Here is a 115343-nt window from a genome sequence, read left to right as displayed (position 1 = left end):
GCGGGCGGCGACCTGTCGCAGAAGATCGACGTGGACGCCCGCGGCGAGATGCTCGAACTCAAGACCACGATCAACACGATGGTCGACCAGTTGTCCGCGTTCGCCGGCGAGGTCACCCGGGTGGCCCGCGAGGTGGGCACCGAGGGCATGCTCGGCGGCCAGGCCGAGGTCGAGGGCGTCTCCGGCACCTGGAAGCAACTCACCGAGAACGTCAACGAGTTGGCCGGCAACCTGACCCGCCAGGTGCGGGCCATCGCCGAGGTGGCGACTGCGGTGACCCGCGGCGACCTGTCCCTGCAGATCGCGGTCGACGCGTCCGGAGAGCTCGACGAGCTCAAGGACAACATCAACCAGATGATCTACAACCTGCGCGAGACCACCCGGGCCAACCGCGAACAGGACTGGCTCAAGACCAACCTGGCCCGGATCTCCGGTCTCATGCAGGGCCGCCGCGACCTGATGGCGGTCGCCGCACTGATCATGAGCGAGCTCACCCCGGTGGTGGACGCCCAGCACGGCGCGTTCTTCCTGGCCGAGCTGACCCAGGAGGACGTGGTCGAGCTGCGGCTGATCGCCTCCTACGGCTACCAGGACGGCGGCGGCGTACCCACCCGCTTCCGGCTCGGTCAGTCGCTGGTCGGCCAGGCCGCGCTGGAGAAGCGTTCGATCCTGATCCTGGACGCGCCGCCCGGCTACATCAAGATCGCCTCCGGACTGGGCGAGGCCGCCCCGGCGAATGTGATCGTGCTACCGGTGCTGTTCGAGGACCAGTTGCTCGGCGTGCTCGAACTCGCCTCGTTCCGCCCGTTCACCAAGGTGCACCGCAACTTCCTGGAGCAGCTCAACGAGCAGATCGGCGTCACGGTCAACACGATCATGGCGAACTCGCGCACCGAGATGTTGCTGGCCGAATCGCAGCGGCTGACCGAGGAACTCCAGGAACGCTCCGAGGAGCTGCAACGCCAGCAGGGCGAACTGCGGCACTCCAACGCCGAGTTGGAGGACAAGGCGGCGCTGCTCGCCCGGCAGAACCGGGACATCGAGATCAAGAACCGGGAGATCGAACAGGCCCGCCAGGCGCTCGAGGAGCGCGCCGAACAACTCGCGCTGTCCTCCAAGTACAAGTCCGAGTTCCTCGCCAACATGTCGCACGAACTGCGCACACCGCTGAACAGCCTGCTGATCCTGGCCAAGCTGCTCGCGGACAACGTCGAGGGCAACCTGACCCGCAAGCAGGTCGAGTTCGCCGAGACCATCCACGGCGCCGGGTCCGACCTGCTGCAACTGATCAACGACATCCTGGACCTGTCCAAGGTGCAGGCCGGAAAGATGGACGTGCGGCCCGCGCGGATCGCACTGGCCCAGCTGATGGACTACGTCGAGGCGACCATCCGGCCGCTGACCTCGGAGAAGAACCTCGACTTCACGGTGCACGTCTCGCCCGCGGTGCCGGGCATCCTGTTCACCGACGAGCAGCGCCTGCAGCAGGTGTTGCGCAACCTGCTCTCGAACGCGGTCAAGTTCACCGACTCCGGCTCGGTCGAGGTGTTGATCACGCTCACCGACGACATTCCGCTCACCAACACCGAGTTGGACAACGCCGAACACGCGGTGGCGTTCTCGGTGATCGACACCGGCATCGGCATCGCGGTGGACAAGCTCAAGGTGATCTTCGAGGCGTTCCAGCAGGCCGACGGCACCACCAGCCGCCGCTACGGCGGCACCGGGCTGGGGTTGTCGATCAGCCGGGAGATCGCCTGGCTGCTCGGCGGCGAGATCCACGCCGAGAGCGTGCCGGGCCGCGGCAGCACGTTCACCCTCTACCTCCCGCTGGACAGCGTCCTGGTCCCGGGCGACGAGGCCGGCCACGACCGGCAGAACGAACTCGCCGCGACGCCGTACCGAAACGCGCTGCCCGCCGCGGCGCCGTCCACTCCGCTGCTCAGCGACGCCCCCGACCTGCTCTCGGACGGCGAGCCGGCGGCCGACGACACGGGCGAGCGGGTGCCGCGCCGGGTGTTGGTGGTGGAGACCCCGCAGTCCGACGGCGCCCCGCTGGCCACCGCGCTGGCCGCGATGAACGGGGCGATCGAGTTGACCACGGCCACGGACGAGGGCGAGGCGGTCCGGCTGCTCGCCGAGGCGCCACCCGCGTGCCTGGTGGTGGACCTGCGGCTGGCCGACGAGGGGGCCTGGCAGGTGCTGGACGCGGTCGCCTCCCGGGAGGAACTGCAAAACCTGTCGGTCGTGGTGCACGTGCCGCACCGGCCGACCCGCTCCGAGTCGGGCCGGTTGCGCGGCTACCGGCGCCGGATCGTGCTGCTCCAGCGGGTCTCCACCCCGGACGCGCTGACCCGGGCGGTGGCGGGGGCCACCGGCCCGGGCCGCGGGGAGCACGCGGTCCCGGTCAAGCCGGTGGTCGAGCCGTTCGAGGGCACGTTCGACGGCGAGCGGGTGCTGATCGTCGACGACGACGTGCGCAACGTGTTCGCCCTGACCAGCGTGCTGGAGCAGTACGGGCTGAGCGTGTTGTACGCGGAGAACGGCCGCGAGGGCATCGAGGTGCTCCAGGGGCACGACGACATCGCCATCGTGCTGATGGACGTGATGATGCCCGAGATGGACGGTTACGCCACGACCTCGGCGATTCGTCGGATGCCGCAGTACGCGGGGCTGCCGATCATCGCGCTGACCGCGAAGGCGATGAAGGGGGATCAGGAGAAGAGCATCGACTCCGGGGCGTCCGACTACGTCGCCAAGCCGGTCGATACGCGGCACTTGTTGGGACTCATCCGGACCTGGCTCGACCACTAGTTCGCTTCCGGGGCGGCGGGCGGCCCATGATGGAACCCGAACGGACCGAGCGACGTTGAAGGGGCGGAGGGGTCGATGCGGTGTTGTCGCGACCGTGGGTCGAGGCGTGGTGACACCATGCGGTCGTCTGTTTCGGAATACCTGCCGAGCCGATCGCCTGACCACTACCATGACCGGGACGAGCACCACCCGGAACGTGTGCTCGACCGGCGTGGTGTGCGCCGGGGCGATCTCGGCCGAGGCTGTGTCGAGCGCAACCGTGTCGATCGAGGCTGTGTCATTCAGGGCCGCGTATACCGAAAACATGCACAAGGACGAGTGGAGCCGACCGATACGCGGGGTCACCCACCGTGTCGGATCGAAGAGGGTGGGCCATGACGGAGAAGGCCAAGATCCTCCTGGTCGATGACCGTCAGGAGAATCTGCTCGCCCTGGAGGCGATCCTGTCCGCGCTGGACCAGACCCTGGTTCGGGCGCACTCGGGCGAGGAAGCCCTCAAGGCGCTGCTCACGGACGAGTTCGCGGTGATCCTGCTCGACGTCCAGATGCCCGGCATGGACGGTTTCGAGACTGCCGCGCACATCAAGCGCCGGGAGAAGACCCGGGACATCCCGATCATCTTCCTGACCGCGATCAACCACGGTCCGCACCACACCTTCCGCGGCTACGCGGCCGGTGCCGTCGACTACATCTCCAAGCCGTTCGACCCGTGGGTGTTGCGGGCCAAGGTCTCCGTGTTCGTGGACCTGTACAAGAAGAACTGCCAACTGCGCGAACAGGCCACGCTGTTGCGTGGGCGACTCGAAGGGGTCGCCGGCGGGGACCGGGCCGGGGCGGATGTGATCGCGGAGCTGTCCTCGCGATTGGCCTCGGTCGAGGAGCAGGCCGACGGCATGGCCAAACAGGTCGAGTCGGCCGACGATCCGGTCCTGGCCGCCTCGGCGAACCAACTGCGCCGCCGGGTGGCCCGGATGCGCGCCGCCCTGGACGCCCTCGCCCCGGCCGCGGCCGGCCACGGCGGCCCGCCGCTGGTGCCGGCCCCGGACACCGGCGCGGTCGACGACTGACCCTTCGGCGCACGCGGGCCGGGCTCGCCCCGAGCCCGGCCCGCGTGCGCCGATCACCGCGGTGGCCGGCCGAACCGCCCGGAGGGGTCACCGCGGGTCCGACACGCGCGCCCCGGAGCCTGGGACACACGAGGTGGGAAGGGTCCACCGGTAACCTCGGAACATGGCCACACGTGCGTCCGGCGGCGGAGCGCAACCGCGCACGGCCGCGAAGAAGAAGGCTGCCGCCAAGAAGCCCGCTCCGCCTCCGCCGCCCCCGCCGAAGCTGCTCGGGGGCCTGCCCGCGCTGCTCGGGAGGGGGCTCAAGCGATTGTGGCTGGGGCTGGCCCACGCGTTCGGCTCGGCCGCGCGAGGCATCGGCTCCGGTGCCCGCGGACTCGATCCCGCACATCGCCGGGACGGTGTGGGCCTGGCCCTGCTCGGCCTCGCCATCGTGATCGCCGCGGGTGCCTGGGGCACCATCGACGGCGCGGTCGGTGAAGCGGTCAACGCGGTGGTCGCGGGCCTGGTCGGCCGGCTCGACCTGCTGGTGCCGTTCCTGGTCGGCGCGCTCGGCGTGCGGGTGATGCGCCATCCGGACCAGAAGGACGCCACCGGACGCATCATGATCGGCTACACGGCGTTGGTGTGCGGCGTGCTCGGCCTGATCCACGTCGGCTGTGGGACTCCGCAGCCCGGCGACGGCGCGGATGCGATGCGCGACGCCGGTGGTCTGGTCGGCTGGGCCTTCGCGACCCCGCCCGTGCACCTGGTCACCCGATGGGTCGCGGTGCCGCTGCTGGTGCTGGTGCTCGTGTTCGGCCTGCTCGTGGTGACCGCTACGCCGATCAACGCGGCGCCCGAGCGGCTCGCGGTCTTCCTCGGCTTCGTCGAGGGCCCGGAGCCGGCCTTCGTGGACGAGGACGACCACCCGAGCGGCTTCGCCGGGTTCGACGAGGACGAGGAGCCGCCCGCGCCGGCGCCGGCCCGCAAGGCCCGGCCGCGCCGCCGGCCGAGTGCGGTCGCGAGCGGCCATCCGGACGCCGTCGACGTGGCCGCGGCCGCCGCCGCCGCGCTGGACGCGAACGACGCGGGCCTGGTCGTACCGCCGGCGCGCTCACGCAAGGCCGCCGCCGCCCGGGTGGTGACCGACCTGCGGGCCCGCGCCGCCGATGCGCCCGTGCACACCCCCGCGCCGCCGCGCAGCGAGCAGTTGAAGCTGTCCGGTGACATCACCTACCACCTGCCCGGCCCCTCGCTGCTCAAGAAGGGACCGCCGGCCAAGGCCCGCAGCAAGGCCAACGACGACGTGGTCGCCGCGCTGTCCAAGGTGTTCGAACAGTTCAACGTGGACGCGCAGGTCACCGGCTTCTCCCGGGGCCCGACGGTGACCCGCTACGTGATCGAGCTGGGTCCGGCGGTCAAGGTCGAGCGGATCACCGCGCTCGCCAAGAACATCGCGTACGCGGTGGCCAGTCCGGACGTGCGGATCATCAGCCCCATCCCGGGCAAGTCCGCGGTCGGCATCGAAATCCCCAACACCGACCGCGAGATGGTCAGCCTGGGCGACATCCTGGCCTCGGAGACCGCGGCCGGCGACGCGCACCCGATGATCGCCGCGCTCGGCAAGGACGTCGAGGGCAACGACGTGGTGGCAAATCTGGCCAAGATGCCGCACCTGCTGGTCGCGGGCGCCACCGGCGCGGGCAAGTCGAGCTGCATCAACGGCCTGATCACCTCGATCATGATGCGGGCCACGCCCGAGGAGGTGCGGATGGTGCTGGTCGACCCCAAGCGGGTCGAGCTGACCACCTACGAGGGCATCCCGCACCTGATCACGCCGATCATCACCAGCCCGAAGAAGGCCGCCGAGGCGCTCCAGTGGGTCGTGCGCGAGATGGACATGCGCTACGACGACCTGGCCAACTTCGGCTTCCGGCACGTGGACGACTTCAACGTCGCGGTGCGTGCGGGCAAGCTCAGGATGCCGCCGGGCAGCGAGCGCGAGGCGCAGCCGTATCCCTATCTGCTGGTGATCGTCGACGAGTTGGCCGACCTGATGATGGTCGCCCCGCGCGACGTCGAGGACTCGATCGTGCGGATCACCCAGCTCGCCCGCGCGGCGGGCATCCACCTGGTGCTGGCCACCCAGCGGCCCAGCGTCGACGTGGTGACCGGGCTGATCAAGGCCAACGTGCCCTCCCGGCTCGCGTTCGCCACCTCCTCGCTCGCGGACAGCCGGGTCATCCTGGACCAGCCCGGCGCGGAGAAGCTGATCGGCAAGGGTGACGCGCTGTTCCTGCCGATGGGCGCGAGCAAGCCGATCCGCATGCAGGGCGCCTACGTCACCGAGGACGAGATCGAGGCGGTCGCCCGGCACTGCAAGGAGCAGCTCCAGCCGGAGTACCGCGAGGAGGTCACCGCCGCGCCGGATCGCAAGAAGCAGGCGGACGAGGATGTCGGCGACGATCTCGACCTGCTGTGCCAGGCGGTCGAGCTGGTGGTGTCCACCCAGTTCGGCTCGACCTCGATGCTCCAGCGCAAGCTGCGGGTCGGCTTCGCCAAGGCGGGCCGATTGATGGACCTGATGGAGAGTCGGGACATCGTGGGGCCGAGCGAGGGCTCCAAGGCACGCGAAGTATTGATCAAACCGGATGAAATCGAGCAGATTATGGCCACGTTGCGCGGTGAATGATCTGACTTACGTAATGATTGGGTGTCAGTTGTGATGAATGACTCATAAGGGGCGAATCGTGTCGATCGGTCAGAGCCTCGCCGAGGCACGAATGCGGGCCGGTCTCACTGTGGAACGACTCAGTGAGGTCACCCGCATCCGGCAGGTCATCATCGAGGGGGTCGAACACGACGACTTCCAACCGTGCGGCGGCGACTTCTACGCCCGCGGTCACATCCGCACCATGGCTCGCGCGACGGGCCTGGATCCGGAGCCGCTGCTCGCCGAGTACGACCACACGGTCGGCGGCACCAGCACCCCGCGCCCGACCGAGATCTTCGACTCCCCGCGCAAGTCGATCGAGTACCGCCGGCCGAACTGGGCCCTGGCCATGGGCGTCGCCGTGGTCATCGTGCTGATCTTCGCGTTCGTGCAGCTCGCCGGCGGGCGCGCCGACGATGACGACGACGAGAAGGAGACCGCGTCGAGGATCACACCGACCTCGGCCGCCCCCGCGGCCCCGACGCCGCCCCCGCCGCCTCCGGTCGCGCCGGTGGCCAAGACCCCCGAGTTCCCGGCCGAGGTGGTGGTCACGATCACCGCGGTCGACGGCCGCAGCTGGGTGCGCGCGTTCGACTCCAAGGACACGGAGATCTTCGAGACGATCCTGGACAAGGGCGAGGCCAAGACGTTCACCGACCCCGAGCAGCTCATGATCCAGATCGGCAACTCGGGCGCCGCACAGCTGAACGTCAACGGCAAGGACATGGGCCCGGCGGGTGAGGAGGGCGCCGTCGTCAAGCTCACTTTCGTGCCCGGCGACCCCGTCCCGCAGATGCGGCCGACCGCGTCGGCCACGCCTTCCACCCGCTGACCGACCATCGTGACCTCCCCGGAACCGTCGGAGGCTTCCCTGCGTCCGGTCCACGCCCGTGTCTGACGTAGGCTTTCCGGCATGTCCGCCCGCGATACCACCAGCCCCGCCGCCCCGGCCGAGAGCCCCTCCGCCCTGCGCACCGTCGCCCTGGTCACCCTCGGCTGCGCCCGCAACGAGGTGGACTCCGAGGAACTCGCCGGCCGGCTCGAGGCGGACGGCTGGTCCCTCGTCGAGGACGCCGCGGACGCCTCCGTCGTCATGGTCAACACGTGCGGTTTCGTCGAGTCCGCCAAGAAGGACTCGATCGACACCGTCCTGGAGGCCGCCGACCTCAAGGGCGACGGTCGCACCCGGGCCGTCGTCGCGGTCGGTTGTCTGGCCGAGCGTTACGGTGACCAGCTCGCGGGCGCCCTGCCCGAGGCGGACGCGGTGCTCGGCTTCGACGACTACAGCGACATCTCCGCCCGGCTGCGCTCGATCCTCGCGGGCGACGCGCACACCTCGCACGTCCCGCGCGATCGCCGCGCGCTGTTGCCGATCACCCCGGTCGAGCGCCAGGCCGCCGATGTCGCGGTGCCCGGCCACGGCGCCCCCGAGGACCTGCCGGAGGGCGTCGCCCCCGCCTCGGGGCCGCGCACGCTGCGCCGCCGGCTCGGCTCGGGGCCGGTCGCCTCGGTCAAGCTCGCCTCCGGCTGCGACCGCCGCTGCTCGTTCTGCGCGATCCCCTCCTTCCGCGGCTCGTTCCTCTCCCGCCGCCCCTCGGACGTGATCGCCGAGGTCCGCTGGCTGGCCGAGCAGGGCGTCCGCGAGATCGTCCTGGTCAGCGAGAACTCCACCTCCTACGGCAAGGACCTGGGCGACCTGCGGCTGCTGGAGACGCTGCTGCCGGAGCTGGTCGCCGTCGAGGGCATCGAGCGGGTCCGGGTCAACTACCTCCAGCCCGCCGAGATGCGGCCGACCCTGATCGACGTGCTCACCGGCACGCCCGGCGTCGCGCCCTACTTCGACCTGTCCTTCCAGCACGCCTCCGAGCCGGTGCTGCGCAGGATGCGCCGCTTCGGCTCGCGCGAGGCGTTCACCGCCCTCCTCGACCAGGCCCGGGCCAAGGCCCCCGAGGCCGGCGCCCGCTCGAACTTCATCGTCGGCTTCCCCGGCGAGACCGAGGAGGACGTCGACGAGCTGGAGCGCTTCCTGGTCGCCGCCCGGCTGGACGCCATCGGCGTGTTCGGCTACTCGGACGAGGACGGCACCGAGGCGGCCGGCTACGCCGACAAGGTCGAGCCGGACGTGGTCGCAGCGCGTGTGGAGCGCATCTCCCGGCTGGCCGAGGAACTGGTCGCGCAGCGCGCCGAGGAGCGGATCGGCACCGAGGTGGTCGTGCTGATCGAGGAAGTCGGCGAGGACGGCACCGCCGAGGGCCACGCACACCACCAGGCCCCCGAGACCGACGGATCGACCACGGTGCTCGGCGAGGGCCTGCGGGTGGGCGATCTGGTCCGGGTCCGGGTCACCGACAGCGAGGGCGCCGACCTGCACGGAGAGGCGGTCGACGTGATCGTGCCCGGGGGCGATCGGTGACGGCCGAACCGGCACCGCAGCGCCGGCGTCCGGCCGAGGCCGTCCGCGCCGCCGCGGCCAACCATCCGCCGAAGCCGGACCGCCTCGGCGACCCCACCAACTCGGTGAGCGCATGGAACGCGGCCAACGCGCTGACCATGATGCGGGTGGCCCTGGTGCCGGTCTTCGTCGTCCTGCTGCTCCAGGACGGTGGCCACGACCCCGCCTGGCGGGCCTGGGCCTGGGCCGCGTTCACCGTCGCCAGCATCAGCGACCTCTTCGACGGCAAGCTGGCCCGGATGCACAACCTGGTCACCGACTTCGGCAAGCTCGTCGATCCGATCGCCGACAAGGCGCTGATGGGCGCCGCGCTGATCAGCCTGTCCGCGCTCGGCGACCTGCCGTGGTGGGTCACCCTCGTGGTGCTCGCCCGGGAGATCGGCATCACCCTGCTGCGCTTTTGGGTGATCCGCCACGGCGTGATCCCGGCCAGCCGGGGCGGCAAGGCGAAGACCATGCTCCAGGGCGTCGCGATCGGCATGTACACACTGGTCATGACCGGCCCGCTGGCCAGCACGCGGGCCTGGGTCATGGCGGCCGCGGTGATCATCACCGTGGTGACCGGCCTGGACTACATCGTCAAGGCCGTACGACTGCGACGCGGCACGCCGGTGCCCGCCGGACAGGTCTGACGTCGGGACGGATTCCGACTACGGGGGAGAGGGACCATGCGCGAATTGAAGGTCGAACTGGTCGCGGTGGGGGACGAGTTGCTCGTCGGCGACGTGGTGAACACGAATGCGGCCACCCTCGGCCGACGGCTCACCGCGGCCGGGCTGCGCGTCACCGGCGTGTCCACCGTGGGCGACGGCCTCGGCGAGATGATCGACGTGCTCACCCAGGCCGTGCGGCGCGCCGACGCGGTGCTCGTCTCCGGCGGCCTCGGTCCCACCTCGGACGACCGCACCCGCGAGGCGATCGCGGCCGTCGCCGGGGTGGCGCTGCGCCGGGACCCGGCGATCGAGGACTGGCTGCGCCGCCGCTATCAGGGCCTGAACCGCACGCTGACCGCGCTCGGTCTGCAGCAGGCCGACGTGCCCGAGGGCGGTCGCTCGTTGCCCAACCCGAACGGCAGTGCCCCGGGCGTGGCGATCTCGATCGGCGACGTCGGGGTGTACGCGGTTCCCGGCCCGCCGCACGAGATGATCGCGATGACCGAGGCGCAGGTGTTGCCCGACCTGCTGCGGCGCGCCGGCGACCCGCCGATCCGGGCCCAGCGCCAATTGCTCACCGCCTCGATCGGCGAGGGTGTGATCGCCGCGATGCTGGAACCGCTGGAGAAGGAACTCGCGGTCGCGGGGGCGGTCGAGGTGGCCTACCTCGCCACGGCGGGCCGGACGCGGGTCAAGCTCACCGCGACCGCCCCCGGCGGCGCCGAGGCGGTCGACGACGCGGCGCTGCGGGCCCGTGAACTGCTCGGCGGCTGCGTCTACGGCGAGGCGGGCGACACGCTGGCCGGCGTCGTACTGGCCCTGCTGCGCGAGCGGGACGCCACCGTCGCGGTGGCCGAGTCGCTGACCGGCGGCCTGGTCGCCGCCGAACTGACCGCGGTGCCCGGTGCGTCCGCGAGCGTGCGCGGCTCGGTCACCGCGTACGCCACCGAACTCAAGGGCTCGGTGCTCGGCGTGGACGCGGACCTGCTCGCCGCCGAGGGCGCGGTTCACCCGGACGTGGCGGCGCGGATGGCCGAGGGTGTGCGGCGGATCATGTCGGGTACGTACGGGGTGGCCACGACGGGGGTCGCCGGTCCGGACCCCCAGGACGGCAAGCCCGTGGGCACGGTATACATCGCGGTGGCCGGCCCCGAGGGAACAACCGTGCTGTCGCTGCTGTTCTCGGGCAGTCGAAGCAGGATTCGGGAGATGACCACGGTCCGCGTGCTGGATCTGCTCCGGTGCGTCGTGGCGGGGCTGCCGGCCGAACAGGACCCGGCGTGTACGGGGTGACCGGGCGCGCCGGCCGGCCGGGGAGACCGCTTCGGTCGAGGACGCGGGGGACACGCGGAAGGGTGGGCAACGAGGTGCTGCGAAGCGAGGCGGGAGCGCCCCGCAAACCCCATGGACCCTGGACACCCCTGCCGTCAAGGTTCCACGCCCTGAGTGAACAGGACCGCAAGGCGGGCACACCCGCGCGGTCCGGCAGGTACGGTGGGGCTGTGACCCCCCGAGCCGCCCTAGGAGGGAGCGACCGATGATCCTGCTCCGTCGCCTGCTGGGTGACGTGCTGCGGCGCCAGCGCCAGCGTCAGGGTCGCACCCTGCGCGAGGTTTCGTCCTCAGCCCGGGTATCCCTTGGCTACCTGTCCGAGGTCGAGCGCGGCCAGAAGGAAGCCTCGTCCGAACTGCTCGCCGCCATCTGCGACGCGCTGGACGTGCGCATGTCCGTGCTCATGCGGGAGGTCAGCGACGAGCTGGCTCTCGCCGAGCTGGCCTCGGCCGAGGCGATGCGACCGGTCCTGGAGCCGGTCGGTGCCGGCTTCACGCCGAACGAGCGAGCCGCCGCGGAACGTCAGAACAACGATCGGTCGTCGGGCCCGGGCCCGATCTCCGCCGACAACGCGGTGAGTGTGGTGGTGGCGGCCTGAGGACGACGACCGAGGTGTGGTTTTTCCCACTCGGGAGCATCGATCCATCGATTCGGGGCATCCGGTGCCAAGTACACCGGGTTCCCCGATCCGGTGGTTCGATCGACACCAACCCCGAGGAGTCGTAGCACCATGGTCGTCGTCAAGAGCCCCCTGTCCGACGAGGCGCGCAAGATCACCGGCGAGGCGCTCCAGGGCGCGCTCGTCGACCTGATAGACCTCTCGTTGGTCGCCAAGCAGACCCACTGGAACGTGGTCGGCCCGCGCTTTCGTTCGATCCACCTCCAGCTGGACGAGGTGGTGACCTCGGCGCGCACCTTCGCGGACACCGTCGCCGAGCGCGCCTCGGCGATCGGATACAACCCCGACGGCCGGGCCGCGAGCATCACCGCAGGCAGCGGAGTCCCGCAGCCGGATTCCGGCTGGGTCAAGGACTCCGATGTGGTCGGTTACTTCGTCGGTGTCTACGGCGCGGTCATCGAGCGCATGCGCGAGCGCATCGCGGCCACCGAGGAGCCGGACCCGGTCAGCCAGGACCTGTTCATCACGATCGCCGCGGACCTGGAGAAGATGAGCTGGATGTTCCAGGCCGAGAACCAGACCTGAGCGATCCGCGAGGCCGTTTCGGCCCGGCCGTCCCGACGCGGCCGTCCCGGCCCTGTCGTTCGAGCCCCGTCTCCCGTCCCGGGAGGCGGGGCTTCGGCGTGGGTGGGCTACCAGGGCATCGCGATGCCGCCGTTGGGACGCAGGATCTGGCCGGTGACGAACCTGGCGGCGTCCGAGGCGAGGTAGGCGACCGCGTAGGAGATGTCGGTGGGCTCGCCGACGGTGCGCAACGGGGCCATCCGCGCCATCGGCGCGGCCACGGCGGCCTTGCGCTCCAAGTCCTCGTTGCCCTCCGCGTCGGTCCAGTGCCGGCCGGTCATCCCGGTGACGATCCAGCCCGGCGCGACCGCGTTGACCCGCACGCCGCTGGGGCCGACCTCGGTGGCCAGGGTCTTGGTCAACTGCACCACGGCGGCCTTGGCCGCGCCGTAGCACAGCAGGCCCGAGGTCGCGGTGTCCACGGCGCCGGAGGCCATGTTGACGATGCTGCCGAAGCCCTGCGCGGACATCACGCGCGCGGCGGCCCGGCAGCCGAAGAAGACGCCCTTGAAGTTGATCGCGAGCACCCGGTCGAGGTCGGCCTCCTCGGTCTCGATCACCGTGCTCGAATGCATCACCCCGGCGATGTTGGCGAGAACGTCGAGCCGGCCGTGCGCGGTGACCGCGTCGTTGATCAGCGCGTCCACCTGAGCCGCCTCGGAGGTGTCCACGGCGACGGCGGTCGCGGCGCCGCCCGCGGCCACGATCGCCTTCACGGTCTCCTGGGCGCCCGCTTCGTGGATGTCCGCGCAGATCACGGTCGCACCCAGATCGGCCAGCACCTCGGCGCTGGAGCGGCCGATGCCCGAGGCCGCGCCGGTGACGACGGCGACCCGGCCGGTCAGATCGAGGGCTTCACGAAACACGGTTGGCCTCCCGGCGCTAGGCGTGCACAGCGCGCCGACCGTACGAGCCATCTGACGAACAGTCAATAAAGGTGCGCGGCAAGGAGATCGGGGTCACCGCAGGCCCTCCTGCCGGTGGCACCAGCGGTGGGTGGAGCCGCCGACGGGGAAGACCCCGGCCGCCGCGAGCGCGTCGCACGGGTCGGTCCCGACCCGACCCGGACGCCGGGCCGACCCGGTCGCGCGAGCCGGCCGAGGCGGGCGCGCCGGGCCGGTCTCGGCCCGCGGGCGCGGGCGGGTGGTCCGCGGCGGATCCGAGTCCGCGTCAGGGTCGGTCGCGGACGTCCGGGCCTCGTCCGCGGTCTCGGTCTCGGTTTCGGAGTCGGCCGAGCCGCCCGCCATCGCGGTGATCGCCGGCGCGGGCTGTGCCGCCGACGTGGCGGCGACGGGGGCGGGGGCGGGCTCGGGCGCGGGCACCACCGGTGCGACGGGGGCCGCCGCCGGCGACAGCGCCGGTCGTGGCGTCGGGTCGGGCGCGGCCACCCTGGTGCAGCCGGCCGAGGCCAACAGCAGGACGGGCAACACCAGGGCGGGCACGATCCGGAAGGGGGTCATGCCCTGTACGACGAACCGCCCGGGCGTCGGTCACCGGGTGTACTCCCATCGAGTGACGGCTGGCAGCGCGGGCACCAGAACGTCACACGCGGCGGATCGCCCAGGTCGGCGCGCCGGATCAAGCTGCCGCAGCGCGCGCACGGGCGACCGGCGCGCCCGTATACCCAGTGCCGCCGACCCGGCCGGGTGTCGCCCGTGGTGATGTGACCGACCCGGTCGCGGTTGGCGTACAGGAGGCGGTGCGCCAGGGTCGCCCACGCGTGCGGATCGCCGGCCGCGGCGACCGGGGTCCAGGGGGCGACGCCGCGCAGGAAGCACAATTCCGCCCGATACACGTTGCCGATCCCGGCCAGGTTGCGCTGGTCCAGGAGCGCCTCGCCGATCGGCCGGTCCGGGCGGTCGGACAGACGGCGGGCGGCCTCGACAGGATCCCAGTCCGGGCCGAGCAGATCCGGCCCCAGGTGGCCGACCACGGTCGACTCGTCGGCGGTGCGCAGCAGTTCGACCACCGGCATCCGCATCCCGACGGCGGTCTGCGTCGCGTTGGCCAGCACCAGTCGGATCGCGTGCCAGGGGCGGGGGAGCGGGCGCGCGCCGGTGCGGTGGATCTCCCACGTGCCGTCCATCCGCAGATGGGTGTGCAGGGTGAGGTCGCCCTCGAACCGGGTCAGCAGATGTTTGCCGCGCGGCACCACCGCCAGTACCGAGCGCCCGGTCAGATCCACGGTCGCCAGCCTGGGCACGCGAAAGTCGGTCACGGTCAGCGGGCGGTCCACCAGGGCCGCACGCAGCCGCCGCGCCGCCTGATACACGCTGTCACCTTCGGGCATCCCACCATTGTCCCGGGTGCCCGTCGTCCCGGTGGCGGGGAGCGAGCCCGGGGCCGGCCCGCCGAGTCCCCCCGGACCCGTCGGTGCGGCCGAACCCCGGGGGTCGCGGCGCCACAGCCACAGCGGCACAGGGACCGACGTCGCGAGCGCGCGGCCAGGAACACGTTCGCGACGCCGGATCCGTGTACGTCCGACCGTGACGCGTGCAGGGTCGCCACGGGCGGATGGTGCCGGTCGACTCCGCCGGGATCACTCCCGGCGTCGCCTTCCGTGACCACGATCCTGCGCGACGTACATGACCGGGGTGTTTCGCGGATCGGGCGCTGGTGTAACGAAACGGTGTCATCCTCGCAGGCGCAGCCCCCTGGGGGTGGCGTGGAACCCGGCCGCCTCCAGGGCTTTGCCCAGCGAGGAGGTCAGCACCTCGGCGCCGTCGGCCTTCTCCACGGTCAACTTGCCCAGGGCACCGGCGCGCACCGCGGCGGCCAGCGCCTCGGCCGCCGGGCCGACCCGGTCCGGGTCGTCGGTCCAGGACAACAGTGTGCGTCCGCCGCGTTCGATGTACAGGATCGGCTCGCCGTCGAGCAGGATCACCAGCGCACCGGCCTTGCGGCCCGGCCGATGACCGCCCGCGCTCTCCCCGGGCCGGTCCGGCCAGGCCAGCGCGGCGCCGTACGGGTTGGCCGGGTCGGCGGCGGCCAGCACCACCGCGCCGGGCACCTCGTGCGGCTCCCGGCGCTCGCTCGCACCCTGCAACGCACGCAACCGATCCACCGCCCCGTCGGCGGCGAACTGGGCGGCACCCAGGCCCTCGACGAAGTAGCCCCGGCGGACCCGGCCGCCGTCCTCGAACACGCTCAGCACCTTGTAGGCCGCGGCGAAGCCGCCGGGGCTGCCCTCGGCGACCACCGCGCCGCGGGTGACCACGCCGTGCCGGTCCAGGAGCGTCTCGGCCAGCGCGTGTGCCCGCCGGGTCGGATCGGGCTCGGGCGCGGGGGCGAGCGACCAGCGACCGGCCACCGTCGGCGGCCCGCCGCGGCCGGGCGCCGGCGGCCGCCCCCGGCTCAGTCCCGCGTACCGCCCGCGCGGGGTCGCCCGGCGGGCCCGGTGTGCCGTCGAGCCGGACGTGCGCCCCGAGCCGAGCAGCGCGCGCAGCGGGGTGAGTGTGTCGCCGGTGACCCGCCCGGACCACACCAGGTCCCACAGCGCCTCGGCGATCGCCGCCTCGGACGCCGGCGCGGGCAGCTCCAGCCGCTCGATCAGCTGCCGGAAGAACAACGCGTAGCCGCCCGTCAGCGCGGTCAGGATCGCGGTGTGCAGCGTCGTCGTCTCCAGCGGCACCGGCGGCGGGAGCAGGTAGGGCGCGGCGTCCGCGAGGAAGAGCGAGAGCCAACCGTCCTTGCCGGGCAGCGCGCCGTGTCCGGTCCACACCACCTCGCCGGCCGCACACAGCTCGTCCAGCATCGCGGGGTGGTAGTCGACCACCCGCGAGGGCAGTACCAGCTTCTCCAACGCGGAAGCCGGCACGCTCGCGCCCTGGAGCTGCTCGATCACCCGGATCAGGCCGTCCGGACCGCGCACCCCGCTCGCGCCCACGCCCTGCCACACGGTCAGGAACCGGGCCAGCGCGACCGGCGGGACCGGTTCCACCTCGTGCCGCAGCGCCGCCAGCGAGCGCCGGCGCAACATCCGCAGCACCTCCGCGCCGCACCACTCCAGCCCGGAGCCGCCCGGGCGGAACTCGCCGGAGACCACCTGTCCGCCCGCGGCCAGCCGCTCCAGCGTGCCCGTGGTCACCGCGACGCCCAGGCCGAAGCGCGCGGCGGCCTCGCCCGCCCGGAACGGCCCGTGCGTGCGCGCGTGTCGGGCCAGCAGATCGCCGAGCGGGTCCTTGACCGGCTCGGTGAACGCCTCGGGCACGCCGACCGGCAGGGGAGTGCCCAGCGCGTCGCGCAGCCGGCCCGCGTCCTCGATGCCCGCCCAGCGCTCCTCGCCCGCGATCCGCACCCGGATCACCCGGCGGGAGTTCTCCAGGCCGGTCAGCCAACCGGTCTCGAACGCCTCCGTGGCGCGTGCCGCGACCTCGGCCGTGGTCAGCGGCCCGAGCAGCCGCAACAGGTCCGCGACCCCCTCGGCGTCGCGCACCCGGCGGTCCTCGGCGAGCCGCTGCAACTCCGCCTCGGTGCGCGCCAGTACCTCCGGGTCGAGCAGTTCGCGCAATTCGGCCTGGCCGAGCAGCTCGGCCAACAGCCGCGAGTCCAGCGCGAGCGCCGCCGCACGCCGTTCCGCGAGCGGCGAGTCGCCCTCGTACATGAACTGCGCGACATAGCCGAACAGCAGCGAGCGGGCGAACGGCGACGGCTCGGTCGTGGTGACCTCGACGATGCGCACCGCGCGGGTGGCGATGTCGCGCATCAGGCCGGTCAACCCGGGCACGTCGAACACGTCCTGCAGGCACTCGCGCATCGTCTCCAGGACGATCGGGAACGAGCCGTACTCACTGGCCACCGCGAGCAGTTGGGCCGAGCGTTGGCGCTGCTGCCACAGCGGGGTGCGGCGGCCCGGCATCCGGCGCGGCAACAGCAGCGCCCGGGCCGCGCACTCGCGGAAGCGGGACGCGAACAGCGCCGAGCCGCCCACCTCGGCGGTCACCAGCGGTTCCACCTCGGCTTCCTCGAACACCGCGAAGTCCGGCGGCAGCGCACCGGCCGCGAGGTCGTCGGGTGCCTCACCGAACGGCTGGTCACCGAAAGGCAGGCCCGAGTCCGGCAACCGCAACACGATCCCGTCGTCGCCGTGCATGGTCTGCACATCCAGACCGGTGCGCTCGCGCAGTCGGGCCGAGATGGCCAGTGCCCACGGCGCGTGCACCTGCGCGCCGAACGGCGAGTGCACCACCACCCGCCAGTCGCCCAGTTCGTCGCGGAATCGCTCGACCACGATGGTGCGGTCGTCCGGGATGTGGCCGCACGCCTCACGCTGCTCGCCCAGGTAGCCCAGCAGGTTGTCCACCGCCCACGGATCCAGACCCGCGGCGGACACCCGCTCCCGTGCCCGCTCCGCCGGCAGCGCGCCCACCTCGCGGACGAACGCGCCGAGCGCCCGGCCCAGTTCCACCGGCCGCCCCAGCGCGTCGCCGTGCCAGAACGGCAGCTTGCCGGGCACCCCGGGGGCGGGCGAGACGAGCACCTTGTCGTGGGTGATGTCCTCGATCCGCCACGACGAGGTGCCCAGCGTGAACACGTCGCCCACGCGCGATTCGTAGACCATCTCCTCGTCCAGCTCACCGACCCGCGACTTCGCGTCGCCGGCGACCAGGAACACGCCGAACAGGCCGCGGTCGGGGATGGTGCCGCCGGAGGTGACCGCGAGCCGCTGGGCGCCCGGGCGGGCGGAGAGCACGCCGGCGACCCGGTCCCACACGATTCGCGGACGCAGCTCGGCGAACGCGTCCGAGGGGTAGCGGCCGGCGAGCATGTCCAGGGTCGCCTCGTAGGCCGACGCGGGCAGGGCGGTGAACGGCGCGGCCCGGCGGATCAGCGCGAGCAGCGCGTCCACGTCGCGGTCCTCGATCGACACCATCGAGACGATCTGCTGGGCGAGCACGTCCAGCGGGTTGCGCGGCCCGCGCACCGACTCGATCGCGCCCTCGCGCATGCGCTCGGTGACCACCGCGGTCTGCACCAGGTCACCGCGGAACTTGGGGAAGATCACGCCTCGCGAGATCGCGCCCACCTGGTGCCCGGCCCGGCCCACCCGCTGCAGGCCGGAGGCCACCGAGGGTGGCGACTCGACCTGCACGACCAGATCCACCGCGCCCATGTCGATGCCCAGCTCCAGGCTGGAGGTGGCCACCACGGCGGGCAGGCGACCCGCCTTGAGGTCCTCCTCCACCTGGGCCCGCTGCTCCTTGGACACCGAGCCGTGGTGGGCGCGCGCGAGCAGCGCGGGCGCGCCCCGGTTGCTGCCCGCCTGGGCCATCATCTCGGCCGGTGACGAGTCCTTGGGCAGTTCCTCGCCGGTGGCCCGCTCGTAGGCGATCTCGTTCAACCGGCCGCACAGCCGCTCGGCCAGGCGCCGCGAGTTGGCGAACACGATGGTCGAGCGGTGGGCCTGGATCAGGTCGACGATGCGTTCCTCGACGTGCGGCCACACCGAGGTCTTGCGCTCGTTGCCGGCCTCGTCGAAGTCGCCGCTGCCGGAGCCGAGTTCGCCCATGTCCTCGACCGGGACCACGACCGAGAGCTCGAACGTCTTGGTGGCCGGCGGCTGGACCACGTGCACGTCGCCGGTCGAGCGCATCCAGCGGGCCACCTCCTCGACCGGGCGCACGGTCGCGGACAGGCCGATCCGGCGGGCGGGGCGCTCCAGGAGCTCGTCCAGCCGCTCCAGGCTCAGGGCCAGGTGCGCGCCGCGCTTGGTGCCGGCGACCGCGTGCACCTCGTCCACGATCACCGTGTCCACCCCGCGCAGCGCCTCGCGGGCCTGCGAGGTGAGGATCAGGAACAGCGACTCGGGCGTGGTGATCAGGATGTCCGGCGGCTTCGTGGCGAAGCGGCGTCGATCGGCCGCCGGGGTGTCGCCGGAGCGCACGCCCACGGTGACCTCCGGCTCGGGCAGGCCCAGGCGCACGGACGCCTGCCGGATGCCGGTGAGCGGGCTGCGCAGGTTGCGCTCGACGTCGACCGCGAGCGCCTTGAGCGGTGAGATGTACAACACCCGACAGCGCCGGCGCGGATCGGCCGGCACCGGTTCGGCGGCGAGCCGGTCCAGCGCGGACAAAAACGCGGCGAGCGTCTTGCCGGACCCCGTGGGCGCGACCACCAGCGCGTCCTTGCCCTCGGCGATGGCCCGCCAGGCGCCCTCCTGGGCCCGGGTCGGCGCGTGGAAGGCGCCGGTGAACCACTCCCGGGTGGCGAGGGAGAAGCCGGCCAGAACCGAAGCGGGGTCGTCGTGTGGCATAACTCCCCATGGTGCCGCGTGGCTCCGACATTCGGGTCGGGCGACGAGCGGGCGACCGGGGGAGCCGGCGCTACCGGGATACTGGTCGCATGGGACTCACCGACTTCTGGCGACGCATGCGCGCCCACTTCGGCGACTCGTACGCCGAGTCCTTCGCCCGCGACCACGTGATGTCCGAGCTGGGCGGGCGCACCGTGCACGAGGCGTTGGCCGCGGGCATCGAGGCCAAGGACGTCTGGCGCGGCGTGTGCGCCTCGATGGACGTGCCGGCGACCAAGCGGGCCTGACCCGACCGACCCCGCGACCCGACCGACCCCGCGACCGGGCCGGCACCCGGGCACGGCGCCGACGTGCCCAAATGGACATAGCGTGACGCTCTAGTCTCTTCCTGTCATTCGACATGCATCGCGACACCGTGGTGCGGGAGAGCACAGGGAGCCCATGTGACCACACCGGACACGCCCGCCGCGCGGGTGGCCTCGCGCGATCGCATGCCGTCGTGGTTGCCGCGGGCCGTGTTCACGATCCTGGCGATGATCGCGGGCTTTCGCCTGCTCGGCTGGACGCTGGCCCACCTGCGCTCGCTGCTGATCGACCTGCTGCTGGCGTTCTTCCTCGCGCTGGCCTTCGAACCGGCCGTGGACCGGTTGGCCAGGCGCGGGATGCGGCGCGGGGCGGCCACCGGCCTCGCGTTCCTGGTGGTCTTCCTGGCCTGCGCGGGCTTCCTGGCCGTGGTGGGCTCGCTGCTGGTGGACCAGGTGGTCGCGTTCGCACACCACCTGCCCGACTACCTCGACAACCTGGTCGCGTGGATCAATCGCACGTTCGGTACCGATCTGACCGTGGAAAAGATCCAGGGCAACGTCTTCAAGGACTCCGGCACCGTCCAGGGCTACGCCGAGCGGGTCGCGAACAACGCGCTGGGCCTGTCCGCCACGATCGTGGCGGGTCTGTTCGAGTTGTTCACCATCGCGCTGTTCACCTTCTACTTCACCGCCGAGGGCCCGCGGATGCGCCGCGCGGTGTGCTCGCTGCTGCCGCCGGAGCGGCAGGCCGAGGTGCTGCGCGGGTGGGAGATCGCGATCGACAAGACCGGCGGCTATCTGTACTCGCGCGCCGCGCTGGCGCTGATCTCGGCCTTCGCGCACTACGTCGCCTTCCTGGTGCTCGACCTGCCGTACGCGGTCCCGCTCGCGCTGTGGGTCGGGCTGATCTCGCAGTTCGTGCCGACCGTGGGCACCTACATCGCGATCGTGCTGCCCGCGCTGATCGCGCTGACGGTGAACCCGTTGACCGCGGTGTGGGTGGTGCTGTTCGCCACCGCCTACCAGCAGTTCGAGAACTACCTGCTGCATCCGCGGATCACCGCGCGCACGGTGGAGATCCATCCGGCGGTCGCGTTCGGCGCGGTGATCGCCGGCGCCGCGCTGCTGGGCGCGGTGGGCGCGCTGATCGCGATCCCGATCGCGGCCACCGGGCAGGCATTCGTGGGCAGCTATCTGCACCGCTACGAGATCCCGGAGCACCGCCTGACGCCGGACGAGACCCGGGCCGCGCGCGGCCCGGGTCCGCTCACCCGGATGTGGCGACGCGCCCGGGACGGGCGGCGCCGCGCGGATCCTCAGGACCAGAAGCGGAACAGCCGGTAGCCGTCGCTCGCCAGGAACGGCGACACGTCCAGCGCGTCGGTGATGTGGTCGATCACGTCGTAGAACCAGCCGTTGACCGAAGGCGACCACAGCAGCGCGAACAGGAACAGGATCGCGTAGGGCGCGTACGGCGCGATCGCCCGGCGGAAGTCGTAGGGCAGCCAGGGCTCGATCACCCCGTAGCCGTCCAGGCCGGGCACCGGCAGCAGGTTGAGCACCGCCGCGATCACCTGGAGCTGGATCAGGAACGAGAACGCGGCGGTGAAGGTCGGACTCGCGCCGTCCACCGCCCCGGAGGACAGCAGCAGCGCGAGGGCGATCGCCAGCACCGCGTTGGTCAGCGGTCCGACCGCCGAGACCAGGCTGTTGCGGACCCGGCCGCGGATCGCCGAGCGGTCCAGATAGACCGCGCCGCCGCTGAGCGGGATGCCGCCGAGCAGCACGAAGATGGTCGGCAGGATGAAGGACAGCAGCGGATCGCTGTACTTGAGCGGATCCAGGGTCAGGTAGCCCTTGCCCACCACGCTCTCGTCACCCGAGCGCAGCGCGGCGAACGCGTGCGCGAACTCGTGCAGGCACAGCGACACCAACCAGCCCGACATCACCAGCAGGAAGACCCCGGTACGGGTGGCCGACTCCGAGGTGCCGTCGTCGTGCCACGTGTACCAGGTCGAGGCGGCGCAGACCGCGACGATCGCGAGGAAGATCGGACTCGGCCGCACGTGGCGCAGCGAGCCGGCCGCGGGGCGGCGACCGTAGTCTCCGTAGGGGTGCGACACGAACTGCTCCAGGTGCGGGAAAGGGCCGTACGGCCGTTCGATCGTACGGCCCTTCGGGGCACTCAGTGGAACGTGTGCTCCGGACCCGGGTAGACCCCGCCGACCACTTCGCCCGCGAACGCCTTCGCCGCGTCGCCGAGGGCGGCACGCAGGTCGACGTACTGCTTGACGAACTTGGCCGTGTGGCCGGTGGTCATGCCCGCCATGTCGGTCCACACCAGCACCTGGGCGTCACACCGCACGCCCGCGCCGATGCCGACGGTGGGTATCTCCAGCAGGTCGGTCACCCGTGCGGCCAACTCCTCGGGCACACACTCCAGGACCACCGCGAACGCGCCCGCGGCCTGCATCGTCTTGGCGTCCGCGATCAACTGCTCGGCGCTCTCCGCGTCCCGGCCCTGCACCCGGTAGCCACCGAAGGCGTGCACCGACTGCGGGGTGAGGCCGAGGTGGGCCATCACCGGCACACCCGCGGCGACCAGCGCCTCGACCTGACGCGCGGAGCGTTGTCCGCCCTCCAGCTTGACCGCGCCGGCGCCGGCCTCCTTGAGCAGCCGCACACCGCTGCGCAGGGCCTGCTCGGGAGATTCCTGATACGAGCCGAACGGAAGGTCGGCCACGACCAGCGCACGCTTGGTGCCGCGCACGACCGCGCCGGTGAGCATCACCAACTGGTCCAGGGTGACCGGCACGGTGTTCTCGTAGCCGAGATGGTTGTTGCCGGCCGAGTCGCCGACCAGGAGCACCGGGATGCCCGCGTCGTCGAACACGGAGGCGATCATCGCGTCGTACGCGGTGAGCATCGGCCAGCGCTCGCCCGCTCGCTTCGCGCGGGCCAGGTCGCGCACGGTGACCCGGCGCCCGGTGCCCTCGCCGCCGTACAGGGTCAGCCCCGGACCCTCGGCGGAAGCGGAAGCGGCAGTGGACGGCGCGGAGTTGTTGCTGGTCATGGTGTTCTCCCGACTCGAGGCGCTCGGACGGCGTCCCCGGACAACGCCATGGTGACACGCGCCGTAACAGGACAACAGGGGAGCCGAGCGCCGGATTCCGAGCGATCACCAGGGCCGGCATTTGCCGAGGCTTTGCAATACGAGACGGTCTCGTTTCGTAAAGTGGCCCTAGCCTGTGAGGCAACCCATACAAGTCCCACGTGTCCGATGAATCGAGCCACACCCGTGACTTCAGCGAACCTTCCCCCCGCGCGCACGGTCGACGAGCACATACATCGCCGTCGCTGGGCCATCCTCGGCGTCCTGGTGATCAGCCTGTTGGTCGTCGTCCTCGACAACTCGATCCTCAACGTCGCGATCAAGACGATCGCCGACCCGGAGAAGGGCCTGGGCGCCACCCAGAGCGAACTCCAGTGGGCGATCAACTCCTACACCCTGGTGTTCGCCGGCCTGCTGTTCACCGCCGGCATCCTGGGTGACCGCTTCGGCCGCAAGCGCACCCTGCTGTTCGGCATGGTGATCTTCGGCCTCGCGTCGCTGCTCTCCGCCTACTCGCAAAACCCCGGGCAACTGATCGCCGCCCGCGCGGTGATGGGCTTCGGCGGCGCGTTCGTGATGCCGGCCACGCTGTCCATCATCAGCAATGTGTTCGAGCCGCAGGAGCGGCCCAAGGCGATCGGCATCTGGTCCGGCGCGGTCGGTCTGGCGATCGCGATCGGCCCGATCACCGGTGGCGTGCTGCTCGACCACTTCTGGTGGGGCTCGGTCTTCCTGATCAACGTCCCGATCGTGCTGGTCGGCATCGTCGCGATGCTGCTCCTGGTGCCGGACTCGCGCGATCCCAAGCCCGGCCGGCTCGACCCGATCGGGGTGGCGTTGTCCATCGCGGGTCTGGTCTCGCTGGTCTACGGCATCATCCGCGGCGGCGACGCCGGCTGGGGCAGCGTCGAGGTGCTCGGCACCATCGTGCTCGGCCTGCTGATCCTCGGCTTCTTCGTGTGGTTCGAAAAGCGCAGCGATCACCCGGCCCTGGACGTCAAGTTCTTCCGCGACCCGGCCTTCTCCGCCGCGGCCGGCGCGATCGGCCTGGTGTTCTTCGCTCTCATGGGCGTGACCTTCTTCATGGCCTTCTACCTGCAGAGCGTGCGCGGCTACACCCCGCTGCAGACCGGTCTGCTGCTGCTCCCGCTGGCGATCGCGCAGCTGATGTTCTCGGCGCGCAGCTCGGTGATGGTCAAGCGGTTCGGCGTGCGCGCGGTCACCACCGGCGGCATGCTCGTGGTCGGCCTGAGCTTCCTGTCCTTCCTGTGGATGGATCGCACCTCGCCGATCTGGATCCTGTGCGTGGTGTTCTTCTTCCAGGGCGCGGGCATGGCCCACGTGATGCCACCGGCCACCAACTCGATCATGTCCTCGCTGCCGCGCGAGAAGGCCGGCGCCGGCTCCGCGGTCAGCAACACGGTGCGTCAGGTCGGCGGCGCGCTCGGCGTGGCGATCCTGGGCTCGGTGTTGTCCTCGGTCTACCGGGACCGGATCTCCGACGACCTGGACAAGCTCCCGCCGAACGTGCCCAAGGGCCCGGCCGGCGACTCGGTCGAGGCCACGCTCGCGGTGGCCGGTCGACTCGGCGACAAGGGCGCGGCGCTCGTGGACCCGGCCAAGGACGGTTTCATCGAGGCCATGCACGCGGCCTCCATCGGATCCGCCGTCGTGGGTCTGATCGGTGCGGTCGTGGTGTTCCTGTGGATGCCGCGCCGCGAGGCCGGGCAGACTGCCCCCGAAGCGGATCGAGTCGAAACGTCCGCAGAGGAACAGCGCTCCGCGAAGGTCTGACATGCAGCCAGCGACATCCGCATCAGCGGCCGAATCCCCGGTCGATCCCCTGATCACCACCCCGGCCGAATCCTCGGTCGACCCGAAGGCCGACCCCGGCGCGGCGGACAAGCCGCGCCGGGGCCGGCCGCGCAGCGAGGAAGCCGAACGGGCGATCCTGCACGCGACGCTGCGCCTGCTCGACGAGCACCGCAGCATCGCCGCCATCTCCGTCGAGGCGGTGGCCCAGGAGGCGGGGGTGGGCAAGGCCACCATCTATCGCCGCTGGCCCGGCAAGGAGGCGTTGATCGTCGCGGCGGTGGAGGCCGCCGAGGCGATACCGGCGGTGCTCAAGGGCCGGTCGTTGCGCGAGGACCTGGTGCTGGTCCTGGAGCACATGCGCCTGCAGGCCGTCGACAAGCGCGGCGACGGACTGATGGGGATGCTCACGGGCGAGATGCGCAGCCATCCCGAGCTGTACCGGCGTTATCACGAGGTGGTGGTGGAGAAGCGTCGGGCGATCCTGCGCGGCCTGTTGCAGCGCGGGGTGGATTCCGGCGAGCTGCGGGCCGACCTGCCGATGGAGGTCCTGATGGACCTGGTCACGGGGCCCATACTGGTGCGCAAGCTCGTACGGGAGAACGCAAGCCTGGAGCCGGAGCTGCCGGGGCAGATCGCGGACGCGCTGCTCGGCGGGATTCGCGCTCGCTCCTGAGCCCATAGGGAACCTATCGGCCGCTTTCCGGCGTCCGTTTCGACGTAGGCGACGTTTTGTTCGTACGTTGACGCGGACACAGTCGGGACTCGAACCTGGGACTTCAGGAGGCAGCATGACGTGGCCCACCACGACGGACACCGGAGCCGAGCCGCAACCGGCCGGCGACGGGAGTCCGCGGCGCGGGTCACGATGGTCGTGGCAGCGGATCCGGGAGGACGCCGTCCGCATCTGGCGCACCCCGCCGTGGCGTCGCGGCCGGATCATCGCGGTGTTCGCGGTGCTGGCCGCCCTCCCGCTCGCGTTCCATCGACTGGTGCCCAACACGCCGGGCAACTGGGGCAGCTTCGTGGAGACCTTCCTGCCCTGGGCGGGTTTGGTCGTCCCGGTGCTGCTGGTCTGCGCGGCGATCCGTCGCTCGTGGACCGCGGTCGCCGCGACCATGCTGCCGATCCTGGTGTGGGTGACCATGTTCGGCGGCTTCTTCATGCCCGGTCGCGGCGGGGGCCCGCACGACCTGCGGGTGGTCAGCCACAACGTGAACGCGGGCAACCCGGACCCGGCCCGCACCGCCCGCTCGCTGCTGGGCGCGAACGCGGACGTGATCGCGCTGGAGGAACTGCCCGAGGGCGCCTGGAAGCTGTACAACACGGTGCTCAAGGACCGGTACCCGAACGTGCAGCACGAAGGCACGGTCGCGGTGTGGACCACGGCCGACTTCCCGATGAGCAAGGCCGAGGCGGTCGACGTCGGGATGGGCTTCACCCGTGCTCTGCGCACGATGATCAAGACGCCCAAGGGCGACGTCGCGTTCTACGCCGTGCACCTGGCGTCGGTGCGGTTCGGCCCGAGCGGCTTCACGGTCGGCGAGCGCAACCACACGATCGGCCGACTGGCCCAGGCGCTCGCGGTCGAGACGGCGCCGCACGTGGTGCTGGCCGGTGACCTGAACGGGACCACCGACGACCGCGCGCTGCGGCCGGTCACCCGCTACCTGCGGGACGCGCAGGACGCGGCGGGCACCGGGATGGGCTTCACCTGGCCCGAGTCGTTCCCGATGGCCGCGATCGACCACATCATGTACCGCGGGATGGCCGCCGCGGACGCCGAGGTGCTGGGCAGCACGCCCAGCGATCACATGCCGGTCCTGGCGGACCTGCGACTGAGCTGAGCCGACGCGCGAAGGGCCCGACCGTCGGTCGGGCCCTTTCGTGTGTCCGGTGTGGGTCCGCCCGCCCGGTCCCGGCCGTGTTCAGCCGCCCTCGCGCCACCGGTTGGTGATCGGCAGCCGCCGGTCCCGGCCGAACGCCTTGAGCGAGATCTTGGTGCCCGGCGGGTACTGCCGACGCTTGTACTCGGCGGTGTCCACCAGCTTGAGGATGCGGTCCACCATCGCCGGCTCGAAGCCCGCGGCCACGATCGCGTCGCGACCGATGTCCCGCTCGACGTAGTCGTCCAGGACGTCGTCGAGTATCTCGTACGGCGGCAGCGAGTCGGTGTCGACCTGGCCCGGGCGCAGCTCGGCGCTCGGCGGCTTGGTGATCGAGTTCTCCGGGATCGGCGCCACTTCGCCGCGCCGTTCGGCCTCCGCGTTGCGCCAGCGCGACAGGCGCCACACCGCCGTCTTGGGCACGTCCTTGATCGGCGCGAAACCACCCACCGCGTCGCCGTACAGCGTGGAGTATCCGCAGGCCAGCTCGCTTTTGTTGCCGGTGGCCAGGACCAGGTGACCCTCCTGGTTGGACAGGCCCATCAAGGTGGTGCCGCGCACCCGGGCCTGAAGGTTCTCCTCGGCCAGGCCGGTCAGCCCGAGCGCACCCAGGTAGGCGTCCACCATCGGCGCGATCGGCACCTGGCGATAGTCGAGCCCGATCCGCTCCGCGGTGTCGGCCGCGTCGTCCTTGGAGTGCTCGGAGGAGTAACTGCTCGGCATCGAGACGCCGTACACGTTGGCCCCGCCCACCGCGTCCGCCGCGATCGCCGCGACCAGGGCCGAGTCGATCCCGCCGGACAGGCCCAGCAGCACCGACTCGAACCCGTTCTTGGCCACGTAGTCGCGCAGCCCGAGGACCAGCGCGCCATAGATCTGCGCGTCGTCCGACAGGGCGGGCGCGATCGAGGGCCCGGCGGCGGGCGCGGGCACCGGCGCGGCGCGCTCGGTGACGATCACCTGCCGGATGGTCAGGCCGTCGGCCACCACGTCGCCCGCGCCGTACACGCTGTCGTCGACGGTGCGCTCTGGCAGGTCCAGGTCGGCGATCAGCAACTCCTCGCGAAACTGCGCCGCGCGCGAGAGCACCCGCCCCTCGGCGTCCACGATCAGCGAGTCGCCGTCGAAGACCAACTCGTCCTGGCCGCCGAAGGCGTTGACGTAGGCGAGCACGCAGTCGGCCTCGCGGGCGCGGCGGCGGACCAGTTCCAGGCGCGAATCGTCCTTGCTGACCTCGTACGGCGACGCGTTGATCGACAGCAGCAGGCCCACCCGCGCGGCGCGCGCGGCGGCCACCGGGCCACCCTCCTGCCACAGGTCCTCGCAGACCACGATCGCGATGTCGACCCCGCCGACCCGGGTGACCAGGAGCCGATCACCCGGGACGAAGTAGCGATACTCGTCGAAGACGCCGTAGTTGGGCAGGTGGTGCTTGGCCGAGTGGGCCACGATCCTGCCGCCGTGCAGTACCGCGACCGCGTTCTGCGGGGCGCCGGCCGGGCGGCCCAACCGCGGTGTGGACACGCCGCACCGGTCCAGATGGCCCACCACGACCGCGACCTCGCCGAGCCCCTCGGCGGCCAGCCGGGCCGCGAGCGCCTCCAGCGCGAGTCGGGACGCCTGTACGAAGGACGAGCGCAGGGCCAGGTCCTCGACGGGGTAACCGGTGAGTGCCATCTCCGGGAAGGCCACGAGCGACGCGCCGCGGTCGGCGGCCGCCCGGGTGCGGCCGAGGATCAGTTCGGCGTTGCCGTCGAGGTCGCCGACCGTGGGGTTGATCTGGCTGAGGGCGATGCGAATCCGGGTCACCCGATTCAATGTACCCGGCTCTTGACGTCAAAGTGACGAATAGTGTGCGAGTGTCGGCGCGGCGCCGCGCGGACCCGCTCGCGGGGGCGGTGGCGGCTGTCGGGCCGGCCGGAAAACCGCAGGCGAACGGCGGACGAAAGCCGTTTGTTCGAGCAGGCCCGGGGCTCGGCGGCAAAGCACTCGGGCGATACCCTGGGCACAGTTCACCACCGGGCCCCGACGGCTCGCCCGACGGGATCCCCGGAGGGTGCGATGCCGCGCGAAGAAGGTATCCCGCAGGTCGCCCATGGAGCGGTTCTCGGGGTACAGGACCACGGGAGTCACGCGAGCACGGCGGTACCCGTGCGCGAGCAGGAGTGCAACGCAAAGGGTACGTAATGTGCCGGAAACCCTGGAGCGGGATACTCGTGTGCCCCGCAGTGCCCCTGCCGATCGCTCACAGGCCGTCCGACCTGCAAGGATAGGGAATTATGGATAAGCAGCAGGAGTTCGTGCTCCGCACCCTGGAGGAGCGCGACATCCGGTTCGTGCGGCTGTGGTTCACCGACGTGCTCGGCTTCCTGAAGTCGGTCGCGGTGGCTCCGGCCGAACTGGAGCAGGCCTTCGCGGAAGGCATCGGGTTCGACGGCTCGGCGATCGAGGGATTCGCGCGCGTGCACGAATCCGACATGTTGGCGAAGCCCGATCCGGCCACGTTCCAGATCCTGCCGTGGCGGGCCGAGGCGCCCGGCACCGCGCGGATGTTCTGCGACATCCTGATGCCCGACGGCTCGCCGTCCTTCGCGGACCCGCGCTACGTGCTCAAGCGCACCCTGGAGCGGGCGTCGGAGAAGGGCTTCACCTTCTACACGCACCCCGAGATCGAGTTCTTCCTGTTCAAGGAGAAGCCGGTCGACGGGCGCCCGCCGACCCCGGTGGACCACAGCGGCTACTTCGACCACACCCCGCAGCCGGTCGGCCAGGACTTCCGCCGGCAGGCGATCACGATGCTCGAGAACATGGGCATCTCGGTCGAGTTCAGTCACCACGAGGGCGCGCCGGGTCAGCAGGAGATCGACCTGCGCTACGCGGACGCGCTGAGCACGGCGGACAACATCATGACCTTCCGCCTGGTGGTCAAGGAGGTCGCGCTGGAGCAGGGCGTGCACGCGTCCTTCATGCCCAAGCCGTTCTCCGAGCACCCGGGCTCGGGCATGCACACCCACCTGTCCCTGTTCGAGGGCGACCGCAACGCGTTCTACGAGGCCGGTGCCGAGTACCAGCTCTCCAAGGTCGGCCGCTCGTTCATCGCGGGCCTGCTCATGCACGCGGGCGAGATGGCCGCGATCACGAACCAGTGGGTCAACTCGTACAAGCGGCTGTGGGGCGCGTCGGCGCGCACCGCGGGCATGGGCGGCGAGGCCCCCTCGTACATCTGCTGGGGGCACAACAACCGCTCCGCGCTGGTACGGGTGCCGATGTACAAGCCCACCAAGGGGCAGTCCACCCGGATCGAGGTGCGCCAGATCGACTCGGCGTGCAACCCCTACCTGGCCTACGCCGTGCTGCTCGGCGCCGGGCTCAAGGGCGTCGAGGAGGGCTACGAACTGCCCGCCGGCGCCGAGGACGACGTGTGGGCGCTGACCGACGCCGAGCGCCGAGCGCTGGGCATCGCGCCGCTGCCGCAGAACCTGGCCGAGGCGATCGCGCTGATGGAGCGCAGCGAACTGCTGCCGGAGATCCTCGGCGAGCACGTCTTCGAGTTCTTCCTGCGCAACAAGCGGCACGAATGGGAGGAGTACCGGCAGCAGGTGACTCCCTTCGAGCTGAAGCGATACCTGCCGGTGCTCTGAGCGCACCCGCGGCCCGTGTCCGAGCACGACGCGAACGGCCCGACCCCGGTGCGGGGTCGGGCCGTTCGTCGTCGGTGCGGCGCTGCGGGGTCAGGTCATCGGCGGTCCGAGCAGTTCCAGGATGTAGCGGACATAGGCGTCCTTGTCCTCGCCCTGGGGCAGCAGTTGCGGGGCGCCCCGGCGGATCAACGCGATGCCGACCGTCATCGTCAGCGCGGTCAGCGCGTGGCGGTAGGCCGCGTCGGCGGGCAGGCCGAGTTCCTCGGTGAGGCGGGCGCCGAACTCCAGGCGGCGGCGGGTGACCTGTTCCAGGATCGGGCCCACCACCGGGTGCTGGGCGTGGATCAGCAGTGTGGTGGTGATGTCCGCGCCGCTGGGCGCGGTGAACGCGTACTCGGTGAGTCGGCGGCCGCGTTCGACCGGATCCTCGATGCGTTCGGCTGCGGCCATCAGCTCCTCGGACTCGGCCACCCAGCGCTCCAGGGCGGCCTGGATGAGTGAGTCGCGGTCCTTGAAGTGCCAGTAGAAGCTGCCCTTGGTGGTGCCGAGGCTTTCCGCGAGGGGTTCCACCGCGACCGCGCCCAGGCCGCCCTCTCGCATCGCCTCCAGGGCCGCCCGAGCCCAGTCCTCTCGGCTGAGGGTGCGGCGGCCGGGGCGAGCGGGCCGTTCCGGTTCGTCGTCTGATTGAACCCTCTCCGAGGGAACACCGTTGCGCATGGCACCTACGCTAACGTAGGGTGACGTTCCGTACGGTGGCGTATGGCAGCTCGTCGCTACGGAGGCCTCTTCGGGCCGTGGGACGGACGGCTCGCAGAGTGGAACTGACATCCGCCACCGGGCGAGGGCGCGCCGCATTCAAGTTCGCCGCGGTCGGGGGGCTCGGCGAGCCCCGTGCGGCGCGTCCACATTCCCAGTTCCGTTCTTGATCGATCAGCCGTTTCACCGGATACGCTCGGCCGGTGACCTCTGTGGATCAGCCTCGCGAACCGGCGGCCACCGACGGGCGGCTGGTCCGGCTCGGCTTCACGGACACCGCGGCCGCCGCGCGTAATCTGCGCGATCCGGCACTGCTCGGCGCCGGGGACGACTCGCTCTTCCTGGACGCGCTCGCCGCCACCGCCGACCCCGACCTCGCGCTGCTGGGCCTGGTCCGGCTCGCCGAGGCCGCCGCCGACCGCTCCGTCCTGTTGTCCACGCTCGCCTCGGCGAAGCCCTTCCGGGACCGGATACTGGGCGTCCTGGGTGTGAGCGCGGCACTGGGCGACCACCTCGCGCGCCACCCCGACGACTGGCGCACGCTGGTCACCTACGACGTCCAGGACGCCCGGCCCACGCCCGCCTACTTCCACGCCGTGCTCACCACCGCCACCGCCGGCCTGCGCGGCGACCCGGCGCTGGACGCGCTGCGGATCGGCTATCGGCGCTGCCTGATCTCGATCGCCGCGCGCGACGTGTGCGGCAGCGTCGACGAGCCGACCGTCGCCACCGAACTCGCCGACCTGGCCGGCGCCACCCTGGACGCCGCGCTCGACCTGGTCCGGCGCGAGCACCCGGTCGAGGCCGAACAGTGCCGGCTCGCGGTGATCGGCATGGGCAAGTGCGGCGGACGCGAACTCAACTACATCAGCGACGTGGACGTGGTCTTCGTCGCCGAGGCACCCCCCGGTGTGCCCGAGGGCGTCGCGGTCGCCGCGGCCAATCGGCTGGCCGGCGCGCTGATGCGGGCCTGCTCGGCGACCACCGTGGAGGGCTCGATCTGGGAGGTGGACGCCAACCTGCGCCCGGAGGGCCGCAACGGCCCGCTCACCCGCACGCTGGCCAGCCACCTGGCCTACTACGAACGCTGGGCCAAGACCTGGGAGTTCCAGGCCCTGCTCAAGGCCCGCCCGGTGGCCGGCGACTCGGCGCTGGGCCGCAGGTACCTGGACAGCGTGTCCCCGCTCGTGTGGACCGCCGCCCGCCGGGAGAACTTCGTCGCCGACGTGCAGGCGATGCGTCGCCGAGTGGTGGACAGCATCCCCGCGCGAGAGGTGGAGCGCGAGGTCAAGCTCGGCCCCGGCGGTCTGCGCGACATCGAGTTCGCGGTGCAACTCCTCCAGTTGGTGCACGGCAAGTCCGACCCGGCGCTGCGCAGCGGCTCCACCCTGGACGCGCTCGCCGCGCTGTCCGCGGCCGGCTACGTGGGGCGCGACGACGGCGCCGCGCTGGACGCCGCCTACCGCTTCCTGCGCACGTTGGAGCACCGGATCCAGCTCTTCCGGCTGCGCCGTACCCACCTGATGCCGACCGATCCGGGCGAACTGCGCCGGATCGGCCGCTCGATGGGCATGCGCTCGAATCCGGTGGGCGAGTTGGAGAGGGCCTGGAAGCAGCAGACGGTGGAGGTGCGCCGACTGCACGAGAAGTTGTTCTATCGGCCGCTCCTGGACGCGGTGGCCCGGCTCAAGGCGGGTGAGCAGCGGCTGACCCCGGAGGCCGCGCGGGCCCGTTTCGAGGCACTGGGGTACGCCGACCCGGCGGCCGCGCTGCGTCACCTGGAGGCGCTCGCGTCCGGGGTCAGCCGGCGTGCCTCCATCCAGCGCACGCTGTTGCCGGTGATGCTGAGCTGGTTCGCCGACTCGGCGGACCCCGACGCCGGCCTGCTCGCCTTTCGGCAGGTCTCCGACGCGCTCGGCAACACGCACTGGTATCTGCGGTTGCTGCGCGACTCGGGGGCGGGCTCGTCGGGAGCGGCGGCCGAGTACATGGCCAGGGTGCTCGCGTCCGGGCGGTTGGCCCCGGATCTGCTGTTGCGGGCGCCCGAGGCGGTGGCGCTGCTGGGCGACGTGGACGGGCTGCGGCCGCGCTCGCGGGCGGCGCTGGAGACCGAGATCCTGGCTGCGGTGGGGCGTGCGCCGGGACCGGAGAGCGCGGTGCAGGCGGCGCGCAGCGTGCGTCGCCGCGAGTTGTTCCGGATCGTCGCGGCCGACGTGCTGGGCCGGTTGGACGCGGACGCCACGGGCAAGGCGCTCACCGATGTCAACGCGGCGACGCTGACCGGTGCGCTCCAGGCCGCGATAGACGCGTGCGAGCGCACCCGGGGACCGATCCCGACCCGGCTCGCGATCATCGCGATGGGTCGATTCGGCGGCTACGAACAGGGCTACGGCAGCGACGCGGACGTGATGTTCGTGCACGAGCCGATCGAGGGAGCCGAGGAGGAGGCCGCGACCAAGGCCGCGCGGTGGGTGTGCAACGAGGTGCGCCGGCTGTTGCAGATCCCGTCCACGGATCCGCCGCTGTTGATCGACGCCGACCTGCGACCCGAGGGGCGGCAGGGCCCGCTGGTGCGCACGCTGGCGTCCTATCGGGCCTACTACGAGCGCTGGTCGAAGCTGTGGGAGAGCCAGGCGCTGTTGCGCGCCGACTTCACCTCCGGGGACGCCGACCTGGGTCGGCGGTTCCTGGCGATGGTCGATCCGCTGCGCCACCCGCGGGGCGGGATCAACGACACCCAGGTGCGGGAGATCCGCCGGATGAAGGCCCGGATCGAGTCCGAGCGGCTGCCCCGCGGCGCCGACCCGACCCTGCACACCAAGCTCGGGCGGGGCGGGCTGGCCGATGTGGAATGGGTGGTCCAGCTGTTGCAGTTGCGGCACGCGGACGCGGTGCCCGCGCTGCGGGTGACCGGCACCCGGCAGGGGCTCGCGGCGGCCCGGGACGCGGGACTGCTCGACGCGCACGACGCACGGGTCCTGGACGACGCGTGGGTCGAGGCCACCCGGGTGCGCAACGCGGTGATGATCGTGCGCGGCCGGTCCTCGGACAGCTTCCCGACCGATGTGCGCGAGCTGGGCGGGGTGGCCCGGCTGCTGGGGCACCCCTCCGACGAGACCGGCAGTCTGATCGAGGAGTACCGGCGGGTGACCCGGCTCGCCCGGGTCGTGGTGGAGCGGGTGTTCTACGGCGAGGACGAGACTTCGACCGGCTCGCGCTGAGGCCGCTCGCGCCGGGTGTCGTCGTCGTCATCGTCGTGCGGGCTCCGGCCGCCCGCACCCACCGGCACGCGGTCGGGCTCGGCGGAGCGATCCCCGGGCTCGGTCGCGGCGCGCGGGTCGTTCGGCGGGTACTGCGGGAAGCGGTACGCGGAGCGCCCGTTGAGCAGGCACTGCAGGCCGAACGCCGCGGCGAGGGTGATCCAGCCGCCGACCGCGTCGAGCACGAAGTGGTTGCCGGTCGCCACGATCACCAGCAGGGTGACGATCGGGTACAGCGCCCCGAGGACCTTGACCCACATCGGCCGCGCGAACATCACGATCGCCATCGCGCACCACGTCGACCAGCCGATGTGCATCGACGGCATCGCGGCGTACTGGTTGGAGACGTTCTTCATGTCTCCGGACGCCATCGAGCCCCACGTGTTGTGGACCAGGACGGTGTCGATGTAGCCCGCGTCCGGCAGCAGTCGCGGTGGGGCCAGGGCGAAGAAGAAGTAGCCGAACAGCGCCAGGCCGGTGGTCAGGAACAGCACCGTGCGCACGGCCCGGTAGCGGCCGGGATGTCTGTGGAAGAGCCACACCAGGACGCCGATGGTCACCACGAAGTGCAGTGTCGCGTAGTAGTAGTTCATCGACACGATCAACCAGGTGACGCCGTCGACGGTGTGGTTGACGCTGTGCTCGATGTCGATGTGCAGCGTCTTCTCGAGATCGAGCAGTTGCCTGGCACGGTCCACGGCGAGATGTTCCCGCTCGGGCACCGCGTTGCGGATGAGTGAGTACACCCAGTAGCTCAACGCGATCAACGCGAGTTCGACCACGAATCGCGGCCGACGCGGCGTGCTCAGATAGGCGCGCAATCGGGTCCTCGTGGGGATTGACTGCATGGTTGTCCGTCCGGCTTCGTCGGTCACCCGTCGCCCCGACGGCGGCATGGTCTCTCGGCTCGGATTGCCCCCCATGGGTCAAGTCTGCCAGAGCCCTTCCCTTCGCCGATCACCCTGTAGGGCCATCCGCGGGTGATCTTCTCCTTCTCCGGGGGGAGGAATCGGGACGTATCCAGGCGGGGTTTCGCGAGGTGACGGAGGCTCGGGGCGGGCGGGGGAGGAACGGCGCGACACCCGCTGGACGGCACCTCGGTCGACACGCGAACGAGTGCCGCCCTCTCGATTCGGTCGAGAAGGCGGCACGGTGCGTGGTGGGCGGGGTGCGGTCGGCGCTGTCGCCGACCCGGGTGGTTCGGCCGATCCCGCGGATGGCGACGCACTCGAAGGCAGGCCGGCGTCAGGTGGTCGGAAGCGAGTCGGAGGGCCGGTCGACGGGGGTCGTGGCCGTGCCCGATGCGGGTGCGGTGGTCGTGGGCTTGCGCAGGGTGACGGCAGAGATCAGGGCGCCGGCGGCGGCGATCGCGGCGGCGCCGAGGAAGGCGGCGGAGAAGCCGTCGGTGAGCGCGGCCGGGTCGCCGACCTCCCGGGCGCCGTGCGCCGCGGCGACGGCGGTCATCGCGGCCAGGCCCAGGGCCGAGCCGATCTGGTAGCTGGTGTTGACGATGCCGGAGGCGAGGCCGCCCTCCTCGGGACGGGCGCTGGAGATGGCGGTGCCCAGCGAGGGGATGAAGGCGAGGGCCATGCCGGTGGCGGCGAGCAGGGAGGCGGGCAGCACGTCGACCCAGTAGTTGCCGTCGGAGCGGACGAAGGACAACCACAACATGCCGCCGGCGAGCGCCGCGAGACCGGTGACCACGAGCGGGGCGGGGCCGAAGCGGGCGATCAGGCGCGGGGCGAGCACGATCATCATCACCATGATGGCGACGGTCATCGGCAGCAGTGCGGAGCCGGAGGCGAAGGCACCGAGGCCGAGGACCTGCTGGAGGTAGAGGTTGAGGAAGAACCACATCGGGATCCAGGCGCCGGCCATCAGCAACTGGGCGAGGTTGGCCCCGGCGAGGCCCGGCGTACGCAGGATGCGCAACGGCATCAGCGGCTCGGCCCGCCTGTCCTGGAGCAGCAGGAACAGTGCGGTGAGGGCGATGCCGGCGGCGATCACGAGGAGCGTCTCGGCCGAGGCCCAGCCGGTTTCGGGAGCCCGGACGACGGCGTAGACGACGGTGCCGAGGCCGGCCGTGACGGTGATCGCGCCGAGGACGTCGATGCCGCCGCGGCGGGCGGGGGCGTCGGGCATCAGCGCCGGGGTGGCGACGAGGGCGAGGATCGCGACCGGGATGTTGATGTAGAAGACCCACGGCCAGCTCGCGTATTCGGTGATCAGGCCGCCGAGGAAGACGCCGGCCGTGCCACCGGCGGGAGCCGCGGCGCCGTACAGCGCGAACGCCTTGGTGAGTTCCTTGGGGTTGCCGCCGAAGAGCATCATCAACAAGGTCAGGGCGGAGGGTGCGATCAGCGCGGCGCCGACGCCCTGGACGGCGCGGCCGGCGAGTTCGACCCAGACCTGGCCCGCGAGACCGGCGGCGAGTGAGCCCGCGCCCAGGACGGCCCAGCCGGCGGCGAACACGCGCTTGGCGCCGAAGAGGTCGGACAGCCGCCCGCCGAGCAGCAGCAGGCCGCCGAAGGCGACCACATAGGCGTTGAAGACCCAGGACAGGTTCTCCTGCGAGAAGCCGAGGTCGGTGCGCATCTCGGGCAGCGCCACGCCGATGATCGACGTGTCCATGATGACCATGAACTGGGCGAGCGCGATGAGCGCGAGCGCGGACCACCGGCGTGGGTCGGGGTTGGGTCGGGCCTGGGGTTGGGACATGGCGATCACTCCGTGGATACGCGTGGGGGGTATCGAGCGATCAGGAACATACCCTAGGGGGGTATCAGGCGCCAGGGTTTGAGGGAAAATACCTCACAGGGGTATCCGGCCTGCCGGGCTGCGGCAAAGAAACGGCCCTGCCCCTGCGGTCGAATGCGGGGGCAGGGCCGTTGGGGGTGGGGCGAGTGTGGTCGGTCAGCCGCCGACCTGGTGCAATCCGAACGGCACGCCCTGGTCGTCGGAGCACAGGGCGAACCGTCCGAAACCCGGTTCCTCCGGGCGGGCATCCTCCGCCGTACCGCCCAACTCGCGGACGAGCCCGACGGACGCCTCGATGTCGTCCACCGCGAAGAACATCGTGATGGACTTCGACGGGTCCCGACCGTGCAGCCCGCCCCTGCCGGTCGGCGTCCCGATCGAGACCTGGCCCGGCTCCCCGGTCGGCGGGAACTGCCAATCGAACAGCCGGCCGAAGAAGGTTTGCGCCCGGACCGGGTCCGGGACGCCGATCTCGAAAAAGGTCGGCTCGCCGTGCATGACAACTCCCGCGTGTCGATGGATGATTCCTCGACGGTAGGCGGCCGACATGTCACGGTCTTGGATATTTGGGCCGGCGGCCGCTGCCGAGCCGCTCGGCCCTGATACGGGGTGGGGCGCCGTCACCCCTCGTGGTTCTTCGGCGAGTCCCGTCGAGGCGCCGTCAGCCGGCGGCGGCCATGGCCGCTCCCGAGGCATCGTTGTCCAGGCCGTCGAGGAACGCGGTCGGCGTACAGCCGGCGTACTCCTTGAACTCTCGATTGAGGTGGGCCTGGTCGTAATACCCGCAGCGCAGCGCCACCTCGGCGAGGGACCCCACGTTGGGACAGCGGAGCAGGCCCACGGCGTGCTCGAACCGCACCAGGTTGGCCATCGCCTTCGGCGGCAACCCGATCTCGGCCCGAAATCGCTGCGCCAACCGTTTGCGACTCCACCCGGTCTGCTCGTGCAATACGCCGATCCCGAGATCGCCGCGACGGTCCGTCACCTGCCGCCACGACCCGGCCAACACCGGATCGGCCGCACGCCCCCGCTCGGCCCGCGCGCCCAGGATCGCCTCGATGCGCTCGAACCGCTCCGCCCACCCCGAATCCCCACGCAGCAGCTCGACCAGCTCGCCCGCATCCGGCCAGAACTCGGCCACATCCACCACCGACTCGGCCAACTCGCTCGCCGGTACGCCGAAACAGACCCCCGCCGCCAACGGCGAAAGCCGCACCTCCAACACGCGCTGAGCGCCCCCGTGCGCCGCCTCGACACCTTCCCGCCCGACCCCCACCAACGCCGCCGCGGCCGCCGCCCCACCCCGCCCGCCCCGAACCAACGACAGCGGCTCCCCGAGACTGATCAACAACACCAAGCCCGACGCCGGCAACTCCCGCCGCACGACGGGCCCACCCGCGGACTCGCAGAACCCCCGGTAGCCGACCACCAGGCCGCCGAGCCCGAGGTCGGGTCGCCCGATGGCAGCCTCCCAGCGCCCACCCGCGCCGCCCCCGCACCGAATCCCATCGAAGCTCGCCACGCCCCCAGTCTCCCCGCGCCGCGGCCACCGAGCCCACCCACCGGGCGCCTCCGGCTGCAACCGCCGGCGAGGAGCGCACGAAGAAGGCCGTCGACCGCGCTCTGGAAGCAGCGGTCGACGGCCTTGTTCTTCGGGGGAGTGCCCTCGGTGGGCCTGGTGTGCCCTGCTCGTGCCCTGCCTTCGACGGAGGACGCCTTCCTGTAGTGAGAGTCGAGTTGTCCCCGATCACGGCCGCCGTACCGCCGTCTCCCGGGCCCTGTGGTGTCCGACGCTTGGACGCCACCCCGCATCCGGGCGGTGCGGGCGGGTTCAACCTGATCGGCTTTCCCGGTCTGCCCCCTGGGGTCGTCCAGGTGGAGAACTTGCTGGGATCGTCGTACGTGGAGGAGGCGGACGGGGTGAGGATCTTCGCCGACGCCTTCGAACGGATCGTCGCGGCGGCTCTGTCGACCGATGATTCGCTGGCATTGATCGCCCGGATGGAAGAAGGAAGACGCACGTGAACGATCGCAAGACGGACCTGTACGCGCACGATTTGACGGCCGCGACGTGGCACAAGTCGTCGGCCAGTGCCGGGGAGGGCGAGTGCTTCGAGGTCACCGACCTGCCCGGAGGGGGCAAGGCGGTGCGCGACTCGAAGAACCCCGGCCGGGGTGACCTGCGTTTCACCGCCGCCGAATGGGCGGCGACTCGCGCCGGTTTCCTCGCCGGGGAGTTGTAGGCGCGGCGGCCCCGATCCGCCGGATCGGGCCCTCGTGGGTATGTGGCGGTGGCCGGCCTCAAGCGGACTGGGGCCAGCCGCCGTCGACCTTCTGTGCACGACCTCTCGGCCATCCTCGTCGCGGCCATGGACGACGGCGTCATCGCCAAGAACCCGTGCGGCGCCGGTTCCGTCCGCCTACCCAAGAACACCAAGCCCCCGATCGAGCCGTGGTTCTCACAGCGCGTCCTCGAAGTCGTCGCGGCACTTCCCGTCGCCTACGCTGCACGGCCATCATCGGGGCCGGTTATGGGCTTCGACAGGTGAGATCTTCGGCCCGGCCGAGAAGGACATCAACCAAACTCGCGCTTCAACCCGAACATCCGGAAGCCCGCCCTCGCCAAGTCCGGCGTCATCGGGACGCCGGACGAGGGCGAGCTGTACGCGGAGTCCCGCAGCGAGGGGATGCACGCGCTCCGGCACCACTACGCCGGCCTCGTGCTCGACGCGCGTGAGAACATCCGGGCGCTCGCCGAGTACCTCGGGCATGCCGACCCCGGCTTCACCCTCCGGATCCACACCCACCTCATGCCTGCCGGCGAGGAGCGCACGAAGAAGGCCGTCGACCGCGCTCTTGAAGCAGCGGTCGACGGCCTTGTTCTTCGGGGGAGTGCCCTCGTTGTGCCTTCTCAGGCCGCTTAAGGGATGAACCCGCAGGTCAGCGCTATCGCGACTTAAATGTCGAAGTAGAGCTCGAACTCGTGGGGGTGGGGGCGGAGGCGGACCGGGTCGATTTCCTTGGTGCGCTTGTATTCGATCCAGGTGTCGATCAGGTCCTGGGTGAAGACGCCGCCTTCGAGGAGGTACTCGTGGTCGGCTTCGAGGGCGTCGAGGACCTCGGCGAGGGTGCCGGGGACCTGGGGGACGGCCTGGTGCTCGTCGGGGGCCAGTTCGTACAGGTCCTTGTCGACGGGCTCGAGCGGCTCGATCTTGTTCTTGATGCCGTCGAGGCCGGCCATCAGCTGGGCGGCGAAGGCCAGGTACGGGTTGGCCGACGGGTCCGGGACGCGGAACTCGACGCGCTTGGCCTTCGGGTTGCTGCCCGTGATCGGGATACGGATGCAGGCCGAGCGGTTGCGCTGCGAGTAGACCAGGTTGACCGGCGCCTCGAAGCCCGGGACCAGGCGGTGGTACGAGTTCACCGTCGGGTTGGTGAAGGCGAGCAGCGACGGGGCGTGCTTGAGCAGGCCGCCGATGAAGTAGCGGGCGGTGTCGGACAGGCCCGCGTAGCCCTGCTCGTCGTAGAACAGCGGCGAGCCGTCGGTCCACAGCGACATGTGGCAGTGCATGCCCGAGCCGTTGTCACCGAAGATCGGCTTCGGCATGAAGGTCGCGGTCTTGCCGTTGCGCCACGCGACGTTCTTGACGATGTACTTGAACAGCATCAGGTCGTCGGCCGCGGCCAGCAGCGTGTTGAACTTGTAGTTGATCTCGGCCTGGCCGGCGGTGCCCACCTCGTGGTGCTGGCGCTCGATCTCCAGGCCCGCGGCCTCGAGCTCCAGGGAGATCTCCGCGCGCAGGTCGGCGAAGTGGTCGACCGGCGGGGTGGGGAAGTAGCCACCCTTGTAGCGGACCTTGTAGCCGCGGTTGTTCTCCTCCGCACCGGTGTTCCAGGCGCCCGCCTCGGAATCGATGTGGTAGAAGGACTCGTTCGCGCCGGTCGAGAAGCGCACGCTGTCGAACACGTAGAACTCGGCCTCGGGGCCGAAGTACGCCGTGTCGGCGATGCCGGTGCCGGCGAGGTAGCGCTCGGCCTTCTTCGCGACGTTGCGCGGGTCGCGGCTGTACTCCTCATCCGTCAGCGGGTCGTGGATGAAGAAGTTGATGTTGAGCGTCTTGTCCTTGCGGAACGGGTCGAGCCGCGCCGTGGACAGGTCGGGGCGAAGGGCCATGTCCGACTCGTGGATCGCCTGGAAGCCGCGGATCGAGGATCCGTCGAACGCCAGCGTCTCACTCGGGTCGAACGTCTTCGCCGGGACCGTGAAGTGCTGCATCACGCCAGGCAGGTCGCAAAAACGAACGTCGACGAACTTGACGTCGTTGTCGGCGATGTATCGCGACACCTCTTCGGCGTTGTTGAACATCAATCCTCCTCGACCCGGCGCCAGGCGCGGGTAGTTGCGTTCGCGGGGAGCGGCCTCCTCCCCGGTGGCCACTAGGCCTCGAAGGTAGGCGGGAGCGGTTTCCCGTCGGTGTCCCTCGTGTTTCCGGGATGTTACGCACACACCCGTACGGTCTAGCCCGTCTTGCCTGGATGCATGCCCATGATCATCGTGCTCACGCACACCCCGGGGCGGGTGAATCGGCCCGGCTCGTCTACTTTGGAAGGGTGGACGAGAACACGACCGCATCGCGGAACCAGGCCCCCGGGACGGCGGGCGAAGACTTCGGCTACCGCGGCAAGCGTCTCGGGCTGCCCGAGGACGGACCCAATTCTCTGGCGCCGACCGGGCGCAGGCTGATCGCCCTGCTCATCGACTGGGGCATCTGCTACGTCATCGCGCTTTCCTTCCTGGGCGGCGGCGACCTCAACGACCCCGGGACGAGCTGGGGAACCCTCGCCCTGTTCGCCGCCGAGAACCTGCTCCTGGTGAGCACGATCGGTTGGACCTTCGGCAAGCGCGTCATGGGCATCCGGGTGGTGTCGGTCACCCGCGACACGCTGTTGCCGCTCGCGGTCGTGGTGCGCACGTTCCTGCTGTGCCTGGTGATCCCGCCGGCGATCTACGACCGGGACGGGCGCGGGTTCCACGACAAGGCGGTCGGTACCGCCGTGGTGCGTGCGTAGGCACGCGAGGACCGCAGTGGTGCGTGCGTGGTTCGTAACACGACGGGTGCGGCGCCACGACTCGCACCGCCCCCATGACACCTCGCCGCAACGCAAGCGGCGACGCGACACAACAGAAAGAGCGGCGGCGATCCGGTTCGGATCGCCGCCGCTCTCGTGATCGGGTGGGGACGGGGTGTCGCTGCCGCGTCGCGCGCGGTGGGTGCGCGGTTGGGGGCGGGGGTCAGCCGCGCGGGCCGCGCGGCATGCGCGCGCCCTTCGGCATCGGGCCCTTGGGCACCGGCATGTTCTTCATCAGGTCGCCGACCGCACGCAGGCGGTCGTTGACCACCGCGACCTCGGGCTTGGCCATGGTCGGCGCCAGCTTCATGATGTGCCGTTGCAGCTTGAGCAGCGGGACCTGACCCTCGTCGTTGCCGACGATGATCGTGTGCACCGCGGTGCTCGCCACCAGGCGGGACATACGCTTCTTCTCATCGGCCAGCAGTCGCGCCACGCGACCGGGCTGGCCCTCGCCCACCAGGATGATGCCGGGGCGACCCACGGCGCGGTGGACGACATCCTGCTGGCGGGTGATGGCCACGGTGGGGGTCACGACCCAGCCACGCTTGAGTGACTGCATGACCGCCAACGCGGCGCCGGGCTGGCCCTCCATCTGGCCGAGCACCGACTTCTCGGCCCGTCGTCCGAAGATGAAGGCCGCCGCGAGCAGACCCACGAGGGCACCGAAGATGCCCAGGTAGATCGGATGTCCCCACCAGAAGCCGATGGCCAGGAGTACTGCGAATACGCCCAGACCCCAGGCCGCCACAATCAAGCCGACCCACGGATCGGCCTTCTTCGTCTGCTGGTAGGCGAGCCGGATCTGCTTCAGCCGGCCGCTCTTCTCGGATGGTTCCTTGCTCGCCATGTGAAAAGGATACTGGCGTGTCGTCCACCTCGGACAATGCCTGCCGACAGCTTGTCCGAACCTTCATGCGGGCGAGCGCGGCACTACAACCGTCCGAGCAGCGCAACGGCCGTTCGGCCGGAGACGAACCCCCGGTGAACGGCCGTACGGCGCGGCGCGCGTCAGTGCGAGCCGGTGCCCGGGGACGGGTTGACCGGGGCGAGCCGGGCCAGGATGTCGGAAGCCTCGGCGCGGGCGCGGGCGCGATTGCGGTCGGCGCAGACGGCCGCCCACGCGTTGCGTCGCGCGGTGCGCTGGCCGCCCTCGAACATCAGCACGGTCTCGACGGCCCGGAAGACCCGGCCCACGGTCGCCCGGCGGGCCGCGAAGCCGCGATCGAACGCGCCTCGCAGCACCGAGGCGTTGCCCTGCTGCGTGTCCTGCATGACGTCGTCCCCCTACCTGTTCTTGGTGCGAACGTTCACCGCACTGCGGTCGACTCTCGCAACAATGTGTTACCAAATGATGACGTCAGGGTCAAACCGACGTGAAAGTCTGCATACCTTCGCCTGAAGCGGAGCGGGATTCGCGCACTTCGAGTGCCTGGCGGTACAGCCGGCCCGCGCGGTACGACGAGCGGACCAGGGGGCCGGAGAGCACGCCCGCGAAGCCGATCTCCTCGGCCTCCTCGTTCAGCTCGACGAACTCCTCCGGGCGCACCCAGCGCTCGACGGGGTGGTGCCGCACGCTCGGCCGCAGGTATTGCGTGATGGTCAGCAGCTCGCAGCCCGCGTCGTACAGGTCCTGCATGGCCTGGCTGATCTCGGCGCGTTCCTCGCCCATGCCCAGGATCAGGTTGGACTTGGTGACCAGGCCGTCGGCCCGGGCCTGGGTGATCACGTCGAGCGAGCGCTCGTAGCGAAAGCCCGGTCGGATGCGCTTGAAGATGCGCGGCACCGTCTCGATGTTGTGCGCGAGCACCTCGGGGCGGGACGAGAACACCTCGGCCAGTTGGTCCGGCTGCGCGGTGAAGTCCGGGATCAGCAGCTCCACCCCGGTACCGGGGTTCAGCTCCTTGATGTGGCGCACCGTCTCCGCGTACAGCCACGCGCCGCCGTCGGGCAGGTCGTCGCGGGCGACGCCGGTGACGGTCGCGTACTTCAGGCCCATCGCCTGGACCGACTCCGCGACGCGGCGCGGCTCGTCACGGTCGAGCTCGGCCGGCTTGCCGGTGTCGATCTGGCAGAAGTCGCAGCGTCGGGTGCACTGGTCGCCGCCGATCAGGAAGGTCGCCTCGCGGTCTTCCCAGCATTCGTAGATGTTGGGGCACCCGGCCTCCTCGCACACCGTGTGCAGCCCCTCGCGCTTCACGAGTTGCTTGAGTTCGGTGTACTCGGGGCCCATCTTCGCCCGGGTCTTGATCCACGAAGGCTTGCGCTCGATGGGAGTCTCCGCGTTGCGGACCTCCAGGCGAAGCAGCTTGCGGCCGTCGGGTGCGACAGCGGACACGCGCGACTCCCTTTGCTCGGGGCAGCCTGCGGGGCGGGACAGACTGCGATGGGCCCGGCAGGATGTCCGGGCCCGTGGTGGGGCGGTACGTCCAGAGTACGCCGAGCGATCGGGGCCGTCGGACGGCCCATCGGGTGGCAACCGGGACGAACCCGGGTGCATTCCCCGGATGTCGGATTCGGGTACGAGGCGTGCGTCACGCGGGCGACGAGGTCTGCGTCACGCCGGGCGACGAGGCGGGTTTCACGCCGGGCACGCGGCGGGCGTCACGCGGACCCGATCGGCGCCTCACACGGCACGTGCGCGAACACGTCGGCCAGGTGCTTCTCGGCCAGCGGCAGGACCTCGGTGACGGTGACCTCGCGGCCCAGTTCACGGCTCAGCGAGGTGACGCCGGCGTCCTTGATGCCGCACGGCACGATCCGGTCGTAGTACGTCATGTCCGCGTCGCAGTTGATCGCGAAGCCGTGCATGGTCACCTTGCGCGAGACCCGGACGCCGATCGCCGCGAGCTTGCGGTCGTCGCCGCGCTGGCCCGCGTTGGACGGTGCGTACTCCGGGCCGGCCAGACGCGGGTCGAACTCCGGGTGCAGGCGCGGGTCGGGTCCGGCCGCCAGACGGCCGTCCAGGCGCAGATCGAGCCCGCCGACCGGGGCCGGGCTCGGCGGCACCGCGTCGCCCAGCACCCAGACGCCGCTGCGGCCCTCGATCCGGGTGGTCTCCAGGCCCAGGTCGGCGCAGACCCGGATCAGCGCCTCCTCCATCCGGCGCACGTGCGCCACCACGTCGACCGGCTCGGGCAGCCGCACGATCGGGTAGCCGACGAGTTGGCCGGGGCCGTGCCAGGTGATCTTGCCGCCCCGGTCCACGTCGACCACGGGGGTGCCGTCCATCGGGCGCTCGGAGGGGTCCGTGCGGCGGCCGGCCGTGTACACCGCGGGGTGTTCCAGGAGCAGGCAGGTGTCGGGTGACACACCGCTCACCACCTGCTCGTGGACGCGGCGCTGCTCCTCCCAGGCGGCCTCGTACGGAACGGCGGCGGCGCCGAGGCCCAAGTGCACGAATCGCAAGAAGCTGGTCACGTCGAACAGCGTACGACGGGGTCGCGCGTCACCGATGGCCGGTGTCGAGCCCGCGGACCGTGCAGGTGACGCCGGTGAAGGTGCAGCCGATCGACTCGACCCGGCCGTACAGCCCGAACTCGATCACCACGCTGGCCCCGGGGGCCAACGGGCCGCTGCCGCGCGCGGTGGCGATGCCACGATCGGTGCTGGTGCGCATGCCCTCGCCCCAGAGCATGGTGAAGCCGCTCCCCCGGCCGGACGCGGTGAGGGTGAGGTCCCAGGCCGGGAGCGCACGCGCGGTGCGGTTGGTGATGATCACCGTGCCGTCGGCGCCCCAGCCGGAGTCGGTCACCTCGGCGTCGACGGAGATGTCCTTGGGTCCGGTGGTGGCCGGCGGGGGCGGAACGGGCGGCGCGGTCGAGCCGGGCGGCGCGGTGGTGCGGGCCGTCGTGGGGCCGGTACTCGCGGTCGCGCTCGCCGTGGCGGACGGAGAGCGGGCGGCCGACCTGGTGGGGCTCGCGGTCGTGGAGGTGGCCGCCCCCGGGCTTGCCGGGGCGGTGCCGGGCAGCGGGTACGCGGGCGCGGGCGCGGGCAGCGGCAGGTTCAGGTCGTTCGGGAGCGAGCGATGGCGGCCCTTGTCGTCGCCCGAGCCGGAGAACAGGAAGACTCCGCTGGTGAGCAGCAGGCACACGAGCGCGACCACCACCAGGGGGATCACGATCCCGCGAGCGGTGTCGTCGGGCTGCCGGGTCACGCGTGCGCTTCCTTCGAGTCGGGGCGAGGCCGCGGGGGCGGGCGGCGGGGAGCGGAGTCGTGGGCCGGTTCGGCCGGCTGCGAGATTCACTCGCACGGTTCGGCTCGGTTGCGGTCGGTTCGGTTCCGGCGGTGTGATGCGGGTTCCGTTGGCCGGGCGGTTTTGGATTCGGGGTCGGCCGGGCGGTTTCGGCTTCGGGTTGGCTTCGGGGTCGGTTCCGGCGGTGTGGTTCGGTTCGGCCGGGCGGTTCGGGTTCGGCCACGCCGGTGTTGATCACCCCATCGGGTGAACTGCCTCGCGCATGTTCCACCACGGCCCCGCGCACCGCAAGCGACGCGCGGGTGGTGATGCCGCATCGGATCCATCCCGAGGGTTCGGCAGGTTCTGCCGAACTCGGCTGTGGCGGAGGGCCGTCGGACCGGATTCGCCACCCGTTCGCCGGCCCCGACCCGGTAACTCGAAAGGGTCATTGTTGCGAGCGTTCGGGTTGTAGCGCTCCAGAAATCGCTAGATTCTCGCGCGATCACCCACCCACACCGAACCACCGCACCAGCGGGAGGCGTTCATCTCCATGGCAGCCAGGGTCGAGCGGCGCCCCAATCACCGGCTGGCGGCGCTTGTCGAGGAAGCCGGCTTCTCGCATGCCGGTCTGGCCAGACGCGTTGACCAACTCGGTGCGGAACAGGGCATCGATCTCCGGTACGACAAGACCTCGGTGGCGCGCTGGCTGCGTGGCCAACATCCGCGCGGGATCGTGCCGATACTGCTTGCCGAGGTCTTCACCCAACGACTCGGCCGCAAGCTGAGCGCCGAGGATCTGGGCATGGCCGGGTGCCGGCCGGACTATGCCGGGCTCGAATACGCGTCGGGGCCGCCCGAGGCGGTCGAGATCGTCACGGGCATGTGGCAGGCCGATTCGGCGCAGCGATCCGCGCTGGTGGAGGCCGCGTTCACGCCCGGGGCGCTGGTGGTGCCCAGCCGGGACTGGCTGATCGGCGCCGGCGACGAGCGGCCGGCCCGACAGGACGGCGATCGGGTCGGGCTCGGCGACGTGGCCGCGGTGCGTGCGGTCGGCGAGGCGTTTCGGCGGTTGGACAACTCGTTCGGCGGTGGGCACGGCAGACAGGCGCTGGTGCGCTACCTCGACACGGAGGTGACCGCGATACTGCGCGGGACCTACGACTCGCGCACCGGCAGCGCGCTGTTCGGCGCGGCGGCCACGCTGACCCGGCTGGTCGGCTGGATGGCGTACGACGTGGGCGTGCACGGGATGGCGCAGCGCTACTTCGTCCAGGCCCTGCGGCTGGCCCAGGCGTCCGGTGATCGGGCGCTCGGCGGGTTCGTGTTGTCCACGATGAGTCGACAGGCGGTCTACCTCGGCCACGGGCGCGAGGCGGTACAACTGGCGCGGGTCGCCCAGCAGGGTGCGTCGGGGGTGGCCACGCCCCGGGTCCGGGCGCTGTTCCACGCGGTCGAGGCGCGCGGGCACGGCCTGCTCGGGGACGCGCGGGCGTGCGGCGCCGCGTTGCTGCGCGCGGAACAGGCGTTGGAGTGCGTCGCGCCCGGGGACGCGGAGCCGGAATGGGTCGCGTTCATGAACGAGGCGCAGCTGACCGACGATCACGCGCACTGCTATCGGGACCTGGAGGACTACGACAAGGCCCGCGAATACGCCGAGCGGTCGCTGCTGTTGCGTGGCAGCGAGTACACCCGCAGTCGGCTGTTCTGCCAGACGATCCTGGCCACCGCGTTGTTGGAGTTGGGCGAGATCGAACAGGCGTGCCGGATCGAGGCGGAGGCGACGGAGCAGGCGGAGGGCCTGCGGTCCTCGCGGGCGGTGGACTACGTACGCGAGTTCACGCACCGGTTGGCGCCGTACCGGGATGTGCCGGCGGTGCGGGAGTTCGAGGCGCGGTCGGGGTACTTCGTGCGGACCGCTTGAGCGCGGTTCGCGGGTGCGTCCTGGTCGGCTCGGGTCTTTCGTACCCGCTCGCCCACCGTTTGCCCGGGGCCGCGGAATTCGGGCCTCGGGTGGGCCCGATGGGGCCGGTCGGCCACGCGCCCGCCTAGGCCGCCAGGACGCCCAGGTCGGCGAGGGCCGATCTGGCGGCTCGGCGGCCGGAGGCCAGGGCTCCCTGGATGGAGCTGGAGTCGCGGTGGTCGCCGCAGACGTACAGGCCGCCGATCAGGCGGACCGGGCGGCGGAAGTTGTGGCCGGGCTCGACCACCGGGACGGCGCGCGTGATGTGACAGGTGGTCAGGTGTGCCCACTCGGTGGTGGGCGTGTCGTATACGACGGCCAGCCGTTCGCGAACCCGGAGTTCGAGCTTGGTCGGCTCCGCTCCGTCGTGGCCCAGGACGGTGGTGGCGATCAGGGCCCGCCGGTCCGGCGCGTACGTGGGCGCGACCTGGCTGACCACCGCGGTGTGGGTGAACGGGCTGCGGGCGTCGGCCTCCACGAGCAGTGACGCGTCGGGTCGAGGGGCGCCGCGAGCCACGTGATACAGCGTGGTCACCGGATGGAACTCGGGCATCCGCAGGCCCGGCAGCAGGGCCACCGCCGTGGTCGGATCGGTGGCCACGATCACCGCGCCGGCGCGGATCTCGCCCGCCACGTCGGTGAGTACCCGGTCGGCCGAGACGGACAACACCCGCACGCCGTGGCGCACCACGCCGGCGGGCAGCCCGGCCGCGAGCTGGGCCGGCACGGCCGCCATGCCGCGGGCGGGCAGCGCCACCCGGCCACGCAGGAACGACCGCAGCATCAACTCGGCGAACCGGCTGGACGAACGCAGCGCGGGGTCGTGCAACAACATGACCAGCAGCGGGCGCAGCGTACGCCGGGCCAGTTCGGGCGGCAGCGCGCACATCGTCGGCGCGTCGGCGACGGCCACCTCCGGAGCGCTCATCACCCGGGCCACCGGAGCGGACGCGGTCCGGGCGAGCAACGCGGCCACCCGGGCCCGGTCGGTGCCGCTGCCGTTGCGCAGCCCGCCGATCGCGTCCCGCACCCGGCGGACGTCGCCCACCCGTTGGGTGCGACCGTCCTCGTGAAGCAGGACACCGGCCTGGAACGAACGCAACCCCAGTGCGGCGACGTCCAGTTGCCGGCCCACCTGGGGCCAAGAGGTGGTCAGCGACTGAAAGCCGTGATCGACCCGGAACCCGTCCACCAGGTCGGTGCGCACCCGCCCTCCGGGTCGCTCCGCGGCCTCCAGAACGGTCACCGGAACCCCCGCCGCCGCGACGCTTCGCGCCGCGCTCAAGCCGGCAAGGCCCGCTCCCACCACGATCACCTCGGTTCGACGCACGTTGACCACGGTCGTCCTCCCGTCCCCCTGCCCACGGCCGCAGGCGCCGCGGAGTCGGTTTCGTCGCCTACTGGTCATACCCAGGGAAATCACCGTAATCGCCCTGTCACGCACGGGAGTTGGGCCGAAAGGAGCCGATCACGAACCACCCGGCCTGCGATGTGCCCGGCAATGCGAGCCACACCGACGGGGCCGGGCAGCGCTTCATGGGCCCCGGTGACCCCGAGGCCGCGTCGTAGTCGGCGCCGGGTCAGGCTGTCAGGGCGGCGGTGAGGGTGGATTCGATGGTGGGGTGTTCGAAGGTGAAGCCCGAGGTGAGGAGGGCCTTGGGCAGGACGCGTTGGCCGGTGAGGATTTCGGTGCCGAAGTCGCCGAGGGCGGCGCGTAGGGCGAAGGCGGGTACGGGCAGGACGGTGGGGCGGTGCAGGGCCTTGCCCAGTGCCTTGGTGGCCTCGGCGTTGGTGACCGGGTGCGGTGCGGTCAGGTTGATCGGGCCGGCCAGGTCGGGGTGGTCGAGGGCGTGGCGGATCGCGGCCACCTCGTCGGCAAGCGAGATGAAGCTCCAGTATTGCCGGCCCGAGCCGAGCCGGCCGCCCAGACCGGCCTTGACCAGCGGGATCATCCGGCGCAGCGTGCCACCGGAGCGGTCCAGCACCAGGCCGGTACGCAGGTGGGCGACTCGGATGCCGGCCTCCAGCGCGGGTACGGTGGCGGCCTCCCACTCGATGCACAGGTCGGCGAGGAAGCCGCTGCCGGCCGGGGACGACTCGTCCACCTCGCGGTCGCCGGTGTCGCCGTAGAAGCCCATCGCGGAGCCGGACAGGAGTACCCGCGGCGCGGGTTCCAGGGCCGCCAGAGCGCGTGAGACGGCCGCGGTGCCCAAGACCCGGCTGTCGCGCAGCTCGCGCTTGTACGAGGCCGTCCAGCGCTTGTCGCCGATGCCCGCGCCGGCCAGGTGTACCGCCGCGTCCACCGGGCCGAGCGTGGCGGTGTCCACGGTGCCCGCGTGCGGATCCCAGCGGACCTCGTCCGGGCTGCCGGGAGCCCGACGGACCAGCCGGACCACCCGGTGCCCGTCGGCGGTCAGCGAGCGGACGAGGGCGGACCCGATGAGGCCGGACGAACCGGTGACGGCGATACGCATACCGCCATCCTTGCCCACCGGACCGCGGAAATGCCGAAGGCGGCCCGGACGAGGTGTCCGGGCCGCCTTCGGCACGTGCCCACCGCTTGGGAACGTGTCCGCCGCGGTGTGTCCTACAGGCCGAGGTCGCCCTCGAAGGCGCCTTCCTCGAGACGGGTCTTCACCGTCTGCAGGAAGCGGGCCGCGTCCGCGCCGTCCACCAGGCGGTGGTCGTAGGACAGGGCCAGGTACACCATCGAGCGGACCGCGATGACCTCGCCGAGCGTCGGGTCGTTGACCACGACCGGGCGCTTGACGACCGCGCCCGTGCCAAGCATCGCGACCTGCGGCTGCGGGAAGATCGGCGTGTCGAACAGCGCGCCGCGCGAACCGGTGTTGGTCAGCGTGAACGTGCCACCGGCCAGCTCGTCCGGGCTCACCTTGTTGGTACGGGTGCGCTCGGCCAGGTCGGAGATCTTGCGCGAGAGGCCCGCGATGTTCAGGTCACCCGCGTTGTGGATGACCGGGACCATCAGGCCGCGGTCGGTGTCCACCGCGATCACCAGGTGCTCGGCGTCGTGGTAGGTCACGGTGCCGGCGGCCAGGTCCATCGACGCGTTCAGGACCGGGTGGATCTTGAGCGCCTCGACGGCCGCCTTCGCGAAGAACGGCATGAACGACAGCTTGACGCCCTCGCGCGCCACGAAGTCGTTCTTCGCCCGGTCGCGCAGGCGGGCGATGTTGGTGACGTCCACCTCCACGACCGTGGTCAGCTGGGCCGAGGTCTGCAGCGACTCGACCATGCGCTTGGCGATCACCGTGCGCATGCGCGAGAGCTTCTCGGTCCGACCGCGCAGCGGCGACGGCTCGATCGCGGCCGGGGCCTTGGCGGCGGGCGCGGCCGGGGCGGCGGCCGGAGCCGATGCCGCGGCGGCGGCCTGGGCCGCCTGCTGCTTGCGGGCCGTCTCCAGGACGTCCTGCTTGCGGATCCGACCACCGATGCCGGTGCCCGCGATCGAGCCCAGGTCCACGTTGTGCTCGGCGGCCAGCTTGCGCACCAGCGGCGTGACGTACGCGCCGTCCGCCTCGACCGGCGGGGTGAGCTGCGGGGCGGCCGGAGCGGCCTGCTGCGCGGCGGGCGCCGGAGCCGGAGCGGGCGCCGGAGCCGGCGTGGGTGCCGGGGCCTGCGCCGGAGCGGCCTGCTGCGGAGCGGGGGCAGGCGCGGCCGGAGCCGGAGCCGCCTGCGCCGGAGCCTGCTGGGCCGGTGCGGGCGCCGCCGGAGCGGGCGCCGCGGCCGGCGCGGAACCGGGCGCGCCGATGATGGCCAGCTCGGCGCCGACCTCCACCGTCTCGTCCTCGGCGACGCTGATCCTCAGCAGCACGCCACCGATCGGCGCCGGGATCTCGGTGTCGACCTTGTCGGTCGAGACCTCCAGGAGCGGCTCGTCGGCCTCGACCGTGTCACCCTCCTGCTTGAGCCAGCGGGTGATGGTGCCCTCCTGCACGCTCTCGCCGAGCGCGGGCAGCAGCACCGGAGTGCCCTGCGCGTCGCCGGCGGGCGCGGCCGGGGCGGCGGCCGGAGCCGGAGCGGTCTCCTGCTGCGCGACAGGCGCGACAGGCGCGGCCGGAGCGGCGGGCGCCGCCTGAGCGGGCGCGGCCTGTGCCGGCGCGGCCGGAGCAGCCGGAGCCTCCTGCGCCGGCGCGGCGGCCGCAGCCGCCGGAGCACCGGAGCCGTCGTCGATCACGGCCAGTTCGGCGCCGACGTCGACCGTGTCGTCTTCCTGGGCCTTGATGGACACCAGAATGCCGGCGGCGGGGGAGGGGATCTCGGTGTCGACCTTGTCGGTCGAGACCTCGAGCAGGGGCTCGTCCAGCTCGACGCGCTCACCCTCCTGCTTGAGCCAGCGGGTGATGGTGCCCTCCTGCACGCTCTCGCCGAGCGCGGGCAGTGTTACGGAGACCGGCATGGGTCAATGACTCCTTCTCAACGCTTCAAGGCGTGTGTCTTGGATGACGGTTGCGCGATTGCGGGCGCGCCGTCAGTCGTGGACGTGCAGCGGCTTGCCCGCCAACGCGAGGTGGGCCTCGCCAAGCGCCTCGGACTGCGTCGGGTGCGGGTGGATGAGCTGGGCGACCTCGGCCGGCAGGGCCTCCCAGTTGTAGATCAGCTGAGCCTCCGAGGTCAGTTCGCCCATGCGGGCGCCGACCATGTGGATGCCGACGACCGGGCCGTCCTTGACCGAGACGACCTTGACCTGGCCGGTCGTCTTGAGGATCTGACTCTTGCCGTTGCCGCCGAGGCTGTAGCTGATCGTGGCGAGCTTGTCCGAGCCGTAGCGCTCGACCGCCTGCGCCTCGGTGAGGCCGACCGAGGCCACCTCCGGGTCGCAGTAGGTCACGCGCGGCACGCCCGCGTAGTCGATCGGCACCGGGTTGAGTCCGGCGATCCGCTCGGCGACCAGGATGCCCTCGCCGAAACCGACGTGGGCGAGTTGAAGGGTGGGGATGAGGTCGCCCACGGCCGAGATCGTCGGCACGTTGGTGGCGCAGTACTCGTCGACCAGGACGTAGCCGCGGTCCATCTCGACGCCGGCCTCCTCGTAGCCCAGGCCCGCCGAGACCGGACCGCGACCGACGGCGACGAGCAGCAGCTCGGCCTCGATCTGCTTGCCGTTCTCCAGCGAGACCTTGACGCCCGCGTCGGTGTACTCGACACCGGAGAAGCGCGCACCGAGCTCGAACTTGATCCCGCGCCGGCGGAAGGCGCGCTCCAAGAGCTTGCTGCTCGCCTCGTCCTCCAGGGCCACCAGGTGGGGCAGCGCCTCGACGATGGTCACGTCCACACCGAAGGACTTCCAGGCACTGGCGAACTCGACGCCGATCACGCCGCCGCCCAGGACCACCGCGGACTGCGGGACCCGGTCGAGCACGAGCGCGTGGTCGCTGTTGATCACCCGGTTGCCGTCGATCTCCAGGCCCGGCAGCGACTTGGGCACGGAGCCGGTCGCGAGCACCACGTGTCGACCCTCGTAGCGCTGCCCGTTCACCTCGACCGCGGTCGGCGACACGAGCTTGCCCGCGCCTTCGACGACGGTGATCTTCCGACTGTTGATCAGTCCGGTCAGGCCCTTGAACAGGCGCGAGATGACGCCGTCCTTGTAGGCGTGCACGGCCGAGATGTCGATGCCGTCGAACGTCGACTTGACGCCGAACTGCTCGCTCTCACGGGTCTGGTCCGCGACCTCGCCCGCGTGCAGCAGCGCCTTGGTCGGGATGCAGCCGTTGTGCAGACACGTGCCGCCGAGCTTGCCCTTTTCGATGAGGACGACCCGCATACCGAGTTCGGCCGCGCGAAGGGCGCACGCATAGCCGCCGCTCCCGCCTCCGAGAATGACTACATCGAAAACGGCTCCGGCGTCGTTCGCCACGTCACGTCCTCCTGTGATTGCGATGCCCACCCGCGCGGGACGCGGCGGGTAGCACCCCCTTCTTGTGGAAGGTCTCAAGTGCCGGTACAACATCCTCCCACTTGTCGGGAGCGACCGAGCACTCCGCCCCGGTGTTGCCTGTCCCACAAGGGCCGCGCCGAAATGGCGGATGGGGGGCACAACGTGTCGTTGCGACTCGTTGTTCCGGCACGATCACGACCTCCGCGGCGGACCGACGCGGACGACACGCGCGTTACGACAGGAAGGAAATCCTCGTGGGGCTGTTCCGACGCAAGCGCGGTGCCGGCACCGATGCGCCCGACCGCAGGCAGGCCGCCGCCGCCGCGGCGCACTTGGGCGAGTTCGCGCGCAGCCGCAAGGGAGTCGAGGCGTACATCGAACCGGTGACCACCCTGAGCGGGACGACGGTGGTGTTCATCGCCGACACCGGCGAGTGGACCCGCCGTCGGGTCGCCGACCCCGGTGCCGCACGCACCCTCGCGCGCAAGCTGGGCATCCCGGTGTACGAGGCCGCCCTGGTGGGTTACCCCAAGCGCATGCGCGAGTGGACCCGCCGGCAAGCCGACGGATCCTGACCGACCCCGGTCGGACCGCCGGCCCGACCGGGGCGCCCGCGTGCCCCGGCCGGGCCGGACCGAACGGATGCGAGCGGCGCCGGGAACCGGCCCGGTTCCCGGCCGCGGCACCGGCCCGGGGGTCAGATCCGGTTGTCCGCCACGTCCTGCGCGACCTGGAGCAGCGAGCGCACGGCCACACCGGTGCCGCCCTTGGGCCGGTAGCCGCCGGCCTCGCCCTCGTGGAACGCCGGGCCGGCGATGTCCAGGTGTGCCCAGCTGACGCCGTCGGCCACGAACTCCTGGAGGAAGATGCCGGCGATCAGACCGCCGCCCATCCGCGAGTTGCCCATGTTCTTCAGGTCCGCGATCGGCGAGTCCATCTGCTTGCGCATGTCCGTCGGCAGCGGCATCGGCCACGCCTGCTCCCCCACGCGCGTCGCGGCGTCGTACACGGCGTCGCGGAAGGTGTCGTCGTTGGCCATGATCCCGTACATGTCGTTGCCCAGGGCGACCATCATCGCGCCGGTCAGCGTCGCGACGTCGATCAGCATCTGCGGCGACTCCTCGCACGCGCGCGTGATCGCGTCGGCCAGGACCAGCCGGCCCTCGGCGTCGGTGTTGAGCACCTCGACCGTGCGACCGCCGTACATCCGCAGCACGTCGCCGGGACGGGTCGCGGTGCCCGAGGGCATGTTCTCGGCCAGCGCGAGCCAGCCGGTCACATTGACCTCCAGGCCCAGCCGGGCCGCGGCCGCGACCGCGCCCAGGACGGCCGCCGCGCCGCCCATGTCCATCTTCATCGTCTCGTTGGAACCGGCCGGCTTGAGCGAGATGCCGCCCGAGTCGTAGGTGATGCCCTTGCCGACCAGTGCGATGGTGCGCTTGGCCTTGGGGTGCGTGTAGCCCAGCCGGACCAGGCGCGGCTTGTTGACCGAGCCCTGGCCGACGCCCAGGATGCCGCCGAAGCCGCCCTTGGCGAGCGCCTTTTCGTCGAGCACCTCGACCTTGAAGCCGGCGTTCTTGCCGGTGTCCACCGCGATCGCGGCGAAGTCCTTCGGAGTCAGGTCGTTCGGCGGGATGTTGACCAGGTCGCGGGCCTGGTTCACGCTCTGCGCGGTGATCGCGGCGCGCTCCACGGCGGCCTTGGCGGCCTTGTCCCGGCCCTTGATGCCGAGCAGCACGACGTCCTTGACCGCGTCCTTGCGGCCCTCGCGCGACTTCTCCCGGTAGGTCTCGAACGAGTACGCGCCGAGCAGCACGCCCTCCCCGAACGCACCCACCGCCTCCGCACCGGTCAGCGGCAGGGCCACGCCCGCCTTCTTGACGCCCGCGAGTGCCCGGGCCACGGTGCCGCCGGCGCGCCGCAGCGTCTCGTGTGTGAAGCCGTCGGCGGGCTGCTCGCCGAGGCCGATCACCAGCACGAGCGGGGCCTTCGCCGCGCCGAAGGTCGGGACGCGGTGCAGTTCGCCCTCGGCGCCCGTGGCGTCGAGCGCGGACAGGGTGTCGGTGAGTCGGCCGTCGAACGCCGCGGCGATGCTTTCGCTGCCCGCGGCGAGGACGGCGCCGTCCTCGCCCTTGACGGAGCCGATCACGAGAACGTCGGCACGCAGGGAAAGGGCCGCGGTGGAGCCGATACTCAGTGTGGTCACGAGTGTCCTGTCTCTCATCTCTCGGGGGTGCTGAGTGCCCGCACGATCGGTGGGGCACCGACGTGGCGATCCTTGCTCGGGATGCCTCGTCGAGCGGTGACGAGCCGTATGGAAGATACGTTCGCGTTCAGCATTTCACGCCTTCCCGGCAAACGTCTCAGCCAGTGGACACGACCAGCAGCGCGACGCACCCCGAGATCTCCACGACGGCGCCCAGCACATCGCCGGTGATCCCGCCGAATCGGCGGGTGGTGTGCCGCAACAGCAGGGCGCCGGCGGCGAGTCCGGCGCCCGCCGCGCCGAGTGCGCGCAGCCCTTCGGCGGGGTCCTGGACCACGGCGTACAGCCCGGCGGTCGCGACCAGGACCAGCGACCAGGCGAGGAGCACACCGCGCCCGACGGTGCCGGCGACCATCGCGCCGAGCCCGTCCGGCCGTGCCGAGGGCACCCCGGGGCGGCATGCCAGGGACAGCGCCGCGCGGCCGGTCACCGCGGCCAGCACCAGACCCGCGGCAGCCGGTCCCGAGCCGTGCTGCTGGAGCCGGACCAGTGCGCCGACCTCGATCAACACCAGGAACAACAGGCTCAGCACACCGAACGGGCCGATGTCGGAAGCCTTCATGATCCGCAGCGCGTCCGGTGCGGGTTTGGCCGAGCCGAGGCCGTCCGCGGTGTCGGCCAGGCCGTCCAGGTGCAGCCCGCGGGTGAGCAGCGCCAGGGTGGCGACCGCGAGCGCCGCGGCGGTGAGCGCGCCGGTGCCGGCCCACGCGGCGAGCGCCAGCACACCGGCCGCCGAGCCGCCCAGGACCAGGCCGACCAACGGTGCGCAGGCCATCGCCCGGCCGGCCACCGGGCGGTCCACCCGATCGACCCGGACCGGGATCACCGACAGGATGCCGAACGCCAGACGCAGGCCCGCCGAGCCGGTACCCGAGCTCACCGGGCGGGGTGCACCCGGGCCACCAGGTCGACCGCGGCACGCAGCACCGGCAACGCGAGCAGCGCGCCGACCGCCTCGCCACCTCTGACCTTGTAGTCCAGTACGGGTTCCAGGGCGAGCCGGTCCAGCGCCTTGACGTGGCCCGGCTCGGGGGTGACGTGGCCGGCCAGCCACCAGTCGGGGGAGCGGTACGAGATCCGCTGCGCGACCAGCGCGGACGCGGCGGTGGCCACATCGTCCAGCAGCACCGGGGTGCGCCGGATCGAGCACTGGAGCAGGAACCCGGTCATCGCCGCGAAGTCGGCCCCGCCACTGACGCCGAGCAGGCGCATCGGGTCGCCGAGCACCGGACGGGCCCGGCGCAGCGCGTCCCGGATGCCGGCGCACTTGCGGATCCAGGTCGCGTCGTCGATGCCGGAGCCGCGACCGATCACGGCTGCCGCGTCCATGCCGGTCAGCGCGCCGATGAGGACAGCCGCCGGGGTGGTCGCGGCGGCGCCCAGCGAGCCGAGCAGCAATACGTCGGCGCCCGAGTCGATCTCCGCGTCGGCGGTGTCCATGCCGACCCGGAACGCCCGCTCGACCTCGCCGGGGGCAAGTGCGTCGGCGGTGTCCACCGGTGCGGAGGCGCGGCGGATCCGGTCCCGCGAGACGTGTTCGGGGAAGGCGTCGGGTTCGGCGTCGACGGCGATGTCGACGATCCGGACCGGTGCGCCGACGGCCGCCGCGAAGGTGGCCGCGGCCGAGGTGCCGTCGAGGCAGGCCCGGACCTGGCGCGCGGTCCAGCCCGGACGGCGCACCGACACGTCGTGCGCGGCGATGCCGTGGTCGGCGGCGAACAGCACCACGCGGGGAGCGGCGATGGGCGCGTTGGTCTTGCCGCCCTGGACCGAGGCGTACCAGATGGCGAGCTCTTCGAGTCGGCCGTAGGCGCTCGGCGCGCCCGTCACGGCGATGAGGTGCTCGCGGACGCGGGCGCGGGCGTCGTCGTCGGGGCGCTCCACCTGTGCGGCCAGGGAGTCGAGGTCGATTGTCACCTGGTCAGGGTAGTTGTGCGCCCGAGCCCGCGGCGACGGGAGCTTCGGTCACCTCGCCCGGGGCGCTGCGGCCGCGTCTTGGCGGGCTCGGGTTTGGTGCTGCCCGCGCCACCCGCTGCCTCGGTAGGGGTGGCCACGGGTTCACCGCGCGCGGGATCGAAGACACGTCCTCTAGGAGACCGCGTGCCTGGCGCGGCGGGGGAGGCTGCGGAGGGTGAGGACCTGGCCGGCGACGACCAGGAGCACCTCGTCGGATTCGCCGGCGATGGTGGCGTTGAGTCGGCCGAGTTCGTCGCGGAAGCGGCGCCCGGCCGGAGTCGGGGGCACCACGCCGCTGCCGACCTCGTTGCTGACGCCGACCACCGGGACCCGGCAGGCCCGCCAGGCGGCGGCCAACGCGGCCGTGTCGGCCCGGACCGCCTCGCGCGCGCCCGCCGCCCACCGGGCGTCGTCCCACGCGCCGTGCGCGTCCATCACCGCGGTCAGCCACAACGACAGGCAGTCCACCAGGAGCGGCTGCCGGGCCTCGGCGAGCAGCCGGGTCAGCTCGATCGTCTCGGCGGTGCTCCAGGTGTCCGGGCGCCGATCGCGGTGCAGCGCGATCCGCTCGGCCCATTCGGTATCGCCCTCGCGGGTGCCGCCGGTCGCCACATAGAGCACGTCCGGGCAGGCCGCCAGGCGCCGTTCGGCCTCCGCCGACTTGCCCGAGCGGGCGCCGCCCAGGACCAGCGTGCGATGCGGGCGCGGGGCGGGCGAGGCGTCCGCGCCGACTCGGACCAGGCCGCCGTCGGGCACCGCACGGGCCCCCCACGCGGCCAGTCGGCGGTGCAGTTCCTCGCCCGGCGGCGACTCGTGCGACAGGTGTATCGCGAGCACGTCGGTGTCCTCGGTGACCGCACCGTCGCGGCGCAGCGTGGCCAGCCGCTCCGGCCACGAGACCACGTCCAGGAGCACCACGTCGTAGTGACCGCCCTCGCGCGTCCACGCCCGGGTCGCCTCCGCCTCGGGCGGCAGCGTGGAGGGCGGCGCGTACAGCAGGCGGGTCCCGTCGGTGCCGGTCACCTCGTACGCGACACGCCCGGGCGTACCGCCGGGCAACACCCGTATGCGGTGCCCGTCCAGGTCGAAGGTGTCCTCCTCGGCCACCTGTCGCCAGTGCGGTCCGCCGGCCGAGGGCGCGGGCAGCCAGGTCGGTGGTCCGGACGGCGCGACGACCTCGGTCAGCCCGGCGGCGGGCAACCAGGCCAGCGGCACGGACTCGGCCGGACCGCTCAGGAGCAGTCGCCGCACCCCGGTCAGCGGGTGTCCGGCCCGCGCGGCCGCGTGCGCGGGCTCGGGCCCGCAGTCGAGCAGCAGCGTGCCGTCGAGCAGCACACACGCGGGTCCGCGCACCACCGGACCGGTGCACCCCAGACAGGAGGCACAGGTGCAGAACGGCTGGGGCCAGCCCTTGGGACCGGCCGTGCCGAGCAGCGTCAGCTCCATGGGTGTCGTCGTGCTCCTGGCTATGAGGTGGTCGGGCTTGATCTACTGTGCAGGTCTTTGACGGTCCGAGATCCGAGGTGAGGAGCCCGACATGTCGTGGGTGTGGCGGTATGAGGACGCGGACGGTACCCCGGTCGACGGACCGCAGGCGGAGGACTTCACGAACCAGTCGGACGCGGAGAGCTGGCTCGGCGAGATCTGGAAGGACCTGCTCGCGGCCGGCATCGAACAGGTGAGCCTGCTGGAGGACGATGCCGTCGTGTACGAGCACATGAGCCTGCGCGCCGCCGAGGGCTGATCCCCCGGAACCGAGCATGCGAGAGGCGCGGCCGAGGCCGCGCCTCTCATCATCTCAAGCGAGCGCTACGGGCGCGTCGTCGGGCTCAGGGTGAGCGCCGGATCCCGGCTGACCACCGGATCCAGGATCACGTCGATCTTGGTCAACAGCCCCTCGTCGAGCGTGACGCCGGCCGCCTTGACGTTCTCGTGCACCTGCTCCGGACGGGACGCGCCGATGATGGCCGCCGACACGTTCGGGTTCTGCAGCACCCACGCGACGGCGAGTCGGGCGAGCGAGAGCCCGGCCTCGTCGGCCAGCGGGCGCAGTTGCTGCACCCGGGTGAGCACGTCGTCGGTGAGCATCCGGGACACGAAGTCCCGGCCGCCCTTGTCGTCGGTGGCGCGCGATCCGGCCGGCGGCGGTTGCCCCGGCAGGTACTTGCCGGTGAGCACGCCCTGCGCGATCGGCGACCAGACGATCTGGCCCAGTCCCAGTTCCTCGGAGGTCGGCACCACCTCGGCCTCGATCACCCGCCACAACATCGAGTACTGCGGCTGGTTGGAGATCAGCGGCACCCGCAGCTCGCGGGCGAGTTCGGCGCCGGCGCGAATCTGCTCGGCGTTCCACTCGGAGACACCGATGTACAGGGCCTTGCCCGAGCGGACCACGTCGGCGAAGGCCTGCATGGTCTCTTCCAGCGGCGTCGCGTAGTCGAAGCGGTGTGCCTGGTAGAGGTCCACGTAGTCGGTGCCGAGACGGGAGAGCGAACCGTCGATCGACTCCATGATGTGCTTGCGCGACAGACCCCGGTCGTTGCGACCGGGACCGGTGGGCCAGTAGACCTTGGTGAAGATCTCCAGGCCCTCGCGGCGCTCGCCCTTCAGCGCCCGTCCCAGTACGGACTCCGCACGCGTCTCCGCGTACACGTCGGCGGTGTCGAACGTGGTGATCCCGCAGTCGAGCGCGGCGCGCACGCATGCGAGCGCCGCGTCCTCTTCCACCTGGGAGCCGTGGGTGAGCCAGTTGCCGTAGGCGATCTCGCTGATCTCGAGACCGCTGCGGCCGAGGTGTCGGAATTCCATGCGAACACCCTATGTCGGGCCCCCACGCGACGACGGCGGCACCATCGCCCACACCGCTCCCACCACTCCCGGTGGCACCGTGCCTGCGACGCCCCCGTGCTCTCGGCGACCGTCGCTCAGCGCACCGTCTTCTCGCCGACCAGGTGCAGGACCGGCGCGATCAGCCGATACGGGTCGCGGCGGGACGCGTCCTCCTCGCAGGCGAGCAGGTTCGTCCACGCCTTCTGACCGCGTGGCGGCTCGGCGTCGTCCGGCTGCAGACCACTGAAGACGCCCACCCCGTACCAGTCCAACACCGGTGCGCCCAGGTCCGCGAGCACCGTGCACAGGCCCTCGACGGTGTCCGCGCGCAACGTGCCGCCGGCCGGGTTGGGGTACGTGGTCGCGGACAGGCCCTTGAGCGTCGCGGTCCATTGCGCCGCGGCACCCGCGCGCATCGCCAGCGAACCGGCGTTGCGCGAGGTGACCGAGATCAGACCGCCCTGGGTCATCATCCGGGCCAGCGCGGCGAGCATGCCGTCCGGCTCGGGCTGGGCCTCCAGCACGTCGTGGCAGATGGCCAGATCGAAGCTGCCCGGCGGGAAGTGCCGGCCGGCCTCGGCGCCGTCACCCTCGACCAGGCGCATCCGTCCCTGGACGTCCGCGCTCTCGTGGACCAGGTCCTCGTGCAGCTTGGTGAGCACGTCGGTGTCGGTGTTCACCGACGTGACGATGTGTCCGGCGCGGGCGAGCAGGATGCCGGGCGAGGCCGGTCCGCAGCCGACGTCCAGCACCCGCAGCGGGCCCCGATCGCGCAGTCGCGTCATGTGCTCGGCCAACTGGCGGGCCACCAATTCGCGACGGACCTGGGTGTGCAGGTCGCCGGTCAGCCCGGTGATCGTGGTCATGTGACCTTCTCGCCTCGTTTGACCTGCGGCTTGGGCAGCCGCAGCCGACGGAGCTGGAGACAGCGCATCAGCGCGTAGGGCGTGACGCCCTTGAGGTTCTCCTTGGGGAACTTCGCCCGTAGTGCCTTCTTCAAGCCCAGGTTGACCCGGATGGAGTCCAGGATGATCAGCAGGATCACCGCGATCCACAGGAAGAGCGAGAAGTTCTTCACCGCGAGACTGGGCAGGATGCTCAGGATCAGGATGATCACGGCCGAGGGCAGGAAGAACTCGCCGACCGTGTAGCGCGCGTCGACGTAGTCGCGGGCGAACCGGCGCAGCGGCCCCCGGTCCCGAGCCGGCAGCGCCCGCTCGTCGCCGGTCAGCAGCGCCTGGCGCTGCGCCTCGCGCTCCTCGCGCATCCGCATCCGGGCCTGCTTGCGCGCCTGCTTGGGGTCCTTGGTGATGGACACCTTGGTCTTGCGGTTGGCCTGGGCTTCGCTGCGCTTGGGCGTCGGCCGGCCCTTGGGGGCCTGGGGGTCACGGACGGCCTGCGAATCCTGGAGACGCTCCAGGGACTGCTCGGCGGTCTCGGGCTCTGCGTGGGAACGTCGTCGGAACACGCTCAAAGCCTACGTGTTCGACCCGGTCGACATTTCAAGGCTCCCCGGATCCGGTGCGATGTGGATGCGGAACTCTCACGGGCGGGAACACGTCAAGTGAGGCAAAGCCCTGCTGCCACAAGGTCGCTTGGGCATTTAGGCTTCAGGGAGCAGCACGGGTTGCCTACGAAGGGGGCACGCGAGGCCCATGAGCGGTGTAATGAAGCGAATGGCGATGATCTTCCGCGCGAAGGCCAACAAGGCCCTCGACAAGGCCGAGGATCCACGCGAGATGCTCGACTACTCGTACCAGAAACAACTTGAGCTGTTGCAGAAGGTACGCCGGGGCGTGGCCGATGTGGCGACCTCCCGCAAGCGGCTCGAACTGCAGATGACCGGTCTGCAGCAGCAGTCGGGCAAGCTCGAGGACCAGGGCCGCAAGGCGCTGGCCCTCGGTCGCGAGGATCTGGCCCGCGAGGCGCTCATGCGCCGCTCGGGTGTGCAGCAGCAGATCTCGGACCTCGGCACCCAGCACCAGAACCTCCAGGCGGAGGAGGAGAAGCTCGTCCTGGCCTCGCAGCGACTGCAGGCCAAGGTGGACGCGTTCCGTACCCGCAAGGAGACGATCAAGGCGACCTACACGGCCGCCGAGGCCCAGGCACGGATCGGTGGCGCGGTCGCCGGCATCTCCGAGGAGATGGGCGACGTCGGGCTCGCGATCCAGCGGGCCGAGGACAAGACCGCGCAGATGCAGGCCCGGGCGGGCGCGATCGACGAGTTGCTCGCCTCGGGCGCGCTCGACGACCCGACCGGGATGGCGAAGGACGACATCACCGCGGAGCTGGAGCGTTTGTCCAGCACGTCGGACGTGGAACTGGAGCTGGAGCGGATGAAGGCCGAGCTCTCCGGTGGCACCCCGCCGCCGGCGATCGGCCCCGGACAGCCCCGGCCGCGTTTCGACAAGCAGGGAGACGGCACATGATCGTGCGGATCGTGGGTGAGGGCCAGCTCGACGTCGCGGCGGAGCACCTGGATGTGCTCAACCGGGTCGACGACGAGCTTCAGGTCGCGATCGAGAGCGGCGACGACGCCGGCTTTCGCGCGGCGTTGACAGCGCTCCTGTCCAAGGTCCGCGAGGTCGGCACCGCGGTGCCGGATGACGAGATCGTGCCCTCCGACCTGCTGTTGCCGGCCGAGGACGCACATGTGGACGAGGTCAGGAAGATGCTGAGCGCGGACGGTCTGATCCCGGGCTGACGCGACTACCGCTCCTCCGTGCTGCGTGTGGGCGGTGTGCCTCGGGAGCTTCCCCGGGCACACCGCCCACTCACGTGTTACGGCAGGGCCAGCATGCGGTCGAGTGCGACCTTGGCGAACTTCTCGGTCTCCGCGTCCACCCGGATCCGGTTGACCACGTTGCCCTCGACCAGCGACTCCAGCGTCCACACCAGGTGCGGCAGGTCGATCCGGTTCATCGTCGAGCAGAAGCACACCGTCTTGTCCAGGAAGACGACCTGCTTGTCGGGGTGTGCCGCGGCCACCCGGCGGACCAGGTTGAGTTCGGTGCCGATCGCCCACGCCGAACCCGGCTCGGCCGCGTCCAGCGTGTTGATGATGTATTCGGTCGAGCCGACGTAGTCGGCCGCGGTGACCACCTCGTGCCGGCACTCCGGGTGTACGAGCACGTTGACCCCGGGGATCCGGGCGCGCACCTCCTCGACGGAGCTCACGTCGAAGCGCCCGTGCACCGAGCAGTGTCCGCGCCACAGAATCATCTTCGCCGCGCGCAACTGCTCGCGGGTGAGGCCGCCGTTCGGCTTGTGCGGGTTGTACAGCACGCAGTCGTCCGGGCTCAGCCCCATCTCCAGCACCGCGGTGTTGCGGCCCAGGTGCTGGTCGGGCAGGAACAGCACCTTCTCGCCCTGCTCGAAGGCCCAGTCCAGGGCGCGCTTGGCGTTGGAGGACGTGCATATCGTGCCGCCGTTGCGGCCGGTGAACGCCTTGATGTCGGCCGACGAGTTCATGTACGAGACCGGCACGGTGACATCCGCGATGCCCGCGTCGGCGAGCACGTCCCAGCACTCCTCGACCTGCTCCGAGGTGGCCATGTCGGCCATCGAGCAGCCCGCGGCCAGGTCCGGCAGGATCACCTGCTGCTCGTCGGAGGTCAGGATGTCGGCGCTCTCGGCCATGAAGTGCACACCGCAGAAGACGATGTACGGCGCGTCCGGACGGGCCGCCGCCTCGCGCGCGAGCTTGAACGAGTCGCCGGTCACGTCGGCGAATTCGATCACCTCGTCGCGCTGGTAGTGGTGGCCCAGGATGAACACCTTGTCGCCGAGCCGCTCCTTCGCCGCACGGGCGCGGGCCACCAGGTCCGGGTCGGAGGGCGAGGGCAGGTCTCCGGGACACTCGACGCCCCGTTCACTGCGCGGGTCGGCGGCGCGCCCGAGCATCAGCAGCGCGAGCGGCGTCGGCTGCACCCCGGGCGGCAGGTCCAGATCGTGTGTCGCGGTCACGGCGCGCACCTCTTCTCGTCTATTTGACACTAACAATCCTATCCTGTTCGTGTCAGGTTGACGAGAGCGGGGGTGTGCGACCATGAGTAAAACGCGAGGGCCCGAAGCATGATGTGGGAATAGGGCCGAGCCACCGTCGGTTGCCGAAGGTGGAAGTGGCGTACGAATGACGAACCACCACGTGGGAGCTTGCAGATGACTGTCCAGGACGAGACCACCAAGACCGGTGGCATCCTCCTCAGCGATGAGGCGGCGGCCAAGGTCAAGACTCTGCTGGAGCAAGAGGGTCGCGACGATCTCGCGCTGCGCGTGGCCGTCCAGCCCGGCGGTTGTTCCGGCATGCGTTACCAGCTGTTCTTCGACGAGCGGTCGCTCGACGGCGACGTCGTGGCCGACTTCAACGGCGTCTCGGTCGTCACGGACCGGATGAGCTCGCCGTATCTGAGCGGCGCCACGATCGACTTCGTGGACACGATCGAGAAGCAGGGCTTCACGATCGACAACCCGAACGCGGCCGGTTCCTGCGCCTGCGGTGACTCGTTCCACTGATTCGTCGCCTCACCCGCTGAACCCCGACGCCGCGCCGACCCGCAAGGGCCGGCGCGGCGTCGTCGTGTGCGGGTCCGGTCAGCCGACCGAGAAGGGCTTGCCGCCCGGTGTGATGCGCGCGCCGGTCTCGGCGTCGACGAGCGCGCGCGTGCCCAGCGGTGTGGGAAGGGTCACGTTCGCCTTGTTCTCCACGGCCATGTCCGTGCACATGTCGCCGATGCGGGTGATCTCCACACGGACGGCCACCTGTGTCGCCGACTCGCTCGCGACCACGAGGCGGTTGGTCTCGCACTGGCCGCCCCACAACCAGGCGGTCAGCGTGCGGCCGTCCGGGGCCACCGTGTAGCGGCTGAACCGGGTGTCGTCCTGGGCCGGGTAAAAGGTGTGCGGGGCGCCCGAGGGCAGGTTGGGCGAGGACGTCGAGGTGTCCGGGCCGGCGGCGTTGCCGGAGGCGGGCGTGCCCGGTCGGGCCTGGACGGTTTCGCCGGCCGGGGCGCCGGGCTCGCTCGACGCGGCGGCGCCGGGGTCGGCGGTGGTCGAACGGGGCGATTCCTCGTCACCGAGCACCGCCCAGGCCCCGCCGCCGACGCCGAGCACCGCGACGATCGCGAGCCCGACGATCAGCGGCCGCCGGCGTGCGGGGGGTTCGGGTCGAATGTCTGCGTCGTGCTCACCGTGGGTACGCATGCCGATTCGACGCGGGCCGAGCCGGAGCGGTTCCGCGGTGCGGCGGTCAGTCGCCGTATTCGGACATGCCCGCGACCAGCGTCGCGCCATGCGCGGGGACGTTGGTGGCGGGGGCGCGCGAACCGGCGGGCGCGGTCTTCGCCGGCGTCCGCTCCGGGCCCGGGGTGGTCCACGACGCGTCGATGTGACGGCAGTCACCGCGCAGGTCTTCGAGCGTCTCGGGCTCGGCCTGGGACGGCATCGCGGGCATCGGGGACATTTCATGACTCCTTGCGCTGGGGATCTTCAGCGTAAGTCGCACAGAGCGTGACGGCACGGTCTACCGACCGGTAGTTTTCGACGGGGTGTGCGACCGAGGTGGGATAACGTGTGCGAGTTTTCCCCTTCTCGTGCTCCTCGTACGCCACTATCCCCGTCCTCCACATAGGAGACACGCGCCATGCGCATTGCCGTGACCGGGTCGATCGCCACCGACCACCTCATGACGTTTCCCGGTCGGTTCTCCGACCAGCTCGTCTCGGACAAGCTGCACGTGGTCTCGCTGTCCTTCCTCGTCGACAAGCTGGACATCCGACGCGGCGGTGTCGCGCCGAACATCTGCTTCGGAATGGGATGTCTGGGGTTGTCGCCGATTCTGGTCGGCGCCGCCGGGGCGGACTTCGTGGACTACCGGTCCTGGTTGGACCGGCATCACGTGGACACCGAGTCCGTGCACATCTCGCCGACCCATCACACGGCTCGGTTCGTGTGCACGACCGACGAGGAGCACAACCAGATCGCGTCCTTCTATACCGGCGCGATGAGCGAGGCCCGCGAGATCGAACTGCGGCCGGTGGCCGATCGGGTCGGCGGCCTGGACCTGGTCGTGATCGGTGCGAACGACCCCGAGGCGATGTTGCGGCACAGCGACGAGTGCCGCGAGCGCGGCTACCCGTTCGCGGCCGACCCCTCGCAGCAACTCGCCCGGATGGAGGGCGAGGACATTCGTCGGCTCATCGACGGTGCGGCGTACCTGCTCACCAACGAGTACGAGAGCGCGCTGATCATGCAGAAGACCGGCTGGTCCGAGGCCGACATCCTGAAGAAGGTGGGCGTTCGGGTCACCACGCTGGGACCGAGCGGGGTCAAGGTCGAGCGGGAGGGCGAGGAGACCATCGTGGTGCCCTGTCCCGCGGAGGACGCCAAGGTCGATCCGACGGGTGTGGGCGACGGGTTCCGGGCCGGGTTCCTGTCCGGGATCACGTGGGGGTTGTCGCTGGAGCGGTCGGCGCAGGTCGGCAACATGCTGGCGACTCTGGTCATCGAGACGGTCGGGACGCAGGAGTATTCGTTGCGGCGGTCGTCGTTCCTGGGGCGGTTTGCTCGCGCGTACGGGGATGTGGCTGCGGGCGAGGTTGCGGCGCACCTCCCGACCTGATCTCGGTCTTCGGCCATCGGTGGCCTCGAGCGCCGGCCGGGCCGAAGCAGGCCCGGCCGGCGCTTCGAGGTCACCTTGGTGGGGTCAGGCGTGGCGGCGGACCACGTAGGCGTTGCCCCGGGGGCGGGATTCGGCGCGGAGGAATTCGTGGCCGGTCATTTCGCACCAGGCGGGGATGTCCAGGGCCGACGCCTCGTCGTCGGAGAGGACGGTGATCAGCGTGCCGTCCTCGACGTCGAGGATGCGCTTCGCCAGTTCGATCACCGGGATCGGGCAGCGGCGGCCGAGGGCGTCGACGACCACCCCCTCCTCGGTCGCCGCCGGCGCGGGGGTCGGGGTGTGCGCGACCACCGCGCGGAGCCTGGCGACCAGGCCCGGGAGGAGGGCCAGGAAGCGGTCCACCTCGGCCTCGGCCGTGCCGCGCGGCAGCGACACGCGGATGTTGCCGTGGGACAACACGCCCATCGCCTCCAGGACATGGCTGGGGGTCAGGGTCGAGGACGTGCACGAGGAACCCGACGACACCGCGAAGCCCGCTTTGTCCAGTTCGGTCAGCAGGGCCTCGCCGTCGACGTACAAACAGGAGAACGTGACGATGTGCGGGAGTCGGTGGAGCGGATCGCCGACCACCTCGACATCGGGCACCGTCTCCCGGACGCGGGTGCGGATGCGGTCGACCAGCGCGGACAGCCGACGATCCTCGTCGGCCGACTCGGTGCTCACCGCGCCCAGCGCGACCGCCGCCGCGACGATCGCCGGCACGTTCTCGAATCCGGGCACCCGGCGCGCCTCGCGCTCGTCGTAGGGCAGTGCGGACGCGTAGCGGGTGCCCTTGCGCACCACCAGCAGGCCGACCCCCGCCGGACCGCCCCACTTGTGCGCGCTCGCGGTCAGCACCGACCAGCCGTCCGGCACCGACATCCGGCCCACCGACTGCGCGGCGTCCACGAGCAGTGGCACGCCCGCCCGCTGACACGTCGTCACCACCTCGGCGATCGGCTGCACCGTGCCAACCTCATGGTTGGCGCTTTGCACGCACGCGAGCGCGGTGTCCGAACGAAGCGCCGAGGCGAACGCCGGCACATCGAGCCGGCCCGTGCGGTCCACCCCCGTCCGGGTGATTTCCGCGACCGTTCCGCGCTGCTCCGAACGTGCCGCGTGCGTGTCCGCGGTGTGCAGTACGCAGGAGTGTTCGACCGCGCCGACGACCAGGTGCGTGCCCACCCGGCGGCGGCCCGCGAGCACGCCGAGCATGCCCAACTGGACCGCCTGTGTCCCGGATGTGGTGAATGACACTTCATCAGGTCGGGTGCCCAACACCGACGCCACCGTCTCGCGCGCGGCGTCGAGCAGCATGCGGGCTCGTCGGCCGTCGTAATAGCCGCGTGCGGGATCGGCCCAGCCCTCGTCCAGAGTGCTCAGGAAGGCCGCTTTCGCAGCGGGGTGCAGTGGTTCGGTGGAGGCCGCGTCGAAATACGCCATGGGTCGGACGGTAGCCAATCCTCGAATCCCGGACACGTTCGGGCCGTTCGCCCGAACGGATGCACCGGCACATCCACTCGGCCTGCGACACCAGACCTCCGCGCGCGACCCGAATAGGGCTGGAGTAGGGTTTGGCCCGCAGAAACATCCATACCTGTCCGCGCAACGGGTCGCCAGGGAAGAAAAGTTCCCCACCTCGACTCGCGCGCGGGCGAGACATTCGGGAAGGCGCTACGTGAGTCCCTACGGCTCCGACCGCTCGCCGCGGCGCTGGATGCGGCGCAGGGTGCCGCAGCTGCTGGCTCTGGGCCTCGTCACTGCGACCGCCACCGGCTGCTCCGTCGATTCCAAGGACCTGCCGAGACTCGGCCTGCCCAACCCTGTCACCGAGCAGGGTCCGCGAGTCCTGTCGCTCTGGCAGGGCGCCTGGATTGCAGCGCTGATCGTCGGGGCCGTGGTGTGGGGGCTCATCCTGTGGAGCGTCGCGTTCCACCGCCGGTCGCGCACCAAGATCGAGATCCCGCCGCAGACGCGGTACAACCTCCCCATCGAGGTTCTGTACACGGTCATCCCCGGCATCATGATCGCGGTCTTCTTCTACTTCACCGCGCGTGACGAGACCAAGCTCGAAGAACTCTCCAAGAACCCCGACAACGTGATCAACGTGGTCGGCGTGCAGTGGAGCTGGTCCTTCAACTACAAGGGCGACCCGGCCGACGGCACGGTCGACGTCTACGAGCAGGGCACGCCCGGCAAGCCGCCGATGCTCTACCTGCCCGTGAAGGAGTCCGTCCGGTTCGACCTGACCTCGCCGGACGTCATCCACTCGTTCTGGGTCCCGAACTTCTTGTACAAGAAGGACGTCTTCCCGGGCCGATTGAACAAGTTCGAGGTCGTCCCGACGAAGAAGGGCACGTACGGCGGCAAGTGCGCCGAACTGTGCGGTGTGGACCACTCGCGCATGCTCTTCAACGTGAAGATCGTGGACAAGGCCGAATACGTCCAGCACCTGAAGGAGCTGGCCGCGAAGGGCCAGACCGGCGAGCTGCGCAGCAAGATCAACGAGCCGGCCCCCGTTGAAGCGCACGGGAAGAAGTGACGAGTGACAATCCTCAGTGAGCCACAGACCGTGGCCCCGGACGGACCCCCGCCGGTCCGCCGCAAGGAGCCCGGGAACATCGTCATCAAGTGGATGACGACCACGGACCACAAGACGATCGGGTCGATGTACCTGATCACCTCCTTCGTCTTCTTCTGCATCGGTGGTGTGCTCGCGCTGCTCATGCGCGCGGAGCTGGCCCGCCCCGGCACGCAGTTCATGTCGAACGAGCAGTTCAACCAGTCGTTCACGATGCACGGCACGATCATGCTGCTGATGTTCGCGACGCCGCTGTTCGCCGGCTTCACGAACTGGATCATGCCGCTGCAGATCGGCGCGCCCGACGTCGCGTTCCCGCGCCTGAACATGTTCGCCTACTGGCTCTACCTGTTCGGCTCGATCATCGCGGTGGCCGGCTTCATCACCCCGCAGGGTGCCGCCGACTTCGGCTGGTTCGCGTACGCGCCGCTGTCCGACTCGGTCCGCTCGCCGGGCATCGGCGGCGACATGTGGATCATGGGTCTGGCGATGTCGGGCTTCGGCACCATCCTCGGTGCCGTCAACTTCATCACCACGATCATCTGCATGCGCGCGCCCGGTCTGACCATGTTCCGGATGTCGATCTTCTGCTGGAACGTGCTGCTGACCTCGGTCCTGGTGCTGATGGCGTTCCCGGTCCTGGCCGCGGCGCTGTTCGCGCTGGAGGCGGACCGCAAGTTCGGTACCCACATCTTCGATCCGGCCAACGGCGGACCGATCCTGTGGCAGCACCTCTTCTGGTTCTTCGGCCATCCCGAGGTGTACATCATCGCGTTGCCGTTCTTCGGCATCGTGTCGGAGATCATCCCGGTCTTCGCGCGCAAGCCGATGTTCGGTTACAAGAGCCTGATCGCCGCGACCATCTCGATCGCGGGCCTGTCGGTCACCGTGTGGGCGCACCACATGTTCCCGACCGGCGCGGTCATGCTGCCGTTCTTCTCCTTCATGACGTTCCTGATCGCCGTACCGACCGGCGTGAAGTTCTTCAACTGGATCGGCACCATGTGGCGCGGCTCGTTGTCTTTCGAGACACCGATGTTGTGGACCGTCGGCTTCCTGGTGACCTTCGCGTTCGGTGGCCTCACCGGCGTCATCCTGGCCTCCCCGCCGCTGGACTTCCACGTCTCCGACACCTACTTCGTGGTGGCGCACTTCCACTACGTGGTGTTCGGCACCGTGGTGTTCGCGATGTTCGCGGGCTTCCACTTCTGGTGGCCCAAGTTCACCGGCAAGATGCTCGACGAGCGGCTGGGCAAGATCACCTTCTGGACGCTGTTCATCGGCTTCCACACCACGTTCCTGGTGCAGCACTGGCTGGGTGCCGAGGGCATGGCCCGTCGGTACGCGGACTACCTGGACTCGGAAGGCTTCACCACGCTGAACACGATCTCGACCCTGGGCTCGTTCCTGCTGGGTCTGTCGATCCTGCCGTTCTTCTACAACATCTGGAAGACGCACAAGTACGGCAAGAAGATCACCGTGGACGACCCGTGGGGCTACGGCCGTTCGCTGGAGTGGGCGACCTCCTGCCCGCCGCCTCGGCACAACTTCACGAGCATTCCGCGGATCCGTTCCGAGGCCCCCGCGTTCGACCTCCACCACCCGGAGATCGCCGCGCTGGAGTACCTCACCGACGAGCGTTCCGAGGCATCGCCCGAGCTGGCGAAGGGAGCCGAGAAGTGAAGTTCAACGGTGTCCTGTTCGCCGTCCTGGCCGTGTTCCTGCTGCCGGTGACGATCATCTACTGGGTGCTCTCCGAGGACCCGACCGGCACCACCGCGCTGTCGTTGACCTTCGGTCTGTCGCTGATGATCGGGTTCTACCTGATCTTCACCGCGCGCCGGATGGACCTGCTCGCGCAGGACAACGAAGAGGGCGAGATCGCCGACGACGCCGGCGAGCTGGGCTTCTTCGCCCCGCACAGCTGGCAGCCGCTGATGCTGGGGGTCGGTTCGGCCCTGCTCTTCCTGGGCGTCATCTTCGGTTGGTGGCTGGCGATGTTCGCCGCGCCGATCGTCGCGATCGGTGTCTGGGGCTGGGTCTTCGAGTTCTACCGGGGTGCGGACCAGCGCTACTAGCACTACCGATTCGCAACCTTCGCAATACGGTTTCGCCACAAGGCCGATCACCCGAATGGGTGATCGGCCTTGTGTGATATCTACAGAGGACTCCTCGACGACCTCCGAATGTCACCGGTGTGTGACCGTTCTCCGGTTGTGGCAACCCGGACCGGGGGTCGATGCGTCAAATGGACGCAAGGGAGTTCCAGGACGAGGGAGGGACACGCGTGCCCCGGATACACGGAGCATCGCGCACGGGGGCAGCGGGCGGCGGCATACGCCTCTTCGCGGGACTCATGGTGGCGCCGCTCATATTCATCGCAGGCTGCTCGTCGGATGGCGGCAAGGCCGGCCCAGGGGGGAGCGGGGGCAATTCCGGCGGTTCGAGCAGTGGTCCGAACAAGAAGGCGGCCGCACCCGCCACCATCGCGATCACGCCCGCCGACGGCACCAAGAGCGTGGAGACGGACGGCGTCCTCAAGGTCGACGCGACCGGTGGCAAGCTCACCTCGGTCGTGGTCACCGACGCCAAGGGCAAGACCGTGGACGGGCAGCTCAGCCCCGACGGCATCGGCTGGAAGCCGGCCGCGCCGCTGGCCAACGGCGGTGCCTACACGGTGGCGGCCAAGGCCGCGAACGCCGACGGCGCCGAGGTCACCGCGCAGAGCAAGTTCAACACCAAGGCCGCCGACGACACGTTCGTGGCCGACTTCAACATCGAGCCGGACAGCACGTGGGGCGTCGGCGCGATCATCTCGCTCAAGTTCAACGAGCCGATCAAGGACAAGGCCGCGATCGAGCGCAACCTCAAGGTGATCTCCGAGCCCGCGGTGCAGGGCTCGTGGTCCTGGCTCAAGGACCTCGACGGCAACGACCGGATCGACTACCGCCCGGAGAAGTACTGGGCGAGTGGCACGAAGGTCAACCTCAAGGCGAACCTGACCGGCGCGAAGGCGGCGCCGGGCGTCTACGGCAAGCAGACCAAGGACATCAAGTTCACCATCGGGCGCTCCCTGGTGGCCACCGCGGACCTCAAGTCCAAGCACATGGTGGTCACCAAGGACGGGACCCAGGTCGAGGACCTGCCGATCTCGGCTGGCGGCCCCAACTACCCGACCTGGGGCGGGACGATGGTCGTCCTGGACAAGGTCGACGGCATCACGATGGACTCCGAGACGGTCGGGCTGGGCACCGCGTACAACATGAAGAACGTCCGACACGCGGTGCACCTGACCGCGTCCGGCACGTACGCGCACGGCGCGCCCTGGAACGATGGCAAGTTCGGTCGGCAGAACGACAGCCACGGCTGCATCGGACTGGGCGCCTCGAACGCCAAGACGTTCTTCGATCTGGTCACCCAGGGTGACCCGGTCGAGGTGGTCAACAGCACCGACAAGACCGTCAAGCCCGGCAACGGGCTCGGCGGCTGGAGCGTCGACTGGGCGACGTGGGTCAAGGGCAGCGCGCTCGGCGGTGGGGCGACCGGCACCCCGGCCGGCTGAGGGACACCACCCACGAGGTTCCACGCACGAGGTGGCACACGATAGGGCGAACCGCCCGATTGCGCGATCCGACCGGTGGTCGGCATCACGCGATCGGGCGGTTTGTGCGTTTGGATGAATGAAGCAGGGTGCTCCCGGCCACTCTCGATGCAACAACTCCGCGTATCCCGCGCTCGACGAGCACGGCTGGAGGTCGAGAGTGAATCGGGACAGGACTGTTCGCCTCCGCTGGATCGGCTGGGCCCTGACATCGGCCCTGCCACTCGTTTTCGTCACCGGCTGCGGGACGTGGGAGAAGCAGCGGGGTACCGAGATCGAGCGGCCCACCAAGAGCGCGGCCCGGCTCACGGTGGACGTGCGGCCGGATCGACCCGCGCAGCCGGCCAAACCGATCACCGTCACCGCGAGCGACGGCCGACTGTACGCGGTGAGCCTGACCGGCCCGGACGGGAAGCCGGTGTCCGGCGGCAACGCGGCCGGCGACGCGACGTGGTCCAACTCCGAACCGCTGGCCTACGGCACCACCTACACGCTGACCGCGTCGGCGGTCGACGCGTTCGGGCTGACCGCGACCCGTACCGATACGTTCACCACGCTCGTACCGGACGCCGAGAAGCACGTGGCCTCGGTGCTGCCGGAGGCCGACTCCACGGTGGGGGTGGGCATGCCGATCACCGCCACGCTGGAGAAGCCGGTCACCGATCCCGCGCAGCGCGCCGAAGTGGAGAAGCGGCTCCAGGTGTCCGCCTCCACGCCGGTCGAGGGCGCCTGGGGCTGGGTGGACGACAAGACGGTGCGCTATCGGCCCAAGGAGTACTGGCCGGTGGGCAGCAAGGTCTCGGTGGCCACCAGCCTGGTCGGCGTCGACTTCGGCGACGGCGTGTACGGCGGCCCGGGCAAGCCGGTCGGCTTCGAGGTCGGCGACTCCGTGGTCGCGACCGTGGACGCCGCGGCGCACACGATGACGGTCAAGCGCAACGGCACCGACGTCAAGACGGTGCCGGTGACCACCGGCAAGGCCGGCTTCACCACCCGTTCGGGTACCAAGGTGGTGCTGGGCAAGGCCCCGCACGTGCTGATGGACGGCACCACGGTGGGCATCTCGGCGAACAGCAGCGACAACTACCGGCTGGACGTCTCGTGGGCCACCCGGGTCACCTGGAGCGGCGAGTTCCTGCACGCGGCGCCGTGGTCGGTGGGCGCGCAGGGCAGTGCGAACGTGAGTCACGGCTGCGTGGGGATGAGCGACGAGAACGCCAAGTGGTTCTACGACGAGGTCAAGGTCGGCGACGTGGTCGTCGTGGTGAACACGGGTGAATCCAAGACCATGGAGCCGTTCGGCAACGGCTACGGCGAGTGGAACCTGGACTGGTCGCAGTGGCTGACCCACAGCGCGGCAGGCGCCTCCGGCACCCGGCAGCTCTGAGGACCGGCGCGCGGCGCCTGCGCGCAGCGCTGTACGGCAGTCTGCGGGGCGCAACGCGAAGGGCCCCACCGGAGAGATCCGGTGGGGCCCTTCGTCGTTCCTGCGCGTCCTACGGGTCGTGCCGATGTGGCGTCAGCAGCCCGGCCCCGGTCGCGTCAGTGGTGACCGTGTCCGCTGGTCAGTTCCTTGTACTCCTCGGCCGTCGGCTTCTCGATCGGCTCGGCGAAGTACCAGTGCGACATCCTCGAACGCAGTTTCTGCGAACGCTTGACCTTGCGGGCCACCCCGTTCTCGTCCTCGGCCGGCTCCAGCTCGTACGGCTTCGGCTGTTCGTGGGCGGTGAGGGTGTGCCGCACCCCGGCTTCCAGCGGTTCGTGGATCTCGACGAATTCGCCGTGCGGGAGCTTCTTGATCACGCCGGTCTCGCGACCGTGCAGGACCTTGTCCCGGTCGCGGCGCTGCAGACCCTTGCAGATCCGCACCGTGGCCAGGTAGGCCAGCACGGGCGCGATGAAGAACGCGAAGCGGCCGACCCAGGTGATCGTGTTGATCGACAGGTGGAAGTGCGTCGCGATGATGTCGTTGCCACCGCAGACCCACAACACGCCGTAGCACACGATCCAGGCGACGCCCAGGCCGGTGCGGACCGGCATGTTGCGCGGGCGGTCCAGCAGGTGGTGCTCACGCTTGTCGCCGGTGATCCAGCCTTCGATCCACGGGTACATCGCCAGGAACGTGAACAGCACGCCGGGCACGATCAGGGACGGGATCAACACGTTGAAGCTGAGCGTGTGGCCCCAGATGTTCCATTCCCAGTTCGGCATGATGCGCAGGGATCCCTCGAGGAACCCGATGTACCAGTCCGGTTGGGAACCCGCCGTGATCTGACCCGGGTTGTATGGACCGTAGGCCCAGATCGGGTTGATCTGCACCATGCCGCCGAGGGCGGCGGTGATGCCGAACACGATGAAGAAGAAGCCACCGGCCTTGGCCGCGTAGACCGGCAGCAGCGGCAGGCCGACCACGTTCTTCTCGGTCTTGCCCGGGCCGGGGAACTGGGTGTGCTTCTGGTAGAAGACCAGGATCAGGTGCACGGTCACCAGACCGACCATGATCGCCGGGATCAGCAGCACGTGGATGGTGAACAGGCGGGGCACGATGTCCTCGCCCGGGAACTCCCCGCCGAACAGGAAGAACTGCACGTACGTGCCGACCAGCGGGATGGCCAGGACCACACCCTCGGCGATGCGCAGACCCGTACCGGAGAGCAGGTCGTCCGGGAGCGAGTAGCCGGTGAAGCCGTTGACCATGGCCAGCACCAGCAGCAGGAAGCCGAACAGCCAGTTTATTTCGCGCGGCTTGCGGAACGCCCCGGTGAAGAAGATCCGGAACATGTGCACGAACAGCGACGACACGAAGATCAGCGCGGCCCAGTGGTGGATCTGACGCATCGCCAGGCCACCGCGGATGTCGAAGCTGATGTCCAGCGTCGAGGCGTACGCCTGGGACATGTGAATGCCCTGCAGCGGTACGTAGGAGCCGTCGTAGACGACCTCCTGCATGCTCGGCTTGAAGAACAGCGTCAGGAAGACACCGGTCAGCAGCAGCACGATGAAGCTGTACAGCGCCACTTCACCGAGCATGAAGGACCAGTGGTCCGGAAAGACCTTGCGCAGGTTCTTCTTCGCCGCGCCGTAGATGCCCAGCCGGCTGTCCAGCGCGTCGACCGCGCGAACGGTCGCGTTGTCCGGGATCGGGGTGCTCTTGTTCGCCCCGCCCTTGGGTTGTTCGCTCGACATCAGCCACGCTCCCAGAAGCTCGCGCCGACCGGTTCGGTGAAGTCCTGCGTCGCAGCGAGGTTACCCGCCTCGTTCACATGGATCTTCAACTGCGGCAGCGAACGCGCGGCCGGGCCGAACACGACCTTGCCGTCGTCGGCCAGGTCGAAGGTGGACTGGTGACAGGGGCACAGCAGGTGGTGCGTCTGCTGCTCGTACAGGCCGATCGGGCAACCCACGTGGGTGCAGATCTTCGAGTACGCCACGATGCCCTCGTAGCCCCAGGCCAGTTCCTTCTTGGACTTGATGTCCTCCGGCTCCAGACGGACCACCAGGACCGCGGACATGCCCGCCTTCTCCAGCCAGCCGTGCGAGAGCTCCACCTTCTCGCCGGCCGGGCCGTACTTCTCGACCAGGCCGTCGGGCAGCACCATGGTCAGCGAGCCCTTGACGATGTCGTCCGGCTTGATCGGCAGGCCGGTCGCCTCGTTGATGAGCTCCGTGCCCGGCTTCCAATCGGTGTGCCGCAGCTTGGTGCCCGGCAGCGGACCGAGGTCGCGCAGCAGCACGACGCCGGACAGCGGCACCAGGGCCATCGCGCCGATCATCGTGCGCCGGATCAGCGGCCGACGGCCGATCACCGAGTCCGCGGCACCCTGGGTGAACTCGCGGATCGCGTACTCGCGGGTCTCCGGGTCCGAGGTGAACTCGTGCCGCTCCTGGACGATCTCCTCGTCCGTCATCAGCGTGCGCGCCCAGTGGATCGCGCCTGCGCCGATGCAGAACAGCGCGAGGCCGAGGAAGCCGCCGAGCGCGAGGTTCTGGGCACCGATCTTCCCGAAGAAGAAGATGTCGATGATGCGGTGCTTGTCGATGCCGACGTACGCCCAGATGAAACCGATCGTGGACAACATCGAGATCACGAACAGGAACGCGACCTGACGTTCGGCCCGCTTGGCGGCCTTCTCGTCGATGTCGGTGACGCGCGGCTCGTGAGCCGGCAGGCCGGGGTCGGCGAACGGGTCGCCTTCCGCCGGAACATGTGCCGAGGCGTGTACCTCGGGCAGGTGCTCTTCAGGCACTTCAGACTTGTCCTGGCTACTCATTTGGTCCTGGCCTTGGGGGTCCGGGCGGCAATCCAGATCGCGCACGCGATGAGCAGACCGAGCGCGATGATCCAGCCGAACAGACCTTCGGAGACCGGGCCGAGACGGCCGAGACCCAGGCCGCCGGGGTTCGGCTCCTTCTTGGTCGTCTCGTGGACGTACGTGACGATGTCCTTCTTCTGCTGCTCGGGCATCGTGCTGTCCGGGAACGAAGGCATGTTCTGCGGGCCGGAGAGCATGGCCTCGTAGATGTGCTTCGGGTCCACGTCCTTCAGCGGCGGGGCGTACTTGCCCTCGGTCAGGGCGCCGCCCTCACCGGAGAAGTTGTGGCACTGCGAGCAGTTCGTGCGGAACAGCTCCGCGCCGTTGACGATGTCGCCGTCCGGCGCGTACATGTTCGCCGTCGGGATCTTGGGCCCGACGCCGAGGGAGGCCACGTACGCGGACAGCTGTTGGATCTGCGCCGGGGTGTACACCTCGGGCTTGCGCGGCGCCTGCGCGCCGGGCTGCTGAAGCGGCATCCGGCCGGTCGACACCTGGAAGTCGACGGCGGCCGCGCCGACGCCGATCAGGGAGGGGCCGTCGGTGGAACCCTGGGCGTCGAGCCCATGGCAGGTCGAGCATCCGCTCAGGTAGAGCTTCTTGCCCGCCTCGACCGCGATGGAGGCGGAGTCGTCGGCCTCCGCCTTCTTGGCAGGCGCGAACGCGGCGTACAGCCCCCCGGTAGCCGCGAGCGCGAAGATGAGTACGACGATCGCCGCCAAGGGGTGGCGTCGCCGCGCGGAGAGCTTTTTCACGGAAAACCCCGGTCCAATGTCGTCTGCGTAGTGAGTGTCGGGACGTCTACCTGATGACGTAGATCGTGAAGAACAGACCGATCCAGACCACGTCGACGAAGTGCCAGTAGTACGAGACGACGATTGCGGCCGTGGCCTGCTCGTGGGTGAATCGTCGGGCCGTGTAGGTGCGTCCGAGGACCAACAGGAAGGCGATCAGGCCACCTGTCACGTGCATGCCGTGGAAGCCGGTGGTCAGGTAGAAGACCGAACCGTAAGCCGACGACGAAAGCGTCGTTCCTTCCTTGACCAGGGCGGTGTACTCCATCACCTGGCCGCCGACGAAGACGGCGCCCATCACGAAGGTGATGACGAACCACATTCTGAGCTTCTTGACGTCACCGCGTTCGGCCGCGAAGACGCCGAGCTGGCAGGTGAGCGAGGACAGCACGAGGATCGTCGTGTTGCCCGTCGAGAACGGGATGTTCAGCTCACCGGCGTGCTCACGCCAAGCGTCCGCCCCGGTGACGGAGCGGATCGTGAAATACATCGCGAACAGAGCCGCGAAGAACATCAGCTCCGACGCCAACCAGACGATCGTGCCGATGCTGACCAAGTTGGGACGGTTGAGCGTCCCGTGTGTCCCGTGTGAGGGGGGCCCGGTTTCTAGTGCAGTTGCTGTCGCCACGGCGGCCATTATTGCGGTCGCCGGATCTGCCCACACTTCGGGGGGTAACCCTTGTAGAACGTGTCGGGGTTAGGCTCTGGTTCCGTGAGTGGCTCTGCAGGCGATGCCGGGATGTTTCTGGCACACGCGACCCCCGGGAACGTACCGCCGGAACTGACCCCCATTCGACTCCTGACCGGATGGGTGTTCGAGCCGATCCCGATTCTGGTCGCGATGCTGTTCGGCGGCCTCTATCTGTACGGGGTGCACAAGCTCAGGGCTCGCGGGGACTCGTGGTCGCGGTGGCGGAGCTTCTCCTTCCTGGGTCTGGGGCTGGGCACGTTCCTGCTCGCGACCGAGTCCGCGCTGGCCGCGTACGACACCGTGTTGCTGAGCGTGCACATGGTGCAGCACATGGTGCTGGCGATGATCACGCCGATCTTCCTCGCGCTCGGCGCACCGATCACACTCGCCCTGCGCACGCTGCCGGCCAAGTGGCGCAATCGCCTCAACGCCCTGCTGCACAGCAGATACGCGAAGGTGGTCACCTTCCCGGCGTTCGCCGGTTTCGTCTTCGTGCTCAACCCGTTCGCCCTGTACTTCACGCCCTGGTACGAGCTGACATTGCGGAATACCTTCATGCACGACATGAATCACGTGCACTTCGTGATCATCGGCTGCATGTGGTTCTGGCCACTCCTGGGTCTGGATCCGATGCCGCGGGCGAGTTACCCGATGCGGTTGCTCGCGGTGTTCGCGACGCTGCCGTTCCACGCGTGGCTGGGCATCGCGATCATGAGTTCGTCCAATGTCCTGGCCGGTGACTGGTACAACGACCTCGGTCGGGACTGGGGCGCGAGTCCGCTCTCGGACCAGGGCACGGCGGGCGGAATCCTGTGGGGCAGCGGCGACATCATCGGACTGCTGGTCTTCCTGGTGCTGTTCGTGCAGTGGGCTCGGGCCTCCGAACGCGAGGCGGTCCGGGAGGACCGCCGGCTGGACCGGCTCGAACTGATCGAGGCGGGTCGCAAGGCGCGCGAGGAGCGGTTGGCGCGCGAGGCGGCCGAGGCCGGCGAGGCCGGCGACGGTGCACGATCGGGCCTGGAAGTCGCCGGAAAATCCGTGCCGAAGAGCACTCTTCCGGGTGACTCTGCCCGAACGGAGGAGGCCGGCTCGGCCGTCCGGGTGGCCCGCGGGCCCGAACCGCGGTCGGCCGACTCGGCCGAGTAGCGTCGCGGCATGATCCTCGAACGTTTCCTGCGCCGCCGGCGACCGGAGCCCGCCCCCGTGCTCGTCGACGACGGCACGCTCGTCGTCGTCGGTTCGTGCTTCGATCCGGCGCGGGCCGACTCGGCGGTGGTCGCGGAGATGCGGGCGGCCGGGGTGGACGTGGAGAGCGGTGTCTTCGTGATGCGGCACGTGCTCACGCTGCCGGACCTGGCGGCGGCCGACGAGGCGGCCCGGATCCTGACGCCGGACGGCTGGGCGGTGCTGGCGCCGACTCCCGACGAGCGGCCGCTGCGGGTGCTGATCTCCCGCCAACAGGTGCTCACCGGCCTGGAGCCGGCTCGGGAACGGACCCGGATGGCGGGCCTGGCCCAGCGGCTGGGCGGGGACGCCGAGGGCTATGAGGTGCTCGCGCGCGGGTGAGTCGAGGGGGCGGTCGAGGCCGGCCGGGCGCGACCGGGACGGGCGCGGGAGTGACGAGGCGCACATTTTCCTGCCGAAAAGCGCTAACATCCGGGTCGATCCGAGTGTTGTCCATACTTGAACACGCAGCCCGAACATGCGCAGCCCCGAAGACACGCAGCCCAGACACAGGCAGGTGGACATGACGCGCGGCGAGACCATGACCGTCCTCGTGTACAGCGACGACCGCAACACCCGTCGGAAGGTCACTCTCGCGCTCGGGCGCAGGCCCGCCGTCGATGTGCCGTTCGTGGAATACCTGGAGTGCGCCACCGAGCCCGCCGTGATCGAGGCGATGGACAAGGGCGGCATCGATCTGGTGATCCTGGACGGGGAGACCGCGCCCGCCGGTGGCATGGGCGTGTGCCGTCAGCTCAAGGACGAGATCTACAACTGTCCGCCGGTGCTGACCCTGGTCGGTCGCCCGCAGGACGCGTGGCTGGCCACGTGGTGTCGCGCGGACGCGGTGGTGGCCCACCCGCTGGACCCGCGCACGCTCGCGGACGCCGCGGCCGACCTGATTCGCGGCCGGATCGCGGGCCGTCAGCCGGCCTGACCGCATCCCGGATAACCGCCCGGCCGCAACGGGCGCGGTGGGTACGCTGTCGCGGACTTATCCGATGACACAGCGGGAGCGGACCATGGGCGCCTCGACCTCTACGAACAAGAGCGGCGGCAACCCGGCGGCCCGTTCCTGGCGGGACCTCCTGGCGGCGCTCATGCGGGGCGACGACCTGCCCGCCGACGCGACCGCGTGGGCGATGGACCACATCATGACCGGCGAGGCGACCCCGGTGCAGGTGGCCGGGTTCGTGATCGCGTTGCGGGCCAAGGGCGAGACGGTGGACGAGGTCTCGGGCCTGGTGCGGGCGATGTACGCGCACGCGTCGACCATCGATGTGCCCGGCCGTACCGTCGACATCGTCGGCACCGGTGGCGACCTGGCCCGGACCGTGAACATCTCGACGATGTCCGCGATCGTGGTCGCGGGCACGGGCGAGACGGTGGTCAAGCACGGCAACCGGGCGGCCTCGTCGTCGAGTGGGGCCGCCGATGTGCTCGAAGCGCTCGGAGTGGTGCTGGACCTGACTCCGGATCAGGTGGCCCGTACGGCCGAGGAGGCGGGCATCACGCTGTGCTTCGCGCAGCGCTTCCACCCGTCGTTGCGGCACGCGGCGCAGGCGCGTCGCGAGTTGGGTGTGCCGACCACGTTCAACTTCCTCGGACCGTTGACCAATCCGGCCCGGGTGCGCTTCCACGCGATCGGGGTCGCGGATCTGCGGATGGCGCCGATCGTGGCGGGTGTGGTGGCCGATCGCGGCGGGAGCGCGCTGGTGTTCCGCGGCGACGACGGGCTGGACGAGTTGACCGTCACCACCACGTCGCAGGTGTGGATCGTGCGGGACGGCGACGTGCGCGAGGACCGGGTGGACCCGCGCGACCTGGGCCTTGTGCTGAACGGGATCGAGACGTTGCGCGGCGGTGACGCGGCGTTCAACGCGGAGGTCGCCCGCAAGCTGCTCGCCGGAGAGAAGGGTGCCGTGCGGGACGCGGTGCTGTTGAACTCGGCCGCGGCGCTGGCGGCGCTGGGCCCGGGGGAAGGGTCACTGACCCAGCAGTTGGCGGCGGGGATCGACCGGGCGGCCGAGGCGATCGACTCGGGGGCCGCGCGGGCCGCGCTCGATCGGTGGGTGGCGACGACACGTTCGTTCGCGCGCGGATAGTCGTTTCGGGCGCCGGGTGGGTCGGGCCGTCGTGCCGTCGTGGTCGACCCGCTCGGCGCCGCGCGGTGCGGGACGGGTGCGGTCCAGGATGTGGGAACGGTGGGGCCGTCGTTGCGCCGGGCGTTCGGTCCGGTAATAATTCTGCTCAGGTCACGAGTGACAGTGGAAAGCCCCGGCTTGCTGTCCGGCAACCCTCGCTCCGCGGTGGGGTGCCCCGGGTGATGACACGGCCAGGCGTCGTAAGGCGTCCCGGCAAGCGCGGACCCCTTGCATGACGGCAGCAGATGCTCCATGTGACCCGGGGGTCCTGTACCTGGGGAGCATGTGATGGCGTGAAATCTCTTTCTCGAAACGGGCGAATCGCCCTATTCCGTACGCGCTGAGTTCTCGCGCGTCACCCCCGGGCCGTTCATTGCCGCGGCCCGCGAGACCACGTTTTTTTCGCCAGCGGACCATCCGGTGCGTTTCGATGTCGATCAATCGACATCCGCTTCGGTGTTCCGTGCCTGCCGAGGAGTTCCGCCATGACCGTCGACACCGCTTCCGCTTCCGCCGCCGCCCTCGACTGTGACGTCGCCATCGCCGCCCCGCTGCCCGTGGTCGGTCGGGACGTGCTCGTTCCGCTGGTGACCGGCGGCGAGGTCGAGTACGCCGCGCTCGACTACGGGGCGAGCGCGCCGTGTCTGCAGCGGGTGTGGGACGACGTGTCCGCGTACCTGCCGTACTACGGCAGTGTGCACCGGGGCGCCGGTTACCTGTCCCAGTTGTCCACCGACCTGTACGAGCAGAGCCGGGCCACGGTCGCGAGCTTTTTGGGACTGCGGGCGGACGACACGCTGCTGTTCACCCGCGGGACCACCGACTCGCTCAACCTGCTCGCGTCCGTACTGCCGCGTGGCACCCGGGTGTTCGTCTTCGAGACCGAGCACCACGCGGCGCTGCTGCCGTGGCGGCGGCACGCGGGGGTGACCCAACTGGCCGCGCCCGAGTCGCCGGCGCAGGCGGTCGCGGCGCTGGAGGCGGCGCTGGCCGGGTCCGGTGACGGGCCCCGGCTGGTCTGCGTGACCGGCGCCTCGAACGTGACCGGCGAGATCTTCCCGGTCGCCGAGTTGGCCGAGGTCGCGCACCGGCACGGCGCGCGGATCGTGCTGGACGCCGCGCAACTGGCCCCGCACCACCCGGTGTCGGTGGCCGACCTGGACGTGGACTGGATCGCGCTGTCGGCGCACAAGCTGTACGCGCCGTTCGGCTCGGGGGTGTTGGCGGGGCGGGGCGACTGGTTGGACGCGGCCGAGCCGTACCTGGCCGGCGGCGGAGCGAGCAAGACGGTCAGCCGGGACCACGTGGAGTGGCAGAGCGGTGCGGCTCGGCACGAGGCGGGGTCGCCGAACGTGATCGGCGCCTACGCGTTGGCGTCCGCGTGCCGGGCGATCACCGAGGCGGGGCCGGCGGCGCTGGTCGCGCGCGAGGAGGCGTTGCTGGCGCGTCTTCGGGCGCAGTTGGCGCGGATTCCGGCGGTGCGGACGTTGGAGCTGTTCGGGCCCGAGTCGGCGCGCGTCGGGGTGCTCTCGTTCGTGGTCGAGGGGTGGAACAGCTCGCGCTTCGCGGCGGTGTTGTCGGCGGAGTACGGGATCGGGGTGCGGGACGGGTTGTTCTGCGCTCATCCGCTGGTGCGGCACCTGTTGGGCGGGCGGGCCGATCAGCCGACCGAGTGTGGGTCCCCGGACGCGCCGGAGGGTGAGCAGAACCTCAACGCGATCCGGGTCAGCTTCGGGTTGGGGACGCCCGTGGAGCACCTGGACCGCTTTGCGGCGGCGGTGCGGGAGTTGGTGTCGCGCGGGGCGGTGTGGAGCTACACGGTGGATGGCGGCCGGTGTGTTCCGGACGCGGATCCGCGGGGCGTGCGGCGGTTGCCTGCGGCGTAGGGGGTTTCGGCCTTGCCGGGCGGGTGTCCTCGAACGCCGGACGGGCTGGTTCGGGTGCCCTGGTGGTGTTCGCTGTGGGGGCGCTTGGGGGCGGCGTCGAATGATCCGGGTCCGGGCGCTTTGGGGCGCCCGGACGGGGTGGTTATTCCAGGCCGATGGCGAAGGCGGCTTCGAGGTCGTGTTGGGAGTAGGTGCGGAAGGCGATGTGGGTTGTGGTGGCTTCCACGCCGGGGACCTTGTTGAGGTGGCCCGGGATGACGTCGGCCAGGTCGTCGTGGGCGCGGACGCGCACCATGGCGATCAGGTCGAACTCACCGGTCACCGAGTAGACCTCGCTCACGCCCTCGATCGCGGCGATCGCCTCCGCGATTTCCGGGGTCTGGTCCACACGCGTCTTGACCTGCACGATCGCGGTGATCACGGGTAGTCCTCCGGCTCTCGACGACAAGATGCCCGAGCTTAGTCGGCGCGCGACCCGCACGGGCAGCCGCAGCGGGAGGAAGAACGGCGCGGTCGACGCGTGCGAGCGTCACCCGATAGGAGTGGTTTGCCCCGGCCAAACCCTGGGCGCCGGCGGTCGGCCCAGGGCGAGCAGGTCGGCCAACTCGTGCCGTCCGCTCTCGTGCATCCGGCCGATGAACGCGCGCAGGACGTGGGCGGTCGCCCGGGCGTCGGCCAACGCTCGGTGGGTCGGGTCGGTGGGCGCCTCGAAGTACCGCGCGAGTGTGCCCAGGCGCATGTTGGGCACCGTCCCCGGCGGCAGCAGCGCGCGGGCCAGCGCGAGCGTGTCCACCACCTGGAGATCGGGCCACGGTCGGTCGCACGCCAGGCTCGCCGCCCGCAGAAACCCCACGTCGAAGGGGGCGTTGTGGGCGACCAGGATGGCGTCCTCGGCGAAGCGGGTGAACGCCGGCAACACCAGGTGCAGCGCCGGCGCGTCGGCCACCAGGTCGTCGGATATCCCGGTCAGGTCGGTGATGAACTCCGGGATCGGTACGCCGGGCGCGACCAGGGTCGCGAACTCGCCCAACCGGTCCGATCCGCGCACGCGGACCGCGGCGATCTCGGTGATCCGCGCCTCCTGCGGATCCAGGCCGGTCGTCTCCAGATCGACGATCGTGAACACCTGTCGTTCCACCTCGTCACGAATCGCTCGGGATCCGTGCATGGTTCGCAACTCGTGGCCCGGGGCGATACTGTCCGGCGGGCGGGAACGCCGCGGCTGGTCGGCCGCCGGCAAGCCCTGATTCGCCGAACCTCGTGACCGGCAATCCCGGTGCGCGGTGCTGCTCATGTACCGGACGGTACGTTTCCGGCCCGACACGGCCGCGCCCAGGTACCTCTCGCCGCCCGGCATCATGGGTGTACGCGGACCGCTCGCGATCCGGAAAAGGCTCGCAAACGCGAACAGGAAGGGAACACGCATGTCGATCCAGGCCCCCACCGAGGACACCCGGTGGCGTTGCTCGCTCTGCGGCAACCTGACCCGGTTCGACGTGACCCGGACCACCAAGGCGGTCGAGTTCACCCACCTCGACCTCGCGGGCGTCGCCCGGGTCGAGGAGCGCGAGATCGTTTCCGACGAGATCGAGTCGGTGCGGTGCCGCTGGTGCAACGCGACCGATTCCGTCGAGCTGGTGGCGCGACCCGACGCGAGCTGAGCGCCGAGACCGTGCGGCGACAATGGGACTGTGCATCGTTTCGGCATCGGGGCGGCCCGGCGCGGCCGTCTCCGGTCCGGAACGCGCCATGATCAAGGCGTCGGCGTCCCGGCAACGGTGACGCGGGGAGGGGCCTCAAGGGAACGGGAAGGACCGGAGGAGCAGTGAGCGGACCGGATACCCGCGCGGACGAGGTCACGCCTGCGCACGCCGCCGAGGCCGCCGAGGCGGTGCCGGTTGCCGAGCCCGACCTCGACCCGCAGTCCCGGACCGAGGCGGGGACCGGTCTGCCCGGCTCCCTTGTCGAGCCCGAGGTGGCGGTCGACCACGCGGTCGACCGGGAGCCGGACGGCCCCACCGATCCCGCGGCCCACGCGCACCCGGCCGGGTCGGGCGCCGCCGAACCCGGCACCGCGACGGAGGACGAGCCCGCCGCCGTCACCGCGACCCAGACCGATGCCGCCCCCGCCCCCGCCCCCGCCCCCGGGCCCGAGACCGTGACCGAGTCCGACTCCGAGTCCCGGACGGAACCCGAGCCCGAGCCCGAGGCCGCGGAACCCGAAGCCGCCGCAGCGCCGGCAGTCGAGCCGGAGCCCGCTTCCGCCGGCACGGAGCCCGTTTCCGACCCGGGAGCCGGCACCGAGGCCGACCCGGACGGTTCGCAGCACGCCGAGCCCGAGGCGTTGTCCGGACCGTTGCCCGAGGCGGTTCGGGTGCGGGTGATCTCGGTGGCCGCCGACGCGCTCGGCACGATGACCGCGGACGAGGTGCCCGGCCCGCTGCGCCGGTTCGCCCGCTTCACCCACCAGCGCCGGGCCAAGTTCGCCGCTACACCGCTGGCCGCCGCGTTGGAGAACGATCCGGTGTTCCGCCAGCGCATAGCGGAGCGCTTTCGCAAGGGGCTGCCGGAGATCTCCGAGGCGCTCGAGGCCGGCAAGGTGCCCGCCGCGGCCGACCCGCTCGACGTGGCCGCCGCCGCGTACCTGCTGCGCCCGCGCGGCTGGGTCCGGCTGATCGAGACCGCCGGCGACGCGGCCAAGGAGGCCGCCGCCGACCGTGCCGAGGCCGAGGCCGCCGAGACGTTGTCCCGCCTGGAGCACGAGGTCGGCGTACTGCGCGCGGCATCCAAGACCGAGCACGAACGGCTGCGCGCGGAGTTGGAGACGGCCCGCAAGGAGGCCGACCACCTGCGCCGCCAGGTGCGCGGCCTACAGGGCAGCGCCAAGCACGAGGAGAAGGAGGCCCGCCGGGCCCGCTCCGAGCTGGACGCGGTGCGGGTCGAGGCGCAGGCCGCGATCGCCGCCGCGGAGAAGGAGGCCCGCCGGCTGCGCGGCCGGGTCGCCGAGGTCGAATCGGCCCTGGAGGCCAGTCGCCGAGCGGCCCGCGAGGGACGCAGCATGGAGGACACCCGGGTCCGGCTCCTCCTGGACACCGTCCTGGAGGCCGCCCAGGGGCTGCGCCGCGAACTCGCACTGCCGCCGGTGGGCATCCGGCCCGCCGACATGGTGGACGCGGTGGTGCCGGGCGCGTCCGGGATAAAGGACATCGCCCAACGTGCGTTGGAGGGCGACGATCCGGCCCTGCTCGACCAGCTGCTCGCGCTGCCGCAGGCGCACCTGGTGATCGACGGCTACAACGTGACCAAGACCGGCTACCCCACGCTCGCGCTGAACAAGCAGCGCGACCGGCTGGTCGGCGGTCTGACCGGGCTCGCCGCGCAGACCGGCTGCGAGGTGACCTGCGTGTTCGACGGCGCGCAACTGGACGCGCCGGTGCTGCTGGCTCCCGCGCGCGGGGTGCGGGTGATGTTCAGCAAGCCGGGCGAGACGGCCGACGAGCTGATCCGCCGGCTGGTCCGGGCCGAGCCGCCGGGCCGCCCGGTCGTGGTGGTCTCCACCGACCGCGAGGTGGCCGACGGCGTGCGCAAGGCGGGGGCGCGACCGGTGCCCTCGACGATGTTGTTGCGCCGGCTCACCCGAGGCTGATCCGGGCGCACGGACGCCGTTCGCACCACGTGTCGGTGCCGCTCCCTACCGTTGACGAGGAAAGTCGACGAAAGGGGAGAAGCCACATGCGCATCGCCTGTCGTACGCACCGAGGCCGCGGGCGCGCCGGCGCCGGCTGCGCGATTCCGGCCTCGATCGGGCCCGCGCTGATCAGCGCTCGATCCATGGATTCCGATATATCACCCGAATTATCGGACGCCTCTCCGTATGCCGACTCCGGGGAGTACGGCGAGCGTGCCGATCACCTCGACCACGCCGAGTTGGACGAGGAAACGCTGACCGCGCTGCGGTTGTTCGCGGCCGAGGGCATGCTGGCCGCAGCCGGTGCGCAACTGCGCGAAAGCGGCGAAATGATGAGCGCTCGTTGATCACTCGATCGCGAAAGATGATCCTTTTCGGCTGAATTGATGGCGCAAGACACGAAATTCGCGGATTGATTTGAAGCGGGCATGTTTGGGTCACTAGGGTCACCGGTCGAGCGCCCGCGCACTCGACCGTCCGACTCGGACGGCGGGTAGCCGGGCCCCCGGAGAAGGAGCCCGCCGCCGTGGCGTCCCATCGCAGGCCGAAGAGGGCCGGCCGTGCCCGGTTCACCGTGCTGACCGCCGCTGCCGTCACGGCGTTCGCGTTCGCGCCGAACGTCTCGCGGGCCGCCCCGGCGCCGACCGCGGAGCAGGTGCGGCAGCAGGTCGGCGAGCTGTACCGGCAGGCCGAGGCGACCACCGAGGAGTACAACGGCGTCGCCGAGCGGCAGGCCCGACTGCGCGAGCTGGTGGCCGGAGCCCAGGGGCGGATCGCCGACGCGCAGGCCGAGCTGGCGGCCCTGCAGGGCGGCATGGGCGCGATGGCCGCGGCCCAGTACCGCGCCGGTGGCATCGATCCCGCCATCGCGCTGCTGATGTCCGGGAATCCGGACGAATACCTGTCCCGGGCCGGCGTCCTGGACCGGCTGGCCGGCCGGCAGCGGGACGCGGTGACGCGTGTACGGTCCACCCGGCGCGCGCTGGAGCAGGAGCGCCGCGAGGCCGCCGATACGCTCGCCGCCCTGGAGGACGGGCGCAAGGACCTCGCGGCGGCGAAGGCGGCGGTCCGGACCAAGCTGGCGCGCGCCCGGGAACTGCTGAACACGCTGGACGCGGCGGACCGCGCGGCGTTCCTGGCCGGGGACGGGCCCGCCGAGGAGGGTACCGACCCGAACCGCGCCGGGCGCGACGACGCCCGGTGGCCGGTGGCCGGCCGCCAAGCGGCGAACCCCCCGATCGGTGGCCGGGCGGCGATCGCCGTGGCCGCCGCGACGACGGCGCTGGGCAAGCCGTACGTCTGGGGCGCCACCGGACCCGACTCGTTCGACTGTTCCGGTCTGACCGGCTGGGCGTGGCGACAGGCGGGCGTCGCGTTGCCGCGCACCTCGCAGGGGCAGGCCGGCGCGGGCCGGGCGATCCCGCTCACCGAGATCCGACCGGGCGACCTGGTCGTCTACTACGGCGGAGCCGGCCACGTGGGCATCTACGCCGGCGCCGGACGGATCATCCACGCACCCAAGCCGGGAACCCGCGTGCGCTACGCGCCGCTGAAGTCGATGCCGATCGCCAAGGTCGTCCGGCCCTCCTGACCCGCCTCGCCCGTTCGGCGGCCGGTCCGGTTCGGACCGGCCGTTCGGCGCGCCCACGTTACGATCGACCACGTGGATGACCCGAATCGGGCCGCACGCCGGATCCGCAGCCTGCTGCCCGTCCTGGTCGTGTTGTGCGCACTCGCCCAGCTCGGGGCCGTCCTCGGCGTCACCCGGTTCGTCTCGGACACGGTGACCGACGCGCCGTCGCGACCACGCGCCGGTGTCTCCGCCGGCCCCGTCCGGCCCTCGGCGGACGGCGGCGAGCAACACGCCAACGCGCGACGGATAGCGGTCGGCGCACTCCTGGACCGGCGCTCGACCGCGTTCCTCTCCCGCGACCGCGAGGCGTTCAACGCCACCCTGGACCCGCAGGACGCCGCGTTCCGACAGTCCCAGATCGGCGTCTTCGACAACGTCGCCGAGGTGCCGTTCGCCGGGTGGGAGTACGAGATCGTCACCCCCGACGCGTTCGAACTGCCCGCCGCGCGCAAGAGCGCACTCGGCGCACCCACCTTCACCGCCCGGGTCGACCTGCTCTACCGGATCACCGGACACGATGCGACCCCGGTGCGGGTGCCGCAGTACCTGACCTTCGTGCTGCGCTCGGGCACGTGGTACCTCGCGGCCGACACCGACGGCGCCGCGGCCGGGATGCGCGCCCCCACCCAGGTGTGGGACCTGGGCCCGATCACCGTCGTCCAGGGCACGCACAGCACGGTGCTCGGCATCGGCACCCGGGCCACGCTGCGCGAGTTCGCCGATACCGCGGACAAGGCGGTACCCCGGGTCAGCGCGGTCTGGGGAGAGTCCTGGCCGGGGCGCACGGTCGTCGTGGTGCCCGGTACCCAGGCGCAGATGGCCCGGCTGCTCGGCGCCGAACCGAGCAAATATCTCAAGATCGCGGCGGTGACCACCGGCGAACGCGGCGCGGCCTCGGATGCGGCCGCCGCCGACCGGGTGATCGTCAACCCGGACGCCTTCCGCGAATTGGGCGACCTGGAACGCCGAGTGGTGATGGCGCACGAGATCACCCACGTGGCGAGCCGGGCGTTCACCCGGGCCTGGACGCCGACCTGGCTGTCCGAGGGCTTCGCGGACTACATCGGCTACCTCGATTCGGCACAGACGATGCGCACGGCCGCCCCCGAACTGCGGCGGGACGTCAAGGCGGGCAAGGTGCCCACGCAGCTGCCGGCCGACCCGAGCTTCGAGACCACGCAGGAAGACCTGCCCCAGGCGTACGAGATGGGCTGGCTGGCGTGCAAACTGATCGCCGAGCGGTGGGGGCAGGCCAAGCTGGTCGAGTTGTACCGTACGGTCGGCGCCGAACGGCCGCCCGGCGTCAACGCGCCCGACTCGGCCTCGGCGCTCGCGTCGGCGATGGTGTCCGTCCTGGGCACCAACCCCGACGCCTTCACCAGGATCTGGCTCGACTACCTGCGTACGCAGGCCGGATGACAGGGGCACGGCAGGCATGTCCGTCCAGCGGTTGTTGCTGATCTGCCTGGTGTGCACAGGCGTCGTCCTGTTGGTGGCGATCGTGGTGACCACGCCGTGGCGGCCGCTGCCCGAGCCGCCCGGCGGCTTCACCCACCCGGATGCGGCCCGGGACTTCACCGCCGCCGAGATCGCCCGGGGCCGGTCGCTGGCCGAGGCAGCCCGCCCGCCCGCGTACCTGTCCATGGCGCTCTCGCTGGTGGTCTCGCTTGTGCTCGGGCTCACGCCCGTCGGCACGCGCGTCATCGAGGCGGTGGCCCGGCCCGTGGGCGGCGGGTGGGTGTGGCGCGTTCTGCTCGGCGGCCTGGCGCTGGCCCTGATCGGCCGGCTGGCGACAATGCCGTTCGCGGCGCGCCTGGAGGTGGTCCGGCGACGGTACGGGTTGTCCGTGCAGTCGTGGGGGAGTTGGTGGCTGGACCTGGCCAAGAGCTTCGCGATGTCCACCGGACTGCTGCTGCTGGTCGTGCTCGGGCTGTACGCCCTGATCCGGGCGCTGCCCCGGGCCGGCTGGCTGCTCGCGGCGGGCGCCGGCGCGCTGCTCGTGGTGGCGATCTCGTTCCTGTACCCGCTGCTGGTGGAACCGGCCTTCAACAAGTTCCACTCGATGCCGGACGGGCCGCTGCGCACGTCGCTGATGCAACTGGCCGAGCGGGACGGGGTGCCGGTACGGGACGTCCTGGTCGCGGACGCGTCCCGGCGGACCACGGCGCTCAACGCGTACGTGTCCGGGTTCGGCTCGACCCGGCGGATCGTGGTCTACGACACGACCGTGCGGGACGCGGATCAGCGCGAGGTGGAGCTGATCGCCGCGCACGAGTTGGGGCACGCCAAGCGCAACGACGTGCTGCACGGGACGCTGATCAGCGCGGCGGCGCTGGCGGCCGGCGTGTGCGCGCTGGGGCTGCTGATGACGTGCGCGCCGCTGCTGCGTCGGGCGGGCGCGGACGGTGCGGGCGACCCGCGCTCGCTGGCCCTGCTGCTCGCGATCGTCGCGGTGATCGGCACGGTGGCCGGTCCCGGCGAGATGCTGATCAGCCGTCGGCTGGAGGCCCGCGCCGACGTGCACGCGCTCGATCTGACCCGCGATCCGGACGCGTTCATCCGGATGCAGCACAGCCTGGCGGTGGCCAACCGCTCCAACGTCACCCCGAACCCGATCCTGCAATTCCTGTTCGCCTCCCACCCGACCGCCCCCGAGCGCATCGCACTGGCGCGGGACTGGGAGAAGCTGCACGGGAAGGGATAGGTCGGGGCGGGGCACCGGAAGCCGGGCCCGGGGCCGGGTCGTTCGCCACGGGCCGGGGCCGGCTGCGGCCGCTACCGCGACGGGCGCATCCAGACCGCCGGGTCCGGGACGAAGCGGACCCGCAGGACGCCGTCGCGTAGGCCCGCGCCCTCGATCACGCAGCGCCGGAGCGCCGATGGGAGTTTGAACAGGCGGCGGTTCGGGCCGACCGTGATCACGAGTTCGTCGCCGCGGCGCAGCAGGTCCAGGTCGTCGCGATCGGTGCCCGGCAGTGGCAGCAGCAGCGACAGCCGCTCGCCGTCGCGTTCGATCAGGTGCTCGTCGTCGATCGTGCCACCGGGGCCGACCGGGGCGAAGTGGGCGGCCACGTCCGCGAGTTCGGCCGCGCCCAGCGGCTCGGCGGCCAGCATCGGGATCTGTGCCAACGGCACGCGCGGGAACAGCGCGCACAGCGCGTCCACCGTCTCGCGCGCCACCTCGGCCCGGGACCGCACCGTCGGGTCGGGCGAGTCGGCGGCGCCCACCCCGTTCACGATCACGTCCTCGATCCGGTGCCCGTACAGCGCGAGCGCCGACGCGGCCCGTCGCGCCGCCGCCAGTGCGACCGTTCCGGGCCGGACCACCACCCGTACCGTCGTCGTCGGTGCCGCCACCAGCGACCGCAGCACCTCCAGCTCGCCGGTCACCCGCCGAGCCGTGGCGTAGACCCAATCCTCGGGCATCGGCACCCCCGCGACCGCGGCCAGCACCGGCCGCAGCGCCCGGGCCGCCTGCCGCTCGACCGGCAACAACCGGTCCAGGTAGCGCGCCAATCCCTCCGGCAGCGCCAGCGCCGGCACCGCCCGCTCGACGGCGGGCAGGTCGACCACGATCAACTCGTAGCGCCGCGCGTTCACCGCCCGGGCGAGCACCCGCAGCGCCAACACATCGCCGGCGCCGGGCAGCACGGTGATCTCCTCGGGATCCAGCGGATCCACCCCGACCACCGCGAGCGCCGCCCCCAACTGGCTCTGGACCAGCAGGAACTCGCGTTCGAACTCGGCCCGTGCGGCGACCCGCTGCACGGTCAGGTCCGGCAGCGCGTCGAACGGATCCGTGCCCACCGGCACATCCAGGACCGCGTCCACATCCCGCGTGCCGTCGGCCGCGAGGAGCAGCGTGCGCCGCCCGGCCCGCGCCGAGGCGACCGCCGTCGCCGCCGCGACGGTCGTGCGTCCGGCCCCCGGGAGGCCGGTGACCAACAGGACCCGCGTCACCGCCGGATCAGCTCTCGACGCGCTTCTTGAGCCCGGTCAAGGCGCGGTCGATGATGACCTTCTCCGCCTTGCGCTTGAGCATGCCCAGCATCGGGATCTTGACGTCCACGGTCAGTTCGTAGGTCACGTCGGTGCCGCCGCTGATCGGGCTCAGCGCGTAGCGGCCGTCGAGCGCCTTGAGCATCTGGCTGGTCACCAGGGTCCAGCGCACCTCGCGGTCGCCGTCCCACGTGTAACCGAGCACGTGCTCGTCGCTGATCACCCCGGCGTCGAGCTTGAATCGCACGCGCACCGCGCGCCCGGTCGCCTCGTCGATCTCGAGGACCTCGGTCTCCTTGACTTCGCCGGTCCACTCGGGATAGCCCTCGAACCCCGCGATGACGGCCATGACCTCGGCCGGCGTGGCGTCGATCGTGATGGTCGAGCTGGTCCGTTCAGCCATCGTGAGGAGTCCTCCGGAAGCTCGCGTAGCCGTTATGGCTGTCCTGCACGGACATCACCGGATGCCCGCGTACAACCGATCCGCCCGAAGGCTATCGTGCCCGACCTGCGCGTACGCGGCACCGGCTCACCAGGAGAGGACGTACGGTTTGCCGGTGGCCTGGAAATGCCCCACGTTGACGCATTCGGTACGTCCGATCCGCATCCGCGCCCGCAGCGGCTGGTGCACATGACCGAACAGCACCAGGTCGGGTTCGGTCTCGTGGATGGCCCGCAATACCGCCTCGCTGCCGCGCTCGAACCGGCGGGCCACCACGTCGTAGGTGAGGTCCGGCACGGCGGGCGGGATGTGGCAGCACAACACGTCGACCCGACCGACCGCGGCGACCTTGGCCGCGTACTCCTCGTCGGAGATCTCGTACGGCGTGTGCATCGGCGTGCGCAGGCCGCCGCCGACGAAGCCGAAGGTCCGGCCGCCGATCTCGACGACCTGGCCGTCGAGCACGGTGACCCCTTCACGCGCGTAGTCCGGCCACAGGTCGGGCACGTCGACGTTGCCATAGGTGACGTAGGTCGGCGTCGGGAAGGCCGCGAACAGCGCGGCGTACTGCCGGCGCACCGCCTGCTCGATCGCCGCGCGGGCACCACCCGGCACGCCCGCCCACAACGATCCGGAGAACGTCCGGGCCTCGGTGAAGCGGCGGGCGTTGCGCAGCGCGAGCAGCCTGCGGGTGTTCTCCACACCGAACAGATCGGTGAAGATGCCCCGATCGAGGTCGTGGTAGTCGAGGAAGAGCACCAGATCGCCCAGGCACACCAGGGCATCGGCGCCGTCGCCCGCGTGGGCGAGTGCCTCGGCAGCGCCGTGGACGTCGCTCACCACGTGGACCCGCATGTCCGTCACTGTACTGACGGCCCGGAACCGAAACCGACGGCGCGTCGGGGTTGCCTCCGTCACACCCGTCCCTCGCGACGAATCGATACTCTCGACATGCACCACCGAATCGGGACGGATGGGCCGTCGGTCTGCGGACGGGATCCGCGTCGATCCGGCCGTGGGCTTGTCCGTGGCGTGAGACCGGGCACAGGATCCTCGTGACCTCTGTCCCCCGGACCTACTTGCCAGTAACGTCTGCCCCCGTCGACGACTCGACAAGACCACCGACGAGCCGCCCGACGAGAGCCACCGAAGACACAGACCCACGACACGGACGCAAGACAGCGGGGCCAGGACACAGGCCGAAGTACCGGACCGCAGAAGAGCCGAAGAACAGACCCGTGAGACCGGCGGGCGAGCACGACACGCCGGCGACACGGATCGACACAGACAACGGCAAACGGCAGCGCCGAACCCCGGCGCCGAGACCGCAACGAGGAGCATCAGTGCGCGAGTGCAGCGTCCCGGCCCTGGCCGAGGTTCCCGCCGAGGGCAACCTGACCGACCTCATCAAGCGCAACGCCGCGGAGGCACCGGATGCCCCGGCGCTCGCCCGCAAGGTGGGCGGACGCTGGACCGACGTGACCTCGACCCGATTCCTGGCCGAGGTGTACGAGGTCGCCAAGGGCCTGATCGCGTCGGGCATCGAGCCCGGCGACCGGATCGGCCTGATGTCGCGCACGCGTTACGAGTGGACACTGATCGACTTCGCCATCTGGTGCGCCGGCGCGATCTCGGTGCCGGTGTACGAGACCTCCTCGGCCGAGCAGCTCGAGTGGATCCTGTCCGACTCGGGCGCGCGTGCGGTGATCGTGGAGAACGCGGCGCACGAGGGCGCGGTCGAGCGGGCCCGGGAGCGGCTGCCCGAGCTCAAGCACGTGTGGCGGATCGACGAGGGCGCCGGCGAGACCGCGGTGGCCGCGCTCACCGCCGCCGGGCGCGATGTGGCCGACGCCGTGGTCGAGGAGCGCAGCGCGACCCTGCGCGCCGACTCGGTGGCGACGATCATCTACACCTCCGGGACCACCGGGCGGCCCAAGGGCTGCGTCCTGACGCACGGCAACTTCCAGGCCGAACTGGGCAACGTGGTCGCGTTGCTGACCCAGCTGTTCGTCCCGGAGAAGTCGAGCTGCCTGCTGTTCCTGCCACTGGCGCACGTGCTCGGCCGGATCCTGGAGATCGGCTGCATCATGGCGCGCGTACGCATCGGGCACTGTCCCGACGTCAAGGACCTGACCAAGGAACTCGCGTCCTTCCAGCCGACCTTCGTGCTCGCGGTGCCCCGCGTGTTCGAGAAGGTCTACAACGCGGCCTCGGCCAAGGCGCAGGCCGACGGCAAGGGCAGGATCTTCGACATGGCCGCCGAGACGGCGATCGCCTACAGCGAGGGCATGGACGCTGCGAGCATCAGCCTGGGCCTCAAGCTCAAGCACAAGGTGTTCGACAAGCTGGTCTACGGCAAGCTGCGCGCGGCGCTGGGCGGCCGGGCCACCCACGCGATCTCCGGTGGTGCGCCGCTGGGCACCCGGCTCGGACACTTCTTCCGCGGCGTCGGCTTCACCGTCCTGGAGGGCTACGGCCTGACCGAGACCTGCGCCGCGCACACGGTCAACCCCGCGGTCGGGATCCGGATCGGCACGGTCGGTCGACCGGTTCCCGGCTCGGCGGTGCGGATCGCCGAGGACGGCGAGATCCTGGCCAAGGGCCCGAACGTGTTCACCGGCTACTGGAAGAACGACGCGGCCACCGCCGACGCGTTCGAGGACGGCTGGTTCCGTACCGGCGACATCGGTGTGCTGGACGACGACGGCTTCCTGACCGTGACCGGCCGCAAGAAGGAGATCCTGGTCACCGCGGGCGGCAAGAACATCGCACCGGCCGTGATCGAGGACCGCATCCGGGCCCACCCGCTGATCAGCGAGTGCATGGTGGTCGGCGATCGCCGTCCGTTCGTCGGCGCACTGATCACCATCGACCCGGAGGCGTTCCCGATCTGGAAGGAGCAGCACGGCAAGCCCGCCGACGCGACGGTCGCCGACCTCGCCGAGGACCCGGACCTGCTGGCCACCGTCCAGGACGCGATCGACGAGGGCAACAAGGCCGTCTCGCGGGCCGAGGGCGTGCGCAGGTTCCGCGTGCTGACCATCAACTTCACCGAGGAGAGCGGCCACGTGACGCCGTCCCTCAAGCTCAAGCGCAACCTGGTGCTGCGGGACTTCGAGCAGGACATCGAGAAGATCTACGAGGGCTGAGTCCCGAGCCGCGCACGAGGGCCGAGCCCGAGCGGCGTCGTGGGCGGGGCGCGCACCACACCGAAGGCGGCCGGCCCGGGAAACCCCGGGTCGGCCGCCTTCGGCACGTGGTGCGTCAGCCCGCCGACTTCGGATCCAGCAGCCCGCGCAGCCGCCCCGACAGCAGATCCCAGCGCCACTCGCGCTCCACCCAGCGCCGCCCCGCCGCGCCCATCCGGGCAGCCTGCGCCGGGTCGGCCAACAGACCCGCCACCTTGTCCGCGACGGCGGCCGGCGAGCGACCGTTCACCACGTATCCGGTCTCCCCGTCCAGGACCGCGTCCGGCGCCCCGCCCGAGTCGCCCGCCACCACGGGCCGGCCCACCGCGGACGCCTCCAGGTAGACGATGCCCAGGCCCTCCACGTCCAGCCCCTTGCGCCGGGTCCGGCACGGCATCGCGAACACGTCGCCGGCCTCGTGGTGCGCGGGCAGTTCGGCCCAGGGCACCGCGCCGGTGAACACCACCGAATCGCGCACGCCGACCCGGTCCACCATCGCCTCCAGCCGGTCCCGGTACGGTCCCGCGCCGACGATCAGCAGCGCCGCGTCCGGCACCCTGCGCCGGATCCGGGGCAGCGCGTGGATCAGTACGTCCTGGCCCTTGCGCGGGACCAGGCGTGACACGCACACCACCACCGGCCGATCGCTCAGCCCGTGCCGGGCGCGCACCTCGACCCCGCCCACATCCGGGCGGAACACCTGCTCGTCGACGCCGGGCGGCAGTCGCACCATCCGGGCGGCGGCGGCCGGAGTGAGCGCGGGTGCGATCCTCCCCCGGGTGTACTCGCCCAGGTAGGTGACGGTGTCCACCCCCTCGCCGATCCGCCGCAACAACCGCCGCGCCCCCGGCAACACCGCCCAGCCCGCCTCGTGCCCGTGTGTGGTGGCCACCAGCCGCTCGACGCCGACCGCGCGCAGCCGGGGCGCCATCAGGCCCAGTGGTGCCGCCGCGCCGAACCACGCGGTGTCGCAGCCCTCGGCACGGGCGATCTCGCGGGCCCGGCGTACCGCGCCGGGCGTGGGCACGAGCATCGGAGTGCGGTCGCGCACCACCGGGAAGGGCTGCTCCGCGTCGAACGCGGCCATCTCCGCCCGGTCCTTCCACGACGACGTGTAGACCACGACGCCGTCGGCCGGCAGCCGTAGGGCCATGGAGTGCACGAAGGACTGGATGCCGCCGGGACGCGGTGGGAAGTCGTTGGTGACGATCAAGGTCTTCATCACGATCGAGGATCCCAGACCGCGAGGCGCGGACCCGGCCGCGCCGGTGACGCGCCCGGCCGCCGGTGCCGGCCTCGGTACGATCCGTCGGTGAGCCCTCCCCAGTCGCACCGCATCCGGAACCCGTTTCGGACCCCGTCGAGTGCCCTGTGGACCATCGTGCTCGGCTGGGCGGCGACCCGGCTGCTGTTGTTGCTGATGGTCACCGAGGTGCTGCCGAATCCGTGGCCGTTCGTGACGGGCGACGCGCGGTTCATCTACCGCGAGTGGTTCGACATGCTGCGCTCGGGGACCTTCCCGGTGGACGACGTGCGCTGGCAGTATCCGCCGGGCGCGGCGGGCGTGTTGCTCCTGCCCGGGTTGTTGCCGTTCGACTACGCGACGTCGGTCTACCTGGTGATGATCGTCGCGGACGCGCTGGTGTTGTGGCTGCTGGCCCGGACGATCCCGCGCGGCACCTCGCCGTACGGCGCGGCGCTGTGGGTGGTGGCGGTGCCGCTGCTGGGGCCGATGATCCTGGCCCGCTACGACCTCGCGGTGACGGCGCCGACGGTGGCCGCGCTGCTGCTGGCCGGCGGCCGGCGTACCGACCGCGACCGGCTCGCGGGCCTGCTCGCGGGTGTGGCGGCGGCGATCAAGGTGTGGCCGGTGCTGATCTTCGTCGGGCTGCGCGGGCGCGGCCGGACGGCCCGGGTGTACGGGTGGACGCTGCTCGGCGGCGCGGTCGTGGTGCTGGGGTTCGCCGCCGTGCTGCCCGGCGCCTTCGCGTTCCTGGGCTACCAGAGCGAACGCGGCATCGAGGTCGAGTCGGTGTTCGCGCTGCCCTTCCACCTGGCGACCCGGTTCGGCTGGAGCGGCCGGGTGCAGGAGAGCTACGGCTCGCTGGAGTTCCACGGCCCGTACGTGTCGGCGGTCGGCCGGCTCAGCCTGATCGCCAGCGTGCTCGGCTTCGGCTGGCTGCTGCTGTGGCGGGTGCGCACCCGCCGGTTCACCGGCGCGACGGCGTGTGACGCGGCGCTGTGCGCGTTGCTGATCTTCGTGGTGACCAGCCGGGTGATCAGCCCGCAATACCTGGTGTGGCTGATCGGTCTGGCGGCGGTGTGCCTGACGCGTCGCGACACCACCCAGCGTCCGGTGGCCGTGCTGCTGCTCTGCGCGATGCCGCTGACCCTGCTCGAGTTCCCGATCTGGTTCGGCGAGTTGCTGGACTCGCAGGTCCAGGCGGTGTTGGCGCTCGGGCTGCGCAACGCGCTGCTGGTGACCGCGACGGTGGTGTCGGGTCGGCGGTTGTGGCGGGCGAGTCGGGCCGTCGAGGAGGCGGCCGTGGGCGAGGCGCCGGATCGGACCACGACGGTCGGTGCCGCACGGCGGCCGGCGGAGACCTCCGTATAGGGGAGCGAGTCGCTGTCGCGAGGCCCGATTTCGTGCCCGCGACGGCGGGTGGGTCCGCCGGGGAGGTGGTTCCGCTGCCCGCTTCGGACCGTTCGCGGGAGGCTTGTTCGCGTTGGGGTGCGAGAGCGCGGAGAATGCGTCGGATGGATCCTGATGAGCGGGTGACGGGTAAGGGCGCGGCCGAGGACGGCGCGGGCGCGTGGGCGGACAGCACGGACGAGGTGCCCACGCCCGGTGCGACCGACGACCGGGGGCACACCGAGCGTGATGACGCCGAGCGGGTCGATCCCTGGGCGCGGCTCGGGGAGGAGGCCCACAAATTGGCCGAATCGTTGAGTGGGGCCGACAAGGGGGACGAGGCGCCCGCCGCGCGGTTGGCCGAGGAGGCACGCAGGTTGGCCGAGACGCTCGTGGAGCAGGCCGGCGCGGTGCGTGAGCAGGTCGTGCGCAGGCATCCCGAGGTGGCCGCGCACCTGGCCGCGGCCGGGGCCGAGTTGGCGTCCGCGTACCGGGCCTTCGTGGGTGATCGGGAGCGCCGGTGGGCCGCGAAGCCGGCGGAGACCGAGCGGATTCGGCTCGACGACGAATAGCCGGACCGCGCACCTTCGCGCCGCCGCCCGCCCACGCGCGCGGGCATCCCCGCGGTGACCTGCGGGCGTACGGGTGGGGTGGACCCGGGGAAGGGACCAGTACGATCCGTTGCGGGCAATGCACGCGAACGAGCTTGGGACGACATGGGACTCACGATCGGTGTCGACATCGGTGGCACCAAAATCCTCGCGGGCGTGGTCGACGCCGACGGGGTGATCCTCGATCGGCTCAAGATCGCCACCCCCAAGGACGCCGATGGCACCGCGCAGGTGATCGCCGAGGCGGTCGACACCCTGCGGCAGAACCACGTCGTGGAGGCGGTCGGGCTCGGTGCGGCGGGGTTCATCGGCGCGGACCGGTCGACCGTGCTGTTCTCGGCCAACGTCGGTGCGTGGGTGGGGGAACCGCTGCGTGACCGGATGGAGGCGCTGATCGGCCTCCCGGTCGTGGTGGAGAACGACGCCAACGCCGCCGCCTGGGGCGAGGTCCGCTTCGGCGCCGCCGCGGGCCACACGAACGTGATGTGCGTGACCGTCGGCACCGGCATCGGCGGCGCGATCGTGTTCGGCGGCGAGCTGTACCGGGGCGGCGGCGGGATAGCGGGTGAGCCCGGCCACATGCGGGTGGTCCCGAACGGCATCGCCTGCCCGTGCGGCAACTACGGCTGCTGGGAGCAGTACGCCAGCGGCAGCGCGCTGACCCGCTACGCCCGCGACCGCGCGGCCGGGATGCCCGAGGCGGCGGAGAAGCTGCTCGCACTCGGCAACGGCACGCCCGCCGGTATCCAGGGCCCGCACGTCACCCAGGCCGCGCTGCTCGGCGACCCGGTCGCGCTCGCCGCCTTCCGTGAACTCGGCACGTGGCTCGGCCAGGGACTGGCCGACCTGTCGGCCGTGCTGGATCCCGCCGCGTTCGTGATCGGCGGCGGCGTCTCGGACGCGGGCGACCTGCTGCTGGTCCCCGCCCTGGAGACCTACCGCAGTGTGCTGCGCCGGGGTCATCGGCTCGGTGCCGAGGTCGTGGTGGCCACCCTGGGCAGCGACGCGGGACTGGTCGGCGCGGCGGACCTGGCCCGCCACTGATCCGTACCGCGACTCCACGCGGACAACCACCGCCCGTGCACCGGGTGGGTCCACAACTGGTCGATCATGGTTGGGGCCCGCCGGCCCGAACCGGGCAAGGGGGCTCCAGTGACCGTCGGTACCGGTGAGATCCGGGTCATGTCGTACAACGTGCGTTCGTTGCGCGACGATCGGGAAGCCCTGGTCCGTATCGTCCGACACTGCGAGCCCGATCTGCTCTGCGTCCAGGAGGCGCCGCGGTTCCTGCGTTGGCGGCACGCGGTGGCCCGGTTCGCGCGCGAGTGCGGCCTGGTGGTGGTCACCGGTGGGGGCACCGCGTCCGGCCCGCTGCTGCTGGGCGGCCTGCGGGTGCGGGTGCGCCGGGCACAGGACGTGCTGTTGCCGCGTACGCCCGGGCTGCACCAACGCGGCATGGCGGCCGCCGTGGTCGAGGTCGGCGGCGCCGAGTTCGCGGTGGCGGGCACCCAACTGGGCCTGGACGCCGCCGAGCGGTTGACGCAGGCCGAGCTGGTGCTGCGCCGGTTGGCCGGGCTCGGCGTCGAACACCGGGTGCTGGCAGGGGACTTCAACGAGTCGGCCGGGCGTCCCGCCTGGGACCTGCTGGCCGGGGAGATGCAGGACGGTTACGCGATCGCGCCCTGGGGCTCGGAGTTCACCTCGCCGCGCCGGGATCCCGGTCGACGCCTGGACGGCGTGTTCGCGTCCGAGGGCATCGAGGTGCTCGGATGCGGTGTGCCCGACGACGTCACGGACGCCGACTACACCGCTGCCTCCGACCACCGCCCGGTGCTGGCCACCCTGCGGGTGCCCACCACCTGACGGTGGTCGAGCAGCTCGATCCGGTCGGTCGGGGTCGAACGGGTCGGGTGGGTCGAGCGGTTCGTCCCGTCAGGGCTGGAAGCTCGACTTGAAGCCGGCCAACAACTCCTGTGTGGCCGGGTCGTCCCAGACCGCCTCGGGGGTGTCCAGGTACAGCGAGTAGCCCCGCCCGGAGGGGACCGTGAAGCCGAGGTTGAGCACGTGATGTCGGGTGCTGCTGCCGTAGGTGAAGTGCCATGCGGCGGCGGGGTAGTCGCGGTAGGTGGCCTTCTCGATGCTCAGCTTGCGGTAGTTCGGGAAATTGCCACGCACTTGAGGTTCCAGCTCCTTCCAGTCCTCGACCGGGTCGGTCGGTGAACTGGGGACGGTGTCCACGTTGAGCTTGAGTGTGCCCTCGGCGTTGGCGAAGAACTCCTGCGAGTCCACGGTCTTGAGCCTGGTCCAGCCCGGAGGCAGGCCGATCCGGTAGCCGGAGGTGCCACCCGTGTACGAAGTCCAGCCCGCCGGGAGGCCGTTCGAGTCGGCCGCGGGAGGCGGTTGGGTCTGCGGCGTGGTCTGCGCGGGCGGGTCGCTCGGGCTGCTCTTCGGCGGGTCCGTGCTCGGCGGCGGCTGGGTGGGTTGGCCCTCCGCCGGGGCGGTCGCGGCGGCGCTCGGCGAGGCCGAGGAAGTGGCCTGTGCAGCGGGCGAGTCGGCGCTGCCGGTGTGCTTCGCCGTGGGCTTCTTGTCGTCCTCGGGGGCGATCAGGAAGAGGATCAGGCCGACCACGACGCCGAAGACCACCAGGGCCGCGATCGCGGCGGGCAGCGGCAGCCACGGGAACGTGCGTGCCGGGCGGTCCTCCCGAACCGGTTCGGCGGGTTTCCCGGGCGGCGGGACGAGGGGCGATGCCATCTCCACGGCGGTCCGGGGTATTTCGTCGGGATCCGGTTCGTCGGCGCGCACCGCGGGTACCGCCGCGGGTATGGACTCCGCCTCGGGCGCGGGCCGGGGCAGCAGCGGCACCGGCGGAATCGGCACTGCCCGGGTGGCCGCGTTCTCCTCCCGGATCTCGCGCAGCGCGTCGCGCAGCATGGCCTCGGCCTCCGCCGCGTCCGGCCGCTCCTGCGGGTCCCGAGCCAACAGAGCGCGCAGCACCGGGTCGAGCGCGCCCGCGTGCTTGGCCGGCGTCGGGTCCTCACTGACGATCGCGGTCAGCGTGGCCAGCGGTGTCGAGCGCTCGAACGGGGCCTTGCCCTCGACCGCCGCGTACAGCGTCGCGCCGAGCGACCACAGGTCCGAAGCGGCGGTCGGATTCAGGCCCTTGGCCCGTTCCGGCGGGATGTACGCCGGCGCGCCGAGCACCACGCCCGACTGGGTGACCGACGAGTCGCCCTCGACCACCGCGATGCCGAAGTCGCTGAGCACGGCCCGGTCGTCCAGCGTGATCAGTACGTTGCCGGGTTTGACGTCGCGGTGCAGGATGCCGGCCGCATGCGCGGTGCGCAGCGCGTCGATCATGGTCAGGCCGATCTCGGCGACCCGATCGGCGGCCATCGGGCCGTCCCCGCGAATCACCTCGGCCAGCGAGCGCGAGGGGACCAACTCCATGACGATCCACGGCCGATCGTCCTCCTCGACCACGTCGTAGACGCGGACCACCGAGGGATGGCTCAGCCGGGCGGCGGCGCGGGCCTCGCGGGCGGCGCGCTCGCGCAGCCGGGCCCGCTCGGCGTCGTCCGCCCCCGGCTGCGGCAGCATTTCCTTCACCGCGACCTCGCGGCCCAGGACTTGGTCCCGTGCCCGCCAGACCGCACCCATGCCGCCTCGCCCGAGTCGGTCGGCGAGCAGGTAGCGCCCGCCGATCAGGCGTCCCTCGTTATCCGCGTCCACGCAAGGAAGGTACCCGTACCCGGACTCGGAATGCGGGATGACGTCCCGTCAGGACCCGCCATGATCGACCGGGGTGACGCCGAGTCAGACCACCGCGCCGTCGTCCGGGTCGTCCTCGTCCCGATCTCGCCGCATCCGTGCCACCAGCGCGACGAATCCGCCGGTGAACGCGGCGAACGCGACGAACGAGGTCCACGGCCCGACCGGGCGGCCGAGCAGCACCGACACGAGCAGGTAGAGCGGACCGCCGACCAGCGCGATCCAGGCGATCTTGGTGGCCGCGTCGGTCTTGGGCAGCGGGGGCGGCGGAGGCGGCACGAAGTGCTCCTCCGGGTCCTCCTCCAACTCGTCGATCACCGGCGGTCCCGGTGGCGCGAGCGAGTAGTCGCGCGGTCCCGCGGCGGCGGGCACCGCGACCTTGAACGACCCGTCGGTCGGCGGCTCGTCGCGCTCCGGGCGCTCACCGCCCAGGTCCTCGGCCACCGGCCAGCGCGGGACCGGGTCGGCCACGTCCTTGTCGAAGGACGCGACGATCTGCGCCCACACCTCGTCGTCACCCGGTCGTTCGGCGGGCGTCTGCGGTTCGGCCCGCTCCGCCCGCTCGGCGCCCTCCGCGCGCAGCGGATCCACCTGGGGGATGTCGGCGGGCCCGGCCGCCGCCTCCTTGGCCCGGGAGCGGGGCGAGGACGGCTCGGTCAGCGAGCGCAGGATCGCCCGGGCCCGCGACGTCGCCGCCGCGTCCACCCACAGGCGTTCGATCTGCTCGGGTTCCTCGTCCGGATCCCGAGGCTCCAACGTCGAGACGTATGCCGCCACCCCCGCGTCCCGCAGGGCGACCAGCATCACGTCCGCCGCCTCGGGATCGAGGTCGGTCAGGGGCTTGAAGGACTCCGCGTCGAGTCCGTTGCCACGTCCGCGCACCGTTCGTTCAGTCCCTCTCGGCCGTCTCCGGGGCCCGCGCGTCCGGCGCGAGCCGGCGTACGAACTCCAGGCTGGATGCGAAGATCCGTTCCGCGTCGTGATCGAGCGTCGCCACGTGATAGCTGTCGTTCAGCAGGACGTCGGTGACGTCCGTGGAGGAGATCTTGGCCAGCACCGTCTCGGAGTTGGCCGGTGAGACCACGTGGTCGTGCGGACTGTGCAGAAGCAGCACCGGCTGGGTGACCTGCGGCAGGTCGGCGGAGACCACGCGCCAGAAGCGGGACAACGAATAGGCCGCCTTCACCGGCGTGCGCGGGTAGGCGAGCTCGACCGAGCCCTCCAGGCGGATGTCCGACGCGATGCCGGCCACCGACGGTATGACGTGGCGCAGCACCGGCAGCAGCCTGACCTTGGGGTCGTCGGCCTGCACGGACGGGTTGACCAGTACCAGACCGGCCACCTTGTCGCCGTGCTGCTGGGCCAGCCGCAGGGCCAGACCGCCACCCATCGACAGGCCCATCACGAACACCGTGTCGCAGCGCTCGCGCAACCGGTCGAACGCGCGGTCCACAGTGGCGTACCAGTCCTGCCACGTGGTCAGGTTCATGTCCTGCCAGCGGGTGCCGTGACCGGGCAGCAGCGGCAGCGACACGGACAGACCGGCCGCGGCGAGGTATCGGGCCCACGGCCGCAGCGACTGCGGCGTGCCGGTGAAGCCGTGGCACAGCAGGACGCCCACGGACCCGCCGTCGTGGTGGTGGGGCTCGGCACCGGGCAGGATCGACACCAACGGGCTCCTTCGGGTGACGGGCTTGGCGGGACGAGCCGGCCGGGTGGCCACCACGGGGATGTGGTGACCGGTGGACGACGGCGGTACAGGTTCCATAACGGGGTCGGAAGGCGAGTGGTTCCGCCTCCTACTCCCAACACCTGGGCGCTCCGGAATCGTCCCACGGGGGTGCGCGATGCGTACAGCGGCGCGACGCGGGTCTCACCCGTCCCGCGACCCCCGCCCACGGGCGATGTCGCGATCGGGCTCCGAGCCCGCCGCGGCACCGGCGTCGACCGGGCCCGACAAGGCCGTACGGGGGTCCGGGCCGGGAGTGATGCTCTAGGGTTCGTCCTGTCCCGAGGAGGAGGTCAGGGTTGTTCTACCGGCTGATGAAGATGATCGTCGGCCCCGTGTTGAGGCTCTTCTTCCGCCCCTGGGTGGAGGGCGAGGAGCACATCCCGGACCGGGGCCCGGCGATTCTGGCGAGCAACCATCTCTCGTTCTCGGACTCCTTCTTCCTGCCCGTCGTGGTCCCGCGGCGGATCACCTTCCTGGCGAAGTCGGACTACTTCACCGGACGCGGCGTCAAGGGCCGGCTCACCGCCGCGTTCTTCAAGGGCGTCGGCCAACTCCCCGTCGACCGCACCGGTGGACGGGCCAGTGAAGCCGCGCTGAACGCCGGTCTCAAGGTGCTGCGCGAGGAGCACCTGTTCGGCATCTACCCCGAGGGCACCCGCTCCCCGGACGGCCGGCTGTACCGGGGCAAGACCGGGATCGCCCGGCTCGCGCTGGAGTCGCACGCGCCGGTGATCCCGGTGGCGATGATCGACACCGAGAAGATCCAGCCGCCCGGCAAGATCGTGCCCAAGGTGATGCGGGTGGGGATCAGGGTCGGCGAGCCGCTGGACTTCTCCCGCTACGAGGGCATGGAGGACGACCGCTTCATCCTGCGCGCGATCACCGACGAGATCATGTACGCGCTGATGGAGTTGTCCGGCCAGGAGTACGTCGACGTGTACGCGGCCGACGCCAAGAAGCGGATCGACGAGGCCCGCAAGCAGGCGGCCAAGGCGGCCGACACGACGGCGGGCGTCGCCGAACCGGACGCCGACGCCGGGCCCACCCCGAACGACGAATCGGGCGGTTCCGGCCGACCCGCCGCCTGACCGGGCGCACCCGGCACATCCTGGGGGGTTCACGTGGGGGTCGAACAGTCGCTCTGGCGGGCACTCACGGTCTTTCGGGTGCTTGCGCTGTGCTACGCGGTGGTGCGCTTCGCCCAGGTCGCGAACGAGTACCGCTATCCGGCCGGCGGGTGGGCCATCATGGCACTGCTCACCATCTGGACGGCGGCGACCGCGTACGGCTTCCGCAGCCCCACGTTCCGCGCACCGCCGCTGTTGATCATCGACGTGTGCGTGGCGGTCAGCTGCGTGCTGGCCACCCGCTGGCTGGACGATCCGGAGCGGGTCGCCCAGGGCACCATGACGCTGCCCACCGTGTGGGCCTCGGCCCCGGTGCTGGCGTGCGCGATCAAGGGCGGCTGGCGAACCGGTGCGCCGGCCGCGCTCGCGATCGGCGCCTCCAACGTGGCCGAACGCGGCGCGCTCACCGCCGACAACCAACACAACACCGTGTTGTTGCTGCTCGCCGGCGGTGCGGTCGGCTACGTGGTGCAGATCGCCCGGGTCAGCGAGCAGGCGTTGGCCCGAGCGCTGCAACTGGAGGCGGCCACCCGCGAGCGGGAGCGGTTGGCCCGGGACATCCACGACAGCGTGCTCCAGGTGCTCGCCCTGGTTCAGCGCCGCGGGGCCGAGATCGGCGGCGACGCGGCCGGCCTGGGCAAGCTGGCCGGCGAGCAGGAGGTGGCGCTGCGGCAGCTGATCTCGGCGACGCCCGCCCGGGTCGAGTCGGCCGACCTGCCCGGTTCCGGGGAGGACGGCGATCCGGCCCGACAGGATCTGCGGGTGCTGCTGGGCGCCTTCGCCGGCGCGCGGGTGACCGTGTCCTCGCCGGGTACGCCGGTATTGCTGCCGACCCCGGCGGCGCGCGAGGTGACCGCGGCCGTGGCGGCGGCCCTGGACAACGTGCGCCGGCACGCCGGCGAGCGGGCCAACGCGTGGATCCTGGTGGAGGACGAACCGGACGAGATCGTGATCAGCGTCCGCGACGACGGCCCGGGGATGGCTCCGGGCAGGCTGGAGGCGGCCCGGGCCCAGGGCAGGCTGGGCGTGGCCCAGTCGATCGAGGGCCGGGTGCGCGACCTCGGCGGCAGCGTGGTGTGGTCGTCGGTGACGGGAGAAGGCACCGAGTTGGAGTTCCGGGTGCCGAGGCAGGGGAGCGGATGAGCGAGACGAGTACACCCACACCGACGGCCGAACCGGCCCCGACGCCGCTCAAGGTCCTGGTCGTCGACGACCACCCGATGTGGCGCGAGGCGGTGGCCCGTGACCTCGCCGCGGCCGGCTACGACGTGGTCGCCACCGCCGGGGACGGCCCCGAGGCGGTCCGCCGGGCCCGGGCGACCTCGCCGAACGTGGTGATCCTGGATCTGCACCTGCCCAAGCTGCCGGGCGTCGAGGTGGCTCGCGAACTGGTCCGGTACGACCGGTCGGTGCGGATCCTGGTGTTGTCCGCCAGCGGTGAGCAGGAGGACGTGCTGGAGGCGGTCAAGGCGGGCGCGACGGGATACCTGGTCAAGTCGGCGAGCCGAGAGGAACTGGTCGACGCGGTGGGCCGGACCGCGGTCGGGGATCCGGTGTTCACCCCCGGGCTGGCCGGCCTGGTGCTCGGCGAGTTCCGCCGGATGGCCGCCGACCCGCCGCGCAAGGACGCGGACAAGGGCCCGGCCGCGCCGCGGCTGACCGACCGGGAGACCGAGGTGCTGCGGATGGTCGCCAAGGGCCTGTCCTACAAGCAGATCGCCCAGCGGTTGTTCCTGTCCCACCGCACGGTGCAGAACCACGTACAGAACACCTTGAACAAGCTGCAACTGCACAACCGGGTGGAACTCGTGCGCTACGCCATCGAGAAGGGTCTGGACGACTAGGCCGACACTCGTCCGGCCCGGATCCGGGCGGCTCGGTCCGATCAAGTCGGGTACCTCGAACGGGTGGTGGGAAGAGTCGAGGTGGCTTCTCGCACCGGTAGCGTGGGCCGCGAATCGTGCCGGACGGAAGAAATCGGAGATTTCGATGCGTGTCGGAGTACTGACCGGCGGCGGCGACTGCCCGGGCCTGAACGCGGTGATCCGGGCGGTCGTCCGCAAGGGCGTCCAGGACTACGGGTACGACTTCATCGGCTTTCGGGACGGCTGGCGGGGCCCGCTCGAAGGCGACACCATGCCGCTGGACATCAAGGCGGTACGCGGCATCCTGCCGCGCGGCGGAACCATCCTGGGCTCGTCCCGGACCAACCCGATCAAGGTCGACCGCGGCATCGAGCGGATCCGGGAGAATCTGGCCAAGTTCGAGGTGGACGCGCTCGTGGCGATCGGCGGCGAGGACACCCTCGGCGTCGCGACCCGCCTGCACGAGCACGACGTCAAGGTCGTCGGTGTGCCCAAGACCATCGACAACGACCTCAACGCGACCGACTACACCTTCGGTTTCGACACCGCGGTCAACATCGCCACCGAGGCGATCGACCGGCTGCACACCACCGCCGAATCGCACCGCCGGGTGCTGATCGTCGAGGTGATGGGCCGGCACGCGGGCTGGATCGCGATCCACTCCGGGATGGCCGGCGGCGCGAACGTGATCCTGATCCCCGAGCAGAACTTCGACGTCGAAGAGGTCTGCGGTTGGGTGGAAAGCCGCTTTCGGACCAACTACGCGCCGATCATCGTGGTCGCCGAGGGCGCCATTCCGCTGGCCGGCCAGATGGTCACCAAGGACCGGACGCTGGACGCGTTCGGCCACGTCAAGTTGTCCGGCATCGGCGACTGGCTGGCCTCGGAGATCGAGAAGCGCACCGGCCACGAGGCGCGCACCACCGTGCTCGGCCACGTGCAACGCGGCGGCACGCCCACCGCGTTCGACCGGTGGCTGGCCACCCGGTTCGGCTTCCACGCGATCGACGCGGTCAACGCGGGCGACTGGGGCAGGATGGTCGCGCTGCGCGGTACGGACGTGGTGACCGTGCCGCTGGAGGCGGCGACCCGCGAGCTCAAGACCGTGCCCGCCGCCCTGTACGACGAGGCGAAGGTGCTGTTCGGCTGATCCGCGAGTACGGATGACGCCGGGTCAGGCGTCGGGCCCGAGCTCGGTCCCGACGCTCTGCCGGCGGTTCTTGCGCGCGAAGTGCACGACCGTCCCGCCGACGCCGGCCAGCACGACCCAGACCGCGACGGTGGCGAAGGTGAGCGGGTCGTCATCGTCCTCCTTGCGCTGCTCGGCCGCCGAGTCCGGGGCGGTCGGCGGCAGTTCGGGTCGCAGCCGGGGAGTGCCCGTCGGCGCGCCCGGGTTGGGCACGTGGAACACCTGGAAGTCGCTGCGGGAGGCGAGCCGGGCCGGTACCTGGCCCGGGGGGCCGCCGCCGGCCAGCACCGCGAGGTCGCCACCGGCCACCGGGGAGCCGGCCGGGATCGACACCCGGATCGCGATGGTCGCCAACTCGCCCGGCGGCAACGGTCGTTGCTCGTCCCAGGGCTTCGGCGCCAGGGCTCCGGACAGGTGCGCGCTGCGACCGTTCGCGGGATCGGTGAGGACCTTGAGCTCGACCGGGTTCCAGCCCGGTTGGTAGGTGTCGTACGCCTCGACCACGAGTTGCCCGGGCGTGATCGGCGACTGTCCCGTGGTGAAGATCAACTCCGGTCGCACTCCCGGGATGACCCGGTCGGTGTCGTTGGAGAGGGTGAGCCGGAACTCGGCGGCACCGCCGCCCGCCCGCAACCACCCGGGCACGCCGGTCAGCGCGAACGTCGCGCCGGCGCCCCGCCGCTGAGTCGGCAATACCTTCGCGATGCCGCCCATCCGGTCCGGCGCCGCGTCGGGTACGGACGGGCGGGTCTCGCCGGGCGTCGGCGGACGGGTGGGCAGTCCGCCGTCCGGTCCGAGCAGCATCGTCTCCACGGAGAAGCCGGAGGTGAAGCGAGGTTCGTCGTCGGTGGCGGGAGCCTGGAGCCGGGGACCGACGCCGACCATCACGAATTGCGCCGGGACGTTCGCCGCGATCGAGAACCGCACCCGGAACTCGACCGAGGCGCCCGGAGCCAGCAGACCCGAGGTCTCGCCGCGTCCGCCGGGAAACGGCAGCGGCGCACCGGCGTTCGAGTCCAGGGGGGTGAGCGTCCAGGTCCCCCGGGCCGGGTCGAGCACCTCCACCCGGACCTGGTCGGGGGCGATCCGGCGGTCCCCGGTGACCGACAACATCGGGGCCATGGACAACGCGGTCGGCTCCGTGTTGCGCAGCTTCGCGGTGATCTCGACGGGCGTGGCGGGCCGGATCCGGTCCGGCAACCCGGTCAGCTCGACCTGTCGGACCTCCGCCGGCGCCTGGTCGACGGAGGGATCGGGAACCGGCGTGGCGATCGCGAGCGGCGACCCGAAGAGCACGAGGAAGGCCGTCGAGGCGAGACAGCGGCGCAGGCGCATGCGGGGTACCCGTCGTAGGAAGGAGCGTGCTCGACCGTTGGTGCGAACGGCCGGAGCCTACCGGTCGGTACGCGCCGGCCCCCACCCATATATGAGGTGCTGGCCGGCCGCCGGCGCCCGGCTCATGAGCCGTGTCGATCGCCCGCGCGGCGCAGTCGGATCACCGGGATGTCCCGCTCGGTCTTGTGCTGATAGCCCTCGTAGAGCGGGAACACCTCGACCAGGTGCGGCCATACCCGCGCCTTCTCCTCGGGGGAGAGCGTCTCGGCGATCGCGGCGAACCGCTCGGTCCCCACGCGCAGTCGCACTCCGGGATTGGCGGTCAGGTTCAGGTACCACAGCGGGTGGTGGTCCGAGCCGCCGAGCGAGGCGACGATCAGGTAGTCCTCGCCGTCGCGTCCGTAGATCAGCACGGTGCGGTGCCAGATGCCGCTCTTGCGGCCCAGCGTGTCCAGGAGCAGGCACGGCACACCCTGCACCGTGGTGCCCTTGGTGCCGTCGGACTCCTCGTAGAGCCGGGCCTGGTCGGCAACCCACTTGGTCGGACTGGGAGTTGCGTCGAGCTCGGACATCTGTGCCTCCGGGGTTGGTTCGGGTGATTCGAGTCACTCCAGTGTCGCCCGGCCGGGCGATCGGGCAGGCCCGGGCGAACACGCGCGGCGGTGCGCCCGGACCGAACGCGCCTCGGCCAGCGCGGTCAGGCGGGCGTTCCAGGGGGCCGCGTCGGTGGCGCCGATGCCGCGCGCGCACTGGTTGGTGGCGGCGAATACGAAGGTCTCCATGGCCTCTTTGGAGACCGTCCGCCAGCAGGCGAACCGGTCCGCCCACGAGGCCGCCTGTTCGGCGGTGTGCCCCTCGTCCATCAGCCGGCTGGCCACGAGGGTGACCTCGATCCATGCCGGGCCGCGGGCGGGCTGGGCCCAGTCGACCAGGTAGGCCCGGGGGCCGCGATCGCCGATCAGCACGTTGTGCGGGTGCAGGTCGGTGTGCAACAGGCTCTCGCCGCGCAGGAGTTGCAGCTGACGGCTGGTCAACAGCGAGCGCCAGCGCTCCTCGATCCGCGGGAGCGGCAGATCACGGACGGCGACCCGGCCCAGCCGGCGCAGCGCATCCGCGACCAGCGGCAGATCCGCGGTGCCGGGCGCGAAGTCGGCGTGCCGGCCGACGATGTGGTCGAACCCCAGGAGCACCCAGTCGTCCAGCCGCACCTCCCAGCGCAGCTGCGGCGACACGGTGCCCACGTGCGGGGCCACCCGGGCCTCCACCCGCTGCTGCGGGACCGCCGGGTGATCGCGCGGGACGCCCTTGACGAAGTAGCGGGATCGCTCGGTGGTCACGATGGCGGCGAACTTGCAGTTGAAGCCGGCCCACACCGTGGCGACGGCCAGCACGCGTCCCGCACACCGTTCGACCGCGGCGCGCGCGTCCGTGGGCAGTTCGTCCCAGGGGGTGCGCGGCGCCGTATGGAAGTGCGGCGGCGGGAGCGGCGGATCAACCATCGGCTTCCGGTGGTGACGGTGGCAGCGGGCGTGGCCCGCCGAAGGTCACTCCGCACTTGCGGCAACGTTTACGACCGCTCCAGTCGACGGGGTCGTGCGGCGGACAATCGGAGCCCACGGGAACCCCCTCCACTGGAACCGGTCAACGAACGGGGTCGAGCATCCTCCGTCGTACCGTGGCGAGCAACGCGATTATGGTCGCACGCCGGTGCGACACCGGGCCGGTCCCGACCGGTTGGCGGCTCGGCTGCGCGCACCGTGCCCGGCCACGCGTCCCACCGCGCGCCCGGCCGTTGCGGACCGGGCGCGGCGGCACGTTCGGGAGGGGATCCCACCTCCGGTCGGCGCGAATCCCACCTTCCGGTCGGCGCGGGCCTCACAGTCCGGCGAGCAGTTCCCGGACGATGCCCAGGCCGTTGTGGGTGAGCACCGACTCCGGGTGGAACTGCACGCCGGCGAGCCGCATCCGGCTCGACCGCAGCGCGTGCACCCCGCCGCTCTCCGGATCCGCGGCGAACTCGACGTTGGGCACAGCGCCGAGCGGCCGCACCGCCGCGAAGGCGTTGTAGAAGCCGACCTGCTCCGGCCGGCCGAAGAAGTCGATTGCGACCTGCTTGCCCTGATACGGGCGCTCCTTGCGGATCAGGTCCAGGCCCAGTTCGCGGGCCAGCAGTTGGTGTCCCAGGCAGACCGCGAGCAGCGGCCCGCTCGCGTCCAGACGGGTCCGCAGCAGCGCACCCATCAGCCGGATCTTGCGGTGCGTCGCGTCCCGGGGATCACCCGGTCCCGGGCCGAGCACGACCAACTCGGCGGTGCGCACCCGCCGCGAGGTGACGTCGTCGTACGAGCGGACCTCCACGTGCAGGCCGAGCGTGCGCAGCACGTGGGCGAGCATCGCGGTGAAGGTGTCCTCGCCGTCCACCACGAGCACCTGCCGACCCGCCAGCTCCGGAGCACGCAGCGCGCTCTCGTCCCGTGGCCGGAGCCAGAACGGCGCGAGTGCGCCGTTGCGCGCGGCCAACAGCGCGCCCACCTCGGGATCGGCGGCGAGTGCCGTGCCCGTGGTGTGCTCGGCGGCGGGCACCACCCCGAGCGCGGCCAGCACCCCGGCCGCCTTCGCGTGCGTCTCGGCGACCTCGTCCTCGGGCGTGGAGTGCCGGACCAGGGTGGCGCCCGCGGGCACCCGCAGGCCGCCGTCGGGGGTGATGTACGCGGTCCGGATCAGGATCGGCGCGTCCAGCGTGCGCCGGCCCTCGTCGTCGCGCCCGATCAGCGCGAGCACGCCCGAGTAGTAGCCGCGCCCGGTCGGCTCGTGCCGGCGGATCACCCGGCACGCGTTCTCCAACGGGCTCCCGGTCACCGTCGGCGCGAACATGGTGCCGCGCAGCACCGCGGCGACGTCGTGCGAGGTGATCCCGCGCAGCAGGTACTCGGTGTGGGTGAGGTGACCCATCGGCTTGAGGAACGGGCCCTCGACCGCGCC

102 protein-coding genes and 1 riboswitch (2 of these 103 running past the window's edge) are annotated in these 115343 nt (G+C 71.1%); of the genes, 52 read left to right on the top strand and 50 right to left on the bottom strand.

The annotated features are described in order from the left end of the window. The 9 genes from A3IC_RS56700 to A3IC_RS0126315 form a co-directional block, all read left to right on the top strand. On the top strand, positions 1-2814 hold the 3' portion of the coding sequence (locus tag A3IC_RS56700; protein ID WP_425387362.1) for a HAMP domain-containing protein. The gene continues 2811 nt to the left of window position 1, outside the view; 2814 of the gene's 5625 nt are visible here — the last part of the coding sequence; its start codon lies beyond the left edge, outside the window; it ends in the stop codon at positions 2812-2814. A 374-nt stretch (positions 2815-3188) separates the two neighbouring features. Continuing rightward, complete coding sequence (locus A3IC_RS0126350; RefSeq protein WP_020553063.1) at positions 3189-3881, top strand: response regulator; 693 nt, start codon at positions 3189-3191, stop codon at positions 3879-3881. Positions 3882-4044: 163 nt separating this feature from the next. Further along, positions 4045-6555 carry a DNA translocase FtsK gene (locus tag A3IC_RS0126345; RefSeq protein ID WP_020553062.1) on the top strand — a complete coding sequence of 837 codons (2511 nt, stop codon included), beginning with the start codon at positions 4045-4047 and terminating at the stop codon, positions 6553-6555. Positions 6556-6613: 58 nt separating this feature from the next. Beyond that, on the top strand, positions 6614-7408 hold the full coding sequence (locus A3IC_RS56695; protein ID WP_158696108.1) for a helix-turn-helix domain-containing protein: 795 nt from the start codon (positions 6614-6616) through the stop codon (positions 7406-7408). Positions 7409-7489: 81 nt separating this feature from the next. After that, a complete protein-coding gene (gene rimO / locus A3IC_RS0126335) occupies positions 7490-8989 on the top strand; it encodes a 30S ribosomal protein S12 methylthiotransferase RimO (RefSeq protein ID WP_020553060.1) in 1500 nt (499 codons plus the stop codon). Further along, entirely contained in the window at positions 8986-9660 is a 675-nt protein-coding gene (pgsA, locus tag A3IC_RS0126330) for a CDP-diacylglycerol--glycerol-3-phosphate 3-phosphatidyltransferase (RefSeq protein WP_020553059.1), read from the top strand. The genes rimO and pgsA overlap by 4 nt, the downstream gene beginning before the upstream one ends. A gap of 36 nt (positions 9661-9696) precedes the next feature. After that, on the top strand, positions 9697-10974 hold the full coding sequence (locus A3IC_RS0126325; protein WP_020553058.1) for a CinA family nicotinamide mononucleotide deamidase-related protein: 1278 nt from the start codon (positions 9697-9699) through the stop codon (positions 10972-10974). Positions 10975-11218: 244 nt separating this feature from the next. Beyond that, positions 11219-11611: a helix-turn-helix domain-containing protein gene (locus A3IC_RS71370; protein ID WP_020553057.1), complete on the top strand. Its 393-nt coding sequence runs from the start codon at positions 11219-11221 to the stop codon at positions 11609-11611. A 132-nt stretch (positions 11612-11743) separates the two neighbouring features. Then, positions 11744-12217, top strand: coding sequence for a Dps family protein (locus A3IC_RS0126315; RefSeq protein WP_020553056.1), 474 nt, complete (start codon positions 11744-11746; stop codon positions 12215-12217). A 107-nt stretch (positions 12218-12324) separates the two neighbouring features. Here the strand turns inward: A3IC_RS0126315 and A3IC_RS0126310 are convergent, their stop codons facing one another. The 4 genes from A3IC_RS0126310 to A3IC_RS0126295 form a co-directional block, all read right to left on the bottom strand. Continuing rightward, positions 12325-13122, bottom strand: a complete 798-nt coding sequence (locus A3IC_RS0126310; RefSeq protein ID WP_020553055.1) for an SDR family NAD(P)-dependent oxidoreductase — start codon at positions 13120-13122, stop codon at positions 12325-12327. Positions 13123-13215: 93 nt separating this feature from the next. Further along, on the bottom strand, positions 13216-13716 hold the full coding sequence (locus tag A3IC_RS56685; protein ID WP_026218760.1) for a hypothetical protein: 501 nt from the start codon (positions 13714-13716) through the stop codon (positions 13216-13218). Then, a complete protein-coding gene (locus A3IC_RS56680) occupies positions 13713-14546 on the bottom strand; it encodes an Fpg/Nei family DNA glycosylase (RefSeq protein ID WP_020553054.1) in 834 nt (277 codons plus the stop codon). The genes A3IC_RS56685 and A3IC_RS56680 overlap by 4 nt, the downstream gene beginning before the upstream one ends. A 342-nt stretch (positions 14547-14888) precedes the next feature. Next, entirely contained in the window at positions 14889-19508 is a 4620-nt protein-coding gene (locus tag A3IC_RS0126295) for an ATP-dependent helicase (protein ID WP_020553053.1), read from the bottom strand. An 89-nt stretch (positions 19509-19597) separates the two neighbouring features. On the opposite strand from A3IC_RS0126295, the gene A3IC_RS0126290 reads away from it, so the two are divergent. Together A3IC_RS0126290 and A3IC_RS0126285 are read left to right on the top strand one after the other, a co-directional pair. Next, positions 19598-19795, top strand: coding sequence for a DUF3046 domain-containing protein (locus tag A3IC_RS0126290; protein ID WP_020553052.1), 198 nt, complete (start codon positions 19598-19600; stop codon positions 19793-19795). A gap of 156 nt (positions 19796-19951) precedes the next feature. Continuing rightward, the gene (locus A3IC_RS0126285) at positions 19952-21157 is read left to right on the top strand and encodes an AI-2E family transporter (protein WP_020553051.1); all 1206 of its coding nucleotides are present in this window, start codon (positions 19952-19954) and stop codon (positions 21155-21157) included. On the opposite strand, the gene A3IC_RS0126280 is transcribed toward A3IC_RS0126285, so the two are convergent. Further along, positions 21130-21936: a site-2 protease family protein gene (locus tag A3IC_RS0126280; protein WP_020553050.1), complete on the bottom strand. Its 807-nt coding sequence runs from the start codon at positions 21934-21936 to the stop codon at positions 21130-21132. The genes A3IC_RS0126285 and A3IC_RS0126280 overlap by 28 nt on opposite strands. 62 nt (positions 21937-21998) lie before the next feature. After that, on the bottom strand, positions 21999-22886 hold the full coding sequence (gene panB, locus A3IC_RS0126275; RefSeq protein ID WP_020553049.1) for a 3-methyl-2-oxobutanoate hydroxymethyltransferase: 888 nt from the start codon (positions 22884-22886) through the stop codon (positions 21999-22001). Between the two features lie 207 nt (positions 22887-23093). On the opposite strand from panB, the gene A3IC_RS0126270 reads away from it, so the two are divergent. The 3 genes from A3IC_RS0126270 (at position 23094) to A3IC_RS0126260 (ending at position 26584) form a co-directional block, all read left to right on the top strand. Next, a complete protein-coding gene (locus A3IC_RS0126270; RefSeq protein WP_052173795.1) occupies positions 23094-24719 on the top strand; it encodes an MFS transporter in 1626 nt (541 codons plus the stop codon). 1 nt (position 24720) lies between these two features. Next, positions 24721-25413, top strand: coding sequence for a TetR/AcrR family transcriptional regulator (locus tag A3IC_RS56675; RefSeq protein ID WP_020553047.1), 693 nt, complete (start codon positions 24721-24723; stop codon positions 25411-25413). A gap of 115 nt (positions 25414-25528) precedes the next feature. Further along, positions 25529-26584 (top strand): endonuclease/exonuclease/phosphatase family protein, encoded by a 1056-nt coding sequence (locus A3IC_RS0126260; protein WP_020553046.1) that lies wholly within the window; start codon positions 25529-25531, stop codon positions 26582-26584. A gap of 81 nt (positions 26585-26665) precedes the next feature. On the opposite strand, the gene A3IC_RS0126255 is transcribed toward A3IC_RS0126260, so the two are convergent. Further along, positions 26666-28432 carry an NAD+ synthase gene (locus tag A3IC_RS0126255; RefSeq protein WP_020553045.1) on the bottom strand — a complete coding sequence of 589 codons (1767 nt, stop codon included), beginning with the start codon at positions 28430-28432 and terminating at the stop codon, positions 26666-26668. Between the two features lie 470 nt (positions 28433-28902). Between A3IC_RS0126255 and A3IC_RS0126250 the strand changes: the two genes are divergently transcribed. After that, complete coding sequence (locus A3IC_RS0126250; RefSeq protein WP_020553044.1) at positions 28903-30264, top strand: glutamine synthetase family protein; 1362 nt, start codon at positions 28903-28905, stop codon at positions 30262-30264. Positions 30265-30354: 90 nt separating this feature from the next. Here the strand turns inward: A3IC_RS0126250 and A3IC_RS0126245 are convergent, their stop codons facing one another. Continuing rightward, on the bottom strand, positions 30355-30981 hold the full coding sequence (locus A3IC_RS0126245; RefSeq protein ID WP_026218758.1) for a TetR/AcrR family transcriptional regulator: 627 nt from the start codon (positions 30979-30981) through the stop codon (positions 30355-30357). A gap of 242 nt (positions 30982-31223) precedes the next feature. On the opposite strand from A3IC_RS0126245, the gene A3IC_RS0126240 reads away from it, so the two are divergent. Next, positions 31224-34241 carry a bifunctional [glutamine synthetase] adenylyltransferase/[glutamine synthetase]-adenylyl-L-tyrosine phosphorylase gene (locus A3IC_RS0126240; RefSeq protein WP_020553042.1) on the top strand — a complete coding sequence of 1006 codons (3018 nt, stop codon included), beginning with the start codon at positions 31224-31226 and terminating at the stop codon, positions 34239-34241. On the opposite strand, the gene A3IC_RS56670 is transcribed toward A3IC_RS0126240, so the two are convergent. From A3IC_RS56670 to A3IC_RS56665, 4 genes are all read right to left on the bottom strand, one after another. Beyond that, positions 34205-35128, bottom strand: coding sequence for a phosphatase PAP2 family protein (locus A3IC_RS56670; RefSeq protein ID WP_245599498.1), 924 nt, complete (start codon positions 35126-35128; stop codon positions 34205-34207). The two genes, A3IC_RS0126240 and A3IC_RS56670, sit on opposite strands and share 37 nt — an antisense overlap. 397 nt (positions 35129-35525) lie before the next feature. Further along, positions 35526-36998 (bottom strand): MFS transporter, encoded by a 1473-nt coding sequence (locus A3IC_RS0126230; protein ID WP_040877215.1) that lies wholly within the window; start codon positions 36996-36998, stop codon positions 35526-35528. Positions 36999-37193: 195 nt separating this feature from the next. Beyond that, a complete protein-coding gene (locus A3IC_RS0126225) occupies positions 37194-37535 on the bottom strand; it encodes a VOC family protein (RefSeq protein WP_020553039.1) in 342 nt (113 codons plus the stop codon). Between the two features lie 163 nt (positions 37536-37698). Next, positions 37699-38559, bottom strand: coding sequence for a helix-turn-helix domain-containing protein (locus A3IC_RS56665; RefSeq protein ID WP_158696107.1), 861 nt, complete (start codon positions 38557-38559; stop codon positions 37699-37701). 272 nt (positions 38560-38831) lie between these two features. Between A3IC_RS56665 and A3IC_RS0126215 the strand changes: the two genes are divergently transcribed. The 3 genes from A3IC_RS0126215 to A3IC_RS62695 all read left to right on the top strand — a co-directional run bounded on the left by A3IC_RS0126215 (position 38832) and on the right by A3IC_RS62695 (position 39961). Then, the gene (locus tag A3IC_RS0126215) at positions 38832-39062 is read left to right on the top strand and encodes a Scr1 family TA system antitoxin-like transcriptional regulator (protein ID WP_020553037.1); all 231 of its coding nucleotides are present in this window, start codon (positions 38832-38834) and stop codon (positions 39060-39062) included. After that, positions 39059-39280 carry a DUF397 domain-containing protein gene (locus A3IC_RS0126210; RefSeq protein WP_020553036.1) on the top strand — a complete coding sequence of 74 codons (222 nt, stop codon included), beginning with the start codon at positions 39059-39061 and terminating at the stop codon, positions 39278-39280. Before A3IC_RS0126215 ends, A3IC_RS0126210 begins: the two co-directional genes overlap by 4 nt. A 477-nt stretch (positions 39281-39757) precedes the next feature. After that, a complete protein-coding gene (locus tag A3IC_RS62695; RefSeq protein ID WP_158696106.1) occupies positions 39758-39961 on the top strand; it encodes an integrase in 204 nt (67 codons plus the stop codon). 32 nt (positions 39962-39993) lie between these two features. On the opposite strand, the gene glnA is transcribed toward A3IC_RS62695, so the two are convergent. Beyond that, positions 39994-41403, bottom strand: a complete 1410-nt coding sequence (glnA, locus tag A3IC_RS0126195) for a type I glutamate--ammonia ligase (protein WP_026218756.1) — start codon at positions 41401-41403, stop codon at positions 39994-39996. Between the two features lie 245 nt (positions 41404-41648). On the opposite strand from glnA, the gene A3IC_RS0126190 reads away from it, so the two are divergent. Further along, positions 41649-42107, top strand: coding sequence for an RDD family protein (locus tag A3IC_RS0126190; protein WP_020553033.1), 459 nt, complete (start codon positions 41649-41651; stop codon positions 42105-42107). A gap of 223 nt (positions 42108-42330) precedes the next feature. On the opposite strand, the gene A3IC_RS0126185 is transcribed toward A3IC_RS0126190, so the two are convergent. The 5 genes from A3IC_RS0126185 to A3IC_RS62690 form a co-directional block, all read right to left on the bottom strand. Further along, the gene (locus tag A3IC_RS0126185; RefSeq protein WP_020553032.1) at positions 42331-43017 is read right to left on the bottom strand and encodes a DUF4191 domain-containing protein; all 687 of its coding nucleotides are present in this window, start codon (positions 43015-43017) and stop codon (positions 42331-42333) included. 161 nt (positions 43018-43178) lie between these two features. Continuing rightward, positions 43179-43442, bottom strand: coding sequence for a hypothetical protein (locus tag A3IC_RS56655; RefSeq protein ID WP_020553031.1), 264 nt, complete (start codon positions 43440-43442; stop codon positions 43179-43181). A 91-nt stretch (positions 43443-43533) separates the two neighbouring features. Beyond that, complete coding sequence (gene lipA / locus A3IC_RS0126175; protein ID WP_020553030.1) at positions 43534-44505, bottom strand: lipoyl synthase; 972 nt, start codon at positions 44503-44505, stop codon at positions 43534-43536. Between the two features lie 266 nt (positions 44506-44771). Then, positions 44772-45587, bottom strand: a complete 816-nt coding sequence (gene lipB, locus A3IC_RS0126170) for a lipoyl(octanoyl) transferase LipB (protein WP_020553029.1) — start codon at positions 45585-45587, stop codon at positions 44772-44774. A 28-nt stretch (positions 45588-45615) separates the two neighbouring features. Continuing rightward, complete coding sequence (locus A3IC_RS62690; protein ID WP_020553028.1) at positions 45616-46323, bottom strand: hypothetical protein; 708 nt, start codon at positions 46321-46323, stop codon at positions 45616-45618. A gap of 571 nt (positions 46324-46894) precedes the next feature. Here A3IC_RS62690 and A3IC_RS0126160 point away from each other — a divergent pair. Further along, positions 46895-48265 (top strand): NsdA family TPR-like regulatory protein, encoded by a 1371-nt coding sequence (locus A3IC_RS0126160; RefSeq protein ID WP_020553027.1) that lies wholly within the window; start codon positions 46895-46897, stop codon positions 48263-48265. 124 nt (positions 48266-48389) lie between these two features. Here A3IC_RS0126160 and A3IC_RS0126155 read toward each other — a convergent pair whose 3' ends face one another. From A3IC_RS0126155 to lpdA, 4 genes are all read right to left on the bottom strand, one after another. Next, positions 48390-49634: an NAD(P)/FAD-dependent oxidoreductase gene (locus A3IC_RS0126155; RefSeq protein ID WP_245599496.1), complete on the bottom strand. Its 1245-nt coding sequence runs from the start codon at positions 49632-49634 to the stop codon at positions 48390-48392. Positions 49635-49884: 250 nt separating this feature from the next. Then, positions 49885-50778: a TIGR01777 family oxidoreductase gene (locus A3IC_RS0126150; RefSeq protein ID WP_020553025.1), complete on the bottom strand. Its 894-nt coding sequence runs from the start codon at positions 50776-50778 to the stop codon at positions 49885-49887. Between the two features lie 113 nt (positions 50779-50891). After that, positions 50892-52724: a 2-oxoglutarate dehydrogenase, E2 component, dihydrolipoamide succinyltransferase gene (sucB, locus tag A3IC_RS0126145; protein ID WP_020553024.1), complete on the bottom strand. Its 1833-nt coding sequence runs from the start codon at positions 52722-52724 to the stop codon at positions 50892-50894. A 72-nt stretch (positions 52725-52796) separates the two neighbouring features. Continuing rightward, entirely contained in the window at positions 52797-54185 is a 1389-nt protein-coding gene (gene lpdA / locus A3IC_RS0126140; protein WP_026218755.1) for a dihydrolipoyl dehydrogenase, read from the bottom strand. Between the two features lie 275 nt (positions 54186-54460). On the opposite strand from lpdA, the gene A3IC_RS0126135 reads away from it, so the two are divergent. Beyond that, positions 54461-54781 carry a hypothetical protein gene (locus A3IC_RS0126135; protein ID WP_020553022.1) on the top strand — a complete coding sequence of 107 codons (321 nt, stop codon included), beginning with the start codon at positions 54461-54463 and terminating at the stop codon, positions 54779-54781. 122 nt (positions 54782-54903) lie between these two features. On the opposite strand, the gene A3IC_RS0126130 is transcribed toward A3IC_RS0126135, so the two are convergent. The 4 genes from A3IC_RS0126130 to A3IC_RS0126115 all read right to left on the bottom strand — a co-directional run bounded on the left by A3IC_RS0126130 (position 54904) and on the right by A3IC_RS0126115 (position 59874). Next, the gene (locus A3IC_RS0126130; protein WP_020553021.1) at positions 54904-56412 is read right to left on the bottom strand and encodes a leucyl aminopeptidase; all 1509 of its coding nucleotides are present in this window, start codon (positions 56410-56412) and stop codon (positions 54904-54906) included. Positions 56413-56569: 157 nt separating this feature from the next. After that, positions 56570-57352, bottom strand: a complete 783-nt coding sequence (locus A3IC_RS0126125; RefSeq protein ID WP_020553020.1) for an adenosylcobinamide-GDP ribazoletransferase — start codon at positions 57350-57352, stop codon at positions 56570-56572. Next, a complete protein-coding gene (locus A3IC_RS0126120) occupies positions 57349-58389 on the bottom strand; it encodes a nicotinate-nucleotide--dimethylbenzimidazole phosphoribosyltransferase (protein ID WP_020553019.1) in 1041 nt (346 codons plus the stop codon). The genes A3IC_RS0126125 and A3IC_RS0126120 overlap by 4 nt, the downstream gene beginning before the upstream one ends. 171 nt (positions 58390-58560) lie before the next feature. Continuing rightward, a complete protein-coding gene (locus tag A3IC_RS0126115) occupies positions 58561-59874 on the bottom strand; it encodes a bifunctional adenosylcobinamide kinase/adenosylcobinamide-phosphate guanylyltransferase (RefSeq protein ID WP_020553018.1) in 1314 nt (437 codons plus the stop codon). Positions 59875-59965: 91 nt separating this feature from the next. Here A3IC_RS0126115 and A3IC_RS0126110 point away from each other — a divergent pair, with 91 nt between their 5' ends. Continuing rightward, the gene (locus tag A3IC_RS0126110; protein ID WP_020553017.1) at positions 59966-60172 is read left to right on the top strand and encodes a hypothetical protein; all 207 of its coding nucleotides are present in this window, start codon (positions 59966-59968) and stop codon (positions 60170-60172) included. A 65-nt stretch (positions 60173-60237) separates the two neighbouring features. Here A3IC_RS0126110 and A3IC_RS0126105 read toward each other — a convergent pair whose 3' ends face one another. The 3 genes from A3IC_RS0126105 to A3IC_RS0126095 all read right to left on the bottom strand — a co-directional run bounded on the left by A3IC_RS0126105 (position 60238) and on the right by A3IC_RS0126095 (position 62725). Beyond that, entirely contained in the window at positions 60238-61236 is a 999-nt protein-coding gene (locus tag A3IC_RS0126105) for an aldo/keto reductase family protein (RefSeq protein ID WP_020553016.1), read from the bottom strand. A gap of 116 nt (positions 61237-61352) precedes the next feature. Beyond that, complete coding sequence (locus A3IC_RS0126100) at positions 61353-62123, bottom strand: class I SAM-dependent methyltransferase (RefSeq protein WP_020553015.1); 771 nt, start codon at positions 62121-62123, stop codon at positions 61353-61355. After that, positions 62120-62725, bottom strand: coding sequence for a DUF3043 domain-containing protein (locus tag A3IC_RS0126095; RefSeq protein ID WP_020553014.1), 606 nt, complete (start codon positions 62723-62725; stop codon positions 62120-62122). Before A3IC_RS0126095 ends, A3IC_RS0126100 begins: the two co-directional genes overlap by 4 nt. Positions 62726-62912: 187 nt before the next feature. On the opposite strand from A3IC_RS0126095, the gene A3IC_RS0126090 reads away from it, so the two are divergent. Then, a complete protein-coding gene (locus A3IC_RS0126090; protein WP_079026675.1) occupies positions 62913-63686 on the top strand; it encodes a PspA/IM30 family protein in 774 nt (257 codons plus the stop codon). Further along, on the top strand, positions 63683-63961 hold the full coding sequence (gene pspAA / locus A3IC_RS0126085) for a PspA-associated protein PspAA (protein ID WP_020553012.1): 279 nt from the start codon (positions 63683-63685) through the stop codon (positions 63959-63961). Before A3IC_RS0126090 ends, pspAA begins: the two co-directional genes overlap by 4 nt. Positions 63962-64038: 77 nt before the next feature. On the opposite strand, the gene nadA is transcribed toward pspAA, so the two are convergent. Continuing rightward, complete coding sequence (nadA, locus tag A3IC_RS0126080; RefSeq protein ID WP_020553011.1) at positions 64039-65232, bottom strand: quinolinate synthase NadA; 1194 nt, start codon at positions 65230-65232, stop codon at positions 64039-64041. A gap of 186 nt (positions 65233-65418) precedes the next feature. Between nadA and A3IC_RS0126075 the strand changes: the two genes are divergently transcribed. After that, complete coding sequence (locus tag A3IC_RS0126075; RefSeq protein ID WP_020553010.1) at positions 65419-65772, top strand: HesB/IscA family protein; 354 nt, start codon at positions 65419-65421, stop codon at positions 65770-65772. 78 nt (positions 65773-65850) lie between these two features. Here the strand turns inward: A3IC_RS0126075 and A3IC_RS62685 are convergent, their stop codons facing one another. Further along, on the bottom strand, positions 65851-66459 hold the full coding sequence (locus tag A3IC_RS62685) for a flagellar basal body-associated FliL family protein (RefSeq protein WP_020553009.1): 609 nt from the start codon (positions 66457-66459) through the stop codon (positions 65851-65853). A 46-nt stretch (positions 66460-66505) separates the two neighbouring features. Next, positions 66506-66718 carry a hypothetical protein gene (locus tag A3IC_RS0126065; protein ID WP_020553008.1) on the bottom strand — a complete coding sequence of 71 codons (213 nt, stop codon included), beginning with the start codon at positions 66716-66718 and terminating at the stop codon, positions 66506-66508. A gap of 180 nt (positions 66719-66898) precedes the next feature. On the opposite strand from A3IC_RS0126065, the gene A3IC_RS0126060 reads away from it, so the two are divergent. Then, positions 66899-67876, top strand: a complete 978-nt coding sequence (locus A3IC_RS0126060) for a carbohydrate kinase family protein (protein WP_020553007.1) — start codon at positions 66899-66901, stop codon at positions 67874-67876. A gap of 84 nt (positions 67877-67960) precedes the next feature. Here the strand turns inward: A3IC_RS0126060 and A3IC_RS0126055 are convergent, their stop codons facing one another. Beyond that, on the bottom strand, positions 67961-69358 hold the full coding sequence (locus A3IC_RS0126055) for a cysteine desulfurase/sulfurtransferase TusA family protein (RefSeq protein WP_020553006.1): 1398 nt from the start codon (positions 69356-69358) through the stop codon (positions 67961-67963). A gap of 235 nt (positions 69359-69593) precedes the next feature. Between A3IC_RS0126055 and ctaC the strand changes: the two genes are divergently transcribed. The 5 genes from ctaC (at position 69594) to A3IC_RS0126030 (ending at position 75484) form a co-directional block, all read left to right on the top strand. Next, positions 69594-70457 (top strand): aa3-type cytochrome oxidase subunit II, encoded by an 864-nt coding sequence (gene ctaC, locus A3IC_RS0126050; protein ID WP_020553005.1) that lies wholly within the window; start codon positions 69594-69596, stop codon positions 70455-70457. Between the two features lie 3 nt (positions 70458-70460). Next, the gene (ctaD, locus tag A3IC_RS0126045; RefSeq protein ID WP_026218753.1) at positions 70461-72179 is read left to right on the top strand and encodes an aa3-type cytochrome oxidase subunit I; all 1719 of its coding nucleotides are present in this window, start codon (positions 70461-70463) and stop codon (positions 72177-72179) included. Continuing rightward, positions 72176-72574 carry a cytochrome c oxidase subunit 4 gene (locus A3IC_RS0126040; protein WP_020553003.1) on the top strand — a complete coding sequence of 133 codons (399 nt, stop codon included), beginning with the start codon at positions 72176-72178 and terminating at the stop codon, positions 72572-72574. The genes ctaD and A3IC_RS0126040 overlap by 4 nt, the downstream gene beginning before the upstream one ends. A 209-nt stretch (positions 72575-72783) precedes the next feature. Then, positions 72784-74058 carry a L,D-transpeptidase gene (locus tag A3IC_RS56640; RefSeq protein ID WP_158696105.1) on the top strand — a complete coding sequence of 425 codons (1275 nt, stop codon included), beginning with the start codon at positions 72784-72786 and terminating at the stop codon, positions 74056-74058. 199 nt (positions 74059-74257) lie between these two features. Then, the gene (locus A3IC_RS0126030; protein WP_020553001.1) at positions 74258-75484 is read left to right on the top strand and encodes a L,D-transpeptidase; all 1227 of its coding nucleotides are present in this window, start codon (positions 74258-74260) and stop codon (positions 75482-75484) included. A 155-nt stretch (positions 75485-75639) separates the two neighbouring features. On the opposite strand, the gene qcrB is transcribed toward A3IC_RS0126030, so the two are convergent. From qcrB to ctaE, 4 genes are read right to left on the bottom strand one after another with little or no spacing between them, the layout of a single operon-like run. Then, a complete protein-coding gene (gene qcrB, locus A3IC_RS0126025; RefSeq protein ID WP_020553000.1) occupies positions 75640-77283 on the bottom strand; it encodes a cytochrome bc1 complex cytochrome b subunit in 1644 nt (547 codons plus the stop codon). Next, on the bottom strand, positions 77283-78368 hold the full coding sequence (gene qcrA, locus A3IC_RS0126020) for a cytochrome bc1 complex Rieske iron-sulfur subunit (protein WP_026218752.1): 1086 nt from the start codon (positions 78366-78368) through the stop codon (positions 77283-77285). Before qcrA ends, qcrB begins: the two co-directional genes overlap by 1 nt. Next, a complete protein-coding gene (qcrC, locus tag A3IC_RS0126015; protein ID WP_026218751.1) occupies positions 78365-79165 on the bottom strand; it encodes a cytochrome bc1 complex diheme cytochrome c subunit in 801 nt (266 codons plus the stop codon). Before qcrC ends, qcrA begins: the two co-directional genes overlap by 4 nt. A 46-nt stretch (positions 79166-79211) precedes the next feature. Further along, a complete protein-coding gene (gene ctaE, locus A3IC_RS0126010) occupies positions 79212-79841 on the bottom strand; it encodes an aa3-type cytochrome oxidase subunit III (protein ID WP_026218750.1) in 630 nt (209 codons plus the stop codon). 75 nt (positions 79842-79916) lie between these two features. On the opposite strand from ctaE, the gene A3IC_RS56635 reads away from it, so the two are divergent. The 5 genes from A3IC_RS56635 (at position 79917) to A3IC_RS0125985 (ending at position 85149) form a co-directional block, all read left to right on the top strand. Beyond that, positions 79917-81041 (top strand): cytochrome c oxidase assembly protein, encoded by a 1125-nt coding sequence (locus tag A3IC_RS56635; protein ID WP_205354647.1) that lies wholly within the window; start codon positions 79917-79919, stop codon positions 81039-81041. Positions 81042-81050: 9 nt separating this feature from the next. After that, positions 81051-81461 carry a ribonuclease E inhibitor RraB gene (locus A3IC_RS0126000; protein WP_020552995.1) on the top strand — a complete coding sequence of 137 codons (411 nt, stop codon included), beginning with the start codon at positions 81051-81053 and terminating at the stop codon, positions 81459-81461. A 181-nt stretch (positions 81462-81642) separates the two neighbouring features. Beyond that, the gene (locus tag A3IC_RS0125995) at positions 81643-82056 is read left to right on the top strand and encodes a response regulator (protein WP_020552994.1); all 414 of its coding nucleotides are present in this window, start codon (positions 81643-81645) and stop codon (positions 82054-82056) included. Positions 82057-82120: 64 nt separating this feature from the next. Then, the gene (gene trpD / locus A3IC_RS0125990) at positions 82121-83224 is read left to right on the top strand and encodes an anthranilate phosphoribosyltransferase (protein ID WP_079026673.1); all 1104 of its coding nucleotides are present in this window, start codon (positions 82121-82123) and stop codon (positions 83222-83224) included. 148 nt (positions 83225-83372) lie between these two features. Beyond that, a riboswitch (SAM riboswitch) is annotated at positions 83373-83489 on the top strand. Positions 83490-83748: 259 nt separating this feature from the next. Then, the gene (locus tag A3IC_RS0125985; protein ID WP_020552992.1) at positions 83749-85149 is read left to right on the top strand and encodes an aminotransferase class V-fold PLP-dependent enzyme; all 1401 of its coding nucleotides are present in this window, start codon (positions 83749-83751) and stop codon (positions 85147-85149) included. Positions 85150-85291: 142 nt separating this feature from the next. Here A3IC_RS0125985 and A3IC_RS0125980 read toward each other — a convergent pair whose 3' ends face one another. Continuing rightward, on the bottom strand, positions 85292-85570 hold the full coding sequence (locus A3IC_RS0125980) for an Lrp/AsnC ligand binding domain-containing protein (protein ID WP_020552991.1): 279 nt from the start codon (positions 85568-85570) through the stop codon (positions 85292-85294). 108 nt (positions 85571-85678) lie between these two features. Further along, positions 85679-86275, bottom strand: a complete 597-nt coding sequence (locus tag A3IC_RS56630) for an exonuclease domain-containing protein (protein ID WP_205354645.1) — start codon at positions 86273-86275, stop codon at positions 85679-85681. A gap of 298 nt (positions 86276-86573) precedes the next feature. On the opposite strand from A3IC_RS56630, the gene A3IC_RS0125970 reads away from it, so the two are divergent. The 6 genes from A3IC_RS0125970 to A3IC_RS0125945 all read left to right on the top strand — a co-directional run bounded on the left by A3IC_RS0125970 (position 86574) and on the right by A3IC_RS0125945 (position 93174). Next, positions 86574-86810 (top strand): hypothetical protein, encoded by a 237-nt coding sequence (locus A3IC_RS0125970; protein WP_020552989.1) that lies wholly within the window; start codon positions 86574-86576, stop codon positions 86808-86810. A gap of 683 nt (positions 86811-87493) precedes the next feature. Beyond that, positions 87494-88795, top strand: coding sequence for an NYN domain-containing protein (locus tag A3IC_RS0125965; protein ID WP_052173808.1), 1302 nt, complete (start codon positions 87494-87496; stop codon positions 88793-88795). A gap of 185 nt (positions 88796-88980) precedes the next feature. Further along, entirely contained in the window at positions 88981-89184 is a 204-nt protein-coding gene (locus A3IC_RS0125960) for a hypothetical protein (protein WP_158696104.1), read from the top strand. A gap of 179 nt (positions 89185-89363) precedes the next feature. Then, a complete protein-coding gene (locus A3IC_RS0125955; RefSeq protein ID WP_026218749.1) occupies positions 89364-90428 on the top strand; it encodes a C40 family peptidase in 1065 nt (354 codons plus the stop codon). Positions 90429-90500: 72 nt separating this feature from the next. Next, positions 90501-91889 carry a gluzincin family metallopeptidase gene (locus tag A3IC_RS56625; protein ID WP_020552985.1) on the top strand — a complete coding sequence of 463 codons (1389 nt, stop codon included), beginning with the start codon at positions 90501-90503 and terminating at the stop codon, positions 91887-91889. A gap of 16 nt (positions 91890-91905) precedes the next feature. After that, positions 91906-93174 (top strand): M48 family metallopeptidase, encoded by a 1269-nt coding sequence (locus A3IC_RS0125945; protein ID WP_020552984.1) that lies wholly within the window; start codon positions 91906-91908, stop codon positions 93172-93174. 71 nt (positions 93175-93245) lie between these two features. On the opposite strand, the gene A3IC_RS0125940 is transcribed toward A3IC_RS0125945, so the two are convergent. From A3IC_RS0125940 to A3IC_RS0125930, 3 genes are all read right to left on the bottom strand, one after another. Continuing rightward, complete coding sequence (locus A3IC_RS0125940) at positions 93246-94430, bottom strand: ArsA family ATPase (protein ID WP_020552983.1); 1185 nt, start codon at positions 94428-94430, stop codon at positions 93246-93248. A 7-nt stretch (positions 94431-94437) separates the two neighbouring features. Beyond that, positions 94438-94872 carry an SRPBCC family protein gene (locus A3IC_RS0125935; protein WP_020552982.1) on the bottom strand — a complete coding sequence of 145 codons (435 nt, stop codon included), beginning with the start codon at positions 94870-94872 and terminating at the stop codon, positions 94438-94440. Positions 94873-94998: 126 nt separating this feature from the next. Then, positions 94999-95766, bottom strand: coding sequence for a metallophosphoesterase family protein (locus A3IC_RS0125930; protein WP_020552981.1), 768 nt, complete (start codon positions 95764-95766; stop codon positions 94999-95001). Between the two features lie 488 nt (positions 95767-96254). Here A3IC_RS0125930 and A3IC_RS0125925 point away from each other — a divergent pair, with 488 nt between their 5' ends. Beyond that, on the top strand, positions 96255-98060 hold the full coding sequence (locus A3IC_RS0125925) for an AMP-dependent synthetase/ligase (RefSeq protein ID WP_020552980.1): 1806 nt from the start codon (positions 96255-96257) through the stop codon (positions 98058-98060). A 115-nt stretch (positions 98061-98175) separates the two neighbouring features. Here the strand turns inward: A3IC_RS0125925 and A3IC_RS0125920 are convergent, their stop codons facing one another. Next, a complete protein-coding gene (locus A3IC_RS0125920; RefSeq protein WP_026218748.1) occupies positions 98176-99324 on the bottom strand; it encodes a glycosyltransferase family 4 protein in 1149 nt (382 codons plus the stop codon). A gap of 87 nt (positions 99325-99411) precedes the next feature. Between A3IC_RS0125920 and A3IC_RS56620 the strand changes: the two genes are divergently transcribed. The 4 genes from A3IC_RS56620 to A3IC_RS0125895 all read left to right on the top strand — a co-directional run bounded on the left by A3IC_RS56620 (position 99412) and on the right by A3IC_RS0125895 (position 103205). Further along, positions 99412-100713 carry a glycosyltransferase 87 family protein gene (locus tag A3IC_RS56620; protein ID WP_020552977.1) on the top strand — a complete coding sequence of 434 codons (1302 nt, stop codon included), beginning with the start codon at positions 99412-99414 and terminating at the stop codon, positions 100711-100713. Positions 100714-100856: 143 nt separating this feature from the next. Beyond that, positions 100857-101303: a DUF5304 family protein gene (locus A3IC_RS56615; RefSeq protein ID WP_158696103.1), complete on the top strand. Its 447-nt coding sequence runs from the start codon at positions 100857-100859 to the stop codon at positions 101301-101303. Positions 101304-101447: 144 nt separating this feature from the next. Next, positions 101448-102386, top strand: a complete 939-nt coding sequence (locus tag A3IC_RS0125900) for an ROK family glucokinase (RefSeq protein ID WP_020552975.1) — start codon at positions 101448-101450, stop codon at positions 102384-102386. A 108-nt stretch (positions 102387-102494) separates the two neighbouring features. Further along, the gene (locus A3IC_RS0125895) at positions 102495-103205 is read left to right on the top strand and encodes an endonuclease/exonuclease/phosphatase family protein (RefSeq protein WP_020552974.1); all 711 of its coding nucleotides are present in this window, start codon (positions 102495-102497) and stop codon (positions 103203-103205) included. 69 nt (positions 103206-103274) lie between these two features. On the opposite strand, the gene A3IC_RS0125890 is transcribed toward A3IC_RS0125895, so the two are convergent. The 3 genes from A3IC_RS0125890 to A3IC_RS0125880 all read right to left on the bottom strand — a co-directional run bounded on the left by A3IC_RS0125890 (position 103275) and on the right by A3IC_RS0125880 (position 106782). Continuing rightward, complete coding sequence (locus A3IC_RS0125890; protein WP_020552973.1) at positions 103275-105074, bottom strand: serine/threonine-protein kinase; 1800 nt, start codon at positions 105072-105074, stop codon at positions 103275-103277. 84 nt (positions 105075-105158) lie between these two features. Beyond that, complete coding sequence (locus A3IC_RS71365) at positions 105159-105995, bottom strand: hypothetical protein (RefSeq protein ID WP_020552972.1); 837 nt, start codon at positions 105993-105995, stop codon at positions 105159-105161. 7 nt (positions 105996-106002) lie between these two features. Next, a complete protein-coding gene (locus A3IC_RS0125880; protein ID WP_026218747.1) occupies positions 106003-106782 on the bottom strand; it encodes an alpha/beta hydrolase in 780 nt (259 codons plus the stop codon). Between the two features lie 359 nt (positions 106783-107141). On the opposite strand from A3IC_RS0125880, the gene A3IC_RS0125875 reads away from it, so the two are divergent. From A3IC_RS0125875 to A3IC_RS0125860, 4 genes are all read left to right on the top strand, one after another. After that, complete coding sequence (locus A3IC_RS0125875) at positions 107142-107933, top strand: lysophospholipid acyltransferase family protein (RefSeq protein ID WP_020552970.1); 792 nt, start codon at positions 107142-107144, stop codon at positions 107931-107933. A gap of 33 nt (positions 107934-107966) precedes the next feature. After that, complete coding sequence (gene macS, locus A3IC_RS0125870) at positions 107967-109115, top strand: MacS family sensor histidine kinase (protein WP_020552969.1); 1149 nt, start codon at positions 107967-107969, stop codon at positions 109113-109115. Continuing rightward, a complete protein-coding gene (locus A3IC_RS0125865) occupies positions 109112-109816 on the top strand; it encodes a response regulator (protein WP_020552968.1) in 705 nt (234 codons plus the stop codon). The genes macS and A3IC_RS0125865 overlap by 4 nt, the downstream gene beginning before the upstream one ends. A 145-nt stretch (positions 109817-109961) precedes the next feature. Continuing rightward, positions 109962-110987, top strand: a complete 1026-nt coding sequence (locus tag A3IC_RS0125860; RefSeq protein WP_020552967.1) for a 6-phosphofructokinase — start codon at positions 109962-109964, stop codon at positions 110985-110987. A 24-nt stretch (positions 110988-111011) separates the two neighbouring features. Here A3IC_RS0125860 and A3IC_RS0125855 read toward each other — a convergent pair whose 3' ends face one another. The 4 genes from A3IC_RS0125855 to A3IC_RS0125840 form a co-directional block, all read right to left on the bottom strand. Then, positions 111012-112361, bottom strand: coding sequence for a hypothetical protein (locus A3IC_RS0125855; RefSeq protein ID WP_020552966.1), 1350 nt, complete (start codon positions 112359-112361; stop codon positions 111012-111014). Between the two features lie 122 nt (positions 112362-112483). Beyond that, positions 112484-112933 (bottom strand): nitroreductase family deazaflavin-dependent oxidoreductase, encoded by a 450-nt coding sequence (locus tag A3IC_RS0125850; protein ID WP_020552965.1) that lies wholly within the window; start codon positions 112931-112933, stop codon positions 112484-112486. 33 nt (positions 112934-112966) lie between these two features. Next, the gene (locus tag A3IC_RS56610) at positions 112967-113860 is read right to left on the bottom strand and encodes a phosphotransferase family protein (RefSeq protein ID WP_020552964.1); all 894 of its coding nucleotides are present in this window, start codon (positions 113858-113860) and stop codon (positions 112967-112969) included. A gap of 376 nt (positions 113861-114236) precedes the next feature. Beyond that, positions 114237-115343, bottom strand: partial view of an anthranilate synthase family protein gene (locus A3IC_RS0125840; protein ID WP_020552963.1) — the 3' portion only. It continues 756 nt past the right edge of the window; only the last 1107 of its 1863 coding nucleotides appear in the window; its start codon lies beyond the right edge, outside the window — the gene reads right to left on this strand; the stop codon is at positions 114237-114239.

The sequence above is a fragment of the Embleya scabrispora DSM 41855 genome (assembly GCF_000372745.1).
Lineage (GTDB): Bacteria > Actinomycetota > Actinomycetes > Streptomycetales > Streptomycetaceae > Embleya > Embleya scabrispora.
The sequence above is the reverse complement of the archived record's forward strand: the minus strand, read 5'-3'. Positions and strand labels throughout refer to the sequence as shown.

What these genes read in the sequence shown, in the direction of transcription:
- A3IC_RS0126350 (WP_020553063.1), top strand. Translation starts at nt 3,189, where the DNA reads ATGACGGAGAAGGCCAAGATCCTCCTGGTCGATGACCGTCAGGAGAAT.
- A3IC_RS0126345 (WP_020553062.1), top strand. Translation starts at nt 4,045, where the DNA reads ATGGCCACACGTGCGTCCGGCGGCGGAGCGCAACCGCGCACGGCCGCG.
- rimO (WP_020553060.1), top strand. Translation starts at nt 7,490, where the DNA reads ATGTCCGCCCGCGATACCACCAGCCCCGCCGCCCCGGCCGAGAGCCCC.
- A3IC_RS0126325 (WP_020553058.1), top strand. Translation starts at nt 9,697, where the DNA reads ATGCGCGAATTGAAGGTCGAACTGGTCGCGGTGGGGGACGAGTTGCTC.
- A3IC_RS71370 (WP_020553057.1), top strand. Translation starts at nt 11,219, where the DNA reads ATGATCCTGCTCCGTCGCCTGCTGGGTGACGTGCTGCGGCGCCAGCGC.
- A3IC_RS0126315 (WP_020553056.1), top strand. Translation starts at nt 11,744, where the DNA reads ATGGTCGTCGTCAAGAGCCCCCTGTCCGACGAGGCGCGCAAGATCACC.
- A3IC_RS56685 (WP_026218760.1), bottom strand. Translation starts at nt 13,716, where the DNA reads ATGACCCCCTTCCGGATCGTGCCCGCCCTGGTGTTGCCCGTCCTGCTG.
- A3IC_RS56680 (WP_020553054.1), bottom strand. Translation starts at nt 14,546, where the DNA reads ATGCCCGAAGGTGACAGCGTGTATCAGGCGGCGCGGCGGCTGCGTGCG.
- A3IC_RS0126295 (WP_020553053.1), bottom strand. Translation starts at nt 19,508, where the DNA reads ATGCCACACGACGACCCCGCTTCGGTTCTGGCCGGCTTCTCCCTCGCC.
- A3IC_RS0126290 (WP_020553052.1), top strand. Translation starts at nt 19,598, where the DNA reads ATGGGACTCACCGACTTCTGGCGACGCATGCGCGCCCACTTCGGCGAC.
- panB (WP_020553049.1), bottom strand. Translation starts at nt 22,886, where the DNA reads ATGACCAGCAACAACTCCGCGCCGTCCACTGCCGCTTCCGCTTCCGCC.
- A3IC_RS0126270 (WP_052173795.1), top strand. Translation starts at nt 23,094, where the DNA reads ATGAATCGAGCCACACCCGTGACTTCAGCGAACCTTCCCCCCGCGCGC.
- A3IC_RS56675 (WP_020553047.1), top strand. Translation starts at nt 24,721, where the DNA reads ATGCAGCCAGCGACATCCGCATCAGCGGCCGAATCCCCGGTCGATCCC.
- A3IC_RS0126260 (WP_020553046.1), top strand. Translation starts at nt 25,529, where the DNA reads ATGACGTGGCCCACCACGACGGACACCGGAGCCGAGCCGCAACCGGCC.
- A3IC_RS0126250 (WP_020553044.1), top strand. Translation starts at nt 28,903, where the DNA reads ATGGATAAGCAGCAGGAGTTCGTGCTCCGCACCCTGGAGGAGCGCGAC.
- A3IC_RS0126245 (WP_026218758.1), bottom strand. Translation starts at nt 30,981, where the DNA reads ATGCGCAACGGTGTTCCCTCGGAGAGGGTTCAATCAGACGACGAACCG.
- A3IC_RS56670 (WP_245599498.1), bottom strand. Translation starts at nt 35,128, where the DNA reads ATGCAGTCAATCCCCACGAGGACCCGATTGCGCGCCTATCTGAGCACG.
- A3IC_RS0126230 (WP_040877215.1), bottom strand. Translation starts at nt 36,998, where the DNA reads ATGTCCCAACCCCAGGCCCGACCCAACCCCGACCCACGCCGGTGGTCC.
- A3IC_RS0126225 (WP_020553039.1), bottom strand. Translation starts at nt 37,535, where the DNA reads ATGCACGGCGAGCCGACCTTTTTCGAGATCGGCGTCCCGGACCCGGTC.
- glnA (WP_026218756.1), bottom strand. Translation starts at nt 41,403, where the DNA reads ATGTTCAACAACGCCGAAGAGGTGTCGCGATACATCGCCGACAACGAC.
- A3IC_RS0126185 (WP_020553032.1), bottom strand. Translation starts at nt 43,017, where the DNA reads ATGGCGAGCAAGGAACCATCCGAGAAGAGCGGCCGGCTGAAGCAGATC.
- A3IC_RS56655 (WP_020553031.1), bottom strand. Translation starts at nt 43,442, where the DNA reads ATGCAGGACACGCAGCAGGGCAACGCCTCGGTGCTGCGAGGCGCGTTC.
- A3IC_RS0126160 (WP_020553027.1), top strand. Translation starts at nt 46,895, where the DNA reads ATGGCAGCCAGGGTCGAGCGGCGCCCCAATCACCGGCTGGCGGCGCTT.
- A3IC_RS0126150 (WP_020553025.1), bottom strand. Translation starts at nt 50,778, where the DNA reads ATGCGTATCGCCGTCACCGGTTCGTCCGGCCTCATCGGGTCCGCCCTC.
- sucB (WP_020553024.1), bottom strand. Translation starts at nt 52,724, where the DNA reads ATGCCGGTCTCCGTAACACTGCCCGCGCTCGGCGAGAGCGTGCAGGAG.
- A3IC_RS0126115 (WP_020553018.1), bottom strand. Translation starts at nt 59,874, where the DNA reads ATGGAGCTGACGCTGCTCGGCACGGCCGGTCCCAAGGGCTGGCCCCAG.
- A3IC_RS0126110 (WP_020553017.1), top strand. Translation starts at nt 59,966, where the DNA reads ATGTCGTGGGTGTGGCGGTATGAGGACGCGGACGGTACCCCGGTCGAC.
- A3IC_RS0126105 (WP_020553016.1), bottom strand. Translation starts at nt 61,236, where the DNA reads ATGGAATTCCGACACCTCGGCCGCAGCGGTCTCGAGATCAGCGAGATC.
- A3IC_RS0126100 (WP_020553015.1), bottom strand. Translation starts at nt 62,123, where the DNA reads ATGACCACGATCACCGGGCTGACCGGCGACCTGCACACCCAGGTCCGT.
- A3IC_RS0126090 (WP_079026675.1), top strand. Translation starts at nt 62,913, where the DNA reads ATGAGCGGTGTAATGAAGCGAATGGCGATGATCTTCCGCGCGAAGGCC.
- pspAA (WP_020553012.1), top strand. Translation starts at nt 63,683, where the DNA reads ATGATCGTGCGGATCGTGGGTGAGGGCCAGCTCGACGTCGCGGCGGAG.
- A3IC_RS0126075 (WP_020553010.1), top strand. Translation starts at nt 65,419, where the DNA reads ATGACTGTCCAGGACGAGACCACCAAGACCGGTGGCATCCTCCTCAGC.
- A3IC_RS62685 (WP_020553009.1), bottom strand. Translation starts at nt 66,459, where the DNA reads ATGCGTACCCACGGTGAGCACGACGCAGACATTCGACCCGAACCCCCC.
- A3IC_RS0126065 (WP_020553008.1), bottom strand. Translation starts at nt 66,718, where the DNA reads ATGTCCCCGATGCCCGCGATGCCGTCCCAGGCCGAGCCCGAGACGCTC.
- A3IC_RS0126060 (WP_020553007.1), top strand. Translation starts at nt 66,899, where the DNA reads ATGCGCATTGCCGTGACCGGGTCGATCGCCACCGACCACCTCATGACG.
- A3IC_RS0126055 (WP_020553006.1), bottom strand. Translation starts at nt 69,358, where the DNA reads ATGGCGTATTTCGACGCGGCCTCCACCGAACCACTGCACCCCGCTGCG.
- qcrB (WP_020553000.1), bottom strand. Translation starts at nt 77,283, where the DNA reads ATGTCGAGCGAACAACCCAAGGGCGGGGCGAACAAGAGCACCCCGATC.
- qcrA (WP_026218752.1), bottom strand. Translation starts at nt 78,368, where the DNA reads ATGAGTAGCCAGGACAAGTCTGAAGTGCCTGAAGAGCACCTGCCCGAG.
- ctaE (WP_026218750.1), bottom strand. Translation starts at nt 79,841, where the DNA reads ATGGCCGCCGTGGCGACAGCAACTGCACTAGAAACCGGGCCCCCCTCA.
- A3IC_RS0126000 (WP_020552995.1), top strand. Translation starts at nt 81,051, where the DNA reads ATGATCCTCGAACGTTTCCTGCGCCGCCGGCGACCGGAGCCCGCCCCC.
- A3IC_RS0125995 (WP_020552994.1), top strand. Translation starts at nt 81,643, where the DNA reads ATGACGCGCGGCGAGACCATGACCGTCCTCGTGTACAGCGACGACCGC.
- trpD (WP_079026673.1), top strand. Translation starts at nt 82,121, where the DNA reads ATGACACAGCGGGAGCGGACCATGGGCGCCTCGACCTCTACGAACAAG.
- A3IC_RS0125985 (WP_020552992.1), top strand. Translation starts at nt 83,749, where the DNA reads ATGACCGTCGACACCGCTTCCGCTTCCGCCGCCGCCCTCGACTGTGAC.
- A3IC_RS0125970 (WP_020552989.1), top strand. Translation starts at nt 86,574, where the DNA reads ATGTCGATCCAGGCCCCCACCGAGGACACCCGGTGGCGTTGCTCGCTC.
- A3IC_RS0125960 (WP_158696104.1), top strand. Translation starts at nt 88,981, where the DNA reads ATGGATTCCGATATATCACCCGAATTATCGGACGCCTCTCCGTATGCC.
- A3IC_RS0125945 (WP_020552984.1), top strand. Translation starts at nt 91,906, where the DNA reads ATGTCCGTCCAGCGGTTGTTGCTGATCTGCCTGGTGTGCACAGGCGTC.
- A3IC_RS0125935 (WP_020552982.1), bottom strand. Translation starts at nt 94,872, where the DNA reads ATGGCTGAACGGACCAGCTCGACCATCACGATCGACGCCACGCCGGCC.
- A3IC_RS0125930 (WP_020552981.1), bottom strand. Translation starts at nt 95,766, where the DNA reads ATGCGGGTCCACGTGGTGAGCGACGTCCACGGCGCTGCCGAGGCACTC.
- A3IC_RS56615 (WP_158696103.1), top strand. Translation starts at nt 100,857, where the DNA reads ATGGATCCTGATGAGCGGGTGACGGGTAAGGGCGCGGCCGAGGACGGC.
- A3IC_RS0125900 (WP_020552975.1), top strand. Translation starts at nt 101,448, where the DNA reads ATGGGACTCACGATCGGTGTCGACATCGGTGGCACCAAAATCCTCGCG.
- A3IC_RS0125865 (WP_020552968.1), top strand. Translation starts at nt 109,112, where the DNA reads ATGAGCGAGACGAGTACACCCACACCGACGGCCGAACCGGCCCCGACG.
- A3IC_RS0125860 (WP_020552967.1), top strand. Translation starts at nt 109,962, where the DNA reads ATGCGTGTCGGAGTACTGACCGGCGGCGGCGACTGCCCGGGCCTGAAC.
- A3IC_RS0125855 (WP_020552966.1), bottom strand. Translation starts at nt 112,361, where the DNA reads ATGCGCCTGCGCCGCTGTCTCGCCTCGACGGCCTTCCTCGTGCTCTTC.
- A3IC_RS0125850 (WP_020552965.1), bottom strand. Translation starts at nt 112,933, where the DNA reads ATGTCCGAGCTCGACGCAACTCCCAGTCCGACCAAGTGGGTTGCCGAC.
- A3IC_RS56610 (WP_020552964.1), bottom strand. Translation starts at nt 113,860, where the DNA reads ATGGTTGATCCGCCGCTCCCGCCGCCGCACTTCCATACGGCGCCGCGC.